Annotated in this window: 63 protein-coding genes, 1 tRNA gene and 2 pseudogenes; 21 read left to right on the top strand and 45 right to left on the bottom strand. The window is 38.4% G+C overall.

Features of this window, described 5'->3' with window-relative positions; translation table 11 throughout:
• The first annotated feature begins 341 nt into the window (after positions 1-341).
• From LVD47_RS19905 to LVD47_RS19915, 3 genes are read left to right on the top strand one after another with little or no spacing between them, the layout of a single operon-like run.
• A complete protein-coding gene (locus LVD47_RS19905) occupies positions 342-1,379 on the top strand; it encodes a sugar kinase (RefSeq protein WP_236979984.1) in 1,038 nt (345 codons plus the stop codon).
• Positions 1,380-1,419: 40 nt separating this feature from the next.
• The gene (locus LVD47_RS19910; RefSeq protein ID WP_236979986.1) at positions 1,420-2,082 is read left to right on the top strand and encodes a bifunctional 4-hydroxy-2-oxoglutarate aldolase/2-dehydro-3-deoxy-phosphogluconate aldolase; all 663 of its coding nucleotides are present in this window, start codon (positions 1,420-1,422) and stop codon (positions 2,080-2,082) included.
• A gap of 50 nt (positions 2,083-2,132) precedes the next feature.
• Positions 2,133-3,647 (top strand): NAD(P)H-hydrate dehydratase, encoded by a 1,515-nt coding sequence (locus LVD47_RS19915; RefSeq protein WP_236979987.1) that lies wholly within the window; start codon positions 2,133-2,135, stop codon positions 3,645-3,647.
• An 88-nt stretch (positions 3,648-3,735) separates the two neighbouring features.
• On the opposite strand, the gene LVD47_RS19920 is transcribed toward LVD47_RS19915, so the two are convergent.
• The 3 genes from LVD47_RS19920 to LVD47_RS19930 are packed head-to-tail and all read right to left on the bottom strand — an operon-like array spanning position 3,736 to position 5,814.
• On the bottom strand, positions 3,736-4,233 hold the full coding sequence (locus tag LVD47_RS19920; protein WP_236979988.1) for a metallophosphoesterase family protein: 498 nt from the start codon (positions 4,231-4,233) through the stop codon (positions 3,736-3,738).
• Positions 4,230-5,204, bottom strand: a complete 975-nt coding sequence (locus LVD47_RS19925; RefSeq protein WP_236979989.1) for a zinc-binding dehydrogenase — start codon at positions 5,202-5,204, stop codon at positions 4,230-4,232. The genes LVD47_RS19920 and LVD47_RS19925 overlap by 4 nt, the downstream gene beginning before the upstream one ends.
• Positions 5,128-5,814, bottom strand: a complete 687-nt coding sequence (locus LVD47_RS19930) for a DUF502 domain-containing protein (protein ID WP_236979990.1) — start codon at positions 5,812-5,814, stop codon at positions 5,128-5,130. Before LVD47_RS19930 ends, LVD47_RS19925 begins: the two co-directional genes overlap by 77 nt.
• Positions 5,815-5,970: 156 nt before the next feature.
• Here LVD47_RS19930 and LVD47_RS19935 point away from each other — a divergent pair, with 156 nt between their 5' ends.
• From LVD47_RS19935 to tilS, 4 genes are read left to right on the top strand one after another with little or no spacing between them, the layout of a single operon-like run.
• Positions 5,971-6,921 (top strand): pyridoxal-phosphate dependent enzyme, encoded by a 951-nt coding sequence (locus LVD47_RS19935; RefSeq protein WP_236979991.1) that lies wholly within the window; start codon positions 5,971-5,973, stop codon positions 6,919-6,921.
• A gap of 6 nt (positions 6,922-6,927) precedes the next feature.
• On the top strand, positions 6,928-7,746 hold the full coding sequence (gene panB / locus LVD47_RS19940) for a 3-methyl-2-oxobutanoate hydroxymethyltransferase (RefSeq protein WP_236979992.1): 819 nt from the start codon (positions 6,928-6,930) through the stop codon (positions 7,744-7,746).
• Positions 7,743-8,774: an endolytic transglycosylase MltG gene (mltG, locus tag LVD47_RS19945; RefSeq protein ID WP_236979993.1), complete on the top strand. Its 1,032-nt coding sequence runs from the start codon at positions 7,743-7,745 to the stop codon at positions 8,772-8,774. Before panB ends, mltG begins: the two co-directional genes overlap by 4 nt.
• A complete protein-coding gene (tilS, locus tag LVD47_RS19950) occupies positions 8,775-10,163 on the top strand; it encodes a tRNA lysidine(34) synthetase TilS (RefSeq protein ID WP_236979995.1) in 1,389 nt (462 codons plus the stop codon). It begins immediately after the preceding gene.
• Here the strand turns inward: tilS and LVD47_RS19955 are convergent.
• The 3 genes from LVD47_RS19955 to mdh form a co-directional block, all read right to left on the bottom strand.
• Positions 10,102-11,037: a hypothetical protein gene (locus LVD47_RS19955; RefSeq protein WP_236979997.1), complete on the bottom strand. Its 936-nt coding sequence runs from the start codon at positions 11,035-11,037 to the stop codon at positions 10,102-10,104. The two genes, tilS and LVD47_RS19955, sit on opposite strands and share 62 nt — an antisense overlap.
• Before the next feature lie 131 nt (positions 11,038-11,168).
• Complete coding sequence (locus LVD47_RS19960) at positions 11,169-12,266, bottom strand: vWA domain-containing protein (protein WP_236980000.1); 1,098 nt, start codon at positions 12,264-12,266, stop codon at positions 11,169-11,171.
• Positions 12,267-12,428: 162 nt separating this feature from the next.
• Positions 12,429-13,358 carry a malate dehydrogenase gene (gene mdh, locus LVD47_RS19965; protein ID WP_236980002.1) on the bottom strand — a complete coding sequence of 310 codons (930 nt, stop codon included), beginning with the start codon at positions 13,356-13,358 and terminating at the stop codon, positions 12,429-12,431.
• A gap of 88 nt (positions 13,359-13,446) precedes the next feature.
• Between mdh and LVD47_RS19970 the strand changes: the two genes are divergently transcribed.
• Positions 13,447-14,979 (top strand): T9SS type A sorting domain-containing protein, encoded by a 1,533-nt coding sequence (locus LVD47_RS19970; RefSeq protein WP_236980004.1) that lies wholly within the window; start codon positions 13,447-13,449, stop codon positions 14,977-14,979.
• A gap of 32 nt (positions 14,980-15,011) precedes the next feature.
• Here LVD47_RS19970 and LVD47_RS19975 read toward each other — a convergent pair whose 3' ends face one another.
• The 5 genes from LVD47_RS19975 to LVD47_RS19995 all read right to left on the bottom strand — a co-directional run bounded on the left by LVD47_RS19975 (position 15,012) and on the right by LVD47_RS19995 (position 20,391).
• The gene (locus LVD47_RS19975; protein WP_236980006.1) at positions 15,012-16,223 is read right to left on the bottom strand and encodes an aminoacetone oxidase family FAD-binding enzyme; all 1,212 of its coding nucleotides are present in this window, start codon (positions 16,221-16,223) and stop codon (positions 15,012-15,014) included.
• Positions 16,224-16,234: 11 nt separating this feature from the next.
• On the bottom strand, positions 16,235-17,227 hold the full coding sequence (locus LVD47_RS19980) for a GSCFA domain-containing protein (RefSeq protein WP_236980008.1): 993 nt from the start codon (positions 17,225-17,227) through the stop codon (positions 16,235-16,237).
• A 109-nt stretch (positions 17,228-17,336) separates the two neighbouring features.
• The gene (locus tag LVD47_RS19985; protein WP_236980010.1) at positions 17,337-18,200 is read right to left on the bottom strand and encodes a universal stress protein; all 864 of its coding nucleotides are present in this window, start codon (positions 18,198-18,200) and stop codon (positions 17,337-17,339) included.
• On the bottom strand, positions 18,190-19,797 hold the full coding sequence (locus LVD47_RS19990) for a BCCT family transporter (protein ID WP_236980012.1): 1,608 nt from the start codon (positions 19,795-19,797) through the stop codon (positions 18,190-18,192). The genes LVD47_RS19985 and LVD47_RS19990 overlap by 11 nt, the downstream gene beginning before the upstream one ends.
• Positions 19,798-19,962: 165 nt before the next feature.
• Positions 19,963-20,391, bottom strand: a complete 429-nt coding sequence (locus tag LVD47_RS19995) for an FKBP-type peptidyl-prolyl cis-trans isomerase (RefSeq protein ID WP_236980014.1) — start codon at positions 20,389-20,391, stop codon at positions 19,963-19,965.
• Between the two features lie 274 nt (positions 20,392-20,665).
• Here LVD47_RS19995 and LVD47_RS20000 point away from each other — a divergent pair, with 274 nt between their 5' ends.
• The 3 genes and pseudogenes from LVD47_RS20000 (at position 20,666) to LVD47_RS20005 (ending at position 22,171) form a co-directional block, all read left to right on the top strand.
• On the top strand, positions 20,666-20,974 hold the full coding sequence (locus tag LVD47_RS20000; RefSeq protein ID WP_236980016.1) for a hypothetical protein: 309 nt from the start codon (positions 20,666-20,668) through the stop codon (positions 20,972-20,974).
• A 276-nt stretch (positions 20,975-21,250) separates the two neighbouring features.
• Positions 21,251-21,418: pseudogene (locus tag LVD47_RS24165) on the top strand (6-bladed beta-propeller); the annotation flags it as partial.
• An 84-nt stretch (positions 21,419-21,502) separates the two neighbouring features.
• Positions 21,503-22,171, top strand: a complete 669-nt coding sequence (locus tag LVD47_RS20005) for a hypothetical protein (RefSeq protein WP_236980019.1) — start codon at positions 21,503-21,505, stop codon at positions 22,169-22,171.
• Here the strand turns inward: LVD47_RS20005 and LVD47_RS20010 are convergent.
• Positions 22,162-24,321, bottom strand: coding sequence for a helix-turn-helix domain-containing protein (locus LVD47_RS20010; RefSeq protein ID WP_236980021.1), 2,160 nt, complete (start codon positions 24,319-24,321; stop codon positions 22,162-22,164). The two genes, LVD47_RS20005 and LVD47_RS20010, sit on opposite strands and share 10 nt — an antisense overlap.
• A gap of 429 nt (positions 24,322-24,750) precedes the next feature.
• Between LVD47_RS20010 and tkt the strand changes: the two genes are divergently transcribed.
• The 4 genes from tkt to pgl are packed head-to-tail and all read left to right on the top strand — an operon-like array spanning position 24,751 to position 30,461.
• On the top strand, positions 24,751-26,748 hold the full coding sequence (gene tkt, locus LVD47_RS20015; protein ID WP_236980023.1) for a transketolase: 1,998 nt from the start codon (positions 24,751-24,753) through the stop codon (positions 26,746-26,748).
• Positions 26,749-26,762: 14 nt separating this feature from the next.
• Positions 26,763-28,178, top strand: coding sequence for an NADP-dependent phosphogluconate dehydrogenase (gene gnd, locus LVD47_RS20020; protein WP_236980025.1), 1,416 nt, complete (start codon positions 26,763-26,765; stop codon positions 28,176-28,178).
• Positions 28,179-28,223: 45 nt separating this feature from the next.
• Positions 28,224-29,729 carry a glucose-6-phosphate dehydrogenase gene (gene zwf / locus LVD47_RS20025; protein ID WP_236980027.1) on the top strand — a complete coding sequence of 502 codons (1,506 nt, stop codon included), beginning with the start codon at positions 28,224-28,226 and terminating at the stop codon, positions 29,727-29,729.
• 6 nt (positions 29,730-29,735) lie between these two features.
• Positions 29,736-30,461 (top strand): 6-phosphogluconolactonase, encoded by a 726-nt coding sequence (gene pgl, locus LVD47_RS20030; RefSeq protein WP_236980029.1) that lies wholly within the window; start codon positions 29,736-29,738, stop codon positions 30,459-30,461.
• 173 nt (positions 30,462-30,634) lie between these two features.
• Here the strand turns inward: pgl and LVD47_RS20035 are convergent.
• The 11 genes and pseudogenes from LVD47_RS20035 to LVD47_RS20085 all read right to left on the bottom strand — a co-directional run.
• A pseudogene (locus tag LVD47_RS20035) lies at positions 30,635-30,781 on the bottom strand (efflux RND transporter periplasmic adaptor subunit); the annotation flags it as partial.
• 449 nt (positions 30,782-31,230) lie between these two features.
• On the bottom strand, positions 31,231-32,463 hold the full coding sequence (locus LVD47_RS20040; RefSeq protein ID WP_236980033.1) for a hypothetical protein: 1,233 nt from the start codon (positions 32,461-32,463) through the stop codon (positions 31,231-31,233).
• A complete protein-coding gene (locus LVD47_RS20045) occupies positions 32,460-32,900 on the bottom strand; it encodes a QcrA and Rieske domain-containing protein (protein WP_236980035.1) in 441 nt (146 codons plus the stop codon). The genes LVD47_RS20040 and LVD47_RS20045 overlap by 4 nt, the downstream gene beginning before the upstream one ends.
• Positions 32,901-32,909: 9 nt before the next feature.
• Entirely contained in the window at positions 32,910-34,109 is a 1,200-nt protein-coding gene (locus LVD47_RS20050) for a di-heme oxidoredictase family protein (RefSeq protein WP_236980037.1), read from the bottom strand.
• Positions 34,110-34,320: 211 nt separating this feature from the next.
• Positions 34,321-35,112: a cation efflux transmembrane domain-containing protein gene (locus tag LVD47_RS20055; RefSeq protein ID WP_369427829.1), complete on the bottom strand. Its 792-nt coding sequence runs from the start codon at positions 35,110-35,112 to the stop codon at positions 34,321-34,323.
• 5 nt (positions 35,113-35,117) lie between these two features.
• Positions 35,118-37,622, bottom strand: a complete 2,505-nt coding sequence (locus LVD47_RS20060) for a heavy metal translocating P-type ATPase (RefSeq protein WP_236980041.1) — start codon at positions 37,620-37,622, stop codon at positions 35,118-35,120.
• 39 nt (positions 37,623-37,661) lie between these two features.
• Complete coding sequence (locus LVD47_RS20065) at positions 37,662-38,003, bottom strand: P-II family nitrogen regulator (RefSeq protein ID WP_236980043.1); 342 nt, start codon at positions 38,001-38,003, stop codon at positions 37,662-37,664.
• 36 nt (positions 38,004-38,039) lie between these two features.
• Positions 38,040-39,281, bottom strand: a complete 1,242-nt coding sequence (locus LVD47_RS20070) for an efflux RND transporter periplasmic adaptor subunit (protein WP_236980045.1) — start codon at positions 39,279-39,281, stop codon at positions 38,040-38,042.
• A 29-nt stretch (positions 39,282-39,310) separates the two neighbouring features.
• Positions 39,311-43,723, bottom strand: coding sequence for a CusA/CzcA family heavy metal efflux RND transporter (locus LVD47_RS20075; RefSeq protein ID WP_236980047.1), 4,413 nt, complete (start codon positions 43,721-43,723; stop codon positions 39,311-39,313).
• 229 nt (positions 43,724-43,952) lie between these two features.
• Positions 43,953-44,300: a hypothetical protein gene (locus LVD47_RS20080; RefSeq protein ID WP_236980049.1), complete on the bottom strand. Its 348-nt coding sequence runs from the start codon at positions 44,298-44,300 to the stop codon at positions 43,953-43,955.
• 460 nt (positions 44,301-44,760) lie between these two features.
• On the bottom strand, positions 44,761-45,963 hold the full coding sequence (locus LVD47_RS20085) for a S8 family serine peptidase (protein ID WP_236980052.1): 1,203 nt from the start codon (positions 45,961-45,963) through the stop codon (positions 44,761-44,763).
• Positions 45,964-46,083: 120 nt separating this feature from the next.
• Between LVD47_RS20085 and LVD47_RS20090 the strand changes: the two genes are divergently transcribed.
• The 3 genes from LVD47_RS20090 to LVD47_RS20100 all read left to right on the top strand — a co-directional run bounded on the left by LVD47_RS20090 (position 46,084) and on the right by LVD47_RS20100 (position 49,110).
• Entirely contained in the window at positions 46,084-48,015 is a 1,932-nt protein-coding gene (locus tag LVD47_RS20090; RefSeq protein WP_236980054.1) for a M1 family metallopeptidase, read from the top strand.
• Between the two features lie 98 nt (positions 48,016-48,113).
• Complete coding sequence (locus LVD47_RS20095) at positions 48,114-48,950, top strand: hypothetical protein (RefSeq protein WP_236980056.1); 837 nt, start codon at positions 48,114-48,116, stop codon at positions 48,948-48,950.
• 86 nt (positions 48,951-49,036) lie between these two features.
• A tRNA-His gene (locus LVD47_RS20100) sits at positions 49,037-49,110 on the top strand.
• A gap of 83 nt (positions 49,111-49,193) precedes the next feature.
• On the opposite strand, the gene LVD47_RS20105 is transcribed toward LVD47_RS20100, so the two are convergent.
• The 11 genes from LVD47_RS20105 to LVD47_RS20155 all read right to left on the bottom strand — a co-directional run bounded on the left by LVD47_RS20105 (position 49,194) and on the right by LVD47_RS20155 (position 67,894).
• Positions 49,194-49,760, bottom strand: coding sequence for a hypothetical protein (locus tag LVD47_RS20105; protein WP_236980059.1), 567 nt, complete (start codon positions 49,758-49,760; stop codon positions 49,194-49,196).
• A 140-nt stretch (positions 49,761-49,900) separates the two neighbouring features.
• Positions 49,901-50,857, bottom strand: coding sequence for an aspartate carbamoyltransferase catalytic subunit (locus LVD47_RS20110; RefSeq protein ID WP_236980061.1), 957 nt, complete (start codon positions 50,855-50,857; stop codon positions 49,901-49,903).
• On the bottom strand, positions 50,850-51,431 hold the full coding sequence (pyrR, locus tag LVD47_RS20115; RefSeq protein WP_236980063.1) for a bifunctional pyr operon transcriptional regulator/uracil phosphoribosyltransferase PyrR: 582 nt from the start codon (positions 51,429-51,431) through the stop codon (positions 50,850-50,852). The genes LVD47_RS20110 and pyrR overlap by 8 nt, the downstream gene beginning before the upstream one ends.
• A gap of 295 nt (positions 51,432-51,726) precedes the next feature.
• Positions 51,727-53,790, bottom strand: a complete 2,064-nt coding sequence (locus LVD47_RS20120) for a T9SS type A sorting domain-containing protein (RefSeq protein ID WP_236980065.1) — start codon at positions 53,788-53,790, stop codon at positions 51,727-51,729.
• 121 nt (positions 53,791-53,911) lie between these two features.
• On the bottom strand, positions 53,912-55,150 hold the full coding sequence (locus LVD47_RS20125; protein ID WP_236980067.1) for an aminotransferase class I/II-fold pyridoxal phosphate-dependent enzyme: 1,239 nt from the start codon (positions 55,148-55,150) through the stop codon (positions 53,912-53,914).
• A 3-nt stretch (positions 55,151-55,153) separates the two neighbouring features.
• Positions 55,154-56,452 (bottom strand): bifunctional folylpolyglutamate synthase/dihydrofolate synthase, encoded by a 1,299-nt coding sequence (locus tag LVD47_RS20130; RefSeq protein WP_236980070.1) that lies wholly within the window; start codon positions 56,450-56,452, stop codon positions 55,154-55,156.
• A gap of 36 nt (positions 56,453-56,488) precedes the next feature.
• Positions 56,489-57,670: an AIR synthase-related protein gene (locus LVD47_RS20135; protein ID WP_236980072.1), complete on the bottom strand. Its 1,182-nt coding sequence runs from the start codon at positions 57,668-57,670 to the stop codon at positions 56,489-56,491.
• A 98-nt stretch (positions 57,671-57,768) separates the two neighbouring features.
• Positions 57,769-64,839, bottom strand: coding sequence for a malectin domain-containing carbohydrate-binding protein (locus LVD47_RS20140; protein ID WP_236980074.1), 7,071 nt, complete (start codon positions 64,837-64,839; stop codon positions 57,769-57,771).
• Between the two features lie 159 nt (positions 64,840-64,998).
• A complete protein-coding gene (locus tag LVD47_RS20145; RefSeq protein ID WP_236980077.1) occupies positions 64,999-66,078 on the bottom strand; it encodes a phosphotransferase enzyme family protein in 1,080 nt (359 codons plus the stop codon).
• A 440-nt stretch (positions 66,079-66,518) separates the two neighbouring features.
• Positions 66,519-66,863: a hypothetical protein gene (locus LVD47_RS20150; RefSeq protein ID WP_236980079.1), complete on the bottom strand. Its 345-nt coding sequence runs from the start codon at positions 66,861-66,863 to the stop codon at positions 66,519-66,521.
• A gap of 23 nt (positions 66,864-66,886) precedes the next feature.
• Entirely contained in the window at positions 66,887-67,894 is a 1,008-nt protein-coding gene (locus LVD47_RS20155; RefSeq protein ID WP_236980081.1) for a YpdA family putative bacillithiol disulfide reductase, read from the bottom strand.
• A gap of 213 nt (positions 67,895-68,107) precedes the next feature.
• Between LVD47_RS20155 and LVD47_RS20160 the strand changes: the two genes are divergently transcribed.
• Together LVD47_RS20160 and LVD47_RS20165 are read left to right on the top strand one after the other, a co-directional pair.
• Complete coding sequence (locus tag LVD47_RS20160; protein WP_236980083.1) at positions 68,108-69,442, top strand: TlpA family protein disulfide reductase; 1,335 nt, start codon at positions 68,108-68,110, stop codon at positions 69,440-69,442.
• A 40-nt stretch (positions 69,443-69,482) separates the two neighbouring features.
• A complete protein-coding gene (locus LVD47_RS20165; protein ID WP_236980086.1) occupies positions 69,483-70,235 on the top strand; it encodes an SDR family NAD(P)-dependent oxidoreductase in 753 nt (250 codons plus the stop codon).
• Positions 70,236-70,244: 9 nt separating this feature from the next.
• Here LVD47_RS20165 and nth read toward each other — a convergent pair whose 3' ends face one another.
• The 3 genes from nth to LVD47_RS20180 all read right to left on the bottom strand — a co-directional run bounded on the left by nth (position 70,245) and on the right by LVD47_RS20180 (position 73,081).
• On the bottom strand, positions 70,245-70,877 hold the full coding sequence (gene nth / locus LVD47_RS20170) for an endonuclease III (protein ID WP_236980088.1): 633 nt from the start codon (positions 70,875-70,877) through the stop codon (positions 70,245-70,247).
• A 129-nt stretch (positions 70,878-71,006) separates the two neighbouring features.
• A complete protein-coding gene (locus tag LVD47_RS20175) occupies positions 71,007-72,026 on the bottom strand; it encodes an aldehyde dehydrogenase family protein (protein WP_236980090.1) in 1,020 nt (339 codons plus the stop codon).
• Between the two features lie 11 nt (positions 72,027-72,037).
• Positions 72,038-73,081: an RluA family pseudouridine synthase gene (locus LVD47_RS20180; protein WP_236980092.1), complete on the bottom strand. Its 1,044-nt coding sequence runs from the start codon at positions 73,079-73,081 to the stop codon at positions 72,038-72,040.
• Positions 73,082-73,164: 83 nt separating this feature from the next.
• On the opposite strand from LVD47_RS20180, the gene LVD47_RS20185 reads away from it, so the two are divergent.
• Positions 73,165-74,355 (top strand): trans-sulfuration enzyme family protein, encoded by a 1,191-nt coding sequence (locus LVD47_RS20185; protein WP_236980094.1) that lies wholly within the window; start codon positions 73,165-73,167, stop codon positions 74,353-74,355.
• Between the two features lie 386 nt (positions 74,356-74,741).
• Here the strand turns inward: LVD47_RS20185 and LVD47_RS20190 are convergent, their stop codons facing one another.
• The 8 genes from LVD47_RS20190 to LVD47_RS20225 form a co-directional block, all read right to left on the bottom strand.
• Positions 74,742-75,053: a DUF6916 family protein gene (locus LVD47_RS20190; protein WP_236980096.1), complete on the bottom strand. Its 312-nt coding sequence runs from the start codon at positions 75,051-75,053 to the stop codon at positions 74,742-74,744.
• 12 nt (positions 75,054-75,065) lie between these two features.
• Positions 75,066-75,551: a GNAT family N-acetyltransferase gene (locus LVD47_RS20195; protein ID WP_236980098.1), complete on the bottom strand. Its 486-nt coding sequence runs from the start codon at positions 75,549-75,551 to the stop codon at positions 75,066-75,068.
• A 57-nt stretch (positions 75,552-75,608) separates the two neighbouring features.
• Positions 75,609-76,400, bottom strand: coding sequence for a hypothetical protein (locus LVD47_RS20200; RefSeq protein WP_236980100.1), 792 nt, complete (start codon positions 76,398-76,400; stop codon positions 75,609-75,611).
• A gap of 29 nt (positions 76,401-76,429) precedes the next feature.
• Positions 76,430-76,954: a phage tail protein gene (locus tag LVD47_RS20205; RefSeq protein WP_236980102.1), complete on the bottom strand. Its 525-nt coding sequence runs from the start codon at positions 76,952-76,954 to the stop codon at positions 76,430-76,432.
• 12 nt (positions 76,955-76,966) lie between these two features.
• Positions 76,967-77,488, bottom strand: coding sequence for a phage tail protein (locus tag LVD47_RS20210; protein WP_236980104.1), 522 nt, complete (start codon positions 77,486-77,488; stop codon positions 76,967-76,969).
• A 27-nt stretch (positions 77,489-77,515) separates the two neighbouring features.
• Positions 77,516-78,034 carry a phage tail protein gene (locus tag LVD47_RS20215; protein WP_236980106.1) on the bottom strand — a complete coding sequence of 173 codons (519 nt, stop codon included), beginning with the start codon at positions 78,032-78,034 and terminating at the stop codon, positions 77,516-77,518.
• Between the two features lie 92 nt (positions 78,035-78,126).
• On the bottom strand, positions 78,127-84,201 hold the full coding sequence (locus LVD47_RS20220; protein WP_236980108.1) for a DUF7933 domain-containing protein: 6,075 nt from the start codon (positions 84,199-84,201) through the stop codon (positions 78,127-78,129).
• Between the two features lie 97 nt (positions 84,202-84,298).
• Positions 84,299-84,658, bottom strand: a 360-nt coding sequence (locus LVD47_RS20225) for a T9SS type A sorting domain-containing protein (protein WP_236980110.1), incomplete at its 5' end; no start/stop codon positions are given.

An 84,658-nucleotide genomic window follows, 5' to 3' on the forward strand; every position in this document is an offset into this window, starting at 1 on the left:
AACTTCACATTGTGAAAAAATATATTTGTTAAATCTTAATTCTTCCTAATGCGTATCCTTTCGGGACCCCGTAGTTAGCTAATATCTGCGTTTTTCATTTTGACATCACTACCCGATGATTGAGCTTGGACAAGCCGTACAAGTTTACCGTGTTTCACTACCCACATGACACGGATATATACTTCAAATTGAAAAAAAATATAACATCCACAATAACTGCACTTATTTACGATGTTCAAATTCAGGTATTTAAGGAATTTTCAAAAAAATAACTTAAACGTTTTAAGGATTGCATTATTTTTATCAATTTTATCAATTCAAAATAAAACACTGCTAGAATTATGAAAAAAGTAATCACTTTTGGTGAAATTATGTTACGTCTAAGCCCTCCCGGTAACCTGAGATTCTCTCAGGCTTCATCTTTTGATGTAGTTTATGGAGGTGGAGAGTCTAATGTTGCGGTTTCGCTTGCTAATTATGGGATCCCCGTAGAATTTGTTACCCGATTGCCAAAAAATGACATTGGAGATTGTGCTTTGGCCGAATTGAGGAAAAAGAATGTAGGCGTTAATCATATAGTCAGAGGAGGAGAAAGATTGGGTATTTATTTTCTTGAGATTGGTGCCGTTTCACGGGGTAGTAAAGTAGTTTACGATCGCGCTCATTCTGCTATATCTGAAATCGAGGAAGGCATGATTGATTGGGAAGAGGTTTTTCAAGACGCACAGTGGTTTCACTGGACAGGCATTACTCCTGCCATTTCCCAAAAAGCTGCGGATGTCTGTAAGCAGGCTATCCAGGCCGCTAATGATTTGGGTATTACTGTATCAACAGATCTCAATTATCGTAAGAACTTATGGAAATACGGCGTGGAAAGTACTGAGATAATGCCTGATCTGGTTGCTGGATGTGATATTGTATTAGGTAACGAAGAAGATGCAGAAAAGCATTTCGGAATCCATCCTGAAGGGGTAGATGTCTCAAAAGGAGATACTATGGATGCAATGGCGTATGAATCCGTTTGCAAACAACTTATGGAGCGATTTCCACGAATTAATAAGGTGATTATTACTTTAAGAGGTTCTCTTAGTGCCTCACATAACACCTGGTCAGGCGTATTATATGACGGTAATAAATTATTAAAGGGTCCTGATTTTGATATCACGCATATTGTAGATAGAGTCGGTGGAGGAGATAGCTTTATGGGTGGATTAATTTACGGATTGATTCATTATAAAGATGACTTGCAAAGTGCTCTTGATTTTGCTGTATCCGCATCCTGCCTGAAACATACAATTTTTGGAGATGCCAACTTGGTTACTGTCTCTGAAGTCGAAAAATTAATGGGAGGTGATGCATCCGGAAGAGTAAGCCGATAAATCAGTAATAAATAATAAATAACAAAATAAATTACAATATATGGCTCAGTATTTCAGATCTGAAGTGATTCAGAATATAGAAGACCAAAGGCTTATGCCTTTATTCTATAATAAGGATATTGAATTATCAAAAGCTGCCTTGAAAGCGTGTTATGACGGAGGCGCCCGATTACTGGAATTCACGAACAGGGGTGATTATGCCCAGGATGTATTTTCTGAACTTAATAAATACGCCATTGAAAATTTACCCGGTATGATTTTGGGTATTGGCTCTATTAATGACGCTCCCACTGCAGCGCTTTATATGCAATTGGGGGCCAACTTTATCGTGGGACCATCATACCGCGAAGATGTCGCAAGGGTTTGTAATCGCAGAAAGGTTCTTTACGTCCCCGGTTGCGGATCACTTACCGAAATAGGAAATGCTGAAGAAATGGGATGTGAATTTGTCAAACTTTTCCCTGGGAGCGTGTATGGTCCCGGTTTTGTAAAAGCGATAAAAGGCCCCAGCCCATGGACGAAAATCATGCCTACCGGAGGGGTAAGCACTGATTTAGATAATTTAAAATCCTGGTTCTCTGCCGGAGTTAGTGCCGTAGGTATTGGTTCTAAATTAATTTCAAAAGATATTTTGATCAATAAAGATTGGCAGGGGCTGGAAGATAAAGTACGTCAGACATTATCTACTATTTCCCAACTCTGAAGTTTTTGAAGTATAATAGATTTTGGTAAATTGACATTTTTATCAAAACTATGAAAGTACTTAATCAGGAAAATACGGGAGAGTTGGATAAAAGGACGATGAAATTTCTGGGAATTTCATCCTTTCAACTAATGGAAAAAGCGGTCTATGCTTTATATCGTCAGTTAAAAGATACGGTAAAAGATGTAGACCGTCCTTTTGTAATTTTAGCCGGTTCCGGCAATAACGGTGGTGATGGCATTGGATTGGCGCGCTTACTCAGCGAAGATGGGCATATAGTGGAATTATATTATTGTGATTATGCCCAACCAACGGATGAGAACTCCAAAATGCGCTCAAAACTTCCAAGAATGAAGTATTTAACCGAAAGTACAATTCATTCCGAAAGCGATTTTCCCAATCTGCCTAATAATTCTATAGTAATAGACGCCATATTCGGGAATGGAATTAATCGTCCGCTATCCGGATTATGGTTGCACCTGGTGAAGCATGTCAATAGTCATTCAGAAAGTGTCACAGTTATAAGTATTGATATTCCTTCAGGATTACATCCTGATTCCTGGTATGGGACGGAAGCTGTCAAAGCCGACTTTACATTTACAATTGGACAGCCAAAGAAATCATTTTTTTACAGTGAAAGTGGCGAATATACCGGAGAATGGGATATTGTGGATATTGGACTTTCCTATTCAGAAACCAAAGATCTGCATACTAATTTATTTTATGTAACCAAGGCACTTGTTCAATCAAGTGTAAATCTTAAGCGGAAGAAGTTTTCCCACAAAGGGATATATGGCCATGCCCTTTTAATAAACGGGTCTTATGGTAAAATGGGTGCAGCCATCCTGGCCGCAAGATCTAGCCTGAGAAGCGGTGTTGGGTTATTAACATGTCATGTGCCTAAAATCGGCTATCCTATTATGCAGATTTCGGTTCCTGAAGCTATGGTTTCTGTTGATGATCACGATTATTATTTCCATTCCTGCATAGATACCCAAAAATATTCAGCTATTGGTATCGGTTCAGGAATAGATCATAGATCTGGTGTTGAAGAAGCTCTACTCTACATTTTAAAACAAAGTAAAAAACCTTTAGTATTAGATGCAGATGCTTTAAATATTATCGCTTCCAAGGAAGATTGGATACAAGCAATTCCTGCGGATTCAATTATTACACCCCATCCCGGAGAATTCCGACGATTATTCGGGAGCTGGGAGAGCGATGAAGAAAAACTTAATATCCAACTTACAATTTCAAAAGAACATCACATTTATATTGTTCTTAAGGGCGCTCATACATCCATTTCAACTCCGGATGGTAGAATATTTTTCAATTCAACCGGAAATCCGGGGATGGCAACACCGGGAAGCGGCGATACTCTTACAGGTATTTTGACCTCTTTCCGAGCTCAGGGGATTCCACCACTAGCAGCCTGCCTGACCGGCGTATATTTACATGGCATGGCAGGTGACCTGGCCAGTAAAGACAAAGGAGAAATATCCCTGATTAGTTCTGATATTATCGATTATTTGGGAAGTGCCTTTCAGGATACTTTTGGATATTAGCGATATACATAGATCTTATTTTGTAGTTCTGTTTATCTCTCAAACAGCCTGAATTCTAAAATTTGAGGCTGCTTGGTGTTATTCCTTCTTATCTTCCCCTCCTACCCAATTCAATGACCTTCATATTTTCGATTTTACCACTGTTGATTTCAAATTTAAGAATTGTCCGCATTAAATGAAATCCATGATGTCCGCAGGCTCCAGGGTTTACATACAATAAATTATTTTTGTTATCATATTGGATTTTAAGAATATGGGAGTGCCCACAAACGAGAATCTTGGGATGGAATTGGTGGATAAGGTTTTTGACATGTGAATGATAGTACCCAAACTTTCCGGCGATATGAATCATCAATACCTTAATACCGGATCTATCCATACATAGGTATTCGTCGTATTCAGATTGAATAATGTGATTATCTATATTACCATATACTGTTTCTACCGGGGCAATGCATGCAAGCTGATCCATAATTTCAATTTTGCCAATATCACCTGCATGCCATATTTCATCAACATCTTCAAAATGTTGTAAAATTGTTGGATCCAAAAAACTGTGTGTATCCGAAAGTACCCCTATTTTCAATCCTCTTTAATTTTTATTATAATCTTTCCAAATTGATCGTAATTCCCTAAATATTCTAATGCCTCATTAATATTTTCCAGCGCAAATTCCTTGTCGATAACTGGTCGTATTGTATGGTGGCTAATATAGACAAGCATCTTTTGAAAATCAAAATTACTTCCCATAGTAGTGCCAATAATTGAAATTTGCTTCCAAAATACTTTCGCTGGATTAATAGGAGGATAGGCCCCTTGGGTGCCTCCGTATACAATTATTTTGCCTCCTGGATTACAGAGATCCAGTAATTTATCAAAATCATCCCCTCCTGCACCGTCGATTATAAGATCCAATCCTTTGGAGCATTCTTTCAACCTTTGCCACCATCCCTTTTCAGTATATAAAACACCATCAACAGCTCCAATAGCTTTAGCACGTTCCAATTTATATTCCGAAGAGGTAGTGCAATAAACTTTTGATCCGGCTGCTACTGCCATCTGTATAGCGATAGAGGCTACACCTCCTCCCGCTCCCGTAATTAAAACTTTTTGACCGGATTTTAAACACCCTTTATTAAATAAACTTCGATATGCTGTCAATCCAACTAAGGGCAATGCTGCGCATTCCTGATCCGTCAGAAAATGGGGTGCTGGATAAATTTGAGATTTTAGTAGGTCACATTTTTCGGCCAAAAATCCGTTTTCCGGCATTCCTTTTATATGAAATTGTTTTTCCTGGAAAGCATCATTATTTCCCCAGTCAATTCCAGGATTTGCAACGACACGCTCTCCGTCTTCCCGAACACCTACACCGTCAGAACCCAGTATCACCGGTAATTTTATATTGGGATACAATCCCTTCGTAATCCAATAGTCCCGTCTGTTGAGAGATGCATATTTTACATTAATGACCTCCCTGTCATTCTCTGACTTCGGATTTGGCTGTTGAATTATCTGGAGTGGTTGATTCAGTTTTTTGAGAATGGCCGCTTTCATATAAAAAATGTTTGTTCAAAATGTTTGATGAACCAGACCCTACAGCGATAATCGATCGCATCGCCTCCTCGGGTTTTACATCAATTACAATAATTTGAGATCTTTTTACATGGTAAATAAATCCGCTCGTAGGATTAGGTCCTGTAGGTACAAATACGGTACAATATTCACCTAATGTTTCATCAGTCAAAAACCCAGTCGTTAAAGTATCCGTATTATACAAATCGATAAGGACAACCTTGAACAAGTTCATATTTGAATTCCCAATTAATTGCTGTACCGCTTCTTTTATGGTTCCATAGTAGGGAAGTTTAAACAAGATATGACGCTCTACCCTATCTACCAATTTTTTACCATGAGGTGTACTTACAAACAACCCGATCAAAAAACAAAGCAATATTAAAAATACAAGGGCAAAAAAGTCAACCAATAAAGGGTATTCAAAAACTTCATGCGCATTTGAAAGGCCTAATAAGGGTTTGACAACACCGGTTACCGTATAAAAAATAAAGGTAGTGACTATATAAAATATGGCCATTGGTAAAATAACGATCAGACCACCAATAATTGTGGTTTTTATAAAGTTCCTGGTTCCATTATCTAGCTTCATATAAATGCCAATTTTACAATAATCAATTTCATAAATACAGCATTACTTATTTTCATATTGCCAGTTTACTATTTTTGTTATACATACATTTTCAGTCCGAAGTACAAGCTCAATTTATTAGTTTTGTTTATACTTCAATTGATTAAATTATCAGCGATGACAGAGTTAAAAATATTGCGCGAGGCACGAAGAATAATTCACAATCATATTTCTTATACCCCTATCCTATATTCTACCCTCTTGAACGAAAAATATGGAGCTAAGGTTTTATTTAAATGTGAAAATTTTCAAATAACCGGATCCTTTAAATTGAGGGGCGCATATTACAGTGCCTTCAAAAAAATCCAACGAACCGGTAAGACATCTTTAGCCGGCCATTCCTCGGGTAATTTTGCTCAAGCGTTGGCTAAGACAGCCCATTTGATGGGTGTTGAATCCACTATAGTCATGCCGGGCAATGCACCAGAAATAAAAGTAGAAGGTGTAAAAAGATGGAATGGAAAAATTATTTATTCGGAAAACAGTCCTCAGTCGAGAGAAGCTAAACTGCATGAATTTATAAATCAACATCCAGAGGCAATTTATATGCATCCCTCTGATGACATGGATATGATTTACGGCAATTCTACTGCCGTCCAGGAATTAATCGAGGAAGAATCGGACATTGAAATAGTAATTGTACCGGTAGGAGGTGGTGGAATCCTGGCAGGAGCTGCCCTGGCCAGTAAAAATTTACTACCAAAAATAAAAGTCTACGGAGCAGAACCTTCAGGGGCTGATGATGCCGCCAGATCTTTCAGAACAGGAAAAATTGTACCTAGTGTTGAGCCTCAAACCATAGCAGACGGCCTAAGAACTCAATTAGGAAAAAACAATTTCCCAATTATTCAATCACTGGTAACAGATATTTTGACAGTTTCGGAAGCCGATATAATTACTTCTATGAAAGATATATACCAATACTTAAAAATTGTGATTGAACCTTCATCGGCTGTCCCACTTGCTGTTATCAGGAAAAACCCACAGCTATTCAGTAACAAGAGAATTGGGATAATTATTACTGGTGGTAACATAGATTTAGTTAACTTGGCCCAAATTTTTAAATAGATCAACATGTCAATATCTAAGGAGGTAAAAAGAATTACCGTACACACCTTGCGGCAAATGAAGGAAGCCGGGGAAAAAATTTCAATGCTAACGGCTTATGATTATTCTATGGCCAGGATATTGGATGAAGCCGGCATCGAGGTATTATTAGTTGGAGATTCGGCATCAAATGTAGTAGCGGGTCATGAAACAACTTTGCCTATCACCCTGGATCAAATGATCTTCCTGGCAGAAAGCGTCATTCGAGGCACACAAAAAGCATTGGTTGTTGTCGATTTGCCTTTCGGTACGTATCAGGGGAATTCCAAAAAAGCCTTGTCATCTGCGATTCGAATAATGAAAGAATCGGGCGCACATGCGGTCAAAATAGAGGGAGGCATCGAAATAAAAGATAGTATTAAAAGGATATTATCCGCAGGGGTTCCGGTTTTGGGACACCTGGGCCTAACGCCGCAATCAATTTATAAGTTTGGTACTTATACCGTCAGAGCCAAGGAGGAAGAAGAAGCTGAACGATTAAAAAAGGATGCGTTATTACTCGAAGAACTGGGATGTTTCGGGATCGTCTTGGAAAAAATACCTACTACTTTAGCCGCAGAGGTAACCCGTAGCATCTCGATTCCGACTATTGGAATTGGAGCCGGTGATAAAGTTGATGGTCAGGTTTTGGTTACGCACGACATGCTAGGTATTACCAAGGATTTCAAACCCAGATTTTTAAGACGGTACAGGGATTTATACAAAGATATTTTCGATGCCGCTCAGGAGTATAAAAAAGATGTCAAAAATTTTGATTTTCCAAACCAAAGTGAGCAATATAAATGAATAGAAAATTAATAACTATTTTTACTATAGTTATAGTTTTGCTTGGTATAGGTACTTATGTCGGATGGTTGTATTATCAATCAATTTTTGGTGAGAACATTCGCGAAAATGAAAATTCGATCGTATATATTTATCCGGGTTCGATAGAGGATTCGATTCGGACCAAAATAGAACCCTTCCTCCTCAATAAAAAATCTTTTGAAAGGGCCCAAAAAGTACTGGATTTTGAATTTACTAATACCAAACCAGGACGGTACAACTTTGGCGGTATTAGTACCAACCGCGAATTAATTAATACATTACGTTCGGGAAATGTAGAACCGGTTAATGTCATAATTTATAACGAAAATTCTTTAGGGGAACTTGCCGGAAAATTGAGTAAATATTTATTAATGGATTCCCTTGAATTAAAAACCTGTATCCAACAATCCGATCTCCTCAATGAGAATGGTTTTGCCGGGGATTCTCTTTTTACATTGTTTATTCCAAATACATACCAAATGTATTGGATGACGAATTGTGAAGCATTATCCAAACGATTAATAAAAGAACACAATACTTTTTGGGAAAGTAACGATAGGCTGCAAAAAGCAAAGAGACTGGGGATGACACCACATGAAATATATACACTTGCTACTATTGTAGATCGGGAAACACTCGCTGCCAGGGAAAAGCCTATAGTTGCAAAATTATACCTCAATAGATTGGAAAAAGGCATGTTACTTCAGGCTGACCCTACGGTAGTTTTTGCCAATCAATTACAGGGCGCACGCCGGGTATTATACAAACATCTGGAAATTGACTCTCCTTATAATACCTACAAATATCCCGGTCTTCCTCCCGGCCCCATTGGAATAGCATCTATAAGCGGGATAGATGCCGTTCTAAATCACGATGAACATTCATATCTTTATATGTGCTCCAAACCCGATAACAGTGGTTTGCATAATTTTGCAACAAACATCCGTGAACACAATATAAATGCAGCTGCGTATAGAAGATGGTTAAATCAAAGAGGTATTCGTTAGATGTTGGTACAAAAGATTCAGAAAAATATTGAAAAAATTGAAAGAAAATTACCCTATTCAAATCCGACCCGTTACCTCCTGGCAGTAAGCGGCGGGATAGATTCTATGGCTATGATCCATATATTTACGGTCTTGAATAAAAATTTTTCTGTTGCTCATTGCAATTTTCAACTCAGAGGAGATGAATCCGATAAAGATCAACAATTCATCAAAGAATTCTGTACAAATAATAAAATTCCATTTTTCACAACTTCCTTTAATACCTCTTCTTATTCAAAAATAAACAAAGTCTCTACACACGAGGCCGCCAGAAAATTGAGATATGATTATTTTCATTCCTTGCAACAGGAATATACATTCGATTTTATTGTTACCGCCCATCATAGTGATGATAATATTGAAACATTCTTTATTAATATATTTCGAAAAACTGGTCTGAAGGGGTTATCTGGAATTCCTATCCTTCGAGAAAGGACTATATTCAGGCCTATGCTTACAGTTTCGAGAAAAGAAATTGCCCAGTATGTATCTGAAAAATCAATTCCTTTCAGGGAAGATTCTAGTAATTTAAAAGATGATTATTTAAGAAATAAAATTCGTCACAAATTAATTCCATTAATTACTTCCTGGGATAATAGACATTACACCAATACATTAAGTACTATATCTAATTTATCTGATTATCAATGTTTTATTGATATTAAATTAAATAACTTTATATCTTTAAATGTACGCAAATATTGTCCGGGAATATTATATTTCTGTTATTCAAATCTTGATAATAATCCTGAGGATCTATTTTTATTGAAGCTATACCTTCTAAATTGCGGACTACACTCTACCCAAGCCTCCCAGCTCACAGAGAACCTTCACTTATTGAAAACCGGAAATCAATTTTACAGTGATATCTATTCCCTATTTTATGATCGTGAAACGCTTTTTATTGTAGATAATACTTTTATGCAAAAGGAATTAGAAACAAGGATTTGGAATATAAAAGAGTCAAGACAGATTACCTTTGAAAATGGAGATCGCATTTGGGTTGGTAACACCAAAAAGAATAATGGTTATACGATAAAATTAGACGAAAGTAAAATTCAATTCCCTTTGACAATTCGTACCTGGAATAGTGGGGATTATTTTTTTCCGGAAGGAATGGAAAGCCATAAGAAGTCAATTAAAAAATATTTTACAGATGAAAAAGTACCGCGTTTTCTAAAACATAAAGTTCGAATTTTAGCTGATCAAAATAATAATATAATTGCTATCTTAGGAATGCGCAATGATGAAAGATTTATGAGAAATGACTATAAAAACAGCCTCGTAATTAATTTTGACCCCGCTTTTTACTACCCCTTTTTTTCAAGTCAGAAGAATGCCCAAGAATAGGATCCAATCCGGTATCTTTTTTATCTCTCCCTCCGGGTGCTTCTTCCATTGTTTGATTATACAATTTTTCAATGAAGGAGAAAACTCCATTTTCGTTAATGGAAAAACCTGAGTAAGTTCCGTCTGGTACTCTCATCACTTTTTGATCAGAATAATTACTTTTCATTATTATTAAATGATCAAATATTACTTTATTTTCCTCTTTATCAAATCGCAACGTGGCCGGTGCCTGAACGGCATAATCCAGAATAAATCGAGACCTTCGGTATTCTTCAGGAAGATTTTGCTCCATTTCTATAAGTGGAGAACCAAAATGGACATTCCCGTTGTCCAAAACCAGGAATTCGATAACTTTTCTTTTAGTATAAAAATGGTAATTATCGAATCCAAATAACGCGTAAATTGATCTTTTGCCCTGTATTTTTACCGGAAGGATTTGATAGTAAAGAGTCCCATACCAATTTTCAGGTGAAAACTCCATATAGTCCAGATCAGAATCCATTTCCCAAACTATCGATTTATCCTCTAAGAAAACTGGACGATTCAAATTTTCAGCTTGAATCCAACCGCCATAACTATATTCACTGGTATCAGTATATAGTTGATACGTAATAACTCGTATTGAACGCGCGCTATCCTCCAATACCGAAAGTCCTTCCAATTCCGGAAAATTCACACTTAAATCTGAAAAAGATTCATCCAAAACCTTTCCCAGGTTATCATTTAAAAATAAATATGCATTTTGTCTATTCTCCAATATCGAATCTCTTACCAATATGCTTGAATATTTGGCTATACTGTCAATAGACAAAGATTTTCCATGGGGAATACTAATGGTGCATAACACTAAAAACAAAAAAAATAATCTTTTCATATAAATCGTATAATTCGAATTTATAACTTCAATAACGAATCAATATTATATTAGGTGTCTATCGACCTTATATTTACGATAAAATACGCAACAAATTACAAGTACTAAATCCCGGCCGGGAAAGATATCTTTCAATATCTTTTGTCCTTTCGATTCTTATAATCTCTTAATATAAATTCACCTAGTTGATTAAGATCTGAATAGAATGCTTTGCCGTTATTGGCTCTGGTGAATAATTCAACATATTCCTGCAAGTATGGATCGGAGGCTATCATAAAGGTAGTAATCGGAATATCGAGTTTACGAAATCTCGTTGCCAGATTCAGGGTACGATTCATAATCATTCGATCCAGGCCAAATGGATTTTTATAATACTTTTTACCTTTTTTGATACAAGTGGGTTTCCCGTCTGTAATTAAAAATACCTGTTTATTCGGATTTCTACGCTTTCTCAATAAATCCAGGGCCAATTCGAGGCCAGCTACAGTGTTAGTATGGTAAGGACCTACTTCCAAATAAGGCAAATCTTCTATATTAATAGGCCAGGCATCATTTCCAAAAACGAGTACGTCTAAGCTGTCTTTCGGATAGCGAGAACGAATAAATTCGGCCAAAGCCATAGCTACTTTTTTGGCCGGTGTAATCCGATCTTCTCCATACAAAATCATCGAATGGGAAATATCAATCATGAGAACAGTACTCATCTTACTCTGATAATATGTTTCATGTACTTCAAGATCCTGATGGGTAAGCATGAAATCGTCAATTCCGTTATTTATATAGGAATTTTTGAGTGATTCAGTTACTGCAATATTTTCAATTTTATCCCCAAATTCAAAAGACTTGAGATCAGAAATATAGTCTTCTCCCCTACCCGTAACTTTGCTATTATGATTTCCTTTTTGCGTTTTTTTAATCTTGCCAAAAATATCGTTAAAAGCTTCTTTGCGAATCGTAATATTCATTTTTGAGGTAGGTGTAAATTTGCCTGAATTAAAAGTTTCTTCTTTTAAAAAGCCTTTTTCTTTAAGTTCCTCAATAAAATCTGAAATAGTATAATCCTGGTTCGTCAACTTATATATATTGTCAAGTTGGGTCAACCATGCCAGTGCTTCGGCAGCATTGCCACCTGATTGCATTAAAAGTTCCTGAAAAACCTTGAGTAAGGAATCGAAAAGAGTCTGTTCATTTTCTTCCGGAATATAATCAGATATCAACCAACCTCGCATATATATAAATTATTTTTATTTATAGCCAGAAAATTCACCAGCCATATATGTCAATAAACGAATTCAAAATCGAATAGTTTGAAATTAATAAAAAAAGAGACCCTTTTAAAGAGTCTCTTTGAATAATTTTTCTTGAAATGTTATCTCAAAAGTATCGAAAGTCTAATTCATACCTTTGTAAAGGTCCATTACTTCTCTTACGTGTTTTTCAGATTGGCTTAGCAATTCTTTTTCTTCATCATTCAGTTGAAGTTCAATAACTTCTTCAATTCCATTGGCACCCAATTTTACAGGAACTCCCAGGAAAATATCGTTAATTCCATATTCTCCTTCAAGGTATACACAACATGGGAAGATCCTTTTATCGTCCTTTACGATCGATTCTACCATTTGAGCAGCTGCCGCACCCGGGGCATACCAGGCTGATGTTCCCATTAATTGTACGAGTTCACCTCCCCCCTTTTTTGTGCGTTCAACAATAGCATCCAATTTTTCTTTGGAGATCATTTCTGTTACAGGGATACCCGCAACGGTCGTATAACGAGGTAGTGGAACCATGGTGTCACCATGTCCTCCCATTAAAACTGCCTGGATATCTTTAGGAGAAACGTTGAGTTCCGAGGCCAAAAAAGCACGATATCTTCCTGTATCTAAAATACCTGCCATTCCAAATACTTTATTCTTTGGTAATTTTGAGTGGACAAATGCAGCATATGTCATTACATCCAATGGATTTGACACTACAATAATTGTTGGGTCCTCAGAATATTCAAGGATAGAAGAAGTTACAGTATTTACGATTTTCGCATTGGTTGAAATCAGATCATCACGACTCATGCCTGGTTTTCTGGGAATACCCGCTGTAATAACGACAATGTCTGAATTGGCCGTATCTTTATAATCTTCGGATCCTTTTAGTCTAGTACTATAATAATCAATGGGAGCTTGCTGCCAGCTATCTAGTGCCTTACCTCGAGCCAGGTCCCCTTTAATATCGAGTAGTACGACTTCATTAACAATATCTTTGTGAGCGAGTACATTGGCGACAGTGGCACCTACATTACCTGCTCCCACTACTGTAACTTTCTGCATTTTTTAAATTATTTTAAAGTTTATAAAACATCTATAAAATATATACTGTTTAATATACTAATAGAAAATTATTTTTAAATTTGATGCTATGCGACATCTCAAAAGCAACATCAATTCGGCGATGAAAGTAATAATAATTCCTGTATTATGGGTATTGTTTTTAATTGATTTCGCATTTGGTCAGGAAAACATCTCACTAGATAATGAAGTATGTGGTACTCAGGATTTATCGGAATATATTTCTGGGTTAGAAACCACAAATACAATAAAGACGAGGGCCAATACAGTTTTATTTTATCCGATAAAAGTGTTTTCGGTTGGCAATGATAATGGTGACGGCCATATGAATGCACTGGATATTCGAGAATCTCTTTGTACTCTCAATGAAGATTTTAGTAGTCTTAATATTCAATTCTATCTTTCTGGAGAAATTTCAAGGATAAATAACGACGACTATTATGAGCATGACCTTTCTGACGGTTATGAGATGATGAGAAATTTTAATAATAGAAATGCTTTTAATATATATATAGTTGAAAGCCCAAACGGTAATTGTGGCTATTTTAATACTTCTAATCCTGCAGTTGCTGTGTCCAAAGATTGTTTTGCAGGTGGGACTCATACATTGACGCATGAAATGGGACATTTTTTTGGTCTATCTCACACTTTCTATGGATGGGAAAATAGAACTTATAACGCTGATAATGTGCCCAGGACTTTGCGTATTCGCGGAAGGGATACGTTATATACGGAAACCGTAGCCGGTAAGCATTGTGAAAATGCCAGTGATGGATTTTGTGACACACCACCTGATTATATTAGTGAAAGATGGAACTGCGACCAGGATGGACTCAGCCTGGATAGTTATATTGATCCCAACGGGGAAGAATTTAAAGTCGATGCTAAAAATTTTATGTCCTACAGTTTTAATAGATGCCAGGAATATTTTTCCGAAGAACAGAAAGCAGAAATGCTTTCTATTTTAGAGGGTGAATATGAAAACCTGCAATATGAATTCGTTCCTGGAGAAACGCTTTCAGGAGATATAATCAATGCAATTTCACCGGATGAAAACAGCGATATAAATTACGATCAGGTACGCCTGCAATGGGAACCCATTCCTGGTGTTCAGGAATATATAATTCAAATTTCAAGATTCAATGGTGTTTTATTCAATAATGGATTAACCGTTAACCTCACAACGGATGGCAATCAGGTTGATGTCGATCCCAACGACTTGAGATTAGACACCAGATACTACTGGAGAATTGTACCCGTCAATTCATTTACTTTTTGCACAGAGCCTTCACAGGAATATTCATTTATTACCAGAGAACAAACAAATATTCATCAGCTTCCGGATGGTGATAAAATTAATATTTTCCCAAATATTTTGAGTTCTGGTGAGCAATTCATTAATATTAAATACGAATTAAATTCTACTAAAGAATTTGATCTTCAACTTTTTGACCTGCAAGGAAAATTGTTACAATCAAAGTCTGAAAAAATTACCGGTGATTTTCATTCCAGGCTAGAAGTTTATGACCTTTCGTCCGGAATGTATGTTTTAACCATTAGGAATGGTAACAAAGTAATTAGTGAAAGGATTATCGTACAGTAGTTTTCAACAATCATCCTGGATTATATAGGTAATTACAATTCTGAATTTAAATAATCGGCAATAATATACGCACCCGTCCATGCATTTTGGAAGTTGAAACCTCCTGTAATCGCATCGATATTGAGAATTTCCCCGGCGGAAAAAATACCGGGTGATTTTTTAAATTCAAAATTTCTAAAATTAATTTCTTTTAAATCTATTCCCCCAGCTGTTACGAATTCTTCTTTGAATGTGCTTTTCCCTTTTACCTTATATTTATCACATGTAATATTTGAATACAAATTATACCATTCTTCTTTTGTGACTTGCCCTACTTTTTCATTGGAGTCTATTCCTGATTTAATCAAAAAGTAATCCCATAATCTTTTGGGTATATTAGGTGCTGGAATGGCGTTGGAAATTATTTTTTTCCCATAGGTTTCCCTCATTGCTGTCACCCAGTGTTTGTATGGCTTTAACTTTGCCCATTGTACTTTAAGCATGAAATTATAATTTCGTTTTGCCAATTCCAAAGCACCGAACGATGACATTTTGAGGACGACAGGACCGCTCATCCCCCAATGCGTAATCAATAAAGGTCCACTTTCTTCTCCCACCCCATCTATGGATATTTTTGAATGCGCGATCGAAATACCAGCTAATCTATTCAGCTGCGGATCAGCTATATTAAAAGTAAATAATGAAGGTACGGGAGAAACAATAGATGCGGACATCCTCTCCAAATTTCTCCAGGATGAAACATTCCCACCCGTACTAATTACTACTCTGTCGGCTTCATATTTTTGGCCGTTTGAGAAATGTATTTCATATGTATTATGAATATTTATGGGGTTGATACCGGTCCATTTATACCCTAATTTGACATGAACATTATTCTTTTTTATTTCTTGCTCCAAACAATTAATTATAGATTGCGATTCATTGGATTGGGGAAATACCCTGCCGTCTTCCTCAATCTTCAAAGGAACGCCTCTTTTCTCAAACCATTCTATGGTATCCCCGCAACAAAATTTAGTGAATGGCCCTAATAATTCTTTACTTCCTCTTGGATAATATTTGATCAATTCATGAGGTGTCCAACAGGCGTGGGTAACATTGCATCTTCCACCCCCGGAAATTTTTACCTTTTGAAGGGTTTTCTTACCTTGTTCAAATATAATAATTTCATTTTCTCCTGAAAAATTATGCAAATTTGCCGCAACAAAAAAACCAGCAGCACCACCACCTATGATAGCAATTTTCAATATAAATTATTTTATATCAATAAATTATTAAAATAATTACGCTCCCCTGATAAATCAATGGAGACATCCCGGGCTTCTATTCTTTTAATTAAACGAAGTTGTGAATTTGCAAAAGCTTCTAAGTCTTTACCAAATGACATGGCCCCTAATTTGTGGCTCATAGCCCTATTTAATTTTTTCACATCCTTTATAATTTGTTGCGTTGAATCATCAAAGCACCATTCTGTGAATTTCTCTCTGATATATTCTACTGCCATTTCATTAGGATGAACAAGATCATTTCCACAATACCGGTAATCACGCAAATCATCCATAAATAATTCATATGATGGAAAATAGGATACATCTCTTCTTATGCTGGCCAGATTTTCCGCCGTCAATAATAATCTTGCTTTACTGCGTTGATTTTCGACAAAGCCGTCCCGTAAATAACGGACTGGACTTACGGTTATAATAAAATGAATATCATGCTGTAATTGTGTACGAATCATTTCGAGTCCGGAATTCAAAATTTCCAATAAATAATCTAGGGATAAGTTTTTTTTGGTAAACAACTTTGCTGGATACTTATGACAATTCCCTACAATATCATTACTCTGAATCAATTCATAAACCCAGGAAGTCCCCAATGTGATAACTAAAACTTTTCTTCCGTCAGAAGAATACCATTGCTTGTAATCGGAGATTTTCTCTTTGATACCAGCGTACAATTCATGTAATGATTTAGCGGCAATATCACTGTGCATTGACCAATGAAAATATTTGTTACTATTGACTTCCACCCCTTGTTTGAAATCTTTTTTTTCACAAAGGAAATTTAATTGTTCAACTATGGAATACGGATTGTATACATTTCCAAATGGATTCGATATAACGCCAAATTTTAAGGAAGATAAATATTGCGATAGGTGTTGAGTAAAACAACTACCTATAAATAAAAACTGATCGTTATAGTTAAAAGGATTATCCCACAAAAAATTTTTGAATTCAGTATGTCTCAACATGATACAAAAATATGAAATCAATCAACAAAACCGGTCCAAAGAATCGAACATACCCTGTAATCTATCGAAAGGATAGCTGAATGGATACAAATAAATAAATTATTGAAACTCACTTTTTCTTTACAATCAAAAGAGGGATATGCATATCCATATTAGATAATCCTTCGGCAACACTCCCGACAAAGGAAGTTCTCCCACGAGCCCCTACTACTATAAAGTCAAAATGTTTGCGGAAGGCATAATTATAAATACTCTGGGCTATAGATCGATTTTTACTATCAATAAATACGCAATTGGTTTCTCCAGAATTATCGGCTTTTCTCAAAAAACTTTGGTATTCTTTTTCAGAACTATTTACCACTTTGCTGCGCACTTTCTCCAGCGGTATGTATGGAAAATAATTCATAGGTATATTATAAATATGTAGGCATGATAAATTAGCTTCTGTCCTGTTCTTTATTTCTTCCGCTACTTTATAAGCTGTTAATGACGATGCAGTGAAATCAATCGGATTAAGAATATTAAAAATATTGTGGTAGGCTGTTTCCGGTAAAAACAAAACAGATGCTTCGGTCAGTCTTAGTAACTTACCCGGCATAATGCCTGCGCCCTCATAGTTGACTTTTTTCCCTACTAAAATGATATCGGATTGAGTACTTTTAGCATTTTCAGCTATGGCGTGAGAGCTCGAATCTTTCTGGGTTATTACCACTTGAGTGGAAATACTTTTAGAAGTAAAATTTAGGTTTATTTTTTCAAGAATATCATCTCGTATCAAATCGGCCAGGGGTTTATCCAATTCATTGATCAATTCTTCTACATCTTCGGGAAAATCATATTTAATATTATGAAAAAAGGTAACCTCTTCAACCCCTTTTAATTTATCAGCCAGATAATCCACGTAACGAATTAGGATTTCATCCATCTCCGTCAGATCAAGAGCTACCGTTATTTTATTAAAATCAATCTTCATTTCTAGTATTTGATCGCTTATTAATTAGTTGTCGTATCGTATCCTCATACGATTTTCTCTCTTTTTTCTTTTCGACCCTTTTCCAATCACTAAGTTCTTCATTCAACCCTTTATACAGGGAAAAGCACATAACAAATAGTACCAGGGTGAAGGGAAGTCCTGTGGTTACTGCAGCTGTCTGCAATGCTGTCAATCCACCCCCCACTAATAAAGTGGCTGCTACCCCTCCTTCTGATAGCGCCCAGAATATTCTTTGACCGACAGGTGCATCTAATTTCCCCCCGGAAGTAATACTATCGATTACCAACGATCCGCTATCCGAAGATGTCACAAAAAAGCTGGCAACCAAAGCTATTCCTATAAAGGACGTAATTGTTGAAAGCGGTAAACTTTCCAATAATACAAATAATGCCGTTGAAATATCATTATTAACTGCACTTGCAATATCGGCAATCCCATTCATTTCAACAAATAAAGCTGATCCTCCAAAGACAGACATCCATAAAAATGTTAAAAAAGAAGGAACTAAAAGTACTCCTAATATAAATTCACGCACTGTCCGCCCCTTGGAGACACGAGCGATAAACATCCCGACAAAAGGCGACCAGGAGATCCACCAGGCCCAATAAAAAACAGTCCAATCATTCTGCCAGTTTGTTCCAGCAAATGTTTCCGTCCAGGATCCAAGTTTTACCACATTGGAAAGGTAGGATCCCACATTTTGTATATAACCATCAAGTAAAAATACAGTTGGTCCGAGAAGTAATACCAATACCAGCAAAATCAATCCCATTTTCATATTTAGCTCACTCAACACACGAACACCTTTATCCAGACCCAATATGACAGAACCAGTGGCTACAAAGGTAATCACTATGATCAGTACTACCTGCATCCAGGTCGTATTGGGCGTTCCAAAAAGATAGTGCAAGCCCGAAGCAACCTGCTGCACACCAAAACCTAGAGAAGTGGCTAATCCAAATAAAGTAGCAACTACAGCTATCACATCAATGATATTGCCAAGTGGCCCGTATATTTTATCCCCAAGCAATGGGTGGAAAACAGAACGAATCGTCAACGGAAGCTTTTGATTAAAAGCAAAAAATGCCAGGGCCAGGCCAACTATAGCATAAATTGCCCATGCATGAAACCCATAGTGAATAAAGGTAAAATTCATTGCATTTTGAGCAGCTTGAGCAGGTGTATCAACCGGTAAGGGAGGATTTGAGTAATGGGTAATAGGTTCCGCGACTCCAAAAAATAATAATCCGATACCCATCCCAGCTGAAAATAACATGGCAAACCAGGCAAATAAACTAAAATCTGGTTTCGCCCCTTTTCCCCCGAGCCGGATCCTTCCAAATTTACTGCCTGCCAGATAGATACAAAAAACAATAAAGGCATTTACGGCGAATACAAAAAGCCAACCAGCATTAGTCGTCATTCCCGCCGATATAAGCGAAAATATGGCTTCCATGGGTTCCCCTACATATAATGTTATGGCAATAAATAAAACGATCAAAATAGATGCGGGATAAAAAACAGGTTTGTGAACGTCAAAATACTTATTCCTTTTTCCTTTTGACTTTTTTATCATGCCAATTGTTTTTCTTTCGATTATGATTAATCGGTTCTAATTAAAAATAAACCTTTACTTAAGGAATGAAAATTTTACGTAAAGACAAAAAAGGAAGGTAGAAAATAAAAAAGATTGCCCAGGGAATGAGCAATCTCTAACTAAATATTATGGGATATCTTAGAATTAATTGATACTGACTAATTCAATATCAAATATCAGATCTTTTCCAGCTAATGGATGATTGGCATCAATTTCAATACTGGCTTCTTCTACTTTGGTAACTACTACCGGTATAGATTGTCCACTGGGATGTTGCATAGTAAGTTGTTGACCTATTTCCGGATTAATACCTTCTGGTAATTGGTCTTTAGGAATATCTATTACCATTTCATCACTTTTTTCTCCGTAGGCATCATTGGCAGAAATTTCGGTTGTAATTGAATCGCCAATTTTCATCCCGTCAACTGCTTTGTCAAAACCCGGTATCATCATTCCAGCACCTAATTTAAATTCCAAAGGTTCTCGATCTCTTGAAGAATCAAATATAGAACCATCCTTAAGTTTCCCTGTATAGTGCACTTTTACCGTATCTCCGCTTTTAGCATTACTCATAAATAACTTAATTTTTTAAATGATTGATTTTCAAATGAGTGCAAATGTAGGCATTTCCATCGGGAAAGCCCAATTAAACGATCGAAAGATTTAATGCACTTATCAATACAGTTCAAAATAGAAAAAGAAACAGATAGATTCCCACATCTAATTAATCACTTAAATGTACGCGTCTATATTACCCTACGTACAATATTGGCTATAAAAATTATAAAGGACATTCAACAAAACTCCATTATTAAAACATCTGTTTTGAAAAGAAAACAGATTCAAAATGAAAGCATTAATACTTGAAATTATCATCCTTATTTTTTTATCATTTACATCCTGCAAGCAAAAATCAAAAGAAAACCCAGTTTTATCTGAGAGTAAACTGGACAATCCCGAGCCATTTTATTTGTCAAATATTGCGGACACCAGTTACTATATTACAATTGACACAGTAGGCGGGAATTACATCAATTCAATTCGGAAAATATATAGTCTTGACAAAGATTTACTAATTGTTGATAATAACCTGAGCTCGACGAATAGTTATAGGTTCAGAGGGAACGGAAGGAGAATAAACAAGGCAGCCTCCTAAAGCTTTATCGGGATAAAGCAAAGGATGGGAACGCGGTAGATTCTCCTTCTCGATCCAAACTTGAGAATTAGAATCATAGTGTTAACACTTGAGAACAGCGACTTTCCTCCTAAAAGGAGCTCTAAATAGACCACTATGTATTTGCCCCCTTTAGTCGAACCTCACTATTCTCAAGTGCTCCGAACCCTAAAAATTCATCAAGTTCAGGTTAATAAAAATATCCTCTACGGAATACACCGTAGTGGGTAAGTTAAATCTTCATATGATCACAATGGCAAAGGCCCGGGGGAATTTGTGAACATTCAGACCCTATGTATTGACCCTCATTCCAGAAATATTATAGTTTATGATAAAATACTAAGAAAATTAATTAAGTATGATTGGAATGGACAATTTATCAATGAAGTTCATTTTAAGGCTCCGTTGATTAACGAATTGGTCTAATCATCGCAAACAATACTGGCCATTTCAGCATTTCCCGAATTTCTTACCCAGTCAGAAAAAAATCCTTTCTTATTTATATTTGACATGAAATTAAATTTGATCAGGGAAATTGAACACCCGATATTAAAGGGTTCGAATCTAGATTACGATGCGAACAGTATATTAGGAACTAATTCATGGAAAGAAAATAGTAAAGTTGTAATTTTTGAACTTTACCTCACCGGGTATCTCCATTCAAATGATGTAAAAAATGACTTTAGAATACAGGAATATGGTCAATTAACTATACAAAATGCAGCATTATCAAATGAAGTAGTACAATCTAAATTTGATATCGGACCCATACTAAATTGGGGTACATGGAACCATTTTTTAGCATCTATACTGGGAACACCAGACTATTTATTTTGCTCCATACGTGATGATATCCCGGCTGGTTTCAGATCGGTAATTTACGGTCTGAAGAATAAAAAATTCTATGTTGTAGAAGATACTGCTGGTTACAAAAGAATTATAGATGATATTAACGGATTTTTCTCATTTTGGCCGGAAAAATATTTGTCCCAACAACACGAGTTATTAGCGTACTCTTATTCCGCGGATAAAATAATTAAAGAGTACAAAGAGTCTACTGCAATAATTGACGATCCCCCTAAGGTAAATTCAGCAACTTTGGCATTGATGGAAAAGGCATCTAAAATGGGTAATCCAATTATCCAGATCGTAAAATTAAAGTCAAGTATTCAAGAATAGAAATTTTCATCCTCCTTTTGTAGATAATTTTGCACTACCCTTAATTCATGATAAGTGGTATCCAATGGAATATTTCCTTTTATATGTGACAAGGATTCATTTCTGGAATTTATAAAATAGGGCTTTAAAATTTCAAGTCTGTCCGAATCTATTAGGTCTTTTATAGTTAATTTATCCGCTTGGTAGAGTTTTAAATAATGAGATTGAATAGTAGCGGGCTTCAAATTTCTCAACGCTGCAATTTCCTCGACAGACATCCCCCTTTCATGAAGTTTTAGGGTAGTATCCACAGTACTTCCCTTTTTCTTACCTTTGGATTTTATAACTATTTCATCTAATTTTTGCGAACGAATGATTCTTTCGCCTTTATATAGATCTATTCCTTCGAATTTTGCATCCATCAAACGATCTACCACACTCCACAATTCATCAACAAATTCTGCCGTATTTCTTTGATGCATCTTAATGCCTGAAATGAATTCTATTTCAGCAAGGTGATCTTCCAATGGTTTAACTAAAGATTTGTGTATAGTACTGCCAAAGTAATGAATGGCTTTATCAAGTCTTTCTGTAAGGGGCTCAATATCACCTGATCTGTAATACAATTTGAGATAATACTTTAATTGAGGATAGAATTTATGACTTATTGATATAATATCTTGTAATGTATAAGACATTTGTTGGATAGGAATATCTTTGGCGGACTGCACTTTATCTTTATCAAATTCCTTTTGCCAATTTTCAAATTCCGCTTTAAGTTTGATAAAATCGAATTTTTTTTGAAGCAAAATGTAAGAATATTTTCTCTTTGATTGATCCAACCGTATTGATAACTCTTCTACAGAATTACCGCTTTTATAAAAGTCAGAAATATTTCGATCTGTCTTTATATTTTCAGGAGTGATTTTACTCAATAACTGAATACCATCCAATTCCCTGCACCGGCTCAATGCCACATAAACCTGACCCGGAGCAAAAGATTTTCCAAGATCCAAAATAGCTTTATCAAATGTCAACCCCTGACTCTTGTGTACCGTAATAGCCCAGGCCAGTCTCAATGGAAATTGGGAAAAACTTCCTAGTTTTTCTTGTTCTACTTCACGAGTCTTATCATTTAATGAATACTTATAATTAAGCCATTCAGACCTTTCTAAATCAATTATATGTCCATCAACTATATCAACTTTGATTTTATCTTTTTCAAGCTTTTTAATAGTTCCCAGCTTTCCATTAAAAAAACGTCCTCCTTCTGCATCATTTCTCGTAAACATTACCTGGGCTCCAATTTTTAATTGCAGGTCCTGATCCACTGGGAAGGCACTTTCATTAAAACTTCCTTTTACTTTAGCTGAATATATTTTGTACTTCCCGGGCAAAGCCTCAATACGTCTTTGATTTATGGTATCTGCTTTTGAATTGTGCGTTGTGAGAATTACAGTTTGGTCCCCATTATCCGATGAGTGAGCTAATTGTTTATTGAGTCTCTCTATATCCTCAAACTGAACATTCCCATTCCTGATATTATTTAAAATTGCAATAAATGATTCGTTTTTTTGTCTGTAGATTTTCTTCAATTCAATTATTATCGCATTTGATTGATTCCATGCATTCGATGAAAAAAAATATCCATTTTTATAATAAGGTTCTAAATGATACCAGACATGAGATTTTATAACGGGTGACAATTGAAACAAATCTCCAATTGCCAATAGTTGAACGCCTCCAAATGGTTCGGAAGACCTTCGTACGAACTTAAGAGCATAATCTATTGCATCTAAAATATCTGCCCGGACCATTGATATTTCATCAATAATCAATAATTCTAATTCTCTGAGTACTTTTTGTTTCTCCTTACGGAATTTAAAATGTTTCCTCAGCGAAAAATAGTTGTTGGCAATATTATGATCAACGGGGTCATCTGCCGGAATAAAAGCTTTCAAAGGCAAACCAAACATAGAATGAATAGTGCTACCACCCGCATTGATGGCTGCTACTCCTGTAGGAGCTACAACGATGGTATTCTTAGATGATTCCTTAATAATTTGTTTGAGAAATGTAGTTTTCCCTGTACCTGCCTTTCCCGTTAAAAATAACGATTGATTCGTTTTAAGTACAAATTCCCGTGCCAGATCAAATTCCCTATTTACCATTACAACAAAGTTATTAAATCCTGATTCAAACAATTTCCAATTTGTGAAGTTTTCTAATGAACTATCGAAAATCGTTATGTGTATCAGAAGACTTAAAAATTAATTTTTTCACAACATCAATTATTATCATCTTTTCGAATAACAATTATAAAATGCATTTTTTTACCTTAAATCCAAATCTAAAAGCTCGAAAAATATATATTTACCATATGATCGACTGTAAGAGTTCATTAAAACTTTACACCGCCCCTCCTTTTAAATTAAAAAAGAAAGCCTAAATTAGCCGTATTTTGGCAAATACAATATTGGGATCAATGAATCGAAATTTTATTATTTGTACTTTGATGCCAACTCTATGAATTTGCTTGAAAATACGATATACAATTTTATTTAGAGAATCGAAATAATTAATCTAGCAATACAAATAATATGGATAAGATCACTAACCTTGCAATTGACACCATTCGAACACTTTCCATGGACGGAGTGCAAAAAGCCAATTCCGGGCATCCCGGCACCCCCATGGCGTTAGCTCCTTCTGCATATATACTTTGGAAGGAAATTATGAAGCACAACCCTGAGAATCCCAACTGGTTTGACCGGGATCGTTTTATTTTATCAAACGGACATGCCTCTATGCTCATATACAGTATGCTCCATTTGAGTGGTTATGATCTATCATTGGAGGAGTTAAAAAATTTCAGACAATGGGGAAGTAAAACCCCAGGGCACCCTGAGTACGGACATACCCCGGGTGTAGAGACCACTACGGGCCCATTGGGTCAAGGCATTGGAAATGCTGTAGGAATGGCGATTGCCGAAAAACACCTCGCTGGTGTTTTTAATACTGAAAAACATGAAATTGTAAATCATTATACCTATACATTCTGCGGTGACGGTGACCTGATGGAAGGGATATCACATGAAGCGGCTTCGATTGCAGGCCACCTGGGACTTGGTAAATTGATTTGCCTTTTTGATGATAACCATATTACCATTGAGGGTGAGGCCGAATTGAGCTGCACCGATGATATAGCAATGCGATTTGAAAGTTATGGATGGGAAACCATTGATTTGGGTGATAAAGGAAACGACATTGAAGCGATTGGAGAAGCTTTGAAGGCCGCTAAGAAAAATACCGAAAAACCCACACTTATTTTGCTTAGGACCCATATAGGATATGGAGCTCCCGAACTTCAGGACACGTCAGCAGCCCATGGTTCACCATTGGGTGATGAAGAGATCAAAGCGACTAAAAAGTTTTATGATTGGCCTTCTGAAGAACCTTTTTTCATACCAGAAGGTGTGATGGAACACATGGGCGCTATCAAAGAAAATGGTAAAAAAGCAGAGAACAATTGGAATCAACTTTTAGAAGAATATAAATCCAGTAATCCCGAAAAAGGAAAATTATTCGAATCATACATTAATCAGGAATTGCCGGAAGGTTGGGATAGTGAATTACCTTCTTTCACTACCGAAGATTCCGGTCCGGCCACCCGTGCCATCAATAGCTCCTTTCTCAATGCAGTAGCGGACAAGCTACCCTGGTTGATTGGAGGAAGTGCGGATTTGGAACCGTCCACCAAAACAAAGATTAAGTCGTCTCCGTATTTTCAAAAAAATTCACCTGAAGGCCGTAATTTAGCGTGGGGAATTCGAGAATTGGGGATGACGGCAGCTACTTCCGGAATGCAATTGCACGGTGGCTTAAGGACTTATGCCTCGACATTTTTTGTATTTACCGATTATGCTAGACCCGCCATCCGATTGGCTGCGCTTATGAAACAACCGGTAATATATACCATGACCCACGATAGTATTGGATTGGGGGAAGACGGGCCTACACACCAACCCATCGAACATCTGGCTTCACTTAGAGCCATGCCAGGACTCACAGTTATCAGGCCAGCAGATGGAAATGAAGCAGTTGCAGGATGGAAAGTGGCACTTGAGCGGAAAGACGGACCTACGATGTTGGTACTGACCCGGCAAGGTTTGCCCATTCTCGATAGTATGGAGACGGCAGAAGATGGAGTTCGTAAGGGGGCTTATATTGTTTCTCCCGAAGCGGAGGGCAAACTGGATGGTATACTCATCGGCACCGGATCTGAAGTTCATTTACTGATTGAAGCTCAAAAGCAACTTAGCGAAAAAGGAACCAATGTAAGAGTTGTAAGCATGCCAAGTTGGGAATTATTTGAGGATCAGTCCGACGATTATAAGGACAAAGTTTTACCAGCGGAAGTAAAAGCACGACTGGCTGTAGAAACCGGATCTCCTCTCGGATGGAATAAATGGGTGGGAGACAAAGGCAGCACAATAACAATAGACCATTTCGGAGCCAGTGCGCCCTACAAGACTATATTTGAGGAATTTGGATTTACTACTGAAAATATCGTCAACCAATTTCAGGCAATCCGTTAAAAATTGAAATAGAAATGACTGGTCAAAAATGTGAATTGGGACTTATTGGGCTTGGCACCATGGGGCAGAACCTTCTGATGAATATGGCCGATAGTAATTACGCTGTAGCGGGTTATGATAAAAACCCCGAACAGGTTGATAAGTTAAAAGAAGCAACAAAAAAATACGATATTTTTGGGGCCTATGGTTTAAAATCATTTATAACAGTCCTTAAGAAACCACGTATTATAGTTCTTCTCGTACCGGCAGGGAAAATAGTAGACTACGTAATCGCCGACCTGATTCCACAATTAGAAAATGGAGATATAATTATTGATGGGGGCAATTCGTATTTTGTAGATACAGACCGGAGAATTGAAGAATTAAAAGACACGGGAATTCATTTTGTGGGAATGGGTATTTCCGGAGGTGCAAAAGGTGCGCGAAAAGGGCCCAGTATGATGCCGGGAGGGCATCCGGACACCTGGAACAGGGTGAAAAATATTTTTGAAGCCACCGCGGCGAAGGCGAATGGAGAACCCTGTGTAGCTCACATGGGCAACGGTTCAGCTGGACATTATGTCAAAATGGTCCACAACGGGATTGAATACGGACTAATGGAATTATTGGCAGAGGCCTATGATTTCATGAAAAATATCCTGGGACTTGACAATGATACAATTTCGCAAACATTTAAAAAATGGGACAGCGGCAGGTTACAGTCGTTTTTAGTAGAGATAACGGGAAAGATATTTACCCAAATGGATACCGAATCTGACCAATACCTGATAGATGTAATAAGAGATGAATCCAAGTCCAAAGGAACCGGCAAGTGGACGTCACAAGATGCAATGGATATTGGTGCAACCGTTCCTGTAATTGATGTGGCTGTGGTGATGAGATACTTATCTGCTCTTAAACCCGAACGGGGAAAAGCAAGTAGTATCTATAATAATGAAGTTCAATTGGCGGCAAAAGACCAAGTAAGTACTCTTTTGGATCAATTAGAAAGCGCTTTATACTTTTCTTTTGCGGTAACATATGCACAAGGTATGGCTCAATTGAAAACAGCCTCTTCAGAATATAAATTCAACCTAAATATGGAGTCTATCGCTGCAATCTGGCGGGCAGGCTGTATTATAAGAGCTGATTTTCTGGAAGATATTAGAAAGGCTTATCAGGAAAATAACGATCTTGAAAACCTACTACTGGATGGATCAATATCTAATATACTTAAATCAGAAGAAGGGAACATGCGCAAGATTGTCTCCACGGCAATAACAGCAGGCCTGCCATTTATGGCATTTGCTAATGCCATCACTTATTTTGACGGTTATCGTTCGAAAAGGCTTCCTGCCAACCTAATCCAGGCACAAAGGGATTATTTTGGTTCGCATACCTATGAAAGAATGGATAAAGAAGGCAAGTTTCATACTGAATGGAATAACTAATACTGGAATAGCCCTGGAAAAAGGTAGCTTTAATACACAAAAAATATGAGAAACAGCGACAATATGACTCCTACCATCATTTCTATATTTGGAGGGAGTGGAGACCTTACCATACGGAAGTTGGTTCCCGCCCTGTACAATTTGTATCTCGGCGACCAATTACCCGAGCATTTTGCCATTTTAGGACTGGGGAGGACCGAATATTCAGATGAAGAATTTCAGGACTACCTACGGAAAGGACTGGATGAGTTTTCCCGGAATGGTAAGACCAAAGAAGAAGATTGGAAATCCTTTCAAGACAAAATCCACTATCTGGTTTCCGATATATACGACGATAAATCATACGAGGATTTATCCGGAAAAATTCAAGCCATAGAGAAGGATTGGGGAGTGGAAGCCAACCATGTTTTTTATTTTGCAATTGCACCTCATTTCGTGGAAACAGTCGCTACCAAACTCGGCAGCCATAAGCTTTGCAGTGAAAAAGACCGAATGCGGATTGTAGTAGAAAAACCTTTTGGGAACAACCTGGAAAGTGCTAAAGAGCTCAATAAACTATTAACCAATATATTCGAAGAGGAACAAATATACCGTATCGATCATTATCTGGGTAAAGAAGCAGTCCAGAATATGTTGGTCTTCCGGTTTGCCAATATCCTTTTTGAACCGGTATGGAATCGCAATTTTATAGAACATGTACAAATTACAGGTTCCGAAACCGTGGGAGTCGAAGATCGCGGCGGATATTACGACAAATCCGGGGCCTTAAAAGATATGATTCAAAATCACGTACTGCAACTTCTTTGTTTTACCGCAATGGAAGCTCCTGTACATTTTAACGCCGATGAAATCAGAAACCGGAAAGTTGATGTTCTCAGGGCTATACGCACGTATTCCGGGAAAGAAGTATTTGAAAATTCCGTTCGCGGACAATACGGCAAGGGATGGATTAAAGGAGAAAAAGCCATAAGTTACCGCTCCGAAACCAAGGTGGATCCAAAATCGAATACCGAAACCTTTGCAGCTATTCGCTTCTTTATCGACAATTGGCGATGGCAGAATGTACCTTTTTACGTACGTACCGGTAAGCGTATGCCTGAAAAGATGTCTGTGATCACGATCCAATTCCGGTCGGTACCCCACCAGATGTTCCCTAGTGAGACTTCGGAGCATATGGTTCCCAACCGGATTGTGATCAGTATTTCCCCTTCTACGGGAATCAAGATCAGGTTCCAGGCAAAGAAAATGGGACTTGATATGAACTTAAAGCCCGCGGAATTCACCTTTGATTATTCCGGATTATACGACAATGAACAACCCGAAGCGTATGAAAACCTACTTCACGATGTGATGACCGGGGACGCTACCTTGTTTATGCGATCTGACGAGGTGGAAGAAGCCTGGAGGGTTGTCATGCCCTTTGTATCCGCATGGGAAAAACATCAAACCAGTAGTTTCCCAAACTATGCAGCGGGAAGCTGGGGGCCAGAAGAGGCTGAGGCCTTGATAGCAGAAGACGGATTCCATTGGATTACCCTTACACCAGAATAGAAAAAAATGAATAAACTACCGACCATAGAAATCAGTAACCAAGACCAGTGGAAACACGATGTTGCTTCATTTATCAGTTCAAAAATAGATTCTATCTTACAGATACAGGGAAAATGTAGTATCAGTTTGGCGGGAGGAAGCACACCCAAAGCCGTTTATGAACTACTGGCAAGCTCTGAATATTCCGGGCAAATGGAATGGGACAATATATATTTTTTCTGGGGAGATGAACGTTGTGTACCACATTCACACGACGATAGCAATTACAAAATGGTAAAAGAAGCATTTCTAGATCATGTGGAAATACCCAAGGAGAACATTTTTCCTGTTTCCGACCAATTTGACCCTGCGGCTGCGGCTGAAGATTATCAGCAAAAAATTGAAAAATACTTTGACGGTAAAGAACCTTCAATAGATATAATGTTATTGGGTATGGGTGATGACGGTCATACTGCCTCATTATTTCCGGGCACCAATGTCCTTTCTGAAAATGAAAAATGGGTAAGTGAGGTTTTCATAAAAGACAAAAATGTATTTCGCATTTCTATGACGGCACCATTCATCAATCGGGCAAAAAATATTGTTTTCTTAATAAAAGGTGAAAACAAAACACCCGCTTTGAATCAGGTTCTCAATGGGCAACAGGATACAGACACCTATCCCTCTCAATTGATCCGTAGGAGTCCCAATGTCTATTATCTATTGGATGAAGAAGCCGCTTCAGGAGTATAAGTTTTTACCTAAATTTCTACCTTTTATTGCTTTTGTCGTCTTCCTTTTGAACCGATTAAACGAATAGGGTACAAAGAATTAAGAGGTAAGGCGGATCACTATCGTTCAAGCTTTGTTGAATCCTCCTTCTCCTCAACATTGTAGATTAATCATTGAAGAATTACAGTAGTCCACTAATGACTATGTGATGTCTGACTCTTCTTCATTTCTGAAATCAGGTAATAGGCATTGTTCCAGGCTACCGAAGTTCCTTTTTGCATGGGGTTTAAAAATTTTATTTCAATCCAGCCATCAATTGTTTTTCCCGTTCGAATTTCCACGAAGCGGGTAAGTGAAGTATACATCTAAGAAAAGGATGTTTATCGTATTTCTATGACTGCTCCTTTTATCAACCGGAGAATAAATAATATATTCCTGATAAAAGGAAGGAATAAGGCACCCACCTTGTAGGTACATACGGGTGAGTTGAATCCAAATACCTATCCTTCCCAATTGATTTGGAAAGGTCCGAATGTTTTCTTCTTTCTGGATAAAGGAGCTACCGGAGAGCTATAGCCTTGCTGTACTGGAAAATCAATTCGCCAATGGACAAAGAAACGAATCGATTTCTCCGGTTTGGAGACAAAAAATTAACCAAAAACTATGCATGCAATGGAAACAAAGACGAACTTAATAATAGAAATTGGAAATTGTCGGTATTTTACAAATTAGAAAATTCCTAAAAAACTAAATTCTAATCCCAGCAGGTATTTTGTCATTGGCAACACGTTTAAAAATAAGAAGAAAGTGCTAATTGAATCCCTGCGGTAGTGACAGGGGGATTACCCAAAATATCGGTTTGTTGCATAAATCTATAGTTCAATCGCAGAACGGTTTGGGGCGATGGCCTCAAACTTACCGCGGGTACGATTGCCCAAAGGTGCTCTCCCATGTTATCATCCGTTTCCCGAAACCTTCCCACATTCCAATCAACATACTCTAACCTGCACGCGATATTGACTGTGACATTTTCAAACCCCAAAATCTCTCTTTTTAAAACGGGTTGGACAATATCCATAAAACCACCTCGCTGCCTATCTCCATATTGTTGGGTAAATGTGAAAGGAATATCAAGGCTGATCCAGGCCCATTCACCAACGATATAAGTATTGAGCTTTGGAAGGGTCGTATTAAAATCGATGGTAAAAACATCCAGCCTTCTTTTCGTATCCAACATCAATCCGTCTTCCTGATGAGTGTTGTAGATACCCCCCATATAGGACAAACCTATTTCACCTATTTTATCGTTTTTAATGGCAATTTTTCCTGTCAATAGCGGCTCTCCATTGCTACTCTCTTCAAACCTTTCGGCATTGGTTTTGGAAGCGGGCAAGAAGGTTTTATTTTCATCATTGTTAATAATAGAATTATCAAAGCCGTTGGTCAGATATACCTCGTAGCCAAATGCCCATTCATTTTTAAATTGTTTTCCATAAAGCCCAAAACCGACATTGCTCCAGGTGGCAGGTAGCATTTCGGTCATAGCCACCGGGCGATCGACAAACTCCCATTTTGGTCCGTCATGGTTTTGGTTAAACGCCCCACTCGTATTCATTACCACTCCCCCCCTTAAATTCAATAACGGATGAATGTTTATGTCCAGGGCTGCAAATTCAATGGCAATTTCCTTACCTCCTTCTTCCAGTTCAATTTCAGAAAGGAATTTAATCTTGCGATGTATGGATGAAGCCACAAACAGGGTCATCCGGGGTATGCGAAAGCTATGCCCCTCAGTGATCCCATCTTCGCCTATATATTCATAATTGGCTTCTATATAACCGCCAAGGGAGACAGGTGATTTGCCAAGTTGAAGAAATGGACGATTATACACGGCATCCATGTTCATTGCTCTCTCTTTGACAGAATCAACCGGTGTTTGTTTTAATAGTGTACTGTCAACCTGCTGGGCAAAGGAATAATTGGATGATACCACTATTAATGCAAAAAGTATGTACTTCGTCATGATAAATTCAGTTTTAAAATGTCCCCATTAATTTCTACCGGGAATGTCCTTAAATTATTATCGGCAGGGCCGTTTTGAACTTCACCCGTTTTGGTAAACTCACTGCCGTGGGCAGGGCATTGTAAGCGTTCACCAAACACTTGCAATTCCGTACCCTGGTGTGTGCACTGCATTAACAGGGCTACATAGTCAGTACTTGAATTCCTATACACACATATAGGGTACTTTAAGTTGTTGTGCTGTACTATAATGTATTTCCGAAACCGTATTTCCTCATTTTCGATCATTTCAAAAGCACTTAAAGGAATTTCCAAAAATTCATTATTCAGTGTTCCTTCTATAAATTTTACTCCTACACAGCTTTCCAGTACCAAAGTCCCACACGTCAGTCCCAAACAGTTGAGTCCGCAAATCTTTATAAACTTTTTTCTATTCATACCGTAGAATCACAATGACTCTAAAAATTTTAAAATTGCTTCCTTTTCATATACATCCAGGTTTTGAAATGCTTCTCTGCTGTCCTGTGCTTCCCCACCATGTATCAATATTGCTTCTTCTATACTTCTGGCCCTTCCATCATGCATCAGGTAAAATTCTCCACCTTGTGCATCAGGTGATAATCCCAGGCCCCAAAGAGCCGGTGTTTTCCATTCATAGGTTTCTGCAGAACCTTCTGTTGCCCCATCATCTAATCCGGAGCCCATGTCATGCAACAGCAAATCAGTGTAAGGATAAAACGTTTTATTAGACAGTGCGGGAATATCAGAAAGTGGCGTCGTCCATTCGGGTCTATGACACGACGAACAATTGATATCAGAAAATATTTGCTTTCCGGTCAATACCCGGGCATTATCAGTTGATCGTTGTATTCGAGCTTTTAATGTTCTAAGGTAAAAAATAACATCTCTTACAGTTTGGTCGGTCACCTCTGGGTCAATAGTTAGTCTGGAAGCCTGATCTACGGGTTCAAATGTTGTGGTAATTCCCATATCCTGATTGTAGGCACCAACAGTTTGTTGGAGCAGATCAATAGTGGCAGCTTTTTTGCCAAAACGACCTATATATTTTCCATTGACACACTGATGATACCATCGGGGAATAAAATAGTCTGGCGGGGTAATGTAATTCGCGACCCCGGATATACCATCATCATTTATATCATTCGGATCCGCATTATCTAAAATTTGTCGATCCGTTAAAGCGGCTAAAAGTCCTAAACCCGTAACTGCCGGCGGGGTAAACTTCATGAAAGGAACTCCTTTCGGTATAGTCTCCGGAGTATACCCTGGAATAGCCCTGTTTTGCAATTGAGGTCCTCCTATTTCAAGATTTGGGGATACATTAGCCCGTGTCTGGCCGAATCTTGTTAAAGTAGTAAAGGGATGTCCTTTCCCATCTCCTACATGGCAGCTGCCACAGGAATTAGCCACAAATAAGGGCCCCAACCCATTACCTGAAAAAAATATTTCTCCAAATGCTTCATCTCCGGAAAGGAACCTGGCTTGTCCGGCAGTAGAAAGGCCTTCTATAGCACCGTCAAGCACATCTTCATCCGCAGGAGCTTCGGGAATAATATTTTCACAAGATATTGTGTTGACACCTAAAATGAATACAATAGCAAGACTGATTATTGGATTGATTTTCATATTTAAAATAATTGTTTAGATCTATAAAATCTATAAACTAGATCGATCTAACAAATTAATAATTAAAATCAATTTTGTCCCACGAAAAGGAAACGATAGCACTTCGTATTACGATTCAGGAATGACCACCTTACAGAATATTAAGCGAAATCTAATCGGAATATAAAACGACAATTAATTTAAGATTGGCATCATATTCTACTTTAGTTCATTATATTGCCAATTTCAATATCCTGATTGCTCCCCGCATCACAAATGCAAATACAATCCCACCTACTATCAAATCAGGCCATTTACTTTCAATCAGGTAGACCAATACCCCGGCCAGGATCACTCCGCCATTCACGATAATGTCATTTGAAGTGAATATGGCACTGGCCTGCATATGAGCTTCATCGCTTTTCGCTTCATTGATCAGCCAGAGTGAAACAAGGTTGCCCATAAGGGCCAGTACAGATATAACTATCATCCATTGAAAAAGGGGCGTTTTGCTTGCAATAAAAAACCTTCGCAACACCTCTGAAAACCCCAGTAAAGCCAATCCCATTTGAAAATACCCACTGATTTTGGCCACTTTCCTCTTGCGAGACATAGCGGAACCTACAGCAAATAGGCTCAAGCCGTAGACGATGGAATCCGCCAACATATCCAGTGAGTCTGCCACTAAGCCCATAGATCGGGATATCCACCCCGTCGTCATCTCTACTACAAAGAAGCCAAAATTGATACCCAGCACCCACCAAAGAATTTTTCGTTGTTGAGAATCATCACCAGGTACGGGCATCTCCGTTTCCTGGATGTTTTCCAGTCTTTCATTGAGTTTTAGTTCACTGATAGCCTGATGAATCTTTCCCACTTCTTCTGTGTGATAAACTTCTAATTTGCGGTTGGAGGTATCAAAGGAAAGCTTCTTTATCTCACTAAAAGGTTCCAACTTCATTCGTATTAAATGAACCTCTGAGGGGCAATCCATTTTTTTTATTATGAATGTACTTTTTTTCAAATTTATCACTTTTTATAAGCCAATAATCTCAATGCATTAAACACCACCACCAAGGTTGAACCTTCGTGAATCAATACAGCGAGACCGATATTGGCCCATCCTAAAATGGTAGAAGGAATCAGGATTACTACTATCCCCAAACTAACCCACAGATTTTGCTTGATAATGCTTTTGGCCTTTCTGCTCAATCCGATAGCAAAGGGTAAGGTTTCCAACTTATCGGCCATCAGGGCAATGTCAGCCGTTTCAAGGGCTACGTCACTTCCCGCTGCACCCATGGCAATGCCTACCGTGCTGTTGGCCATAGCCGGAGCATCATTCACGCCATCACCCACCATAGCGACTTTGGATTCTTTTTCCTTTAGCTCTTTAATGGATTCTACTTTTTCTTCTGGAAGCAAGCTACCCCAGGCATCAGTAATACCAATCTCTCTGGCCACTTTATTTGCGACATTTTGGTTGTCTCCGGTAAGCATGATCATACGCTTGATGCCAATTTTTTTTAGCTTATCCAGAGTATTTTTGGCTTCTTTCCTGGGTGTGTCCATCAGGGCAATGATGCCGATGTATTCATCATTTTGGCGGATTAACATGGTGGTATTACCATCGGATTCTAGTGATTTTATCTTTTCTTTTGTATCCTCTTCCGGCTTCTTCTCATCCAGGGATACAAACAATTCAAGATTACCGATGTATACTTTTTTATTGCCCAATGAGGCCTTGATCCCCTTGCCAAGCACCGCTTCCAGGTTTTTTGCATCAGGTACTTGTGCACCATTCAATCGTTCTTTTCCATCCCGCACCACCGCTTTTGCCAGAGGGTGGTCGCTTAGGTTTTCTACTGCTACTGCTATTTTTAACAGTTCTTCTTCGCTTACATTACTCAAAGTAATTACTTGGGTGAGCTTGGGTTTACCCTCTGTTAGTGTTCCGGTTTTATCAAAAGCCAAAGCAGTCAGTACTCCCAAATCTTCCAACGGACGCCCCCCTTTGATAAGAACCCCGCTTTTGGCTGCTCTAGCTACTCCACTCAGTACGGCACTGGGAGTGGAAATAGCCAATGCGCAAGGGCTGGCGGCAACCAGTACGGCCATTGCCCTATAAAAACTTTCGCTAAACGTTTCATCGATAACCAGAAAAGTAAAATTTAATAGCACTACCAAGGCCAATACTGACGGCACAAAATATTGTTCAAACTTATCGGTAAAGCGCTGCGTGGGTGATTTTTGGGTTTGCGCTTCGTTAACCAGCTCGACCAGGCGTGAAAGCGTGGAATCTTTTGCTTCTTTAATTACTTTGATCTCTAGCGTATTGTTGCCGTTAATCGTCCCGGAAAACACACGGTTCTCATCTTTGACATCCTCTTCCTGCGACCAGTCTTTTGCAGGGTTTTCAATCGGCTCTTTATCTACCGACACACTTTCTCCTGTAATGGGTGCCTGGTTTACACTACTTTCCCCATCAACCACTACACCATCTGCGGAAATTTTGCTATTTGGTCTTACTACAATGATGTCACCGATATTCAATTCCTCAATGTTAACTTCTTTTATTTTACCGTTTTTTTTGAGCAGGGCGGTTTTCGGGGCGAGATCAGCCAATGCAGCGATGGATTTACGGGCCTTGTTCATGGCGTAATGCTCCAGAGCATGGCCCATGCTAAAAAGGAAGAGCAGCAAGGCACCTTCCGCCCATTCACCTAAGATAGCTGCTCCAATGGCTGCAACCAGCATGAGGAAATCAATCTCAAAGCCTCCTTTTGCTACGGTTTGAATGGCCTCCTTAGCCGTAAAATAACCACCAAAGAAGCATGCCCCTACGTAAAGGGACAAACTAATCCAAGAGGAAACTGACTCAATGAAGGACAGGCCAAAACCAATTCCCAATAATACCCCACAAATAATAGAAAAGATCAACTCCGTATTTTTCCCGAAAATACCACCGTGGGAGTGATCGTGACTTTCCCCTTCCTCATGGTCATGTTCCTTTTTGTCCATGGTTGCATTTTCTTCAGCATCTTTAGTTCTTCCAGCTCGCTGTAAAAAGCGTTCAGCACTGACACGTGCGTCCAATATACCAAGGCCTTCTTTTCTAAGCACTTTTACAATGTCCGTTTCATCCACTTTGGTTTTTTCAAACTCCACCCGCACCATGCCGGATGCAGATACGGAGGCTTCCATAATTCCATCCATATCCCTAAGATCACGCTCAATATGGCGGGCATGGCGGGTATGCCGGATCCCATCCACTTCTACCAGTTTATGCCCAATTTTTTGGGTAATCTCAGCCCCGGTTTGCCCCGTCAGAGATTGAATGCGGTCAATAGAGATTATTTCAGGATCATAGTGAAAGCAAAGTTGAGGCACACTATTTTCCTTTTCTTCGACTATATGCACTTCTTCAATCCCTTCTTTGTACCGAAGAAATTCCATCAGCTTTTGCACGCATTGATCCCTTTCGTCCGGTATTTCCGGTAGGAGAAGGGGTATTTTGATTTGCAGTTTCTTCATATTTATCATTGACTGAGTAATTAAGAAATTACAGTTTATTCACCACTTCCTACCCCTTTTGATGGACTTTCCGGTCTTGATCCGGAAGGCATCCTCTATTTCCGAAACGTAAATAATACCATCACCGGGTTCAGATGTTTGCGCCTTACCGCAAATCAACTGCACCGCTTTATCCATTTCTTCATTCTGACATACCAATTCGAGTTTAACAACCGGGCTGTCCGTAAAATAAAAATCTAATGAGGGTGAAGCATCTTTGTTCTTATGAGTTCCCGTACCTTCTCCTTTGGACAAGGTCACACTTTTAAACCCTACATCTCGCAAAGCCTCTACAATTATTTGTACTTTTTTCGGTTTAATAAATGCTTTTATCTCTTTCATTTGGTTAATTTTTGGTTTTAATTTTTATTTAAAGTGTCAATGCTCATGTCCAGTTTCGCCCTTCTTCATCTCAGAAATCAGGTAGTAAGCGTTGTTCCAGGCCACCAAAGTCCCCTTTTTCAATGTTTCCAGCAATCTGATTTCCACCCACCCCATGTAGGTATTACCCTTTCGTATTTCCACGGGCTTAAATTCCCATTCCATTTCGCCGTTTTCCTCATGTGATGATGCTGTAAAAATATATGAGGCTCCTCCTTCTTCGATAATGGCTTCTTCAGGTAAAGCCTTTACTTTAGTATTTTCTGTTTGAATTTCTCCATTTATATACATTCCCGGTATCAAAAAACCTTCTTTATCTTTTATTTCCGCATGTACATGAACCGCCTTGGGATTTTGTTCAAATTGTTTACCCACCGAATAAATAGTAGCCTTTAGTCTTTTTCCCGGTGCGGATTCCACCGAAAAAAAGAGATCCTGTCCTTTTTTTACTTTGTGCACATCTTTTTCAAAAACCATTAAATCCGCATGGATATGATCTGTATTTACTATGCTAAACATCTCAGTCTGCGGTTCTGTATATTGACCAACTTGAACTTTCACCTTTTCAATATATCCGTTAATAGGACTGATCACGGGAATAAATTGATAAATTTCCCCGTTTTTGATTTTGTCAACGTTTAGGTTTATTTGTTTTAATTGGGCTCCATAACCACTGACCTCGCCCTTTACCATATTGTATTCAGCGGTGGTTTCCTCATATATTTTACCCGAACCTACTTGTTCTTCATACAGCCTTTTTTGCCTCTTCAATTCTTTTTCCAGATACTGAAGTCGACTGGATGATTTTAAATATTCCGTCTGCATTTGTGTGAAATTCGGATGCGAAACATATGCCAAAACCTCTCCTTTAGAAACCTTATCACCTTCAATGACTTCGATATCAGTTACATTCGCACCTAAGATGGCTGTCACCGTAGCTTCGTGCTGCGGAGGGACTTCCAATTGACCATTGGCAGATACCAGGCCTGAAAATACGCGATCAGGCAGCGTATCCAATTTTATTCCGAGGCTGTTAAATTTTAATTCGGATAAATGTACTTCTCCCATACCGGATTCATTTCCATGATTACCTTCCTCGTTATCGTGGCCTGCATGTTCATCTTTTCCATGGTTTTCTCCCGCTTCATGGCGCGATTCTTCTGGCATAGTATCTGAACAGGCTAAAAATGCGGAAATAACTAAAAAAAGAGCAATTATATTTATGATATTATTTTTCATTACAATCAATTTTATTTTCTACGATTAATTTATAAACTAATTAAAAAGTATTCTAACTGATAATAACTGGTTAGATATTCCTCGAAAGCGGTCCACGCATTGACTTCCATTTGAATGGCATCCCTCACATTTTGAAGAAAGGTAACATAGTCGATGGCTCCTTCCCTATAAGCTACTATCGCACCATTTCGTTGTTCTTTCGCCAATGGTAAGGCCTCTTCCTGATAATATTTCCATGAACCAGACCATTTGAAGTATTCCTCCCTGATTGATTTATATTCGGCATTTAATTCTACACGAGCCTGTCTCAAATCATTTTCAGCAATATCCTTCAAGATTTGTGATTCCTGAACCCGTGCTTTTTCAGGGCCGTAAAAAATAGGAACCTGGACGCCAATTTGAAATTGATTAAATCCGGAAACCCCCTGCACTTTCTGACGAGCATATTGCAATTGGAGTTTTGGAAAATATTCTGTTTTCCTTTCGTCTATATTGGCATTGGCAACTTCAATCTTTTGTTTATAAAATTCGAATGCCGGATGTTTATTAACTTGACTTACAAGAAGTTTAATATTATGGTCCAGACTGTCAATATCTACATTCCCAACGGTAAACAAGGTGTCCGGATTAGAAAACCACAGGTTAAATCGTTGGATAGACTCCAAATAATCCCTATAGGCTTGTTCTTTCCTAATTTTCACTTCCTTCGCCTGATTGGAGGTAGATAGATATTCCAATTTCGAGGTAGCTTCTGTCTCAAACCTCACCTTCGAGGCCCTTTCAATATCGCTAAAAATGGAATCGAGGTGTCCGTAAACTTCCAATACCTTTTTATTGGCATATACTTTCGCCCAGGTTTTGCCAACTTCCCTTTCAAGTTCCAGGACAGTCCAGTTATACGCCTTTTTTGCAAGAACTATCTTTTCTTTGATCAATTCCCTTCTGGGCTTCGTACCAAAAACGTCTATTTGTTGCTGTTGGAATCCGACTTGGGTATAAACACCGTTAAACCCATTTCCAAACTCCTCTGCACCTGTAAAAATGCGACTACTTCCCAAATCCAAAGCTGTACCTTCAAGAGCTTTCTCTTTTTCAATATTCAATGCAGCAGATCGCAGCTTTGGATAATTTTCATAAGCGCGATGTTGGGCCTGATCTAATGAAATAGAATGCAAACTGTCGATTGAGGTCTGAGCCTTAAGAATATTTGTTCCTCCAATCGATATTACCGCTATAAAAAAGATCATCGACAGGGTATTGTTATTAAACTTATTTGGTGTTCTTTTCATGTTCTTTCTTTTTTTCTTCTCCAGGAATTCATACAATAGAGGTAGGATTACAAGGGTCAAAAACGTAGCTGTGAGCATACCTCCTATCACTACGGTGGCTAAAGGACGTTGTACTTCAGCTCCGGCAGAATTTGAAAAGGCCATAGGAAGGAATCCACAAATATCCGTTGTAGCTGTGAGCATAATAGGACGTATACGTTCCTTAGTGCCTGAGAATATTCGATCTCTGATATCAGTAACTCCTTCATCTTTTAGTGAATTAAAACGATTGATTAATACCAATCCATTAAGTACAGCCACGCCAAACAGGACAATAAAACCAACTCCTGCTGAAATACTAAAGGGCATTCCTCGCAACCATAAAGCAAAAACACCACCAATTGCCGCCAATGGAATGGCCATATAGATCATAATGGATTGTGAAAAGGATTTAAGGGCAAAGAAAAGCAGGACAAAGATCAAAAATAAGGCAATTGGAACTACGATAGTCAACCTACTTTTGGCCCTTTCCAGGTTTTCAAATGCACCTCCGTACGTTATATAATAACCAGCCGGTAAGTCCAGGTTAGCTTCCAGTTTTTCCTGAATATCCTTCACCAAGGATTCTACATCCCGGCCTCTCACGTTGACACCTACATAGGTACGCCTGTAGGTATTATCGCGGGAGATCTGCATAGGGCCAGGAACATAACTAATGTCCGCAACCTCTTTAATCGGAACTTGCGTACCATCGGGCAGGTCAATATACAGATTCCGCAAATCCTCAATACTCTTTCTATGCTCTTCATCAAACCGAATAACCAGGTCAAAACGTTTCTCCCCTTCAAAGATCACCCCGGCAACTCCACCTGCAAAGGCAGAACTCACATACTCATTCAATTTTTGAATATCAAGGCCGTATTGAGCCACCTTATCGCGGTTGTAGCGAACGGTCATTTGAGGGAGCCCTGAAGTCCTTTCCGGGTTTACATCAGCAGCCCCCGGCACGCTCTCTATAATTTTTGCCATTTCCCCGGCCTTTTCGGAAAGTATGTCCAAATCTTCACCGTACAGTTTTACGGCTACATCTTCTCTCACACCTTCCAGTAATTCATTAAAACGCAGCTCTACCGGTTGGGTAAAGACTAAATTGACCCCAGTGAGATTAGTGCTTAATACATCCTTAATCTCCTCTATTAGCTCGTCTTTTGACTCGGCTGACACCCATTTACTTTTGTCCTTTTCCAGAATTAGATACATATCAGCTATATCCATAGGCATGGGATCAGTAGGAATATCTGCCACCCCAATCCGGGCAGTTACTGTCTTGATCTCCGGAAAATTTTTGAGTAACAGGTTTTCGATTTTCACTGACACATCTTTTGATTCACTCAGGGAACTTCCAGGACGAATTAGTGCTTGCATGGCTATATCCCCCTCGTCGAGTTGAGGAATAAACTCACCGCCCATACGGGAAAATGTATAGCCTGCAATCCCCAACAACACAATTGCTACAATAATGACAAGTGCTTTAAACCGCAAAGCACCTCTCAGTAAAGGCAGGTATATGTACTGCAGGGCACTGATAATTTTATTACTTATTTTTTCCAGACTTCGCTCAAATTTCCCAAACCAATTCTTTTTATTTCGAATCGGCTTCATCATCAAGGCTGACATCATCGGCACATAGGTCAGACATAAAATTATTGCACCGATCATAGCAAATCCAAAGGTATAGGCCATGGGTTGGAACATTTTACCCTCTACCCCAGTAAGGAATAGTATAGGGGCAAAAACGATAAGGATTATAATCTGTCCGAAAAATGCCGACCCCATCATTGTGCTTCCCGCGTTGTATGCCACTTCATCCATTACGCCCCGATTAAAGTTTAACTTACCCGAGCGAATCCGCTTTTGAATTTCATGCACCGTACCCTCAATGATGATTACAGCCCCATCAATAATGATCCCGAAGTCAATAGCGCCCAGGCTCATTAAATTGGCCCACACATTGAATTGCTTCATCATAATAAAAGCAAATAGCAAAGAAAGGGGGATCGTAGTTGCAGTAATGATCCCACCGCGCAAGCTTCCAAGCAACAAAACCAGAACAAAAATCACGATCAGAGCTCCCTCCAAGAGATTGGTTTTCACGGTCTCGGTGGTGCGGTGAATCAATTCGCTTCGGTCAATTACCGGGTTGATCGCAAGCCCCTCCGGGAGCGATTTTTCTACTTCCTCCATGCGTTCTTTCACATTCTGAATTACCGCATTGGGATTGGACCCCTTCAACATCATTATAATACCACCCACGGCTTCTTCCCCGTCCTGGGTAAAAGCACCGTAGCGCACCTGGTGTCCAAAATGGATTTTGCTAGCTACATCTCCGATAGTGACTGGAATACCGTTTTCCGTTTTTATGACAATCTTCCGAATGTCATCCAAAGACCGGATCAGTCCCTCCCCCCTGATGAAGTTGGACATCCGGTTCTTTTCGATGTAAGCACCACCGGTGTTCACGTTATTTCGGGCAAGCGCTTCATACACCTGGGAGATGCTCACATCCATGGCATTTAATTTCTCCGGATTTATAGCTACTTCATATTGCTTAATATACCCTCCGAAAGAATTGACTTCAACCACACCATCGAGTAGCGTCAATTGCCTTTTTATAAGCCAGTCCTGCAAAGTACGCAATTCCATAGGAGAATACAGCGAATCATACCCCTCCTGTGGCCGGATGGTGTATTCATATATCTGCCCCAGTCCTGTAGAGATTGGGCCCATTGTGGGACTGCCGAATTTCTCAGGTATGGTTTCTTTTAGTTCATTCAACTTCTCCTGCACCAGTTGCCGGGGTAGATAGGTACCCATATCGTCTTCAAAAACAATGGTCACTACCGACAAGCCAAATCGTGAAATGGAGCGAATTTCATCTACACCCGGCAAGTTCCCCATGGCCAACTCTACCGGGTAGGTAACAAACTGCTCGATATCCTCCGTGGCGAGGTTAGGTGAAACGGTCATTACCTGAACCTGATTGTTCGTAATATCTGGTACCGATCCCAGATTGACCGTGGACATGGAGTAAATCCCCATACCGATGAGGGCTATGGTCAAAAGGCCCACAATAAATTTATTCTTTATCGAGAACGCAATGATTGTATCTATCATTATTAATATCCGTTTTGAAATATATTTTCACTCCTGTTGCGCACATAGATCAGCTTATTAAATGGCAGTTCTTATTTACCTAATAAGCGCTGTGGGAGTTAAAATCAATTTGGCATTAGAGCCAATAATTAAATTTGTAGTGAAAATATATAGTTTTCAAATAATGTTTTTCTCTGACAATTTCTATAGATGAAATAAAACTTGTCAATTATTACAACAAAATCGAAAACTAAACTTTGGGAGGTTGGAACACAGGAAGAACCGCATCTTTGATATTTCCTGTCAAAAACGGATTTATACGTTCATTGAAAGGCGTAAATTCTTTAAATTCTAATACGGCATCGCCTATCTTCAACTGAATTTTACAACATGCACAGCTACACATAGGGGAACATATCCCTTCTTCACCATGATGTTCTGTATTTGTCTGACTAAAAGTTTCGGTATTATTTTCCAACTCTTTATCCAAGTGGACTATGGCAAAATCACTTTCGCAACTGTTAAAAACTTTGTCCTGACAAGGAACTCCTGTCAAAAACAAAAAGTAAATACAAAAGATTTGAAGTAATAATCTCACCAATACAACTTTATCATTTTTACTAATTACAAAGGTAAATTAAATTAGGACTTTACCCCTGTAAACAGTGATTTTAATTTTTTATTAACCGGGAATAAATATTGCCAAAACGCTAGTTCTTTGTCCAATTCGCCGTCCATGTGTGTTATATACTGCTGACGTTATAGTTTGACCGCTTTTAGCTCGCTTTTCCCTTCTTTAGTCGAGGCTGGTGTTCACCTGCCACACTGCTTGAATTATGTGCTTGCGATGGTGTCCAGCCAGGATAGTGGTGCAAACGCCTATCCTACGCTGGCGTGAGCCAGGACGGGGGTGAAAACACACAAGCACGGTTCGTATAGGCGGTCAAACCAAAACACCTCGGGTATATCTTCATAAACATAAAAAAGCTGCCTCTAAATAAATCAATGCAAGAGACAGCTCATTTAATAACTAAATCAATATTCTTATTCTATTAAAATCAATGGATAGCGATAGGGTCATCATAACGATCAGGATCTCTTTTTACCGCTCCATCCGTCTTAATTTCCCCTAATAACAATATTCCGGCTACATGGGGTGCTGCCATTGACGTACCTGACATTACCTCATAATCACCATCTCTGTAGCACGACAGTATCTCCTCCCCCGGAGCGCAATAATCCACTCCCTTCCCATAATTTGAAAAATGTGACCACCTATCTCTATCGTCCATGGATGATATAATAAGTACATTATCATGATCTACACCAGACGGAGACCGGTTGCTTACATTAGTTTCTTCGTTTCCTGCAGCTACTACTACTATCAGGCCATTATCTGCTACCTCTTCAACTCCTTCATCCAAAGCTCTGGAACGGTGTCCTCCAAAGCTTATGTTGACAATATCACCTTCTTTTCCGATTTCCTGAACATAGTCAAATCCTTCCAATACACCCGAAATAGAACCATTTCCTTTTCTATCCAAAACTTTCACAGCAATAATTGGGGCACCAGCAGCAACACCTACTACACCTTGAGAATTGTCTTTCGCTCCAATAATTCCTGCAACATGACTCCCATGCCCATGCCTGTCATCTATATTCCTATCAAAACCCCATTTAAATACCGAATACGAATTCACTTTATCAACATTTAAGTCCTCGTGGTCTTCATCCACACCAGTGTCAATTACAAAAATCTTCTTTTCTCCCTGATATTTTACACCACCGTTGACCCGGGTTACTCCATATGACCGTCGTTCACCTCTAAAAGTCCTGCCGGAAGCCGTAAAACTTCCACCCAATCCCATAACTGCATCTTTTTCTATTGTTCCAACCCTCTCATCACTTTGTAATTCTTCGATGGTACGTTTACTAATCGGACCTGCAAAACCAATAAATGCATTCGAATAGTAATAATTGGCCGAAGAGCTTTGTGCCCTGCTGGCATTACTTAAAAGGTCTTCTGATATTTCCTGCACTTTAGACAGTCTTTCATTCCCATTTTCTATCGAACGAATTTCACGTTTTAACTCATCACTAAATGAAACAATATAATGTCCCGGGATAATACTGCCTTCATCCAATGTATTGATATATTCATATAATGAATGTAACTCATTATCTCCAACTTCTACTCCCTCCCTGACTTCACACGAAAATAAAAACAGGACCAGGACAAAAGCGTATACAATCTTTATCATAACAGGGTGTTTTGGAATTATTCTGGTAAGTTAAGATTTTTTTAAGAATTCTTATAACTAAAGATCTAAACAATTTTACCAGTTAAAAAATTAATATAAAGCCAACCAAAATTAAGTTTCATGATTCGGACTGCAATAATTGTTCTACTCCTTTCACCTTGCTTTACTGCCTTTACCCAAACGATAGATTTTTCTGCATCCCAAATAGCCCTCTCTGAGAAAAAACATTTTCATCCAAAATTAAAAATCAGGTCTTCTGCATCCCCCATTGATATAACCCATCAAAGGATTGAAATCAAAATCAATCCCAATAACAGGTATATTTCAGGACGTGTAAAAACAACTTTCAAAATATTAGATGAGTCTCTCAACAAACTAAATCTCGATCTAAATAGTGAACTAGTTATCGATGGTATTACTTCATCCAAAGGGCAACCACTAAATTTCACACAGAATGAGGACAATACATTCACCATGAATTTTACCCCATCCCTGTCAGATACTTCCTCAATCTGGATTAGTTACTCAGGTATTCCTCCTGAAAATGGTTTCGGTTCATTTAAACAAGAAGAACATGGAACAGGGCCCATAATCTGGACTCTTTCCGAACCATATGGCGCCTTAGACTGGTGGCCTTGCTGGCAAAATTTAAATGATAAAATTGATTCGTTGGATTTTTTAATTGAAGTTCCCAACGGTTTTCAGGCAGTCAGCAATGGTTTGCTGGTAGACCATTACCAAATACCACAAAGTAATAGCGAAGTGTTCCACTGGCGCCATGGTTACCCGATAGCAACATACCTGGTAGCTTTTGCAGTGTCTAATTACGAACTTCACGAAGAAACTATTTCCTTGAAGAATGGAGATCTGCCAATTATGAATTACCTGTATCCCCAAAATTTTGAAAACAACGTCAGGATACTGGAACGGGATCTTTCACCGATGTTGAAACTTTTTGATTCACTTTTTATAGGATACCCATTTATAAAAGAAAAGTATGGCCATGCGCAATTTGGATTTGGTGGAGGGATGGAACACCAGACGATAAGTTTTATGGTTAATTTCAATTACGGCTTGATGGCACACGAATTAGCGCATCACTGGTTTGGAGATTATATTACCTGTGGCAGTTGGGAAGATATTTGGCTTAATGAAGGTTTTGCGACGTACTTAACCGGGCTAACGTATGAGCATATCGTAAAAAATGGCACATGGGAAAATTTCCTGACCGCCAATATTGATAATATCACATTCCAAAATGGAGGTTCGGTCAAAGTAGAAGATACTACTTCGGTAAATAGAATATTTAGTTCCAGGCTGAGCTATGATAAGGGCGCGATGCTGCTGCATATGTTGCGCTGGAAATTGGGGGACTCAACATTTTATAAAGGAGTCAATAATTACCTAATGGATCCCAAACTCCAATATTCATATAGTAAAACTGAAGATTTGAAATATCATTTGGAGAATACTTCCGGAATGGACCTTACGGAATTTTTTAAAGATTGGTACGAAGGGCAGGGGTACCCTTCCTATCATATTAAATGGAATCAAAATGGAAATCGTATCAACATTAATTTATCCCAATCCACATCACACCCTTCTGTACAATTCTTTGAGATGCCTGTACCTATAAAATTATACGGGCAATCTTCCGACACTACAATTATTCTTGATCATACTCATAATAATCAATTATTCTCAATAGACTATCCATCTAATGTAAATAGTATAGCTTTTGACCCGGAAAAATGGATCGTGTCCAATGATAACACTATAGATATATTATCTTCATCTGAAGATGATGCTCAAAACAACATAAACGTATTTCCCAACCCCTCTTCGGATATTTTAAATGTATCTGTAGAAAATCAACTCATTACGCAATTCATAATTTTTAATTCTCTGGGGAAACAAATCACTTCGCAAAAAATTCATCAAACGGAATCATATCAAATACCTGTAACTAATTTGAATAATGGTATCTATTTTTTGCAATTACAACTTAATAATAAGGAGTTTATAATCAAAAAATTTATTAAAAGTCACTAATTTACTGAACATATAAGTTGGTTTTGCCTTTTTGTTTATAACTAATCCTTAAAAGAATGATATTTTTTTTTCAAATTTGCGAATAAAATAAACATCGTATGAAATTCTTAAAGTCAGTGTTTTTAGCAGCCATTACGGTAATATTTTTCGCTTGTAACGATAATGGTAATAGCGGACAGAATAATTCTTCAGGATCAAGTTCAAACAATAGTCACCACGAAGGTGCCATTGAATATCTAGGCAGCGGTAAACCTAAATATAATTTATATGAAGGAGAAACCACTGAAGAGTTTGATGATGCGTCAATTGATGGGTGGGAATATGAAAATGGAAAATTTTCATTTGATATTTCCGGAAGCACTTATGAATTAAAACAACAGACCTCTGACGCTGAATCACTAATGTGTGCGAATTCGGACAAGGGACAACATATGCACGTTATATTAGATAAAAAACCATACTCCGCCCAATACGAACCTTCATTTGAATACAAGATTTCCAATGGTCAGCACCATATGCTTGTATTTTTAGGTAAGTCATATCACGAAAGTATTAAAAATCCTAAAGCTCACGTCGCCCGATTAATAGAGGTAGAAGATGGAAATATTACACACGACTGGAACATTCCCGATCCTTCCCTGTTTTATAGCAGACCAAAAGGCACCTATGTAGGAGAAGAGGCAAAAAAGATCCTAATTGACTTTTATCCGGTCAATATAAAAATAGGGGAAGATGCCAAGATAAAATTGCAAATTAATGGTGAGCAGTATTATTTATATGAATGGAAACCATATTTCGTGGAAGGTTTACCTTTTGGTACCAATTCGATAGGAATTCAACTGGTTGATATGAATGGAATGCCAGTGGGAACACCAATATCTTCCGAACTTAGAGAAATTGAGTTAAAAAGAGATCCTGCTGCTCAGATAAACTAACCTATTCAAAAAACTTTTTTAAATATTTTAAAAAAAATTAGCAGATAAAACCATAGCGTTATATATTTGCAATCCGAATTTTTACGGTGATTGTAGCTCAGTTGGTTAGAGCACCGGATTGTGGTTCCGGGGGTCGTGGGTTCAAATCCCATCAGTCACCCTTACGGGAATAGCCTCGATTTCATTAGAATTATCGGGGCTTTCTTTTACTGACTTATTCCTGATAATTTCAGATGGTTAGTATTACTTCTTTTTCAACCAGTTGAAATCCCAAAAATCTCCCTGTGCATTATTTTTTTTACTTTTATTTTTCTTTTTAAACCCTATTTTTTCCCAAAACTCTCCCTTCTTTTTAGGCTGTTTTTTTAAAATATATCTCACACTTAGATCTGAACCGACCCGAAACTTTACATCCTCTCTCCCAAACGCTAATACCGGAGACAAATTAAAAGCAACATTTGTTTTTCCGAGTGAAATCTCCATTCCCCCATTTACTAATACACCTGTAAAAGAGGCTCTTTCATCATTGTAAAATCCATGGTGGAGGCCCCCGCCTCCAAAAATATTGATACTTTTGGTTATTATTTTCCGATGGTATCTTCCTATGATACTAAGTCCGCTTTCATTGGTCCAAAAATTTTTGGAGATCACCGCTTCAATTGAATACGGAACTTCAGGGCTATAAACAGCACTTATGCCCATATTCTTACTGAGCTTGATACCTGCCGCCCACTGGTAAGATTGGGCTTTAAGTAAGTTTACAGTAAAGAAAATAATACAAATAGATGGGATACAAAATCTTAAACTCATCCAAAATCTTTTGAATAAGACGAGTTTTTACCGATTTTGGTATTCGTAGGTTAGAAATAATAATTTTTTAGCTGCGTATTATACAACCAATTAAGGGTCCAAAAACCAATACCGGTTACACCCTTCCAGCGAAGTAACCTTTAATTAAAATTTGAAATACCAGGAGAACCGCTATTACCTGCAAGCAAGAACAATACAGCCATACGAACAGCTACCCCGTTTTCCACTTGCTGTAAAATGATAGATTGATGCGAATCCGCTACATCACTATCAATTTCTACTCCTCTGTTTATAGGCCCCGGATGCATGATAATAATTTCTTTGTCCAGACTATCCAATATTTCCTGATTGATACCATAATATAGAGAATACTCCCTTAAAGAAGGTATATATTTAATATCCTGTCTTTCTAATTGTATCCGCAGAACATTGGCTACATCGCACCAATTTAAAGCTTCTTTTACCTTGTAAAAGATTTTCACCCCAAGCTTGGGTAAAAACCTAGGAATCAATGTTGGGGGTCCACAAACAGCAACATTAGCCCCTAATTTCTGAAGACAAAAAATATTACTCAATGCTACCCTGCTATGAATAATATCCCCAAAAATACATACATTCAATCCATTGAAACTATTGACTTTCTCCCTAATAGAAAAAGCATCCAATAAGGCCTGTGTAGGATGTTCATGGGTCCCGTCTCCGGCATTAATTATATTGGCATCTATATGGTTTGATAGAAAAGTGGGAGTGCCGGGAGCAGAATGCCGAATGACAACCATGTCCACTTTCATTGACAATATATTATTCACAGTATCCAACAAAGATTCTCCCTTTTTCACACTTGAAGTACTTGATGAAAAATTCAATACGTCCGCAGAGAGTCTCTTTTCAGCAAGTTCAAAAGATATTCTTGTCCTGGTAGAATTTTCAAAAAATAAATTGGCTATTGTGACATCCCTTAAGGTGGGGACTTTTTTAATTGGACGGTTAATTACTTCCTTAAAATTATCTGCGGTACTCAGGATTAATTCAATATCTTCCTTAGTAATATACTTTATGCCTAGCAAATGGGGCTGGCTCAGATAAGATTTATTCATCTTCCTGCTCTTTTGAATCATATAAAACTACACGGTTTTGGGCATCGCCCACTCCCCAGTATACACGCACATATGCATTATCTACAGAATCAACTTCCATTCCTTTATAATCACATTGAATTGGTAAATGCCGATTAAATTGACGATCTATAAGTGCCAACAATTTTATAGTAGATGGCCGGCCATAATGCTGCAGTGCATTCAACGCCGCCTGAATAGTTCGCCCGGTGTATAGAACATCATCAACAAGAAGAACCTGGCGATTTTCAATTATAAAATCCATTTTATTACTAGAAGGCGTGAGTATTTTCTCTCTTCTTCTGAAATCATCCCGGTAAAAGGTAATATCCAGATGACCTTGAAGTATTTTGGTCTTAAAAATTGTAGATGGGTTGGATGCCTCCCTCTTTTCGATACGTTCCACTATGTGTCTCAGAAGAATAGTTCCACGCGGCTGAATCCCTATAAGACATAACTCTTCAAATTGACTGTAATTTTCAATGATCTGCTCAGTCAACCTTTGAAGTGTAAGGTCAAATCGTACCGGATCCATTATTTCTCGGCCGTGTTTCATAGCAACAAATATAATAATGGCACGCTATACTTTTAGTAAGAATATTTTAAATGTTTTTATTTAATCAATGAAACATAGGTAAAGAAAAATTAATTCATTTGTAAAACAAGACATTAGGACATGTTTCAACTTCCCTGAATGAAGGAAAATGAACTAAATTGCTTATATAATTAATGGATTTTAACATCAATTGTAGGTAGCTTATCAAAAAATCAGCCCTAATTACAATAAACTTCCCCTCTTCATAGTCCATTTTCCATGTTTGCCTTACACAGAGTCAAATTTTTTCTGCAAATTAAGGTTGGTATATAACCTTAAAATTTTCAGTAAAATCCTTAGAACTCACGCGAACAAAATACATTCCCGGGTTTTTAAAAATTTCGCCACCGGAAATGTCTATAAGGTTACTGCCGGCTGATGTTTGAATTTCTGATTGATATATGGCTTTACCGGCAATGTCAAAAATCCTGATATCAGCTTTACCGGTACCTTCACTATTTATATTTACATTCAGATTTCCTTTAAATGGATTAGGATAAACCTTAGATCTATTTTCTCTGTTGAACCCCCCTTCATAATCATCGCGTGAATCTAAACCTGTAGTATTGTGAATGGTATTATTATCTACAACTCCACTTAAATGTGCATATCCGGGATTCATACTTTTAGACACTTTTCTTTCCTCTTTTCTGAGTTCTACGGAACAAGTATCAACCAATATCAATTCCTGGGAAAACATGGTCTCCTCCCCCCTACAGGTATCTATAAACGTCCAGATTCTTTTCACATTGGTTTTATACGGTTCATCGCTTGAATAAGAAACCGTAAACTTATAATCAGAATCAAATGAGCGAGGCTCACTACCTACATATGTAGGTTGGTCATTAACCGGTAAGATAATCCTTTCCAAGGAATCCTTTTGAAGAACACCACAAATTACTGTATCAGCTGGAACTAAAAATGAAGCACTTGAAAGAGGACAAGATGAAATAAAGAATATATGTTGGGATAAAGTGTCTATTATCAGGGAATCACGACATTTTGATTCTATAATAAAATCCCTGCGTAAACCTGTTATCCCACAATTCGTATATTCTGATACCAACTCTTGTCTGATATCCAGACTATCAGGGCAATCCGATTGAATTATCCCGTCGCGTATAAAATATGAAGTATCTGTCGGCGTATTATTTGTACAATTTTCACTGAATATTTCAGTACTATCGACATCAGAGGATTCATTTTTAACGCTGTATGATCCAAAAATTGAATTCAGAAGGTTTTCCGATAATTCAACATCTCCACCTTGATATTTTTCCAATGCTAATTCTACAATATCTTTGTATTTATCAGCATAGGCACTATATGAGATTTGTAAATCATTTAGGGGACTCAATTCCCTGAAATCAAGAGAGTCATCCGGATCAGGTTCTTTTGGATCCTCCTTTGGATCTTCCTTTACACCGCACGTATCAATAATCATTATTTTTTGATCCGCAGAGATTGATGTGCCGGAGCACCAATCCGAAAAAGTCCAGGTTCGAATAACGACCCATGTATTATCTTCCTGTATAAGTTTGTAAATCTTGTCTGAATACCCTTTGCTGATTTTAGAGCAAGTTTCAATGGGGTAGCGAAGTTTTGCTGTAGGAACATGGTCAGGCAAATCAACCTTACGGGCACCAGTATATCCCACAGACTGACAAACCGTATAAACATCCGGAACATCTATCATTCCTTTTGAAAGTTTGCATCCGGGTACAACATGAATATTTTGTTTCAATTCGAGTTTATATTCCCTATTTCCACACCAAAGACCAATTTTGAATCTTCTTACAATTGTTCCGGTACCACATTTTCCCAAATCCGGCCATATATCCTGATATACTTTAATTTTACAGTCATCGATATACCCGTTTCTTATTTCTTCGTACGTCTTATATTGTTCCACATAGGTTTTTTTGACCCAATCCCATGTTACATAATTATATGTTGTATCGTAAACTTTTACCTTTTTAGTAACGGTTTTGCATTTAATGTTCGCTACACTTTTATGTGTAGGAAGCTTCTGACCATGCTCACCCATAATCCAGGTATTGGATTTTATCCAACCTGTCTTATATGTTCCGAAAGCCTCGTCTAATTTTTTGAAGGAATAAGAATTCCAATCACTGGAATTGTTTTTAGCAGCATTTTCTACGATATCTTTGTAATACTTTTCATAAGCATCACAGCTAATGGTCACATCTGACAATTTAATATATTTCGGTCCCCAGGCAGGCTCCGCGGCACCAACATCCACACATATTAAAAATAAACAAATAAATAAAAAAATAGAATGTAAAGTTCTATAATTCATGGGTAAGGGATTTTATTGCTATGAAAATAACAATAAAATCCCTAAGATGTACGTTAATTCATCTCTAAAATTAAATAATTATAACCCCAATATATTCTTTTATAAAAATCAGTAAGTTATATTACTCTGTTGGAACTTGTTCTTTATAAACACCCCGATCTAATTTCTCTTTGACGGCATCAAATGCCTCCAACGTTTCTATAACTTCCTTTTCGGTATGTACGGCCGTAGGTATTAATCTTATAAGAATAACATCCTTTGGAACTACAGGATATACAACTACCGAACAAAATATTCCATGAGCTTCACGCAAATCCCTCACCATTTCGCAGGCTTCCAATGGTTCACCTTTCATAAATACAGGGGTTACACAACTTTCTGTATTACCTATATTATATCCGCGCTCACGCAATCCTTTTTGCAACATATCGACAACTTTCCACAAGTTCTCTTTTAGCTCAGGATGATTTCGAATTAAGTCCAGTCTTTTCAGTCCACCTTCAACAAATCCCATAGGTAAGGATTTCGCAAAAACCTGAGACCTGGCATTGTATTTTAGATAATCAATAATTTCTTTATCCGCAGCAAAGAAAGCTCCGATACCTGCCATAGATTTGGCAAAAGTAGAGAAGTATAAATCAATTTCATCCGTCACTCCCTGCTCTTCACCAACGCCTGCACCTCTTTTACCAAGTACACCAAATCCATGAGCATCATCGACCAAAATTCTAAAATCATACCTGTCCTTCAGTTTGACAATTTCTTTTACGGCACCTTGCTCTCCCTGCATACCAAAAACTCCTTCCGTAATGACAAGAATACCACCACCCGTTTTTTCAGTAATAGCCGTAGCTCTTTCTAATTGTTTGACCAGATTATCAACATCATTATGTAAAAAAGTAAATCTTTTACCTACATGTAATCGAACGCCGTCAACAATACAAGCATGAGAACCATCATCATAAATAATAACATCTCTCCTTGTGACAAGTGCATCAATGGCGGAAACCATAGATTGATAGCCAAAATTAACCAAAAAAGCATCTTCTTTTCCCACAAATTCAGCCAGTTCTTTCTCCAATTGAGCATGTTTTGATGTTTGACCTGACATTAATCTGGAGCCCATTGGATAGGCTAATCCATAATTAGCAACCGATTCTGCATCTGCTTTTCGTACTTCAGGGTGGTTCGCTAATCCCAAATAGTTATTTACACTCCACACCACGACTTCTTTCCCTTTGAATTTCATCCTGGGTCCAATGTCTCCTTCCAACTCAGGAAAAATAAAATAGCCTTCGCCGTATTCTGCAAACTTTCCGAGTGGTCCCGGATTCTCAACTACTCTTTTAAAAATATCCATAAACTATAAAATTTCAGCTATTAAAAAAATACTACCAAAAACTAAAACTATATCCTTTTCAGTACCTGTTAATTTCAAGTGATTCAATACTTTATTCACATCTGGCCAAACCTCCCCCTTTAACCCCTCTTTATTAGCCAATACTTTCAATTTTTCCGCCTCCAAGCCCCTGGGAACATTCGGACTACAAAAATAATACTTTGCCGAATGTGGAAGTAATTTTAAAAAACTTTCGTGATCTTTGTCACTTACCATCCCCAAAACAATGTGCAAATGTATGTTTTTTTTATCAAAATAACCTTTTAAGTACGCTATTCCAGCGGTATTATGCGTAGCATCAGCCACAATCAAAGGTGATTGATTCAAAATTTCAAATCTTCCTCTGAATTTTGACAAAAAGGAAAATTGCTCTAAGCCATTTTTTACAATATGAGGTTGAATACTAAAGTTAACATGATTTTTTAAAATAAGAAGTGCATGAAGGGTGGTATTCAAATTAAAATCCTGATAAGGGGCAGGATTGTCAATGGAAAGAGTATCTATATCCCAACCTGGAATGTGTACAGTATATTTCCTTTTAAAGTTTTCCAACCATTCAAACCGGATCAAATGTTCTTCACTTAAATACAGTTTTGCCGATTCTTTATTAGCTTTAGTTTCAAATACAGAAATCAGGTCGCGGTCTACATTTCCCAAAAGGACAGGTGTTTTGGGTTTAATAATTCCTGCTTTTTCCCCGGCTATTTGTTCTAATGTCGTTCCTAAGAATTGAGTATGGTCAAAACCGATATTTGTAATGATAGACAATAAAGGCTGGATAACATTCGTGGAGTCTAACCTTCCCCCCAGTCCCGTTTCTATAATGGCTATATTACACCTGGAATGTGAATAGTAGTCAAATGCCAAACCAGTACTCATTTCGAAAAAAGAGAGCCTATTTTCCTGTAAATAGTTATAATGCTTTTGAATCCAATGGAGAACAAATTGTTTATCAATATACTTCCCATTAATTTTGATTCTTTCCCTATAATCCTTTAGGTGAGGGCTTGTAAATAATCCGACCTTTAATCCGTGCGCCTGGAAAACAGCTGAAAGCATATGTGCTACAGAGCCTTTGCCATTGGTCCCGGCAATATGTATACTTTTGAATTGGAGATGTGGATTATCCAAATATTGCAAAAGACCTATGGTTTTGGAAAGATCTACTTTTTTTAAAGCTGCTCCACCAAGTCTCTGAAACATGGGAAGAGCATTTAAGATAAACGCTTCAGCCGAAGCATAATCCATAATGCCATTTACCATCCAATTGTGTTTAGTTATTTTGGGGAATCATTGAGGTTATCGGTCAAATATTTCATATTCGCCTTTCTCGTCTCTTATTACCACTGACTTGGTTTCAGACTTTTCTACCCTACCGATTACTTTTGCATCGATATTAAACTCTCGGGCCTTGTCAATCATTCCAATCGCTGAGGATTCATCAGTATAGATTTCTAACCTATGTCCCATATTGAATACCTGATACATTTCCTTTCGGGGAAGTCCCGCCTCCTCTTCGATCATGCGAAAGAGCGGAGGTATCTCAAGTAAATTGTCTTTTATAATTTTTACATTATCAACAAATTTCAAAACTTTGGATTGCCCTCCCCCTGTACAGTGGATCATGCCATGGATATGTTTAAAATAAACATCAACAATAGATTTAATCAAAGGGGCATAAGTTCTTGTAGGAGAGAGAATTAATTTTCCTATATCCAAATTAAAATTATCAATAGAAACCGGATCTAATAAATCTTTTGTTCCTGTATACTGGTATTTGGTGTTTACATTTGGGTCAACTGAATCAGGATATTTTATTCCATAAGAGGGATTGAGCAAGTCATGACGGGCAGAAGTCAACCCATTACTTCCCATTCCACTGTTATAACTATTCTCATACGTTGCCTTCCCGTAAGAGGCAAAACCCACTATTACATCACCGGGCTTTATTCGATTGACAATCACCTCTTCACGTTTCATCGAAGCAAAAGTAGTATACCCTACATCGATAGTTCTCACAATATCCCCTACATCAGCTGTTTCACCGCCCGCTAAATGAATATTTATGCCAAAATCTTTGAGCATATTTTTGAAAGGATCAAAGAAATTTATAATCTCTTCAATGACTTCACCGGGTATGAGAGATTTGTTCCGACCTATGGTAGAAGAAACCACTATATTGTCCAAAGCTCCGACACAGGCCATATCATCAATATTCATCACTAGAGAATCCTGGGCTATTCCTCTCCACACTTCTTTGTCACCCGTTTCTTTGTAGTACATATAAGCCAGGCTTGTTTTGGTACCAGCCGTATCGCTATGCATGATATTACAGTAATCCGATTTCCCTGAAAGGTAATCCGGAAGAATCTTACAAAATGCTGTAGGATACAATCCTTTATCAATATTTTTTATGGCCTTATGTACATCTTCCTTGGAAGCAGAAACGCCCCTCTTTTCATATTTAAGTTGATCCGACATAGATTTTTTAATTACTTATTAACAAAAGTAAAGTTTTCATCGCACAGTGATGAAAACTTTACCAATTTATTCTAACTCAAATATATTTGAAAAGTAGATTACTCAGGAATAATTTCAAATCTACCTGTCTGCATAGATTCTCCATTAAGTATTTGATAGAAATAGACTCCAGGTCTCAAATAGGATTCAAAATTAATATCCAGACGGTTAATTCCTTCTGACAATTCACTATCCCAGGACCTGACTAATTTACCATCAATACCCCGAATCGTTATATTTACTTCCTGGGTACCAGGTGCCTTAATCTCTAAAATACTATTTGAATTTACAGGATTAGGATATATTTTATGAGACCATCCTCTATCAGATTTTCGATGATTGAAGCTAATTTCTTTTGCAACCATATCTGTTCCGTAAATTTCCGGAACCAACGATGAACCCAATTTCAAAAATTCATTCTGATCCAAATTTTTTACTGTCGCTGTAAAAAGAATATCCCCCTCCGAAATTTTATGAGCTGTCTCCTTTGAAAGCCAAATTAATTTAATTTCTCCTGAGCTTCGATAAATATCCATTCCATCGTTTTGGAGTCCCATTCCTTCAATAGAATAATCTCCAACATCACTGAAGTCTAATGACATTTGCACCCCTTCAGGCCGAATTTCCGATCCAGCAATAAACTTCACTATCGGATCCCCATTATCATTGGTTGTATATTCTAGGGTAACAGGATATGTATTACCTGTCGACCTATTATTACTCCTTATCAAGTGGTCAGAATCAAAATTAACATCTCCCATTTTGACACCGATCCAATCATTTTCGTTAAGAGATTTCCCAACAGGAATATCAGCATACCCTTTCCCTGATTTCTTATCTATAAACTTCCACGGCTGGACATCAGAAAATTCATGAATCCTTCCGATATACAAGTTTCTGACAGTGAGCAAATCATTTAAATCCAATATGCCGTTATTATTAACATCAGCAGAAATTTCCTGGTATTTATTATCAAAAGTAGATTTATTACTTAATACTCTCTGTATCCAAATTAAGTCCAAAAGTGATACACCTTTTCTATACGAATCTTCTTTTGTCAGGTATACCCTATCAAATTGATATGGGATCTGCATAAAATAATTTCCATTTGCAATCCCATATTTTTCCATGAGATCTTTCTGCTCCATAATATTCAATTCTACATTGAGTATGGGTTGATCATTAGGATTAGAAATAGTTCCAGCCAGGGTAACAGCATCTTCATTTCCTGCATCACATGTATCAACCAATACAATAACCTGATCGTACTCCAGGGATTCTCCACTACACCAATCTTTAACAGTATATGTCCGGACTATCTTGTGCATATTATCGGATTCCAACACTTCCAATACCCGGTCCCGGTGCCCAATTCCTATGGTCCTGCAATCATTGGGGAATGTATAATCTACTTTTCCAATTCTACTGACGGGCAGGTTCACATTACCTTGGGCATTTAGGGTTAATGGCATACAAATTTCGGTGTCTTCCGGCCATGAAAACATCGAACTTCGCAATGGACAAGTAGGCTCTATATTGATAGTTTGAGTATATTCCCTTGTGGTATTTTTATTCCCACATCCTATCGAAACATAAAACTTCCTCATAATAGTCCCATACCCGCATTCATCAATATCGGGCCAAATATCCTGTACGACTGTAGCAGTGCAATTAACTCCCAAATATCCATTTTTCACATCCGTCGGCAGATCTTCGAGATAGGAAACTTCAATACTTCTTGTTTTCCATACAATTTCACCATCATGTAAAGTATCTTGATATTTTATTTCCTTCAGTGAATCACCACAAATGGTGTTGAGTACACTAAAATCGGCCGGTAATAAATCTCCGTTCATATTGACAGGCTCCCCATTACTGTTCTCCCATGCAATATTATAACCCCCAAGCAAATTATCAAGATTGGCATATACAGCTGAATCATTTTCACTATTACCTGCTTCAACCGCAAGATCAACAACTGATTTATAATACTTATTGTAAGCATCACAACTCAATGTAACGTCTTCCAGCCTTTGTAATAATTTTGGCTCTACTTTATCCTCGACCCGAACTGTTGTCCACGATTTTCCCCAATTACACCATTGATCCATCACAAGAATTTCCACCATTACATCCTGACAAACATCCTCGCAACCAAATGGAACTTTCTTACTCCAACCACCTCCAATAAAAGTATTCGTTACATTAATTAATGGATTCCCGTGTTCGTCCTTCGGTCCACAATTTTCTGCCCAATACGATCGGATTCCCTGACGCCAACCCTCGACTAATTCATCACCACAACTATAATCCTCTTCTAACCACCTGATCATATCCCGGTAATAAAGTTCAACATCTCCCTCGTCTAATACAGATAAAGGGTCTATCTTATTCAAGTCTTCTAAAGTGGTTATTTCGGAAATTTCATCAGTGCATAATTCAACACAAAAAGTTTCCCAATCCATTCTTCTGGCCAATACCATGACATCACCACAATTATCCCAACTTCCTTCATCCAATTCTTCAGCCTTTAACCATGATTTTTTTTGCGTGAGGCTTATACTTACATTGTCATCAACCACTACAGTAGGTGGTGTATGGTCTTTAACCCTTACAAAGTGTGACAATTCACTCATATTCCAACACAAATCACTAGCTTCATAAACAACCTCAACAGGTTCATGACCATAAGGTATTCGAATCGGTTCTAAAGCACGGTAAATATTAGAATCTATTCTCACTAATTCAACCGCACCATAATTTGCCACCATGGCTTTTACGCTATGGACCCCAACACATAAATCGCGGGTATAGATACTTGGATAAAATAATCCTACACATTCATCCTTCTCTGTATTAATGATTACAGTATCTCCATCGTACTTATGATAAAATGAAAAATCCTTGCGAATAATAGGTGCTTTGGTATCCTGGATTTGAATCCATTGTTCACACATTATTTTTTCTTTACCACATCTATTGTGAATGGTCCATATTCGCTTGATCATTCCAGTGCTGCCGCAATTAGGAATAAACTGTACATCTTCATAGGTTGCATAAATACTGCAAAAGCTACTATCCAACCCAGGATATAAGTCAATAGTATCCAATCGGGGCACACCTGTAAGGTATGGATGAGGATTCCCATTTGCATCAAGTGAATCTACTTCCTCACACTCAAGCATTACCATAGAATCAGGACAGACCAGGCTATCCAAAGGTAATGTTGATATATATATTGTATCTGAGCATTCAGCTTCTATTATTCTGGTACATTCAGGGTCGAATACTTTATTAATTACATCGTCATCACATACATTGACCTTATACTCAAAAATCCAGTGGCGTACAATTCTACCAACGATTGAATCACCCTCTTCCGGACAATCATACTTATCAATTTCAACATAATTCAGTTCGGGGTTGATAAATTTATCACAAGCAACTACAGCCGTAGGTTTCGGGAACAATGGATTGAATAAATCTGCAATACTATCATTTGTACAATCAACGGTTCTTGTCTCCGGACAATCAATGCGAATCATTTCCTCATTGAAGATAGTGAGTTTAACGAGTCTTTCTACCAGATAACACTCATTTGAGGCAACAAGTGTAAATTCTATATATCCATCGTCTATATCATCTTGACTGGGAGTATAGGATTGTGCATTAGAAAACTGGGGACCACTATTAAATGTTCCTGACCCGGTAGTTTCCCAATATATATCGTCAATAGAGCCCGCACCTTCCGGAAAAGATATATTCAGATCAGAAAAGAAAAATTGTTCTCCCATACAAATACTTGCATTCTCTTCCATATCTATTTCAAAAGAAGGAATAGCTGTCAAATTCAACTCTCCAAAAGCATCACAATTCACATTAAAACTCGCCTTAAAATACAACGTAACCGGAAGTTGATCGGGAATATAATTTTCCAAATCTGCTATCATATCCGATTCATTATAAGAAGGACTTGTAAACACCATTGTACTTTCCTGATTAAGGTTAATCAGTCTTGTAAGATCTGTGGGGGTATCTTCACATACCTGTTTATTAATTACAATATTGGTTTCAATATCGTTAACAATCAATTCGACAGTAGCTATGGAATAGCAAAGAATGTCACCGGGAACTGAAACCCTGGCAAATAGTGTATCACTAAGTGACTCATAGTTGCAGCCCTCAATATCAATCCGATTCAAATTTTGTATAGCATCTTCTTCACTGCGATAGAAATACACATTATTGCCACCTGACATATCAACTGAATCTGCTATTTCACATAAATCAAAAACGCCCCTCGTCTGGTTGGGTTCAAGACATACTGTTCGTTGAACATCCTGAACTTCCGGCCCCAATAATCCAAAATCAAAGGAATAATTATATTGTAATTCCAACGAATTAACTTCAATAACCCCAAAACCGGGAATCAAATCACCCTTGGCATCAGAATCAATAAGATCTCCGTCGATTCCCCCTGCATTCCTTTGGGTCACTTCTCTTCGAAATCCCTCCAGTCCATCCTGATTGAGGTCCATTGTAATCAGATACCTCTTATTAGGATTCACATTTAAGAAAATATACTCTCCATAAATATTGGTAGTGGTAGTAGCCACTAATGTATTCCCTTCTTCTTCGTCTACACAAATCAGGCTCAATTCCACTCCTGGTATTCCATTTTCATTAGGCTGTTGAATACCATCACCATTTCCATCACACCAAACATAGTTCCCAATATTAATTCCGGGTAAAGACTTTAAAAATTCAATATCTCCCAACCCATTTGCTTTCCCAAATTCATATTGATCAATAAACAAATAGGCCCTGTTTTTGTCCCCGTTTTCCGTAGAATATACATGGGTTCCCTGACTAAAAACACCTTCGTTTTCAAATAATTCCCTTCCATTTGTCACCAATGGATTGAACACTGTTAATACCACTTCATCTGTTTCAGGCATTACACCAAACCCTCCGGTAAACAATTCCCCGTGATGAGCCCGTGAAGCTTCGTAATAATCCATGTAAAAGAATTCCCCCTGATAGCTCGGGCCATCATTATTTAAATATGGCGTCGGAGGTTCATCATAATTTAATGCTTCCAGGTCATAATTTTCACCATCCCTTGTTTGGACAGGTCCCGTTTTTTTCATTGCTTTTAGGATATCCCCGGCAGCATAGCCTACAATATATGTCTGATTCCCCACAATAGCGGGATAATTCCGGTAACCTACCTGGTGAGCCCACCTATCCATCAGGCCAATTACCATATCGCCTTTACTATCAAAATCTATATCGGAAAGAATAGGTTGGGGATAAGATGCAAAAACAGTCTCATCGTCAAGAGGTATTTGGGTCTCGTGCCACTCTTCGATCCAGGCTTCCCAGACCGAGGTTTTATTGGGTTGAGGAGATACAAGATCTGCATGTGAGACTCTCTCCCTTCTGTATTTTAATGGGAATTGCAATTCATTGGTAAATCCCCCACTAATGTTATCCGGATCAAATGACAATACAAAACCATATAAATGGTCTTTATTTCGAGATACTGAAGCATCAGATATCAGGCCTATATACCCCCTACCCTCATGGAATGTCAACCCCCAGGGTCTAAGTTCACCTGAATTCATCACTTCATTTCCTATTATTTGAATTCCAGAAACTTTTGCTTTAGAACCACCTATTCCGACAAATTCAAGGTTCAACTCATTGTCCAGCACATCCACTTCAAACTCGGCTACTACAGCTGTCGCAAATCCACCCGCGTTTTCAATAATATTATAGTTTTCTAACTTAATATTATTTTCAGCAAGTACATTGAATAGCCGCTGTTCTGGTTCACTGTTATCGTCTGGATTGAATTTTTCATCCAATTCAACAAAATGTAATCTCACGGTATAACTTCCGTTCTTGGTAATCGGCACATTATAAGATATTTCTTCACCAAGATAATAAGACCTGTATAGTTGTTCTTCGGTTGTATGTTCTGCCTCATTCATCGCATTGGCAATTTTCATACCTGTATATCCAGGAGTTCCTCCTTCTCCATATTTATTTCTTTCCCAGGCTACTTTATACATATCAGTAAAGGATTCCGCACCGGGTGCTTTCATTGGTCCGGCGTTTATATTCCTACGATACATATAATTCACTTCGGGAATACCTGGTAAATCTAGAATGGGATATTCATACACTTGATTAAAATTAGGTTGTCCTTCAGATACATCCACCGACACCAAAGATCGTTTGTACAGGTTTACCAACCATAGGGTATTTTCATCTGCAGTCACATCAATGTCTCCGATACCTGTTTTTCCAACTTTATCAAAGGCATCCATATCATAGGTAGCAACAAGTTCTTTTTTGGTCAGGGCGTATTGATCGGATTCGTCATGTTCAATTTCCCTGTCTACAATCTTTCTCTTTAAACTACCAAAATCAAGAATTCCATTATTTAATGTATTAATACCTTGCAAATCGTATGATGACAAGGCATTTTCAGTGAGGTTATACTGATATAGACCCCCAACACCTTTTGGTCCGAGACCTACATGCCGTTTCACTATAGCAGATGTATACACAGTATTAGCATCCTGTTGCAAACCGACTCCCCATGTGGCTCCGATCTCTTCTATGGAAGCTAACATGGAAGGATTGGGTGCACTTCCGTTGTGCATGGCTGCTACGCCATCATTCATATAATTAAATTCAATAAGTGCGGGTCCTTTACTTCCCTCTGCAGGTCCCCCTTCATAACAAGGCAAAATAACCATCTGACTGGATGCATCAAATTTCAACCCTGAAGAAACCGCCACAAAATATTCATTTCCCGGTTCAGCAAAAAACACAGATGTTCCGGTAGCACCGGCATTACCTTCCATTAATTCTTCACTGTAGCCTTTCACGACTACCCGTGCACGGGCATCAATATACCCTTTAAAAACACCGGAGGGATTTTCAGTAAATGGAACCATATCACCGTTAAAGCCCAAAACTTCAAGTGAAAAACCATCTACCAATTCTTCGTCATTATCGCGCTCTCCATTATTATTTTCATCTAGAAAAATAGTAACAGTTACATTGGGTGTAGCTTCAATATCTTGAGAATTACCTCTAGATAATAAAATCGGCACAAATATCAGTATTAAAAACTTAATTTTGTTCATAGGATTAATTGCCATATATTATAAAAACAATAATTTTTAAATTTATGTCATTAACTACAAATATATTAGAAAAATTAATATATAAAAGTTAATTATTTACAAATACATAAAAATCATTAAGTTTTTCTAATGAAGGCTCAATTCAGTGCGTTCAATAGCCTTGAACAGATTCATTTGACTTTGAGCCCGTATGAGGTTATGTTTATCGTAATCTACCTGATAATATATATTACCGCGTAAATAATCTTCCAAAAATCTCAAAACCTGAAGTAATATAATCCTTTTCCCACCCTTAATCAAATAATCCTTTTCATTATTTGTAAGTATTTCATTTAAAGGCAATAAAAACCCTTTTGATAGATTATTAAAAATATTAATATCTATTTTTTTATTATTATCTAGGAAATTATCTTCCTCAAAAGGATTGAGAACTGTACGGATCAAATCACCAAAATCAGAAAAAATAGAACCTGGCATTAAGGTATCCAGGTCGATGATACATTTGGGGCTTCCGGTACTTTCATCCAACAAAACATTATTTGCTTTTGTGTCGTGATGGATCAATCGAAGGGGAATTTCTACTTTATCGAGATTAATGTATTCCCTGGAATACCCCTCAATCTCTAAAATGAGGTTTTGTACTTCAGAATCAAATTTCTTTATGTCATAAGGTTTAAGAAATTTCACAAACTGAGCATATCGGGAAGTAAAATCATGGAAGTTGGGAATAGTAATGTTATATTCCGTTACATTATCCCCATTTACATAGAAAAGAAAAGTTCCAAAGGCATTACCAATCTGAAAAGCCTCTTCACCGGTTGTTATTTTATCGAGCGAAATGGTATTCTCTACGAAATTAAATAAACGCCAATAGCCCGATTCATTCTTTACTAAAAATGAACCTTCCTTTTCCGTTTTGTATGGCGTGAGAATTTCATAAGGATAGCCTTCCGTAAAATCATGCAAAAATCGGGCACAGCGATTTATATTCTCCATGACACTATTGGGGTTCTTAAACACTTCCGTATTTAATTTCTGCAATAAATAGCTCGCCTCTTTCCCCTCTTCTTCGAACACATCAACCCTGTAAGTGGCATTAATATGGCCACTTTCAATAACTTTTATATTCTGGACCTTTGCCTGTGGAAAATATTGACTTACAACTTTCGAAACATTATTTTCTAGCTCAATGCTTTCTACAATCATTTTGAATACTATAGTTACAAAAAGTCACTAAAGTAACACTAATTTCAAAAGAGAAAAACATTTATATTTAATTTATGAATATGAAGGAAGTATTGCTGATGGGTGAAATGAATGTCCCAAGTCAATGGATATTTAATATTCAGCTCGTTATATAGAAGTAAAATTAAAATTCAAGTGGGTGAATATAAATTTGATTATTTCGCAGTGTTTTTGGCCATCAGGCCGATGTTTTAAAAAGAAAGGAACCAATGGAACTCACGATAACTTTTTCGCCGGTTAGTAATAAAAAACTTACTATCTTTTTCTACTATTTATAAATATAGAATGAATGGACCATGATTACTATTATTTATTACGTAAAGAATGAAAAAGCATGAATTTATTGATCAACCGGGATGATTAAAGGAAATTACCCCGAGAGTATGAAAATCCATTTACAATTAGTTCAATAGTCCATCCTGGAAAATAATTCCTATCGTTGAATCGTGAATTAATTCAAAATTCTCGTTGGAATTTTTATTCGTATTTGGTTTTTTAGTATAAAAAACTGATATTTTTGAAGCTAAAGATTTTTGGAATTCATCATTCTCTTTCCTGAAATACTTTGCAGCTTGTATTGCTAATGATCTTTTGTACTTGCCTTTTTTACAATCCAAATCCAACACTAGCTCCACGTACAAAACACCGTTTTTAAATGCTAATATTCTGGAACTATATTCTTCTCCTGTTTCGGTATGCCTGAGGGTTACAGGCGCATTATATTTATTAATTTTTTCAATACTCATAGTACGGGAGTTAGGAACATAAATTATGCCAATCCTTTACTCTCCAAATATTTTTCTTTTTCTAATATTTCACTTAAAATAACTTTGGCGTGGCTTCTGGCATTTTCTATAAAGAGTTTACTGGTATAATTGCCCGCAACAATCACCCCTGCTAAAAATAAATTTTCAATATTGGTTTCCAAGGTATCCGGATCGACATCGGGTAGATTGGAATCAGATGGATTCCTTTCAATTCCCAGATTATCAAGAAATGTAAAATCCGGGGTATAGCCAGTCATTGCCAATACATAATCATTGGGGATTTTCTCCTCACCATTAGGTGTCTTGATTATTACAAAATCAGGATGAATAGATTCGACGGTCGAATTAAAGAAAGCTTTTATAGATCCTTCCTTTATTCGGTTTTCGATATTGGGACGAATCCAGTATTTTACCCTTTTGTTGATTGTATCACCTCGAATTACCATAGTCACATTTGACCCTTTATGAAATAGTTCCAGCGCCACATCACAAGCACTATTGGCAGCACCTACAACCAGAATATCCTGCCCGATATATGGGTGGGCTTCCCGATAGTAGTGCCTCACCTTATCCAGATTTTCACCGGGGACATCCATTTTCTTTTCCTGTCCATAGAAACCCGTAGCCAAAACCACATATTTTGCTTGAATTTTGCGATGGGATGTGGTAATAATAAAACTTTCATCAAGTTTTTTAAGATTTTCTACCTCTTCATAAAACGCCATATTCAAATTCCATGCATCATATACTCTTCGAAAGTATTCCAGTGCTTCGCGGCGTGTAGGCTTTTCAGAATGGGAAATAAAAGGGACACCACCAATTTCCAACAATTTTGAAGTAGAGAAAAAAGTCATGTTTGTAGGGAAGTTAAAAAGAGAATTTACCAATGCACCTTTTTCTATGACTATGTAGTTCAATTTCTTTTTCTCGGCTTCAATAGCACAGGCCATCCCTATAGGACCTCCACCAACTATGACTAAATCAAATACCTGATCATCTATTTGCTTCATCTTATTCTTTTAGCTTATATGCATGTTTACAATTACTGGCAAAAATATCAATCAACTCCCAAAATAGAAATCAGTCTTCTAATTTTTATCCCTTACGCCGGGAAAGTAGTAATGAACAATATCACAAAAAAATCAAAAAAGTCGACTTCGATTGATATTATTTTTAAACTTGCAACTTGTTACAATGTTCATAATGTAAATACTTTTTTGAATATGAAAAGATCTACCTTTATTATTCAATGGATTTTATACACTGTATTGATTCTATCTCTGTATGGTTGTATTGAATTCAGTAATACGTATAATGTTATTGCCCCGGGTCCGTGGCGCGGTACGCTGGACCTTCGTTCTCAAACACTTATTACCTTTTCTGAGGAAGATGCCTCGGAAAAACTTGCCCCGGATGAATTTGATTTTGACAAAACCCCGTCCGGAGTCCTGCCATTTAATTTCAATGTGGAATACTCTTCAGAAGATAGTATCATTATCACTCTAATAAACGGAGAAGAAATTATTACTGTACAAGACTATAAGTATACACCTGACGTATTGGGCGAAAAAGATAGTCTGGTTATTGATTTCCCCATATACGACAGCCATATTGAAGCTCTATTGCAAGAAGGTATAATGCAAGGGTATTGGGTCGTTCATTACCGCAATAACTACAAAATCCCTTTCAAAGCCAAATTAGGGGAAGATTTCCGGTTTTTTAGTATTCATGAAAAGCCGGCTCATAATATCAGCGGACGGTGGGAGGTACATTTTGAAGAAGAAGATGGAAATAAATTTCCAGCCATCGGGGATTTTGTACAGAAAGGGAACCAACTTACCGGAACTTTTGAAACAGAAACAGGAGATTATCGATTTTTAGAAGGAACAGTAGAAAATGATCGATTTTACCTTTCTACTTTTGATGGGGCCCATGCGTATCTTTTTGAAGGGAAGATTATTGAAAAAGACAGTATCATAGGTTCTTTCTATTCCGGGAAACACTATCGGTCCACCTGGTATGCCTCGCTAAACTCCGAAGCCAAATTGACTGATCCTGAAAGTCTTTCCAGGGCAGCTACAGATTATCCTGTTAACTACTCGGCAACCACTATTGACGGGAAACATATTTCCTTTAACAATCCACCCTATAGTGACAAAGTAAAGGTAGTCCAGATTATGGGAACCTGGTGCCCTAATTGCTATGATGAAACACGTTTTTTGAAACAATGGAAAAAAGATAATCCCAATTTGCCGGTAGAAATTGTTTCCCTGGCCTTCGAAAACTATAATTACCCCGAATCAATCAAGCAAATTCGCACTTACAGGGACCGGATGGCTATTCCCTGGCCCATTATTTATGGCGGCAACAGGAATCATACTACCCCTACCCAATTGAATTTTATAGACAAAATAGTCTCCTACCCCACTTTGGTTATTTTCAATAAGGAAAATTATATTGAAAAGGTTCATACCGGCTTCTACGGCCCGGCTACTTCTCAATATGAAAAATTCGTCCATAACTTTGACCAAACAATTCGATCTTTAATTGGGAATTGAATTGATATTTATTACCTTAATCGCGTACTAAAACTTCTTTATGAAAATTTTAATTACCGGCGCTACTTCCGGAATAGGCAGAGCTACAGCTAATTTATTGGCAACCAAAAATCATCACCTGATACTTACGGGAAGAAGACAGGAGAAACTGGAGAAATTAAAGAGGCAATTGGAAAACGAGCATGAAATTCTCGTTGATATACTCACATTTGACGTTAGGAATGTGGAAGAAGTCGAAACGGCCCTAAATTTCCTCCCCGACCAGAAGATAGATGTACTGGTCAACAATGCGGGACTGGCAAAAGGATTTTCTGAAATTCACGAAGGGAACCTCCAGCACTGGGAACAAATGATAGATACCAATATAAAAGGTCTTTTGTACGTTTCCCGGATTGTTTCCAAATGGATGGTAAAAAATAAAAGTGGTCAAATCATTAATATCTGCTCAGTGGCCGGCAAAGAACCCTACCCCAACGGCAACGTATATTGTGCCACCAAACATGCTGTGGATGCCCTTACCAAAACCATGCGTATAGACCTTCATAAATACAACATACGCGTAGGCCAGGTATCCCCCGGTCATGTAGAAGAAACGGAATTTGCGCTTGTCCGTTTTGACGGTGATGAAGAAAGGAGTAAAATTTATGAAGATTTCCAGCCCCTGAAAAGCAGCGATGTCGCTGAAATAATTGAATTTATGATTTCAAGGCCGCCCCATGTCAATATTCAGGACGTAGATGTTTTCGGTACCCAGCAGGCAACGGCTACGATTGTAGATCGGTCCGGGAAGTGAAATAAACCATTATTTCATTCCCTTCCTACCATACTTACTACAAATGGGGCATTCTTCGGGTTTGTGCCCTCGGGCCGGACAGTATTCTCTTCCAAAAAATATCATTTGTAAATGTCTACGGTCCCACTCGTCTTCCGGAAAGACTTTCTTTAAATCTTTTTCGGTCTTGGCTACAGATTTTCCCGTACTTAATTTCCACCGGTATGCCAGACGGTGGATATGGGTGTCAACCGGGAAAGCAGGTTTCCCAAAGGCCTGAACCATTACCACAGAAGCTGTTTTATGTCCCACACCGGGCAACTCTTCAAGTAAATCCATTTCTGCCGGTACTTTCCCTTCGTATTTTTCAATTAAAATATTGGATAACTTCACAATCGCTTTGGCTTTTTGGGCGGACAAACCGCACGGCCGGATGATTTCCCGAACCGTTTCAACCGGCTGCCCGGCCATATCAAACGGATTGTCCGCCAGGGCAAACAATTCAGGTGTAATCATATTTACCCTTTTGTCCGTGCACTGGGCAGACAAGAGAACTGCTATCAACAGAGTATAAGGATCTTTGTGGTCCAATGGGATGGGCAATTCTGTATATAAATTGTCGAGGATCTTTCCTATTTCCTGTGCTGTCTCTTTTTTTGTCATACATTTTATCGTTTCAACTATCTATATTCATATTTATCATGGTTTTCACAGCCATTAACTTAAGACACTCTAGCTCACTCCAAACTTTACCTTGCTCCAAGTACTTTAGCCCACTCCAAGTACTTTCACCTATGCTATATTTACCAAAAAATGGCCCACATCTACTCCATCCGGATAATCAAAGAGTCCCGGCTCCTGACTTTTCCCAAATGGAATCAAAGGAATATCCTCGACCTTATGGTTCCCTACTACACATTGAATTTGATCCTTTCTATTTTGAATAAACCCTTCCACATCATGGATGTTGGAATAATCATCAAAATAAAGCATTCCAATCGGAGAAGAAAGCGCACTATTATCTCTCTTCAAAACCAAAAAATTATTACTAAAGTGATCAGAACGGTTTAATAATTCAATAGAAAGATTATAGTCAAAATTATTTTTGTATTTGCTATTTTGAATTACCCAGTCAAACGCTGAAAATTGATCCAACAAATCCTGTAGTCCATATCCTGAAGGCACAAAAATCTTAGTTACGTTCCTACACCCCAGTCCGTAATAGCTGAATATATCTTTCCCCAGAGAGAGTAATTCTTCCGGGGTTTCATCCCCTTTCAAAATAGAGACGGATGTTCTGTTTTTCCGCAAAATATTCGGCACTTCCGAAAAGTAATATTCGAAATAACGATTGCTATTATTAGACCCTGTAGCAATTACCGCATCAAAAATTTCCAATCTCTCCACAATTTTCACTCTGGAATGAATAGATGGATCCTTTTCCCCCATAATTTTTATGATCGCAGGGAAGACAAAAGGATCTTTGGATGATAACTTAATTACCGTTTCATGACCGGACAAGTAAATTGCCAAAAAATCATGAAACCCTACCAGGGGGATATTTCCTGCAAAAACAATTCCCACTCTTTTTTTATGGACATCTGCAACCGGAAAAGAATAGTGGTTAATCCACTCGAGGATACTATCCGAATTCAGCATTTTTTGTTTTATGGCTTCCAGTGCATCCCAATAATTTTCTTTTGGGAACCACAAATTGTGGTGATAGGTCCTATGGATATGAGCATCTAACCATTCGTCCTTTTCGTCGATTTTACCAGCCAAATGTTGCAGCGCAATCAATCTTTCCTGCATCCTATATATTTTTATTTTTCAATCCTATCCTTTACATAATTTCTCCATTTATCCAGAATTGACGCCATATCTTCCGGCAAAGGAGCTTCAAAAAACATTTTTTTTCCTGTTTCGGGATGAATAAATCCCAATGACCGGGCATGTAAAGCCTGGCGTGGACACATCTTAAAGCAATTATCTACAAATTGTTTGTATTTGCTAAACATCGTTCCTTTTAAAATTCTGTCGCCTCCATATTTTTGATCATTAAAAATCGTATTACCTACAGCATTCATGTGAACCCTGATCTGGTGAGTACGACCGGTTTCCAATACGCACTCAATTAATGAAACGTAATAATAATTATTAAGTACCCTAAAATGTGTCACAGCATCTTTACTTGAATCAATGGCCTCTTCGGGATATGTCTGATACATCGTTCTATTTTTGGGATTGCGTCCTATTCTTGCATTGATGGTACCTTCCTCTTTTCCCATTTCACCCCAGACAATGGCCTGGTATTTTCGCTCAACCGTGTGATCATGAAATTGTTCCGCCAGATGTTTTAATGTATTTTCCTTTTTGGCAATGACCAATAATCCGCTCGTATCTTTATCAATCCTATGTACCAGTCCGGGACGATCAGGATCATTACCAGGTAATACGGGAAGATCCGTATTTTGTAAATGGAAAACTATAGCATTCACAAGAGTTCCGGTATAATTGCCCGTTCCAGGATGGACGACCATACCAGCAGGTTTATTCACTACCATTAAATAAGAATCCTCATAGTAAATTTCCAACGGTATGTCCTCAGGTTCCACCACACCATCATACTCTGCATTAATGGGGATCATGACCGTTATTTCATCGCCGGGATGTATTTTATAATTGGATTTTACCAGATCTTCGTTTACCGTTACCAACCCATCCCTAATCCCGTTTTGTACTTTACTTCGGGTCACCTGGAGTAAACGATTGGTCAGGAATTTATCAATACGCATTGGGGCCTGGCCATCGTCTACAATTATTTTTTTGATTTCATATTCATCATTATCTTCTACATTGCTGTCCATCCCCAAATTGATTATTAATTTTCAAATTGCTGGTAAAGATAGTTTATCTTTACAATCTAAATAAATACGTATATCAATCAATTATGAGAATCCATTCCATTTGCAGCAAAGAAGAAAAATTAAAAGCTCACAATGCGCCGCATATCAATCCAATATATGCCACATCCGCATTCAATTTTGAAAGTCTCCAGGAAGGTATAAATATTTTTAATGGGTCTGAGAAAGGGTTTGTGTACGGTCGTTTTGGCAATCCCAATACAGAACTTCTACAAAATAAGCTGGCAAAACTGGAAGGATGGGGATTACCCTTTGAAACACGGGCAATAGTCACTAATTCCGGAATGTCTGCGATTTCAATACTTCTGAATACACTGTTAAAACCTGGAGACACCTTAATTACACAACCCGCTCTCTATGGCGGAACGCTCAGCTTAATAGAAAATTACTTCCGATCAAACCACATAAATATATTGTATTGCGATCTAAACGATTTGGTCGAAGTTGAAAATAAATTAGAACAAATTAAAGGCAATGGGGTTCTGTTTATTGAGACACCAGCTAATCCGACCCTGGACTGTTATGATCTTCAATTATTGTCCGAATTAGCAAGTCAACATGGATTCTTATCAGCATGTGATAATACTTTTGCCTCTCCTATCCTCCAGCAACCCATGAAACAAGGCATTGATTATGTAGTACACAGTAATACAAAATACATCAATGGACATGGTAATAGCATAAGTGGTGTAATAGTTGGAAAAAAATCTGATTCAAATATGGATAAGGTTTTTGACGCAATGAAACTCATGGGTGCTAATTGCAGCCCCTTTGAGGCCTGGTTGTGCTACCAGGGTATGAAAACGATGGCATTACGGGTACAAAAACAAACTTCTAATGCCGGAAAGATTGCTACATTTCTAAACCAATCACCTTCCGTATCCGTCGTTAATTATCCCGGGCTAAAGAAACATCCGACACATGAAATTGCTCAGAAACAAATGAAAGGTTTTGGAGGAATGTTGAGTTTTGATTTAGGATCAATTGAATTCGGTAAAAAATTCATACAAAATGTAAAATTTATTTCCCTGGCTCCGACCCTGGGAGATGTTGACACAATAGCCCTACACCCGGCCTCCATGTCCCATCTGAATATGGATCCTGACAAAAGGAAAATGTTGGGAATTACGGACGGTCTTATACGTATGTCAGTAGGTATAGAAGACGTAGAAGATATTATTGAAGACCTTAACAGAGCATTGGAGCGATTAAGCTAATGTCAGCTTTTCACTTTCACCTTCGAACCAGGTGGTACTAAAAGTTAAGAGCCTTGAACTATTAGATTACCCGTTAGCAAGGTAGCAGGTTCATAGTGAAAGAAACTTGCAGTAAAAGCTATTGGGAATAGGGAGTAATTGATCCTTAGATCCCTTTGGGACACCTAAATTTTCTCAATCTAATTCTGATTAAATCCTACTCAGTGTATCTTCTGCAGCGTACCTATGGCACGCGATAGAATGTTCTCTTAGATGTGCACCAACAAAAAGGATTCTGAGGTGTAAGGCACTATCCCTCGCTCTGGCCTACCGGCAAGTTCCTTCCTCCAAAAAATTTTTGGTCTTGCATCTCCCGGCTACAAACTTCTAACTTCTGTCTTCTGTCTTCAATTATAAATCACTTCATACTTCATGCCTCCACTCTCCATATCCACACCAATAGGGACCATAAACATAGGTTCTTCTTGTCCGTCGGGAAGTACAACGATAAAACTTCCCTGGGTATAGTACTGGTCCTTCATTTCTGTAAGTAATATCAGAGAAAAGGGAATTCTGCTTTTATTCTTCTTTTCACCACAGGCTTCCACATCCAGTATCCGCACAATTTCTTTATGTTCTTCTGTAAAGTGGACGGTCATATTTTGTGACTTCCAGTTTTTAAAATCTTCAATGGTCAAAACGGAATTTGATTCACTCATGTATTTCAAATTTTAGGATGTCCACTTCATAAATTGATACACTCCTTTATCTTCAATATCTTTAAAACCCAATCGAATATACAAACTCATAGCCGGATTATTTTTTTCAACGTGGATACCAACGGATTTTGTTTTCTTTTCGGCTAATAATTTTATTTCCTCCAATAATTTTGTTCCCCAACCCTGACCGCGAAAGGCCGGCAATAAAGCGATATCTATAATTCGCAGTTCATCCTCTCGTTCTTCAATATATAATCGTCCGGCTTTTTGTCCATCAACAAAAATTATATCAAATTTGGCATCACTAAACTGTTCAGAGTAAAATGTATGCTGGGCTAGAAACTGATGATGAATGAAATGAGCTTTATCTTCTTCGCTCCAGGGAGCTCTTGAAATTTCTTCCTCACGGGTACTTCTATACACCTTTTCCAGAAATTCCAAATCGTTGTCAGTTATAGGTTCAAATCCGACCCTATCAATAGTTAATTGGATACTCAAGACAAAAAGTTAATTTGGTTAATCCCAAATATAGTAAGAAAATGAAATGGGTTAAAATTACAATGCCAAATCCTGGCGTTCTTTATAAAAATAGGTAGATAATACCCGATTCGCATATAGATCTGTTTTCAACCAAACACCTCCTTCCCCATCTAACCAATAATAAATTAAATTACCCTTAGAAGTAGGCTCATTGGAAACCAGGAATGGCTTGGATTTATAGGAAATTTGCATTGCTTTATCACTAATTCCCGACCCAAACAAATTGGATGTATCAGGGTAAGCGTATAGATATGGGTCAAATTTTTCTATTCCGACACATTCCCCTTTCATATTTGCTGAAAGAGATGTAGGGCTTTGTACGCCTTTAAATTCATTCCACTTGATCGAGGTGGTAAAAGCGCCATAATGTAATTGGGGTATTTCACCCGCTTTATCAGACAAAACTCCCCAGATATTCCCTCCTCCGTAATCAATACCCAAAACTGGGTTATCATTGTATATAACGGATGATTTGCCCCGTGTATCGATGGTATACACGATACCTTCGGACGTAACAAAAACACATTGGTCTTCCGGTCCACCCGAAATAGTAAAAGCACCCGGATCACGGGTTTCTATGGAATTCCACTTTTTATCTGATCCTAACCATGCTATCTTCGCTCCGCCTCCATCAGGATCAGGAATATTGGTCAAAGCCCAGATCACACCATTATCCGAAATGGCAATATCAGTAGCATAATCTACGGGAGAAACAGGAATTTGTTTGATTTCATCATTTACATAACATATGCGTCCTTCATTGTCGATAGTCCACAACCTGAAATCATTTCCGGGTAAATAATTCATTGCATTTAATTATAGGGTAAAAAATCTAGTTAACTTCTGGATGGGTATAACCCTACCAATGCGATAATATAATTTATGACTATATATGGCTGCATATTATTATGCGACTGGCTGCCACCCGAATTAGATATAGCTTGTTCAGCCATATCCACTAATGTTGGATTTGAAGAATTATTGTAAATACTTCCATTTAACGATCTTGCCAAATTCGCCCCGTTAGGTGACGGGTTTTCACCCGGGCTTGCTGATGCCATTAAAGTATGATTATGGTTGGGCATCTGAGCTTCTGTCAATGTAACGGTTTCTACACCTCCTTTTTCTCCCAATCTACGCGCAGTTAATCCGGGGCCTCTGCCAGGATGCATAGGAGCCCTTCCTTCCAGGTTTGGTAAGGCAGTTGTAGTTCTACCATCTCCACCGTACGTGGTTCCGATAAGTGAAAATAAAGCCGTGTTTTGTGAAACAGGTAATAATTGGCCATTACAAAAAGCCCAACCTCTCGGGGCAAAATTCCCTGCAAATATTCTAATTTCCGCAACAAATGGTTCTGCCATAATAATATATTTTTAATGTCTCGAAGGATAAATTCCAAAAAGGGCAATAATAAAATGCACGCACAAAAAAGGCATCAAATTGGTGTGGCTTCGACTTCCGCCCACATTTGAAACTGAGCTACTACTCAGGTTCTCAGCTACTACATCATTTTTTATGTACCCATCCACCGTAGTTGATTGTGCGACGACATTCGTCTGTGGATTGGGACCACCTGCCAAATTATCAGATCCTTTAAACTCATGGGTATGAGAAGGCATTTGATTGACAGTAAGTGTTTCCTTTTCTGCCCCCCCTTTGGCTCCCAGCCTTCGCTCAGATAAACCGGGTCCGTGTCCAGCGTGGATGGGTAATCGACCTCTCAGGTCCGGCAACCCGAATGTCGTTCTACCATCCCCTCCATAAATAGTTCCCAATAATGAAAATAAAGCATCGTTCTGGGAAACGGCCAATAATTGCCCGTCACAAAAGGCCCATCCTCTCGGGGCAAAGTTTCCCGCAAACATTCGGATTTCTCCAACAAATGGTTCCGACATAATTCTACAGTTATTAAAATTTGAAAATTAATTTCTGGAAGGAAATAGACCTTGCAATGCTATACAATAATTAAGAGCCAGATAGGGCTGCATATTATTGTGAGCCTGTCCTCCTCCGACATGGGTCAATGTATTGGTTGCCATATTCACAAGATTTCCGGGCGAACCATAAAATTCGTTTGGAGCTGACCGCGCCAAATGGGTTCCGGAAGGTATCGGTGAATTCGCATCTGTACTGGTGGCTTTCAGTTCGTGCCTGTGTTCTGGTATTTCATTGACAGCCAACGTGTGGGTCTCTTCCCCACTTTTCTGGCCTTCCCGATGTTCCGCCCCACCGTTGCTACGACCTACGTGAATCGGTACCCGCCCCCGGATATCCGGCAATGCAAAAGAAGTTCGCCCATCCCCACCATACGTGGTGCCGAGTAATGAGTATAAAGATTGGTTTTGATTAATGGAAAGTATTTGTCCATCGCAAAATGCCCATCCCCTGGGCGCAAAATTAAATCCGACGATACGTATCTCTGCAAGAAAAGGTTCTGCCATTTTTAAATATTTAGGGTATTTAAAAGGAATATTTAAATGTAATCAATTTTATATATTAAATAAGCGTATTTTGCTATTATTTTTTCTTTTTATTACGGCATCGCATTGGAAGGATTTGTACATGTCCCTCCGGTTAAAGTTCCTGCATGACCGCCGCTTACGGAACTTGCAGGCGTGTTTCCATTATTATTCCATGTGGTTGTTCCATCAGTATTAAATCCTTCCAATATGAGGGTTGCGTCGGCATGGTTTGTGCGAGCCCGATAAGCACTTATACCTGCTGCACTGGCTGAATTATTTGCTACATTGGCACATACTGTACTGGATTCCTGGGCTTGAGTCCGAATGTCATACAGACTACCTCCCGTCACAGTTACGGTATTATTGGTAATTGTAGCATCCAGACGCCCCTGGGTACACCCTGTTCCACAAGCCGTACCAGCCTTTAGTCTCGCCACAGCATCGATTCCTATATCATTCCCAATATTACTAATGGAGTTATTATCAATTTCTACAATTCCACGAGAGTTTTCATTAATATTCACGCGTATTCCAATACCAGCTGTTCCAGCTCCACCCACCTGAATATCCGGATTATTATTTATTCTTCCTTCTACTGAGCTACTTACAGCAGAAAATATATTTACAGCTGGGCCTCCATTGCTATAAATCTTGGGATTACCTATTATATTAAAATTAAGGGAAGCAGAAAAATTAGTGGCTAAATCAATCCCTATTCCTGTACCGCCCATGGGGTCAAAATTGGAGTTTGTAATATCACACTGTGTCACAGTGGCACTTCCTTCTGCCCGTAATTGAATTCCATTGGTCCGGTTTGCATTAAATGTGCAATTGTCTATATCAATAGTCGCTGTTGTCGTACCATTGATTCCGAAATCCAGCCCATCAGCTCCAAAAGCCATGCTCGTCTGCGCATAGGTTGAACCGGTACTCTCAAAATCCAGGCTTCCGCTGGATGTCTCAATCAAAACATTCCGTTCGGACGAAGTCTGTATCGTACTGTTGTTAATAGCTACAGTTCCAGTCAATTCGCGCATATAAATACCATGCTCATTAACCTCTCCTCCAAAATTTTGCACCATACTATTGGATAAGGTCCAATTATTGATATCATTTCCATTGATCCCGATTTGAACACCTTCATTCAGAGAGAGATTATCCATGGTGATATCATTGGAAGCACTGCCATATATACCGGCATTACACCCGGAATTATCCAATCCGTCACAGGTACCTGCTCCATCAGCAGTCCCTACATTTGTAAAATTCATATTTTTCAGCGTAACATTGTCTGTATTTATGATCTCAAATCCCCGGTTCACAATATTCTGGATCGTACCTCCGCTTCCGTCAGTAGTACCGGTCCCCGTCACGGTAAAGAATCCTCCAGCCTGTGGGCCGGCATTATTGAGGTATGCCCCTCTGGTAGCCCCGTTCGCAGATACACTCTGCAAGGTAACCCCTGACGTCCCAATATTGGTATTGTTTATCGTCACGGCTGTGGACGTTGTTGTCGAAACTGTATTCTGAGCATGTGTAATATTTACTGTTCCGCCACCCGAAATGTTGATTCCCTGATTTGCACCGGTATTTAGGGTCAGTTGACATCCCAGATTTGCAATACTTGTATTGGCATTGATCACCACACCGGCTGCGGATGAATTTTGTGTTATGGTTCCCGCCGTATAAGTAATATTGGCACTACTGTTATTAACATTAAAAGCAGTACCCGTAGGGTTGGTAATGGTTGCATTGGAAAACGTGAAGGCACCCCCACTTCCATTAACAATATCGATTCCTGCATCGCCTCCATTCAGTGTCACAGTGCCATTCAAATTATATTGTCCGTCAGCATTATTAAATTGAAGCCCATTGCCATTGGTAGAATTTACCGTCCCGGAATACGTCAACATACCGGTATGTCCATTCAATACATTAATTGTATTTGCATTTGCCCCCTGACTAATCATGCTTCCAGCAGAAAAATTAACATTCGTACTTCCTCCTGAAATAATAATACCCGAAGTAGTAGGACTGGTCATGGTGCCTCCGGACACCATTACAGTCCCCGTAGTATTTACCAACCACAAACCGTGGGTTCCACCGTTGGTATTTAAAGCAGAAAGGGTAAGAGTTATCGCCCCACCGTTTTCAATTTTCACCCCACCGCCGGTACCGGTGACTGTTGACTCAGTAACAGAAAGGGTTCCTACTCCTGCTCCGGGATCTGTAATGGCAAATCCCGAACGCGTTCCTATATTCAATCCTGTGATGGTATTGTCTGTGTTCAAGGTTACCGCGTTTCCACTTCCATTACCCAGTTCAGCCCAATCCGTCGAAGTCCCTGATACACTATACGGAATAGTATTAGACAAGGCTGCCAGTGTAATTCCGGTTAATGAAGAACCTCCGAATAATGTTCCTACGGTTCCTTCCCCTATCACTGTTTGACCGACAACCAGGGTAAGGTTACCTGTGTAAGAATTTCCATTGTCTTCGATAAAAAGATAGGAATTGGCAATTGGAGGTGCCGAGTTATGTTCAGATATTGATTGAAAGGGATTAGTTAGCGTTCCATCCCCACCAGCATCGGCCATATCATCCATAAAATAGACCATATCGGATACCGTAATGGTTACCGTCGCCTGGGAAGGATCATTAAATCCATTATCAACAGAATAGGTAAAAGTATCGTCTCCTGTAAATCCGGCCGGAGGCGTATATTCAAATTCACCCGTTGCCATAACCGTCACCGATCCGCCCTGATCCGTTGCCACAGCTGCTCCCACATTCATGACACTTCCCTGGACCAAAGTCACGGAAATATCGTCACCGCTATCGTTTTGTAAAAGGTCATTACCCATTACATTGGTAGTATTTATGGGGATATTCCCGGTTGCCGAGTAAGAATCATTCATTGCAGAGGGTCTGTTTCCTACAGCTAGCGTAACAGTAGCAGGTGTAGCATCTGTTCCGATACTATTCGCCAGGGTATAATCAAATTCAATTATACCGACAAAATCGGTAGGGGGAGTAAAGTTTAGATCTCCCATAGATGTGATTTCAATACTTCCACTTCCACCTATAGTAATTGCTCCGCCACCGATGGATCCTGTTCCTGAATCCGATGAGCCAGCCAATTGGACTGAATTGATCACATCACTGGGTGGTTCACTAATTGCAGAAGGCAGCCCCAAATTATCAGCACCGAAACCATTGTCTAAAAACACATTAATTTGCGCAGATGAATTAGCATTTATATTTATATGAAAATTATTATCACCAGGTGAACTTGTTCCGGCAATGACAGTTGCATCCGAATCATCCATTCCATCCGGTGGCCCCTGAATGGTAACGGTCACAGTAGCATCGGAAAATCCACTTGCATTTTCCAACCTGTACAGAAACGTAAATTCTCCGGATGTAGTAGGATTGTTTATAGAAAAACTTCCGTCCGCATTTACTGTCAGTGTTCCTCCAGCAAAACTTCCGGGTCCGGTGGTTTGTCCGGCTGAATAATCTGTAACAGTGCCTCCTAAATCACCCCCTCCAAAATTACTTATGACAGCTTCTGGTGTACCTAAATCATCAACACCGGAACCATTATTATCAAATAATGTATCTACAGAATATGAATTGACCATTCCTACAATGGCATCCAGTTCATCGTCATTAGCTGCAGGAGGATCTTGTATAACCAGGGTTACCGTAGCATCGGAAGATCCCGCAGCATTACTCAATCGGTAATCAAATGTATACGTACCGGGCGTAAATGGCTGTCCAGTTAATGACCAAGATCCATCACTATTTACGGTTAACGTACCACCTGCCAATGAAGCTCCGGATCCTGCTGGATTATCAGTAACACTTCCCATTAAATCACCCCCGCCAAAACTCTCCACTGTAGCTGCAGGAAATCCAAGATCATCCGCACCGGAACCATTGTCGACAAATAAACCCGATCCGGCAGCTATATTTTGATCAACTGAAAATAGGAATGTATAGCTATCGTCCTGAGCCGCCGGTACTTCCTGTATAGTTACAGTTACTGTAGCATCTGAAACGCCTATGCCATTATCCAGTCTATATTCAAATGAAAAATTACCTGACATAGTTGGATTGGAAACAGTAAAACTCCCGTCTGCATTCACAGTCAGCGTTCCTCCTGCGAAATCACCCATACCGGTAGAATTTCCAGCTGCAAAGTCTGAAACATCAGACGATCCCGATATATCACCTGCACCAAAACTAACCAAAGTCCCGGGAGGAACCCCCAAATCATCCATGCCATTGCCATTATCCGCAAATAATGTATCTGTCGGGTATGTACTCATTTGATTAACGACAGCGGTAAATTCATCATTTTGCGCCATTGGAGGCCTGGACCACGATATTATTACTTTAGCGCTGTCTTCAAAACCTTCAGAATCAATTAATTTATAATAGAAAGAATCCGCGATAGCCGTGTTTACGCCTGTTGAATCGTACTCAAAGGAACCATCCGACTGCACGGTAACTGTACCACCGTTTTCGGTAGATAATGATCCTCCCGGAGCATTCCCCTGAACTGAAGAAACCGTAAGATTTTCATTAAAGGGAGGGTTTGGCAACGGGTCATTTACATCCGCATCATTGGATAATAATCCTATCGCCATAGAGATAGTCATGGGATTACCCATTAATTCATACTGGTCGTTTATAGCCACAGGTGTAGCACGTATTGTGGAAGGGTCTAGCGTCGTATTCGGATCCATTCCATCATCAATTCCCAGATCAAATACACTGGTATCACCCAGGTTCTCAATTGTCAATGTATATTGTATGGAATCATTGGGATTGGCAATTTGATCCATACTGGGATCGTAGCTGACTGAATCATCAAGGGTGATATCCAAAAAAGCATATACAATTAATTCTGCCACATTTGAAGGTATAGGATCGCCATCTCCTCCAATAATCAAATTCGCATCATTATTATGCGTAGCAATAACACTAGATTTCACGTCGACCGAAACGGTACAACTATTCATAGCTGTTACACTTCCCCCTGAAAAGAAAATAGTATCGTTTCCTGGTTGTGCTAATACACTACCTCCACACGTACTTTGCACATTTGGATCATTTGCAACAAGTACTCCATCCGGCAATTTATCTGTAAATCCCAATCCATTTACATCTGAATTGAATTCATCAAAGGTGTATGTCAAGGTAGATATACCTCCATTAGGAATTGAAGATGGACTAAACTCCATCTCAAAATTCGATACATCCTCAGAAATAACTTCGAGACTGGCAATAGCTGACCCACTATTTCCTGCACTGCTGGTAAGAGCTCCTGACACATTATCATATATTCCCGGTGTCGAACCGGTTACATAAACTCGTACTTCACAGGTTGCTCCGGCAGCTACAGAACCTCCAGAATAAGAGATTGTTCCCGATCCGTCTATGCCCAATATTGTACCTCCGGTACAGGTAGTGGATAAAAAAGAGGGACTTGCTACCACAATACCTGCTGGAAGATTATCCGTAAAATCAAGATCGCTTACAGCCAAAGCATTTAATGAATTATCAATAGTAAATGTTAAATAACTTCTTTCACCAGATGTAATTATTTCAGGAAAAAAGCCTTTGGAAAATAATGGACCGGCAACCACTTCCAAATCATCACTGGCGGGGTCAATCGTTATAGTTCCTCTTCCATCTGGTACTCCTGTTAAAGAACTCGTAGTATTGGTGTATGTATCGGGATCCACATCCACCGGAACCTGAAATGTCACATCAAAACTGCACATTGATCCGGGATTTAAGGATCCTCCAGTAAAAGTAATTACTGAAGTACCTGTAACCTGAGAACCTGTTGCACAAATATCGTTTTTAGGAAGATCAGTTGCAATCATACCAGATACAGTAGCATCTAAGTCGTCAGTAAATGATATATCTGTTATAGTGGAAGGAGAATTATTTGTAAGCGTAAAAGTCACGGTCCCTGTACCTCCGGCCACTACAGGACCACTAAAAGATTTTGTAAATTCTAATGTTTGAGAATTCAAAAGAGCGGTACAAAAGGAAACAATAAACAACGTAGCAAGTAATTTTGACAACGCACTAGAAACATAGGCTCTATTTACCCTTAATTTTTTCATGTTATTTACGTCCATTCTATTTCTTAAAATCCTGTTCATTTGACAAACACATTGATCATTCAGACTATTAATTTAAAACTTTGAATAGATCAAAGTATCATTCCACTTTTACCATTCGTTTGGTAGCCGTATATTTATCCGTATCCAATTGATAATATAATACACCCGTAACCGGTAATTCCTGTGGTTTCACCTGCACTTGATTATACCCTTTCTTGTATTCACCTTCAAACTCCTTTATTACTTTCCCCGTCACATCATAGATTGTCAACCTGGCTTCTGCATCTTCCGGTAAGTCAAAACCAATTACCGTATACCCGTCAAACGGATTGGGTATATTCTGGTGTAGTATAAATCGATCTTTAATCTCACGGTTCCCAACTTCAAAATCATCCATCGGGGCCGGTCCTCTCGATACTACATCCGGTTCCGTACACTCCGCATCAACCTGGACTAT

It is taken from the genome of Membranihabitans maritimus, assembly GCF_021729145.1.
Classification (GTDB): Bacteria; Bacteroidota; Bacteroidia; order Chitinophagales; family Saprospiraceae; genus Membranihabitans; species Membranihabitans maritimus.

Coding starts and splice junctions, on each gene's coding strand:
- LVD47_RS20145 (WP_236980077.1), bottom strand. CDS start 66,078: ATGATTGTAGAAAGCATTGAGCTAGAAAATAATGTTTCGAAAGTTGTA.
- LVD47_RS20070 (WP_236980045.1), bottom strand. CDS start 39,281: ATGAAAAATAATATCATAAATATAATTGCTCTTTTTTTAGTTATTTCC.
- LVD47_RS20085 (WP_236980052.1), bottom strand. CDS start 45,963: ATGATAAAGATTGTATACGCTTTTGTCCTGGTCCTGTTTTTATTTTCG.
- LVD47_RS19990 (WP_236980012.1), bottom strand. CDS start 19,797: ATGATAAAAAAGTCAAAAGGAAAAAGGAATAAGTATTTTGACGTTCAC.
- LVD47_RS20180 (WP_236980092.1), bottom strand. CDS start 73,081: ATGGACAGCAATGTAGAAGATAATGATGAATATGAAATCAAAAAAATA.
- LVD47_RS20060 (WP_236980041.1), bottom strand. CDS start 37,622: ATGAAGAAACTGCAAATCAAAATACCCCTTCTCCTACCGGAAATACCG.
- LVD47_RS20065 (WP_236980043.1), bottom strand. CDS start 38,003: ATGAAAGAGATAAAAGCATTTATTAAACCGAAAAAAGTACAAATAATT.
- LVD47_RS20120 (WP_236980065.1), bottom strand. CDS start 53,790: ATGAATTATAGAACTTTACATTCTATTTTTTTATTTATTTGTTTATTT.
- pgl (WP_236980029.1), top strand. CDS start 29,736: ATGAATAAACTACCGACCATAGAAATCAGTAACCAAGACCAGTGGAAA.
- LVD47_RS20150 (WP_236980079.1), bottom strand. CDS start 66,863: ATGAGTATTGAAAAAATTAATAAATATAATGCGCCTGTAACCCTCAGG.
- LVD47_RS19925 (WP_236979989.1), bottom strand. CDS start 5,204: ATGAAAGCGGCCATTCTCAAAAAACTGAATCAACCACTCCAGATAATT.
- LVD47_RS19915 (WP_236979987.1), top strand. CDS start 2,133: ATGAAAGTACTTAATCAGGAAAATACGGGAGAGTTGGATAAAAGGACG.
- LVD47_RS20215 (WP_236980106.1), bottom strand. CDS start 78,034: ATGGCAGAACCTTTTCTTGCAGAGATACGTATCGTCGGATTTAATTTT.
- LVD47_RS20135 (WP_236980072.1), bottom strand. CDS start 57,670: ATGTCGGATCAACTTAAATATGAAAAGAGGGGCGTTTCTGCTTCCAAG.
- LVD47_RS20220 (WP_236980108.1), bottom strand. CDS start 84,201: ATGAAAAAATTAAGGGTAAATAGAGCCTATGTTTCTAGTGCGTTGTCA.
- LVD47_RS20165 (WP_236980086.1), top strand. CDS start 69,483: ATGAAAATTTTAATTACCGGCGCTACTTCCGGAATAGGCAGAGCTACA.
- LVD47_RS19960 (WP_236980000.1), bottom strand. CDS start 12,266: ATGCGAGGTTGGTTGATATCTGATTATATTCCGGAAGAAAATGAACAG.
- LVD47_RS19985 (WP_236980010.1), bottom strand. CDS start 18,200: ATGAAGATTGATTTTAATAAAATAACGGTAGCTCTTGATCTGACGGAG.
- tkt (WP_236980023.1), top strand. CDS start 24,751: ATGGATAAGATCACTAACCTTGCAATTGACACCATTCGAACACTTTCC.
- LVD47_RS19930 (WP_236979990.1), bottom strand. CDS start 5,814: ATGAAGCTAGATAATGGAACCAGGAACTTTATAAAAACCACAATTATT.
- LVD47_RS20130 (WP_236980070.1), bottom strand. CDS start 56,452: ATGGTAAATGGCATTATGGATTATGCTTCGGCTGAAGCGTTTATCTTA.
- panB (WP_236979992.1), top strand. CDS start 6,928: ATGTCAATATCTAAGGAGGTAAAAAGAATTACCGTACACACCTTGCGG.
- LVD47_RS20040 (WP_236980033.1), bottom strand. CDS start 32,463: ATGACGAAGTACATACTTTTTGCATTAATAGTGGTATCATCCAATTAT.
- LVD47_RS20090 (WP_236980054.1), top strand. CDS start 46,084: ATGATTCGGACTGCAATAATTGTTCTACTCCTTTCACCTTGCTTTACT.
- LVD47_RS20005 (WP_236980019.1), top strand. CDS start 21,503: ATGAAATTAAATTTGATCAGGGAAATTGAACACCCGATATTAAAGGGT.
- nth (WP_236980088.1), bottom strand. CDS start 70,877: ATGACAAAAAAAGAGACAGCACAGGAAATAGGAAAGATCCTCGACAAT.
- zwf (WP_236980027.1), top strand. CDS start 28,224: ATGAGAAACAGCGACAATATGACTCCTACCATCATTTCTATATTTGGA.
- LVD47_RS19935 (WP_236979991.1), top strand. CDS start 5,971: ATGACAGAGTTAAAAATATTGCGCGAGGCACGAAGAATAATTCACAAT.
- tilS (WP_236979995.1), top strand. CDS start 8,775: ATGTTGGTACAAAAGATTCAGAAAAATATTGAAAAAATTGAAAGAAAA.
- LVD47_RS20155 (WP_236980081.1), bottom strand. CDS start 67,894: ATGAAGCAAATAGATGATCAGGTATTTGATTTAGTCATAGTTGGTGGA.
- LVD47_RS20010 (WP_236980021.1), bottom strand. CDS start 24,321: ATGGTAAATAGGGAATTTGATCTGGCACGGGAATTTGTACTTAAAACG.
- LVD47_RS19970 (WP_236980004.1), top strand. CDS start 13,447: ATGCGACATCTCAAAAGCAACATCAATTCGGCGATGAAAGTAATAATA.
- LVD47_RS20200 (WP_236980100.1), bottom strand. CDS start 76,400: ATGAATTATTTACCCGGAAATGATTTCAGGTTGTGGACTATCGACAAT.
- LVD47_RS20105 (WP_236980059.1), bottom strand. CDS start 49,760: ATGAGTTTAAGATTTTGTATCCCATCTATTTGTATTATTTTCTTTACT.
- LVD47_RS19910 (WP_236979986.1), top strand. CDS start 1,420: ATGGCTCAGTATTTCAGATCTGAAGTGATTCAGAATATAGAAGACCAA.
- LVD47_RS20190 (WP_236980096.1), bottom strand. CDS start 75,053: ATGAGTGAATCAAATTCCGTTTTGACCATTGAAGATTTTAAAAACTGG.
- LVD47_RS20000 (WP_236980016.1), top strand. CDS start 20,666: ATGAAAGCATTAATACTTGAAATTATCATCCTTATTTTTTTATCATTT.
- LVD47_RS19980 (WP_236980008.1), bottom strand. CDS start 17,227: ATGTTGAGACATACTGAATTCAAAAATTTTTTGTGGGATAATCCTTTT.
- LVD47_RS20075 (WP_236980047.1), bottom strand. CDS start 43,723: ATGATAGATACAATCATTGCGTTCTCGATAAAGAATAAATTTATTGTG.
- LVD47_RS20205 (WP_236980102.1), bottom strand. CDS start 76,954: ATGGCAGAACCATTTGTTGCGGAAATTAGAATATTTGCAGGGAATTTT.
- mdh (WP_236980002.1), bottom strand. CDS start 13,358: ATGCAGAAAGTTACAGTAGTGGGAGCAGGTAATGTAGGTGCCACTGTC.
- LVD47_RS20125 (WP_236980067.1), bottom strand. CDS start 55,150: ATGGATATTTTTAAAAGAGTAGTTGAGAATCCGGGACCACTCGGAAAG.
- LVD47_RS20175 (WP_236980090.1), bottom strand. CDS start 72,026: ATGCAGGAAAGATTGATTGCGCTGCAACATTTGGCTGGTAAAATCGAC.
- LVD47_RS20050 (WP_236980037.1), bottom strand. CDS start 34,109: ATGAAAATCAATCCAATAATCAGTCTTGCTATTGTATTCATTTTAGGT.
- LVD47_RS19905 (WP_236979984.1), top strand. CDS start 342: ATGAAAAAAGTAATCACTTTTGGTGAAATTATGTTACGTCTAAGCCCT.
- LVD47_RS20110 (WP_236980061.1), bottom strand. CDS start 50,857: ATGAATAAATCTTATCTGAGCCAGCCCCATTTGCTAGGCATAAAGTAT.
- LVD47_RS20095 (WP_236980056.1), top strand. CDS start 48,114: ATGAAATTCTTAAAGTCAGTGTTTTTAGCAGCCATTACGGTAATATTT.
- mltG (WP_236979993.1), top strand. CDS start 7,743: ATGAATAGAAAATTAATAACTATTTTTACTATAGTTATAGTTTTGCTT.
- LVD47_RS20210 (WP_236980104.1), bottom strand. CDS start 77,488: ATGTCGGAACCATTTGTTGGAGAAATCCGAATGTTTGCGGGAAACTTT.
- LVD47_RS20185 (WP_236980094.1), top strand. CDS start 73,165: ATGAGAATCCATTCCATTTGCAGCAAAGAAGAAAAATTAAAAGCTCAC.
- LVD47_RS20160 (WP_236980083.1), top strand. CDS start 68,108: ATGAAAAGATCTACCTTTATTATTCAATGGATTTTATACACTGTATTG.
- LVD47_RS19955 (WP_236979997.1), bottom strand. CDS start 11,037: ATGAAAAGATTATTTTTTTTGTTTTTAGTGTTATGCACCATTAGTATT.
- LVD47_RS20045 (WP_236980035.1), bottom strand. CDS start 32,900: ATGAATAGAAAAAAGTTTATAAAGATTTGCGGACTCAACTGTTTGGGA.
- gnd (WP_236980025.1), top strand. CDS start 26,763: ATGACTGGTCAAAAATGTGAATTGGGACTTATTGGGCTTGGCACCATG.
- pyrR (WP_236980063.1), bottom strand. CDS start 51,431: ATGAAACACGGCCGAGAAATAATGGATCCGGTACGATTTGACCTTACA.
- LVD47_RS19995 (WP_236980014.1), bottom strand. CDS start 20,391: ATGAGTAATGCTAAAAGCGGAGATACGGTAAAAGTGCACTATACAGGG.